General features: G+C 45.7%; 103 protein-coding genes, 1 tRNA gene, 1 pseudogene and 1 other annotated feature (1 of these 106 running past the window's edge). Of the genes and pseudogenes, 52 read left to right on the top strand and 53 right to left on the bottom strand.

The features are described 5' to 3' along the window. The first annotated feature begins 251 nt into the window (after positions 1-251). Entirely contained in the window at positions 252-686 is a 435-nt protein-coding gene (locus RID09_RS16015) for an SRPBCC family protein (RefSeq protein ID WP_446336922.1), read from the top strand. 248 nt (positions 687-934) lie between these two features. Here RID09_RS16015 and RID09_RS16020 read toward each other — a convergent pair whose 3' ends face one another. The 3 genes from RID09_RS16020 to RID09_RS16030 all read right to left on the bottom strand — a co-directional run bounded on the left by RID09_RS16020 (position 935) and on the right by RID09_RS16030 (position 3006). Next, a complete protein-coding gene (locus RID09_RS16020; RefSeq protein ID WP_446336923.1) occupies positions 935-1138 on the bottom strand; it encodes a hypothetical protein in 204 nt (67 codons plus the stop codon). A gap of 192 nt (positions 1139-1330) precedes the next feature. After that, positions 1331-2179: an ABC transporter permease gene (locus RID09_RS16025; RefSeq protein ID WP_446336924.1), complete on the bottom strand. Its 849-nt coding sequence runs from the start codon at positions 2177-2179 to the stop codon at positions 1331-1333. Between the two features lie 47 nt (positions 2180-2226). Further along, positions 2227-3006, bottom strand: coding sequence for a photosystem II S4 domain protein (locus tag RID09_RS16030; protein ID WP_446336925.1), 780 nt, complete (start codon positions 3004-3006; stop codon positions 2227-2229). Between the two features lie 139 nt (positions 3007-3145). Between RID09_RS16030 and RID09_RS16035 the strand changes: the two genes are divergently transcribed. Together RID09_RS16035 and RID09_RS16040 are read left to right on the top strand one after the other, a co-directional pair. Then, positions 3146-4120: an alpha/beta fold hydrolase gene (locus RID09_RS16035; protein WP_446336926.1), complete on the top strand. Its 975-nt coding sequence runs from the start codon at positions 3146-3148 to the stop codon at positions 4118-4120. Between the two features lie 92 nt (positions 4121-4212). Then, on the top strand, positions 4213-4608 hold the full coding sequence (locus RID09_RS16040) for a hypothetical protein (RefSeq protein WP_446336927.1): 396 nt from the start codon (positions 4213-4215) through the stop codon (positions 4606-4608). Positions 4609-4745: 137 nt separating this feature from the next. Here RID09_RS16040 and RID09_RS16045 read toward each other — a convergent pair whose 3' ends face one another. Next, entirely contained in the window at positions 4746-5246 is a 501-nt protein-coding gene (locus RID09_RS16045) for a hypothetical protein (protein ID WP_446336928.1), read from the bottom strand. A gap of 974 nt (positions 5247-6220) precedes the next feature. Between RID09_RS16045 and serA the strand changes: the two genes are divergently transcribed. The 3 genes from serA to RID09_RS16060 all read left to right on the top strand — a co-directional run bounded on the left by serA (position 6221) and on the right by RID09_RS16060 (position 9414). Further along, the gene (serA, locus tag RID09_RS16050) at positions 6221-7804 is read left to right on the top strand and encodes a phosphoglycerate dehydrogenase (RefSeq protein WP_446336929.1); all 1584 of its coding nucleotides are present in this window, start codon (positions 6221-6223) and stop codon (positions 7802-7804) included. A 131-nt stretch (positions 7805-7935) separates the two neighbouring features. After that, a complete protein-coding gene (gene prmA / locus RID09_RS16055; RefSeq protein ID WP_446336930.1) occupies positions 7936-8826 on the top strand; it encodes a 50S ribosomal protein L11 methyltransferase in 891 nt (296 codons plus the stop codon). A 135-nt stretch (positions 8827-8961) separates the two neighbouring features. After that, positions 8962-9414, top strand: coding sequence for a PPC domain-containing protein (locus RID09_RS16060; protein WP_446336931.1), 453 nt, complete (start codon positions 8962-8964; stop codon positions 9412-9414). A gap of 494 nt (positions 9415-9908) precedes the next feature. Here the strand turns inward: RID09_RS16060 and RID09_RS16065 are convergent, their stop codons facing one another. Together RID09_RS16065 and RID09_RS16070 are read right to left on the bottom strand one after the other, a co-directional pair. Next, entirely contained in the window at positions 9909-10616 is a 708-nt protein-coding gene (locus tag RID09_RS16065) for a PHP domain-containing protein (protein ID WP_446336932.1), read from the bottom strand. Positions 10617-11039: 423 nt separating this feature from the next. Continuing rightward, positions 11040-12299, bottom strand: coding sequence for a HetZ-related protein (locus RID09_RS16070; RefSeq protein ID WP_446336933.1), 1260 nt, complete (start codon positions 12297-12299; stop codon positions 11040-11042). Positions 12300-12454: 155 nt separating this feature from the next. Here RID09_RS16070 and RID09_RS16075 point away from each other — a divergent pair, with 155 nt between their 5' ends. Further along, positions 12455-12577 (top strand): hypothetical protein, encoded by a 123-nt coding sequence (locus RID09_RS16075; protein WP_446336934.1) that lies wholly within the window; start codon positions 12455-12457, stop codon positions 12575-12577. A 141-nt stretch (positions 12578-12718) separates the two neighbouring features. Here RID09_RS16075 and RID09_RS16080 read toward each other — a convergent pair whose 3' ends face one another. Together RID09_RS16080 and RID09_RS16085 are read right to left on the bottom strand one after the other, a co-directional pair. Next, positions 12719-13384 carry an L-threonylcarbamoyladenylate synthase gene (locus RID09_RS16080; protein WP_446336935.1) on the bottom strand — a complete coding sequence of 222 codons (666 nt, stop codon included), beginning with the start codon at positions 13382-13384 and terminating at the stop codon, positions 12719-12721. 159 nt (positions 13385-13543) lie between these two features. Then, positions 13544-14632: an RNA-guided endonuclease InsQ/TnpB family protein gene (locus tag RID09_RS16085; RefSeq protein ID WP_446337041.1), complete on the bottom strand. Its 1089-nt coding sequence runs from the start codon at positions 14630-14632 to the stop codon at positions 13544-13546. A gap of 331 nt (positions 14633-14963) precedes the next feature. Between RID09_RS16085 and RID09_RS16090 the strand changes: the two genes are divergently transcribed. Next, on the top strand, positions 14964-15701 hold the full coding sequence (locus RID09_RS16090; RefSeq protein ID WP_446336936.1) for a 2-phosphosulfolactate phosphatase family protein: 738 nt from the start codon (positions 14964-14966) through the stop codon (positions 15699-15701). A 242-nt stretch (positions 15702-15943) separates the two neighbouring features. Here the strand turns inward: RID09_RS16090 and pheS are convergent, their stop codons facing one another. Together pheS and RID09_RS16100 are read right to left on the bottom strand one after the other, a co-directional pair. Further along, the gene (gene pheS, locus RID09_RS16095; protein ID WP_446336937.1) at positions 15944-16948 is read right to left on the bottom strand and encodes a phenylalanine--tRNA ligase subunit alpha; all 1005 of its coding nucleotides are present in this window, start codon (positions 16946-16948) and stop codon (positions 15944-15946) included. Between the two features lie 80 nt (positions 16949-17028). After that, entirely contained in the window at positions 17029-17259 is a 231-nt protein-coding gene (locus RID09_RS16100; protein ID WP_446336938.1) for a hypothetical protein, read from the bottom strand. Between the two features lie 347 nt (positions 17260-17606). Here RID09_RS16100 and RID09_RS16105 point away from each other — a divergent pair, with 347 nt between their 5' ends. The 3 genes from RID09_RS16105 (at position 17607) to RID09_RS16115 (ending at position 22603) form a co-directional block, all read left to right on the top strand. Beyond that, positions 17607-18668 carry an AAA family ATPase gene (locus RID09_RS16105; protein ID WP_446336939.1) on the top strand — a complete coding sequence of 354 codons (1062 nt, stop codon included), beginning with the start codon at positions 17607-17609 and terminating at the stop codon, positions 18666-18668. After that, positions 18668-21454, top strand: a complete 2787-nt coding sequence (locus tag RID09_RS16110; protein ID WP_446336940.1) for an AAA family ATPase — start codon at positions 18668-18670, stop codon at positions 21452-21454. The genes RID09_RS16105 and RID09_RS16110 overlap by 1 nt, the downstream gene beginning before the upstream one ends. A gap of 507 nt (positions 21455-21961) precedes the next feature. Then, on the top strand, positions 21962-22603 hold the full coding sequence (locus RID09_RS16115; RefSeq protein WP_446336941.1) for a flavin prenyltransferase UbiX: 642 nt from the start codon (positions 21962-21964) through the stop codon (positions 22601-22603). Positions 22604-22964: 361 nt separating this feature from the next. On the opposite strand, the gene RID09_RS16120 is transcribed toward RID09_RS16115, so the two are convergent. Beyond that, positions 22965-24893 carry a CHASE2 domain-containing protein gene (locus tag RID09_RS16120; RefSeq protein ID WP_446336942.1) on the bottom strand — a complete coding sequence of 643 codons (1929 nt, stop codon included), beginning with the start codon at positions 24891-24893 and terminating at the stop codon, positions 22965-22967. 340 nt (positions 24894-25233) lie between these two features. On the opposite strand from RID09_RS16120, the gene RID09_RS16125 reads away from it, so the two are divergent. Next, the gene (locus tag RID09_RS16125) at positions 25234-25710 is read left to right on the top strand and encodes a DUF1643 domain-containing protein (RefSeq protein WP_446336943.1); all 477 of its coding nucleotides are present in this window, start codon (positions 25234-25236) and stop codon (positions 25708-25710) included. 64 nt (positions 25711-25774) lie between these two features. Here RID09_RS16125 and RID09_RS16130 read toward each other — a convergent pair whose 3' ends face one another. From RID09_RS16130 to RID09_RS16150, 5 genes are all read right to left on the bottom strand, one after another. Beyond that, entirely contained in the window at positions 25775-26653 is an 879-nt protein-coding gene (locus RID09_RS16130) for a MazG nucleotide pyrophosphohydrolase domain-containing protein (protein WP_446336944.1), read from the bottom strand. Positions 26654-26682: 29 nt separating this feature from the next. After that, positions 26683-27792: a nucleotide kinase domain-containing protein gene (locus tag RID09_RS16135; RefSeq protein ID WP_446336945.1), complete on the bottom strand. Its 1110-nt coding sequence runs from the start codon at positions 27790-27792 to the stop codon at positions 26683-26685. 135 nt (positions 27793-27927) lie between these two features. Further along, entirely contained in the window at positions 27928-29235 is a 1308-nt protein-coding gene (locus RID09_RS16140; RefSeq protein ID WP_446336946.1) for a tetratricopeptide repeat protein, read from the bottom strand. 121 nt (positions 29236-29356) lie between these two features. Further along, positions 29357-29839 carry a DUF3368 domain-containing protein gene (locus RID09_RS16145; protein WP_446336947.1) on the bottom strand — a complete coding sequence of 161 codons (483 nt, stop codon included), beginning with the start codon at positions 29837-29839 and terminating at the stop codon, positions 29357-29359. Next, entirely contained in the window at positions 29839-30120 is a 282-nt protein-coding gene (locus tag RID09_RS16150) for a UPF0175 family protein (RefSeq protein WP_446336948.1), read from the bottom strand. The genes RID09_RS16145 and RID09_RS16150 overlap by 1 nt, the downstream gene beginning before the upstream one ends. A gap of 533 nt (positions 30121-30653) precedes the next feature. On the opposite strand from RID09_RS16150, the gene RID09_RS16155 reads away from it, so the two are divergent. The 5 genes from RID09_RS16155 (at position 30654) to RID09_RS16175 (ending at position 36571) form a co-directional block, all read left to right on the top strand. Continuing rightward, positions 30654-32153 carry a folate/biopterin family MFS transporter gene (locus RID09_RS16155; RefSeq protein ID WP_446336949.1) on the top strand — a complete coding sequence of 500 codons (1500 nt, stop codon included), beginning with the start codon at positions 30654-30656 and terminating at the stop codon, positions 32151-32153. A gap of 18 nt (positions 32154-32171) precedes the next feature. Continuing rightward, complete coding sequence (locus tag RID09_RS16160; RefSeq protein WP_446336950.1) at positions 32172-33653, top strand: carotenoid oxygenase family protein; 1482 nt, start codon at positions 32172-32174, stop codon at positions 33651-33653. A 292-nt stretch (positions 33654-33945) separates the two neighbouring features. Beyond that, positions 33946-34941: a glycosyltransferase family 2 protein gene (locus RID09_RS16165; protein WP_446336951.1), complete on the top strand. Its 996-nt coding sequence runs from the start codon at positions 33946-33948 to the stop codon at positions 34939-34941. A 211-nt stretch (positions 34942-35152) separates the two neighbouring features. Then, a complete protein-coding gene (ilvC, locus tag RID09_RS16170; RefSeq protein ID WP_446336952.1) occupies positions 35153-36145 on the top strand; it encodes a ketol-acid reductoisomerase in 993 nt (330 codons plus the stop codon). A gap of 219 nt (positions 36146-36364) precedes the next feature. Then, positions 36365-36571, top strand: coding sequence for a hypothetical protein (locus RID09_RS16175; protein ID WP_446336953.1), 207 nt, complete (start codon positions 36365-36367; stop codon positions 36569-36571). A 68-nt stretch (positions 36572-36639) separates the two neighbouring features. Here the strand turns inward: RID09_RS16175 and RID09_RS16180 are convergent, their stop codons facing one another. The 4 genes from RID09_RS16180 to RID09_RS16195 all read right to left on the bottom strand — a co-directional run bounded on the left by RID09_RS16180 (position 36640) and on the right by RID09_RS16195 (position 38135). Further along, a complete protein-coding gene (locus RID09_RS16180; RefSeq protein WP_446336954.1) occupies positions 36640-37002 on the bottom strand; it encodes a DUF5615 family PIN-like protein in 363 nt (120 codons plus the stop codon). Continuing rightward, entirely contained in the window at positions 36999-37238 is a 240-nt protein-coding gene (locus tag RID09_RS16185; RefSeq protein WP_446336955.1) for a DUF433 domain-containing protein, read from the bottom strand. Before RID09_RS16185 ends, RID09_RS16180 begins: the two co-directional genes overlap by 4 nt. A gap of 38 nt (positions 37239-37276) precedes the next feature. Next, positions 37277-37819, bottom strand: coding sequence for a DUF1349 domain-containing protein (locus RID09_RS16190; protein WP_446336956.1), 543 nt, complete (start codon positions 37817-37819; stop codon positions 37277-37279). Positions 37820-37922: 103 nt separating this feature from the next. Continuing rightward, the gene (locus RID09_RS16195) at positions 37923-38135 is read right to left on the bottom strand and encodes a hypothetical protein (RefSeq protein ID WP_446336957.1); all 213 of its coding nucleotides are present in this window, start codon (positions 38133-38135) and stop codon (positions 37923-37925) included. Positions 38136-38361: 226 nt separating this feature from the next. Between RID09_RS16195 and rplS the strand changes: the two genes are divergently transcribed. From rplS to RID09_RS16245, 10 genes are all read left to right on the top strand, one after another. Further along, positions 38362-38724, top strand: coding sequence for a 50S ribosomal protein L19 (rplS, locus tag RID09_RS16200; protein WP_446336958.1), 363 nt, complete (start codon positions 38362-38364; stop codon positions 38722-38724). Positions 38725-38817: 93 nt separating this feature from the next. After that, positions 38818-38890 (top strand) — tRNA-Trp (locus RID09_RS16205). Positions 38891-39034: 144 nt separating this feature from the next. Beyond that, a complete protein-coding gene (gene secE / locus RID09_RS16210; protein ID WP_446336959.1) occupies positions 39035-39265 on the top strand; it encodes a preprotein translocase subunit SecE in 231 nt (76 codons plus the stop codon). Further along, positions 39262-39879, top strand: a complete 618-nt coding sequence (nusG, locus tag RID09_RS16215) for a transcription termination/antitermination protein NusG (protein ID WP_446336960.1) — start codon at positions 39262-39264, stop codon at positions 39877-39879. The genes secE and nusG overlap by 4 nt, the downstream gene beginning before the upstream one ends. A gap of 2 nt (positions 39880-39881) precedes the next feature. Further along, complete coding sequence (rplK, locus tag RID09_RS16220; protein WP_446336961.1) at positions 39882-40307, top strand: 50S ribosomal protein L11; 426 nt, start codon at positions 39882-39884, stop codon at positions 40305-40307. Between the two features lie 105 nt (positions 40308-40412). Next, entirely contained in the window at positions 40413-41129 is a 717-nt protein-coding gene (rplA, locus tag RID09_RS16225) for a 50S ribosomal protein L1 (protein ID WP_446336962.1), read from the top strand. Positions 41130-41158: 29 nt separating this feature from the next. Beyond that, positions 41159-41321, top strand: a sequence feature (ribosomal protein L10 leader region). A gap of 54 nt (positions 41322-41375) precedes the next feature. Beyond that, positions 41376-41942 carry a 50S ribosomal protein L10 gene (gene rplJ, locus RID09_RS16230; RefSeq protein WP_446336963.1) on the top strand — a complete coding sequence of 189 codons (567 nt, stop codon included), beginning with the start codon at positions 41376-41378 and terminating at the stop codon, positions 41940-41942. 86 nt (positions 41943-42028) lie between these two features. After that, positions 42029-42433: a 50S ribosomal protein L7/L12 gene (gene rplL / locus RID09_RS16235; RefSeq protein WP_446336964.1), complete on the top strand. Its 405-nt coding sequence runs from the start codon at positions 42029-42031 to the stop codon at positions 42431-42433. Between the two features lie 472 nt (positions 42434-42905). Continuing rightward, the gene (locus RID09_RS16240) at positions 42906-43436 is read left to right on the top strand and encodes a hypothetical protein (RefSeq protein WP_446336965.1); all 531 of its coding nucleotides are present in this window, start codon (positions 42906-42908) and stop codon (positions 43434-43436) included. A gap of 702 nt (positions 43437-44138) precedes the next feature. Continuing rightward, positions 44139-47372, top strand: coding sequence for a sensor histidine kinase (locus RID09_RS16245; protein ID WP_446336966.1), 3234 nt, complete (start codon positions 44139-44141; stop codon positions 47370-47372). Between the two features lie 406 nt (positions 47373-47778). On the opposite strand, the gene RID09_RS16250 is transcribed toward RID09_RS16245, so the two are convergent. The 4 genes from RID09_RS16250 to RID09_RS16265 all read right to left on the bottom strand — a co-directional run bounded on the left by RID09_RS16250 (position 47779) and on the right by RID09_RS16265 (position 53644). Continuing rightward, complete coding sequence (locus tag RID09_RS16250) at positions 47779-50397, bottom strand: GAF domain-containing protein (RefSeq protein ID WP_446336967.1); 2619 nt, start codon at positions 50395-50397, stop codon at positions 47779-47781. 443 nt (positions 50398-50840) lie between these two features. Beyond that, the gene (locus tag RID09_RS16255) at positions 50841-51974 is read right to left on the bottom strand and encodes a glycosyltransferase family 4 protein (protein WP_446336968.1); all 1134 of its coding nucleotides are present in this window, start codon (positions 51972-51974) and stop codon (positions 50841-50843) included. Positions 51975-52087: 113 nt separating this feature from the next. Continuing rightward, positions 52088-52288: a hypothetical protein gene (locus RID09_RS16260; protein WP_446336969.1), complete on the bottom strand. Its 201-nt coding sequence runs from the start codon at positions 52286-52288 to the stop codon at positions 52088-52090. A gap of 204 nt (positions 52289-52492) precedes the next feature. Continuing rightward, positions 52493-53644, bottom strand: coding sequence for a UDP-sulfoquinovose synthase (locus RID09_RS16265; protein WP_446336970.1), 1152 nt, complete (start codon positions 53642-53644; stop codon positions 52493-52495). Between the two features lie 104 nt (positions 53645-53748). Here RID09_RS16265 and RID09_RS16270 point away from each other — a divergent pair, with 104 nt between their 5' ends. Both RID09_RS16270 and RID09_RS16275 read left to right on the top strand, forming a co-directional pair. Then, positions 53749-54219 (top strand): GNAT family N-acetyltransferase, encoded by a 471-nt coding sequence (locus RID09_RS16270; protein ID WP_446336971.1) that lies wholly within the window; start codon positions 53749-53751, stop codon positions 54217-54219. 352 nt (positions 54220-54571) lie between these two features. After that, the gene (locus tag RID09_RS16275) at positions 54572-55102 is read left to right on the top strand and encodes a PEP-CTERM sorting domain-containing protein (RefSeq protein WP_446336972.1); all 531 of its coding nucleotides are present in this window, start codon (positions 54572-54574) and stop codon (positions 55100-55102) included. Positions 55103-55247: 145 nt separating this feature from the next. Here the strand turns inward: RID09_RS16275 and RID09_RS16280 are convergent, their stop codons facing one another. From RID09_RS16280 to RID09_RS16300, 5 genes are all read right to left on the bottom strand, one after another. After that, positions 55248-56123 carry an SDR family oxidoreductase gene (locus tag RID09_RS16280; protein WP_446337042.1) on the bottom strand — a complete coding sequence of 292 codons (876 nt, stop codon included), beginning with the start codon at positions 56121-56123 and terminating at the stop codon, positions 55248-55250. 160 nt (positions 56124-56283) lie between these two features. Beyond that, complete coding sequence (locus RID09_RS16285; protein WP_446336973.1) at positions 56284-56661, bottom strand: hypothetical protein; 378 nt, start codon at positions 56659-56661, stop codon at positions 56284-56286. Between the two features lie 126 nt (positions 56662-56787). Next, on the bottom strand, positions 56788-57039 hold the full coding sequence (locus RID09_RS16290) for a TIGR02450 family Trp-rich protein (RefSeq protein WP_446336974.1): 252 nt from the start codon (positions 57037-57039) through the stop codon (positions 56788-56790). Positions 57040-57232: 193 nt separating this feature from the next. Continuing rightward, complete coding sequence (locus RID09_RS16295; RefSeq protein WP_446336975.1) at positions 57233-57835, bottom strand: rhomboid family intramembrane serine protease; 603 nt, start codon at positions 57833-57835, stop codon at positions 57233-57235. Positions 57836-57983: 148 nt separating this feature from the next. Further along, a complete protein-coding gene (locus tag RID09_RS16300; protein WP_446336976.1) occupies positions 57984-59921 on the bottom strand; it encodes a S9 family peptidase in 1938 nt (645 codons plus the stop codon). Between the two features lie 358 nt (positions 59922-60279). Here RID09_RS16300 and RID09_RS16305 point away from each other — a divergent pair, with 358 nt between their 5' ends. After that, positions 60280-61899 carry a rhomboid family intramembrane serine protease gene (locus RID09_RS16305; RefSeq protein ID WP_446336977.1) on the top strand — a complete coding sequence of 540 codons (1620 nt, stop codon included), beginning with the start codon at positions 60280-60282 and terminating at the stop codon, positions 61897-61899. Between the two features lie 17 nt (positions 61900-61916). Here the strand turns inward: RID09_RS16305 and RID09_RS16310 are convergent, their stop codons facing one another. Next, positions 61917-65753: a PAS domain-containing protein gene (locus RID09_RS16310; RefSeq protein WP_446336978.1), complete on the bottom strand. Its 3837-nt coding sequence runs from the start codon at positions 65751-65753 to the stop codon at positions 61917-61919. Between the two features lie 330 nt (positions 65754-66083). On the opposite strand from RID09_RS16310, the gene RID09_RS16315 reads away from it, so the two are divergent. Continuing rightward, positions 66084-66845, top strand: coding sequence for a Uma2 family endonuclease (locus RID09_RS16315; RefSeq protein ID WP_446336979.1), 762 nt, complete (start codon positions 66084-66086; stop codon positions 66843-66845). A gap of 67 nt (positions 66846-66912) precedes the next feature. Then, positions 66913-67140 (top strand): hypothetical protein, encoded by a 228-nt coding sequence (locus RID09_RS16320; protein WP_446336980.1) that lies wholly within the window; start codon positions 66913-66915, stop codon positions 67138-67140. Positions 67141-67231: 91 nt separating this feature from the next. Here the strand turns inward: RID09_RS16320 and RID09_RS16325 are convergent, their stop codons facing one another. After that, entirely contained in the window at positions 67232-68548 is a 1317-nt protein-coding gene (locus tag RID09_RS16325; protein WP_446336981.1) for an NB-ARC domain-containing protein, read from the bottom strand. Between the two features lie 178 nt (positions 68549-68726). On the opposite strand from RID09_RS16325, the gene RID09_RS16330 reads away from it, so the two are divergent. Next, positions 68727-69644: a glycosyltransferase family 2 protein gene (locus RID09_RS16330; RefSeq protein WP_446336982.1), complete on the top strand. Its 918-nt coding sequence runs from the start codon at positions 68727-68729 to the stop codon at positions 69642-69644. A gap of 65 nt (positions 69645-69709) precedes the next feature. On the opposite strand, the gene RID09_RS16335 is transcribed toward RID09_RS16330, so the two are convergent. The 6 genes from RID09_RS16335 to RID09_RS16360 form a co-directional block, all read right to left on the bottom strand. Then, a complete protein-coding gene (locus tag RID09_RS16335) occupies positions 69710-71050 on the bottom strand; it encodes a TIGR03279 family radical SAM protein (RefSeq protein ID WP_446336983.1) in 1341 nt (446 codons plus the stop codon). Between the two features lie 45 nt (positions 71051-71095). Next, complete coding sequence (locus RID09_RS16340; protein ID WP_446336984.1) at positions 71096-71644, bottom strand: hypothetical protein; 549 nt, start codon at positions 71642-71644, stop codon at positions 71096-71098. A 180-nt stretch (positions 71645-71824) separates the two neighbouring features. Continuing rightward, a complete protein-coding gene (locus RID09_RS16345) occupies positions 71825-72919 on the bottom strand; it encodes an ABC transporter ATP-binding protein (protein ID WP_446336985.1) in 1095 nt (364 codons plus the stop codon). Between the two features lie 118 nt (positions 72920-73037). Then, positions 73038-73913 carry a carbohydrate ABC transporter permease gene (locus RID09_RS16350; protein WP_446336986.1) on the bottom strand — a complete coding sequence of 292 codons (876 nt, stop codon included), beginning with the start codon at positions 73911-73913 and terminating at the stop codon, positions 73038-73040. A 7-nt stretch (positions 73914-73920) separates the two neighbouring features. Beyond that, positions 73921-74826, bottom strand: coding sequence for a carbohydrate ABC transporter permease (locus RID09_RS16355; protein ID WP_446336987.1), 906 nt, complete (start codon positions 74824-74826; stop codon positions 73921-73923). Positions 74827-74873: 47 nt separating this feature from the next. Then, entirely contained in the window at positions 74874-76178 is a 1305-nt protein-coding gene (locus RID09_RS16360; protein ID WP_446336988.1) for an ABC transporter substrate-binding protein, read from the bottom strand. Between the two features lie 477 nt (positions 76179-76655). Here RID09_RS16360 and RID09_RS16365 point away from each other — a divergent pair, with 477 nt between their 5' ends. The 7 genes from RID09_RS16365 (at position 76656) to RID09_RS16395 (ending at position 84068) form a co-directional block, all read left to right on the top strand. Further along, positions 76656-76808: a hypothetical protein gene (locus RID09_RS16365; RefSeq protein ID WP_446336989.1), complete on the top strand. Its 153-nt coding sequence runs from the start codon at positions 76656-76658 to the stop codon at positions 76806-76808. Between the two features lie 250 nt (positions 76809-77058). After that, positions 77059-78330, top strand: coding sequence for an acyl-CoA dehydrogenase family protein (locus tag RID09_RS16370; RefSeq protein ID WP_446336990.1), 1272 nt, complete (start codon positions 77059-77061; stop codon positions 78328-78330). Positions 78331-78461: 131 nt separating this feature from the next. Then, entirely contained in the window at positions 78462-79031 is a 570-nt protein-coding gene (locus tag RID09_RS16375; RefSeq protein ID WP_446336991.1) for a 2Fe-2S iron-sulfur cluster-binding protein, read from the top strand. Continuing rightward, on the top strand, positions 79024-80019 hold the full coding sequence (locus tag RID09_RS16380) for an FAD binding domain-containing protein (RefSeq protein WP_446336992.1): 996 nt from the start codon (positions 79024-79026) through the stop codon (positions 80017-80019). Before RID09_RS16375 ends, RID09_RS16380 begins: the two co-directional genes overlap by 8 nt. Then, a complete protein-coding gene (locus RID09_RS16385) occupies positions 80016-82148 on the top strand; it encodes a xanthine dehydrogenase family protein molybdopterin-binding subunit (protein WP_446336993.1) in 2133 nt (710 codons plus the stop codon). The genes RID09_RS16380 and RID09_RS16385 overlap by 4 nt, the downstream gene beginning before the upstream one ends. Positions 82149-82164: 16 nt before the next feature. Beyond that, positions 82165-83295: an XdhC family protein gene (locus RID09_RS16390; protein ID WP_446336994.1), complete on the top strand. Its 1131-nt coding sequence runs from the start codon at positions 82165-82167 to the stop codon at positions 83293-83295. A 98-nt stretch (positions 83296-83393) separates the two neighbouring features. After that, entirely contained in the window at positions 83394-84068 is a 675-nt protein-coding gene (locus tag RID09_RS16395) for a nucleotidyltransferase family protein (RefSeq protein WP_446336995.1), read from the top strand. Here the strand turns inward: RID09_RS16395 and RID09_RS16400 are convergent. After that, positions 83986-84303, bottom strand: coding sequence for a cupin domain-containing protein (locus tag RID09_RS16400; protein WP_446336996.1), 318 nt, complete (start codon positions 84301-84303; stop codon positions 83986-83988). The two genes, RID09_RS16395 and RID09_RS16400, sit on opposite strands and share 83 nt — an antisense overlap. Before the next feature lie 45 nt (positions 84304-84348). Here RID09_RS16400 and sufU point away from each other — a divergent pair, with 45 nt between their 5' ends. The 6 genes from sufU (at position 84349) to RID09_RS16430 (ending at position 88975) form a co-directional block, all read left to right on the top strand. Beyond that, entirely contained in the window at positions 84349-84783 is a 435-nt protein-coding gene (sufU, locus tag RID09_RS16405) for a Fe-S cluster assembly sulfur transfer protein SufU (protein WP_446336997.1), read from the top strand. A gap of 169 nt (positions 84784-84952) precedes the next feature. Then, positions 84953-85627: a response regulator transcription factor gene (locus RID09_RS16410; protein ID WP_446336998.1), complete on the top strand. Its 675-nt coding sequence runs from the start codon at positions 84953-84955 to the stop codon at positions 85625-85627. 15 nt (positions 85628-85642) lie between these two features. Further along, positions 85643-87163, top strand: a complete 1521-nt coding sequence (locus RID09_RS16415; RefSeq protein WP_446336999.1) for a sensor histidine kinase — start codon at positions 85643-85645, stop codon at positions 87161-87163. 177 nt (positions 87164-87340) lie between these two features. Continuing rightward, the gene (locus tag RID09_RS16420) at positions 87341-87628 is read left to right on the top strand and encodes a peptidase (protein ID WP_446337000.1); all 288 of its coding nucleotides are present in this window, start codon (positions 87341-87343) and stop codon (positions 87626-87628) included. Positions 87629-87696: 68 nt separating this feature from the next. Beyond that, positions 87697-88392, top strand: a complete 696-nt coding sequence (locus tag RID09_RS16425) for a rubrerythrin family protein (protein ID WP_446337001.1) — start codon at positions 87697-87699, stop codon at positions 88390-88392. 142 nt (positions 88393-88534) lie between these two features. Beyond that, positions 88535-88975 (top strand): QcrA and Rieske domain-containing protein, encoded by a 441-nt coding sequence (locus tag RID09_RS16430; protein ID WP_446337002.1) that lies wholly within the window; start codon positions 88535-88537, stop codon positions 88973-88975. A gap of 194 nt (positions 88976-89169) precedes the next feature. Here the strand turns inward: RID09_RS16430 and RID09_RS16435 are convergent, their stop codons facing one another. The 3 genes from RID09_RS16435 to RID09_RS16445 form a co-directional block, all read right to left on the bottom strand. Further along, positions 89170-90324 (bottom strand): AAA family ATPase, encoded by a 1155-nt coding sequence (locus tag RID09_RS16435; protein ID WP_446337003.1) that lies wholly within the window; start codon positions 90322-90324, stop codon positions 89170-89172. A gap of 231 nt (positions 90325-90555) precedes the next feature. After that, a complete protein-coding gene (locus RID09_RS16440) occupies positions 90556-91077 on the bottom strand; it encodes a hypothetical protein (protein ID WP_446337004.1) in 522 nt (173 codons plus the stop codon). A gap of 57 nt (positions 91078-91134) precedes the next feature. Then, entirely contained in the window at positions 91135-92070 is a 936-nt protein-coding gene (locus RID09_RS16445; RefSeq protein WP_446337005.1) for a metallophosphoesterase, read from the bottom strand. 133 nt (positions 92071-92203) lie between these two features. Between RID09_RS16445 and RID09_RS16450 the strand changes: the two genes are divergently transcribed. Next, positions 92204-92869, top strand: coding sequence for a hypothetical protein (locus RID09_RS16450; RefSeq protein WP_446337006.1), 666 nt, complete (start codon positions 92204-92206; stop codon positions 92867-92869). Between the two features lie 256 nt (positions 92870-93125). On the opposite strand, the gene RID09_RS16455 is transcribed toward RID09_RS16450, so the two are convergent. Both RID09_RS16455 and RID09_RS16460 read right to left on the bottom strand, forming a co-directional pair. Further along, the gene (locus RID09_RS16455; protein WP_446337007.1) at positions 93126-93434 is read right to left on the bottom strand and encodes a hypothetical protein; all 309 of its coding nucleotides are present in this window, start codon (positions 93432-93434) and stop codon (positions 93126-93128) included. Positions 93435-93836: 402 nt separating this feature from the next. Then, positions 93837-94853, bottom strand: coding sequence for a type I glyceraldehyde-3-phosphate dehydrogenase (locus tag RID09_RS16460; RefSeq protein ID WP_446337043.1), 1017 nt, complete (start codon positions 94851-94853; stop codon positions 93837-93839). Between the two features lie 533 nt (positions 94854-95386). On the opposite strand from RID09_RS16460, the gene murC reads away from it, so the two are divergent. From murC to RID09_RS16480, 4 genes are all read left to right on the top strand, one after another. Continuing rightward, on the top strand, positions 95387-96928 hold the full coding sequence (gene murC / locus RID09_RS16465; RefSeq protein ID WP_446337008.1) for a UDP-N-acetylmuramate--L-alanine ligase: 1542 nt from the start codon (positions 95387-95389) through the stop codon (positions 96926-96928). Between the two features lie 88 nt (positions 96929-97016). Then, positions 97017-97991: a UDP-N-acetylmuramate dehydrogenase gene (murB, locus tag RID09_RS16470; protein ID WP_446337009.1), complete on the top strand. Its 975-nt coding sequence runs from the start codon at positions 97017-97019 to the stop codon at positions 97989-97991. An 83-nt stretch (positions 97992-98074) separates the two neighbouring features. Next, positions 98075-98419 carry a YbaB/EbfC family nucleoid-associated protein gene (locus RID09_RS16475; RefSeq protein WP_446337010.1) on the top strand — a complete coding sequence of 115 codons (345 nt, stop codon included), beginning with the start codon at positions 98075-98077 and terminating at the stop codon, positions 98417-98419. Between the two features lie 245 nt (positions 98420-98664). Further along, complete coding sequence (locus RID09_RS16480) at positions 98665-99774, top strand: RRXRR domain-containing protein (RefSeq protein ID WP_446337011.1); 1110 nt, start codon at positions 98665-98667, stop codon at positions 99772-99774. A gap of 40 nt (positions 99775-99814) precedes the next feature. Here the strand turns inward: RID09_RS16480 and RID09_RS16485 are convergent, their stop codons facing one another. From RID09_RS16485 to RID09_RS16505, 5 genes and pseudogenes are all read right to left on the bottom strand, one after another. Then, positions 99815-102544, bottom strand: a complete 2730-nt coding sequence (locus RID09_RS16485; protein ID WP_446337012.1) for a CHAT domain-containing protein — start codon at positions 102542-102544, stop codon at positions 99815-99817. A 6-nt stretch (positions 102545-102550) separates the two neighbouring features. After that, positions 102551-102871 (bottom strand): hypothetical protein, encoded by a 321-nt coding sequence (locus tag RID09_RS16490; RefSeq protein ID WP_446337013.1) that lies wholly within the window; start codon positions 102869-102871, stop codon positions 102551-102553. Positions 102872-103219: 348 nt separating this feature from the next. Beyond that, positions 103220-104581, bottom strand: coding sequence for an MFS transporter (locus RID09_RS16495; protein ID WP_446337014.1), 1362 nt, complete (start codon positions 104579-104581; stop codon positions 103220-103222). After that, a complete protein-coding gene (locus RID09_RS16500; RefSeq protein WP_446337044.1) occupies positions 104472-104705 on the bottom strand; it encodes a hypothetical protein in 234 nt (77 codons plus the stop codon). The genes RID09_RS16495 and RID09_RS16500 overlap by 110 nt, the downstream gene beginning before the upstream one ends. A 12-nt stretch (positions 104706-104717) precedes the next feature. Next, positions 104718-104975: pseudogene (locus RID09_RS16505) on the bottom strand (RNA-guided endonuclease TnpB family protein); the annotation flags it as partial. Positions 104976-105329: 354 nt separating this feature from the next. Here RID09_RS16505 and RID09_RS16510 point away from each other — a divergent pair. Beyond that, positions 105330-107243 carry a PAS domain-containing sensor histidine kinase gene (locus RID09_RS16510; protein WP_446337015.1) on the top strand — a complete coding sequence of 638 codons (1914 nt, stop codon included), beginning with the start codon at positions 105330-105332 and terminating at the stop codon, positions 107241-107243. 92 nt (positions 107244-107335) lie between these two features. Here RID09_RS16510 and RID09_RS16515 read toward each other — a convergent pair whose 3' ends face one another. The 5 genes from RID09_RS16515 to RID09_RS16535 form a co-directional block, all read right to left on the bottom strand. Beyond that, positions 107336-107788, bottom strand: coding sequence for a nitrate reductase associated protein (locus RID09_RS16515; protein ID WP_446337016.1), 453 nt, complete (start codon positions 107786-107788; stop codon positions 107336-107338). A gap of 180 nt (positions 107789-107968) precedes the next feature. Beyond that, on the bottom strand, positions 107969-108436 hold the full coding sequence (locus tag RID09_RS16520; RefSeq protein WP_446337017.1) for a phosphate-starvation-inducible PsiE family protein: 468 nt from the start codon (positions 108434-108436) through the stop codon (positions 107969-107971). Positions 108437-108780: 344 nt separating this feature from the next. Then, positions 108781-109323 (bottom strand): ATP-binding protein, encoded by a 543-nt coding sequence (locus RID09_RS16525; RefSeq protein ID WP_446337018.1) that lies wholly within the window; start codon positions 109321-109323, stop codon positions 108781-108783. A 493-nt stretch (positions 109324-109816) separates the two neighbouring features. Continuing rightward, entirely contained in the window at positions 109817-114754 is a 4938-nt protein-coding gene (locus RID09_RS16530; protein ID WP_446337019.1) for a WD40 domain-containing protein, read from the bottom strand. After that, positions 114751-115343, bottom strand: partial view of an ATP-binding protein gene (locus RID09_RS16535; RefSeq protein ID WP_446337020.1) — the final stretch only. It continues 823 nt past the right edge of the window; only the last 593 of its 1416 coding nucleotides appear in the window; its start codon lies off the right edge, out of view; the stop codon is at positions 114751-114753. The genes RID09_RS16530 and RID09_RS16535 overlap by 4 nt, the downstream gene beginning before the upstream one ends.

The raw sequence follows: 115343 nt of genomic DNA on the forward strand, positions 1-115343 counted from the left end.
TTGAATTGAGCCTATACTACAAAACCATACTACATTACAAGTTAGGGATTCACGTTATGTGGCGCAACGTTAGTAGAGACGTTGCATGCAACGTCTCTACAACTTTTTGGTTGCACAAGGGATGTGACTCGCGCCCGCCCCCAATCAGGTTTCTAGACTTCCCGTGAAAAGTTAGCTGTAATGGTACTACAGATGACCCAAGCGCCCCTTCTCTCCCTGCCTTTCTCCAATCAGCATAAGGACAAGAAATCATGAAGAGCTTTTCAATAAAAAAAAGCCTGTTTATTAGTGCACCGCCAATTTTACTATTTGATGCATTGACAAATCCAGAAAAAATAATCCAATATTATCCCCTGAAAGAGGTTATATCTGATTGGCAAGTGGGTAGTGATATTTTACTGAAAGGAAACAACAATGGTGAAGAATTTACTGATTATGGAACCATTGATATCTTAACACCTAATCAAAAATTTCAATATACATATTGGAGCGATAATCACGGGACAAATAGAACGCCAGAAAATCAGTTGACTATTTGTTATACTCTTGATGAAGTTGACAATGGAACAAATCTTCAACTGGAACATAAGAACTTAAATTCTGAAAAAATGTACTCTGAGATGCTTAATATTTGGGATTTATTACTATCTAGCTTAAAGAATTTTGTTGAAAAAGGTAAAGAATAAAACGGGTAATGGTAAATAATGAAAAAAATATTGACACCCCTTAATTAAGTTGACAAATTTATGTATAGGTGCTTATCATCATTCACAATCATCCCTTCTTAGTGAATTTTCAATTCTAATCAACTCTAAGTTGCTGTGTGGTGGGTAAGAGCAACAAACTATACTCTTATTATAACTCTTGCCCACCCTACATAAAATTTGCTGATTGAGACTAGTGCAAGATGTGAGTTGAATGCAATTTCAATTACTCATTCCGGAAAATCAGGAATCACCCACTTTGGTGGTTCCATCCGTTTCTTCCGTCGCGCCTCCTCAGCCATCTCATGCATTTTATCCAATGACGTCTCATTGATAAACGTTGAGGCTTTAGCCGCATATTCCTTATTGGGACATTTATCACCCAATACGCAACCATTGACGCAGGCTTCAGCACAGTTTATGGTAGCTTCCACTTCTCCCCTCCTTATTTCCAGCTTCGTCGGACAGTTTTAAACGCTATATCCTATTTCTCTATATTTACAAATTTTAATACATTTCGCCAATTCTGGGGAATACAGTCCTAATAGTTGACAAATAGCCTATATTTTTTTATGATTAATGGTTTACTATTTTCTAAAAAATCACGAATAACAAATGACAAATAACTATTGCAGCCGATTCTTTTCTCCCTGATAGCGCAGCAACTCACCCACAAACGCAATTGCCCCAGATGCGACAATTAAAATCACACTCAAGGCATTAATATCCGGTTTAACTCCAGTGCGGATGCGGCTAAAAATTTCCATCGGTAGAGTCGTCGAGCCGGTGCCAGCCGTAAAGCTAGCAATCAGAAAATCGTCCATACTCAGAACAAAGGAAATTAAACATCCCGCGATTATGGCAGGCATCAACTCTGGCAATAACACCTTAATAAAGGCTTGAAATGGAGTCGCCCCTAAATCGAGTGCTGCTTCTTCCAAATACGGATCAAGACTAGAAATGCGCGAAGAGACAACAAAGGCAATGTATGCCAGACAGAATACCACATGTGCCGCCACAATCGTCCACAAGCTTAACGGCGTGCCAATCACCGCCAAAAACACCAGAGTTGCCACTGCGATCGCAATATCGGGAATAATCAACGGTAAGTAAGACACACCGCGATATAACCCCTTCCCCGTAAATTGATAACGGGCTAACCCCACTGACATCAATGTGCCAATCACGGCGGAAATGATCACAGCAACGAAAGCGACTGTCAAGCTATTTTGCAATGACTTCAGCACCCGCGTATCGCTAAATAACTTAATGTACCACTCCAGCGTAAATCCCTGCCAATTAGCGCTATAGGCTGATTCATTAAAGCTGTAAAATGTCAAGACCAAAATTGGCAGATACATATAAAAAAACATCAGCAAAGAAAAGATCCCTTGCCAAGAAAAGCTCGGCTTGAGTTTAGATGATTGCATCTCGACGGGAAGATCCTCCTGCTGATGGCTTACTGAGTCTGTCATCAATTTTTAACCTAATGCTGCTGGAGCAATTGTTAGGGAGAGTTGGTTTACATGAATCGGGTTAATTGAATACGGTAACGCTCTTTTTTGGTTATAGCAACATCTCCAACTTGCAAACGTCCTTTACCCCGAATCGCGATTAAGTCACCCGATTTAACCGAGTAACTCGCTTGGCTAATCTCTTTCCAGTTTACCCGCACATCACCTGCGCCAATCATATCTGCCATTTTACTGCGGGATGTGCCAAATCCGGCTGACGCGATCGCATCCAGGCGCATTGATGCTTCAACTGTCGTCATTTCTTTCTTCTTCGGTTCTCGAATCTTGAGTTGACTCAACTCAATGGGTCGAGTTTTCACCGGAACCGAACGCACTTGAGTGAGCTGCGTCTCCAGAAATGCGGCAATTTCTGGAACCACAATCACTTGAGCACCGCGTTCACCCAAAACAATAATATCGCCGACTTTTTCTCGAACTATCCCCGTACCCAGAATCGCGCCCAAGAAATCCCGATGGGTGGCTGGATCAAACAGAAAATTTCCCTCAATATCTAACGCGACTACCTCAACTTGAGACTGATCCACAGGAAGTTCTTCACGGGCGATCCCCAGACGTTGACGTTCAGCTTGAGGATATCCCCCCCATGGCAAAAGTTGTACCTCTGTCAACCGCGCAAACTGCTGCTGAATTTCCACTAGCGCTGGCGGTGAGAGGAAATCGCTCAACACCACTTCCCAGGTTTTGATGGCTTGCTCTGCTTGATCAATTACACGGGCAACCGTATCACGATTTTCGACGCCTTTGAGTAAATCCTCTCGTGGCAGCATGAGTAATGATGAGTTATGAATTATGCATAATTTTGTTATTATATTTCATCTCTGAAAAAATTGCTAAAGTTATTTGTTTGGGAATAGAAACTAGCCGATGAACCGAACTGAACACTCTATCCTACTCTGACTTACTCCTATGTCACTGTTTTACCTGCGAGTTTTAATCCTAACGGCTACAACCTTGTATCAAGCGATCGCCTGCTGGCGAGAAGATCGTACACCACCACCGGGTCAACGGGTGGATGTGGGCGGTTTCTGCTTGCATTACGTTACAGCAGGAACCGGATATCCAACCGTTGTACTCGATCATAGTTTGGGCGGAGTTGAGGGCTATTTTTTGGTGGATGAATTGGCGCAACTTGCGCGGGTTTGTATTTATGATCGTGCGGGTTTTGGCTGGAGCGATCACAGCCCCCATCCTCGCACCAGTAATCAGATTGTCACCGAACTTGACAAGATGTTGAACCGGGCGGGTTTAGAACCTCCCTATATTTTAGTGGGCAACTCCTTTGGCAGTTACAATATGCGTCTTTACGCCCATCGCTACCCTGAAAAAGTTGTAGGATTAGTCCTGACCGACGGGTTACATGAATCAGCGATGTTAAAAATGCCCCTAATCCTGCGCGGATTACAATTGTTCTTTGCGTCAGGCTTTATCATGTCCGTTCTGGGAGCAACATTGGGCATCATTCGTCTGCTAAATATAATTGGCGTATTTGAATTGATCAAACCAAAATTACGTCAGTTTTCTCTTGATTCCCGTCAAGCAGTAAAACGTTCTTTCTGTCGCCCCAAACACTGGGTAACGATGACACGAGAAATCTTGAGTTTAGATACAAGTGGTCGCCAAGTCCGCTGCGCTAGTCATCTTAAGGATCTGCCGATTGTTAGTCTTAAAGCCTCTTCATTTTTTATCCCTTCAATTTTAACCGTTTTGATGCCATTGAAAGCCGCGAATCAGTTACGCGATCGCATCCACGATGAGTTGGCTAAACTCTCGACGAATTACGTGCAACTTTCGGTTGAAAACAGCGGTCATTTTGTCTGGGTGGATCGACCAGATGCGATTATCCAAGCCGTAAAAATCCTATTAGAAAGACTGGACTATTAACCAGGGTTCATTTCAGGAAATTCAAGTTTGGTGTGCGGGTTTATCCCCAAATACAGCCGAGTAACATTCATCCTTTCATTGTAGAGTATCCGATGATGAAATCACCCAGAATTTATTTTCCGTTGTTCGTTGCGATCGCGACTGGGTTAGTGGGTAGCCTTGCTTTTATCGGTATCAGTTTACTCAACAAACCCGTTTTATCAGAACACTCTATCGCTCAAGCTGAACCCGATTTAGATAACATCTATCACGAAGATGAAAATCTTCCTGATGATGCAGATGTCTTTCCGCGTATGGGCAAGATTTTGGGTTCATCCGGGGAAATGTCTAACTGTCGCGCCCAGCCTTGGGGAGAAATTGTTAAAGTCTTACCTGGGAATGTGTTTGTTGAGATTGATAATCGCACCGTAGCTCGAGATGGTGAATCCTGGTTCCACAGCCCCGATAATCGATGCTGGATTCACGATAGCCGCATCGATTTACTGTGATTCATTCAGCGATAGTTGTAGAGGATTTAACCTTTTGAATTTAATGGTTAAGTTGAGCCGTCTGACTCGAACGGCTTAATCTTTAAACCAATTGTTTTCTTGTCTAACCAACAAGGTTTTAATATCACCTTGGACTGTCACTGGGTATAGCCTTGAATCGTTTCCGGCTCAAACTTTTTCAATAAAGGCGTAGCTTGGCGAATTAAGTCCTCTGAACCTTTGACGACAATGATATATTTCCCCTGATTGAGGCGATTGCGATAGGGGAGTGCGTCACCACTACCCAAGGCGATACCCACACCACCGCCCACAAAAAAGCTGCCCATAGCTGCCGCGATCGCACCGAAGAACCCGCCAATGATATGATTGCCTATGGGACTTATAGGTAGAATTTCAATCGCTGTGAGTAGGTTAAAGGCATATCCCGCCGCAAAACCAAAGGGGAGCAACCAATAGGCAAGTTGCTTAACTTGCTTAATCGCCTGGAGATTAGGGTCAATCAAGCCAAACTCATCAGCACTTTGGTAACCTTTACCGAGAATCGTGACTTGATTCATCGGTAAGCCTCTTTTTTCCAGAACCGTGTAAGCTTCTTCGGCTTCAATGCGATTTTTCAGGACAGCAATCAGGTAGTTCATAGTATCAGGTAGAGCTATATCATTACAGAGGCTTTGACACTTAAATGAATCACACTAGGTTTGTAGTTGCGCTGTCTTCGCCATAAACGCCTTACAAACCCTAAAGTCAGCGCCATTCAGATAAAAATTAAGCCTTACTCTTCATTTTTGCCTAACCTCAATCCTAACACCTAAGAACATATTAAGAAAGTGGGCAGGTAGATGAAATGCCCTGTACTGCTATAGCAATTCCCAAGTCGATGCGATACACCTAACTGTAGGGGCACCATCCTTGCGCCCAAAGAATGGACGAAGATTTAGCGAAGAAGACGTTAAGCAACTGGCTCAAGCACCGCTATCAATTTTTAGAGAAAAATTTTGGATATATCTAGTCTCGATATTTTTGTTTTTACACCCGTGCTTAATAATTGTATTTTCTATTGTATTGGGGGAATTTGAATAGATCACGAATGGATAGGATCGTACCCCTACAAATGTTGATTTAGATGCCAATTGTTGCCCAAGCGCAAGAAACATGAATTTTTTGTCTATCACCTTTGCGCTCCAGAAAAAGAATGGTTGGCTCACAAAATTAGTGAGGGATCGGGTGTTCTTTTGACCAGGAATGCGCTACCTTTTGGATACAAATGTTTGTGTGATGGATTGGAACAGTCGTTCAACCTCGGTGCGCGATCGCTCGAACCACTCTTAACTAGCTAGCTAGCTAGGGTAACACATAATCCACGGGAATTTGAGCGGGTTTTTGGGGTTGGGGGTTGAGGATTGGCATCATGGTCAACACCCACTTAAACTCAGGGAATTTAAATCTTTCCGTCAATGTGGTAAGTACTGACCCCTTTACCGTTACAATAACCTACTGCGGTCAGTCATCGCGATTGTCCGGCGATAGCCCTGTTGTGTAGTTGATAAGCTGTCCTATATTAATTTACAGTAAGGCGCAATCGGTGTAGCTCATTTCAACCCTTCTACTGGCAATGTCTAAAGTACTTGTATCCGATCCCATTGATCAAGCTGGAATTGATATCCTCTCCCAAGTGGCTCAGGTTGATGTGAAAACCACTCTATCGCCTGATGAACTCGTTAGTATCATCGCTGACTATGATGCCATGATGATTCGCTCTGGCACTCGTGTGACTCAAGAAATCATCGAAGCCGGCAAACAACTGAAAATTATTGGACGTGCAGGAGTTGGCGTTGATAACGTTGATGTCCCGGCGGCTACCCGTCAGGGTATTGTGGTAGTTAACTCCCCCGAAGGGAACACCATTGCTGCGGCTGAACACGCTTTAGCGATGATGCTGTCGTTATCACGCCATATCCCAGAAGCCAATCAGTCGGTGAAAAATAGTCAATGGGATCGCAAACGCTTTATCGGCGCCGAAGTTTACAAAAAAACCCTGGGTATTATGGGTTTGGGTAAAATTGGTTCCCATGTGGCAACAGTCGCCCGTTCCATGGGGATGAAGCTACTGGCTTATGATCCCTTTATTTCCCTGGAACGAGCGGATCAGCTAGGCTGTCGCCTAGTGGATATGGATTTGTTATTACGAGAATCCGATTACGTCACCCTGCATATTCCCAAAACCCCGGAAACCACTCATCTAATTAATGCCGAAGCCTTGGCGAAAATGAAACCAACGGCTCGAATTATCAATTGCTCTAGAGGTGGAGTAATTGACGAGGCGGCTCTCTCAGAAGCGTTAAAGACAGGTAAAATAGCTGGGGCAGCACTGGATGTATTTGAGTCAGAACCCCTGGGAGAATCTCCCCTCCGAGAATTGGGCAAAGAAGTGATCCTCACGCCTCACCTCGGTGCCTCAACAGCAGAAGCCCAAGTTAATGTTGCCATTGATGTGGCTGAACAAATTCGTGATGTCCTCTTAGGATTACCTGCCCGTTCAGCTGTCAATATTCCCGGATTATCGCCTAATGTGTTAGAACAGCTCAAACCGTACATGCGTTTGGCAGAAACCCTGGGAAATTTAGTCAGTCAGTTAGCGGGTGGGCGGATTGAACTGCTGAATGTCCGGTTACAGGGTGAGTTAGCCACAAATAATAGTCAGCCATTAGTGGTAGCTTCTCTGAAAGGACTATTATCCCAAGCCTTACGTGAGCGGGTGAACTACGTTAATGCTTCAATAGAGGCAAAAGAGCGGGGAATTCGGGTGATTGAAACCCGCGATGCTTCGGTTCAAGATTATTCTGGTGGTTCGCTGCTGCTATCGGCAAAGGGTTCCTTGGGTGAACATTCGGTGACGGGAGCGCTATTGAGCGATGGTGAAATTCACATCACCAGTATTGACGAGTTTCCGATTAATGTGCCGCCGAGTCACCACATGCTTTTTACCCTGCACCGCGATATGCCGGGAATTATTGGTAAAATTGGGTCGCTGCTGGGTAGTTTTAATGTGAATATCGCCAGTATGCAGGTCGGTCGCAAAATTGTCCGAGGTGATGCTGTAATGGTCTTGAGCATTGATGATCCCCTACCGGAGGGAATTTTGACCGAAATCACCAAAGTTCCTGGTATTCGGGACGCTTATACGGTAACACTGTAGTCACGTCAATTTTGGATTTTGGGTTTTGGATTTTGGATAACTCAGACAGTAGAACAACGATTCTCCGGTATCTGTTGGTTTTCAACGGCTCTCCCTCAATCTAAAATCTGAAATCTAAAATCTGAAATCGTATGGCAAATAGCTGGTGGGAAATTACAATTTTGAGTGATCCATCCTTGGAGGATTTAATCTTCTGGCGACTGGAGAGTTTCGGCTGTCGAGGGATGTCCTGTGAAAGCAAAGGACACTCTCAACTGATCCGAGCGCACTTACCCCAAAATCAGGCACATCTGTTGGATTTGGCAGCACTTTCCCTATGGTTGCGCCAAGATGCGCTGACGGTAGGATTGCCAATCCCCCTAACCCAGTGGCACTTGATTGATGAAGAAGACTGGGCAAGCAGTTGGAAGCAGTATTGGGAACCAACAGAAATTGGCGATCGCTTTTTGATTTATCCGGCTTGGTTATCTGTACCTCAACAAACCGAGCGACTGCTGTTGCGTCTCGATCCGGGTGCGGCATTTGGTACAGGAACCCATCCTACCACGCAGCTATGCTTGGAAGCCTTGGAAATGCGAATCAGTTATGATAATAGCCACCCAGTTATTGCGGATGTTGGATGTGGATCGGGTATTTTATCCATTGCCTCTGTATTATTGGGGGCAAAAAAAGCTTTGGCGGTGGATATTGATCCCCTAGCCGTGCGCTCCGCCCGCAGCAACCGAGAACTGAATCAGATAAGTGCCGATCGCTTAGTGGTGAAGAAAGGTAGTGTTGATCTATTGTCTCATCTTTTGAATGGGAAAAAGGTTGATGGTATTCTCTGTAATATCCTGGCAGAAGTGATTATTGACCTCATTCCCGGAATTAGTGCGATCGCAAGTCCTAAGAGTTGGGGAATTATTAGCGGGATATTGTTGGATCAGGCGAAACCCATTGCTGATACCCTAGAACAACATAACTGGACAGTGGCTACCCTATGGAAGCGTCAAGAGTGGTGTTGTTTCAATATTCGACGGTGATGATCATGAGTGCCGAATCATCAATAACTGCCAAATCATCAATAACTACCCTAGAGTGCCTCATACTAATTCGTTGAGCCTGGGGACTCCTGCGAATTTGTTGACTCGTTTAGCCTAAATGAATGCTTTTTTTCTATGATGAATGCCTTTGCCGCTCGTTTTAGCTTTGCTCTGCTTGTTCCTATAACCTGGTTGACAGTGGGCTTAACTGCGGCGGCAGTGAGAGCGCAAAATCAACTGTATAATCCGATTCCGATTCCTGAGCGTAATGAAATCTCTGATACCCTCACTGAGCAAGATATTCCTACGGGTGAGGGCGGGTTTGCCCGGGACTACACCCTCGAATTGAGTGCTGGTGACCAAGTGGCTATTGATTTGATTTCAGATAGCTTTGACACAATTGTCACACTCCTAGCCTCTGATGGCTCGACTATTGCCGAAAATGATGATGGTCCTGATGGCACGACGAATTCGTTGTTATTTTCCCGGATTACTGAAACCGGAACCTATATTATCCGGGTCCGTGCTTTTGGAGAGACGGGAGGGGGTTCTTTTACTTTGAAGGTGACACGTTTGCGACCCATTTGAATTAATGATCAGATCCGCGACTTCTTAAGGACAATTGTAGAGATGTTCCAAGCAACGTCTCTACAAGGTTATTGACAAAAAAGCGATAGCGTAAATAAACAGCTTTTGCCGATCCCGGACTAGACGCAAAACCGGTAAATATATCTCAAAACTATTTTCCCATACGGCTTCTCATTTACATTTTAAAATTGTACTTATATTAAGTAAAATTAAGATATATTAAATTCTCTCATAAAGTTAACGAAAAGTTTGATATGTTCATAATCTACCCTCAAAATAAACACCGAAAAAATGAAAGTTTCACAAAGTTCCAAACATTTAGGTCAATCGGTTGCTCTAGGTATCCTCCTAGTCATCACGACTTTAAGTATATTTATACTAATGATGATGCAGAGTGGAGTTTAGTGGTGATGTATCACTGAGAACTTAGCACCAATCCTATACATAGTAGGGACACGACATGTCGTGTCCCTACTGTTAATTAAGATTTGCCGTTACAAACGCCGTAGCAAGTTTGAACCGTGGGTATCTGTACCACAAGTATTGAGCAAATTATAGGTGGTACTTAACTGTTTCACCTGCTGAGTTTGCTTAGGGCTGGGATGCCAAGGATCGGGGTTAGCGTAAGCATAATAGGTTTCTACTCCATCAATTCCCATGTTGGCGGCGGCGGGAATGAGTTCATGGGCTGAACGCCTATAACGGCAGGGATGAGCCAGTACCGCCAAGCCACCTGCCTGATGCAAAACATCAATTACAGTTGCCGCTTCAGCCTGCTGATGTTGGGGGGCTTTGCCATTGAGATAAGGCTTTAAGCTGGAATGGTGGGGATCAAAAGCATAGCCCAAGATATGAACATCCGTATTTAATAAGCGAGCAGTGATTTCTACGCCAGTCCAGAGGTGAGGAATTGCCTGAGTGGGTAAAGAGTGCTGGAGGGAATCTAGATAGGTTTTAGCGATTTGATAACCACCGATTGTGTGATGATCAGTGATAGCAAACCCTTTCAGACCGATGGCAATGGCTTGTTCAATTAACGTTCTGGGATGAAGCTGACCATCAGAAGCCGTAGTATGACAATGGAAATTGTAGGAACGAGGACAACTATCGGGACCCAAGGTTTGCCAAACCTGCCGGAGAGCGTGTTGATCTTGTTCTGTTACGGGGGATGATATTAAAACTGGAGCCATTTTAACCACCATGTTTGCTGATATTATTAATAAATGAGTCTAATGAATGAGATGCTCTCCTCAACTGCTTAAGACAGTAAGCTTGCCCAGAAATACGTCCTAATCATTTCAAATTGTTAACACTACCTTAGCAAAAATTAGTAGTCATCGTCTGTAGACACCCTGTAAAGCGGTCACATTTTCCATTAGTCCTTTCTCTTGTCAGCATAAAATTAGCTAATCTTTCCCCTGCGTCCTGGAGGTAATAGGCTACGTCTGAAATATGCTCCTACAATGAGCCGCAACTCCGTATTGAATCGATACTCTCAGGAGAATCCCCCATCTAAACTGGAGGAGTTAGAGGGGGATAACGGTTAGATTTGAACCGTTAAAATGACAAGCTAAGAGAATCAAATTTTTTTGTTCGACCTCCTCCATATTCACCTGTTCCACTCCTTAGTTGGCAAGAGAAACTTCGGAATTGCGAGTTTTCCAGGCAAATTCTAATAACTTAGTCCAGCGCTTTTGCAGTTGTTTGGGTGTACACTTGAGGGCTTTTGCAATCTCAGCATCACTCTTGTGGGCTTGTTTGAGAGACATTAGTTGCTGTTGTTGCTCATCAAGTTCAGCTAAAAAGGTTTCCCATTGGTCAGACGACATGCCTAATTTTTGATCCAAATCAGCTCCAAGCCATTGGTGTACCAGTTTCCAGTGGGATGACCGGGCGAATTTTTCCACATGATATTTAAAGCGCTGTTGTAGGTAGTCACGTTGGCGGGGGGTTAACCCTAAAATCTCATCGATTTCCGGTGCGGCGAGGTCTTGTAACTTTAAGACCAGATAATCCGCGCAGTCGGAGTGACCTTGTTGCTCAAGATAGTTGACCAGTTCACTCACCACGCGATCGCGCAGTACCGACTCACTGGGATCAGTGGTTTGAGCGACCAAGTGAGCCCGCACTTGTTGCATCGCCGGTGAACGGCTGAGTTCTTGGGCTTCTTCCCCCTTGGCAAATTCCACCGCCTGCTCAATATCCAAAGGAGTTTCACTGGGTTGGCGTCTGGCAAAACTTTGCGCTCTCAGGACGATAAGCTGTTGACTGCAACGGTTCGGTAACGTAATTCGCCGCTTGGCATACTGTTCCGTAAACGCCATATATTCCGCCAGTTCGATTTGAGTGCGAGGCGTGTAGTCCACATCTACCTCATTTTCCCGGCGAAATGCTTTGAGGGACTCAGCATAAAAGTCTTGTAAAAAGTCCTCAATTAAATTATAGCGAGCCGAGAATTTTAACTGGGATTGAGGTTGGGCGATATGGCGATAAACCATGGCACTTAATGTGCTGTGTAATTCAACACGCCCTTGCTTAGAACCCAATTTATAGTAGCCTAAACACTTGTGTAAGCGGTGACGTGCCAGGGTTAATTGCCACGAGCGGACTTGACCAGAGGTTTGAATGCGATCGCTCTTGCTACAGATTCGTTGTACCTCCAGCGCTATCCGGTTTGCCACCACTTGAGCGCGACTGGGTAGAGGTTTGGACTCAGAACCCGAACCACCATTGTTTTGACCTAAAGGTTTGGAACCATAGAGTGCCGACCACATTTCCTCTAGCAACAGATCAATTAAACTTTGAGTGTCTGTGCCGAAAACTTCCGGATTATCGAGGTGGTTTGGGGAAGGTTGAGTGATAGATTTTACAGTTTTAACGTTCATGGTATTGCCCCTAAAGACTACAGTTACGAATTACCCAGACATCAGCAGAGGAACGAGTGGTTATTTGGAATAAATACTCTGTTGCTGTCCACAATTTGAATGTAAAACGTTATGCTTAGTCTTTGGTGGAGTGGTGTGTCACTAAACAAGAGATCATGAGTAAACGGCAGACACCCTTACCGATTTATGGACTAGGATTATGGCTGCTAACCCTTGCTCCACCTGCATTTAGGTACTTGGCAAGGGGTCATTATTTCCATGGCTGTTGGAGTGAGTGAGAGTAGACAATTGACAAACTGGATTTATTTGTGGACTTTCGTCCGAAATCCCCCGTCTGTCTCCTGTAGTCCGAATGCTGAGCAGCGAAAGCCTAACTGGATTGGGTTTAACTTTAAAGGGTTACACCCATCAGTCTCACCTTATTCCCAACTCTGGCTAGCGGGTACAGCCCACGCTGTTGCGGCTTCCCATCCCAAACCTTGGCGCAGGATTGTCGGTTTATCCCCAGTCATATCCAGAATGGTAGATACCTGGAAACCGGGTTCCGAGCCATCCTCGACAATAATGTCCACTAAACCTTCAAACTGATCAAAGAGTTTGGCACTTTCAAGTCCCACAGTGGGGAAATGTCCCATCTCATCGGGTAAATGAGCCGACGTGGAAATCACGGGGTTGCCTAACGCTTCGAGTATGGCTTGACAAACCGGATGATCCGGAACTCGGATACCACTGGTTTTGCGCTTGGGACTCATCACTAGTCGGGGTACTAATTTGGTTGCGGGTAGCACAAAGGTATAAGGTCCAGGAATCAAGCGTTTCATAATTCGGTAAGCTGGGTCACTCACCCAAGCATATTCAGAAATGTTAGATAACGAGGAACACAAAAACGTTAACGGCTTCTCATTCGAGAGTTGCTTTAAACGCCTGACCCGTTCCACAGCCGATTTGACATTTAGGTCGCAACCAATGGCATAGACGGTATCTGTGGGATATAACATCACCGCACCGTCTCTTAGGTCGTCCCTTATTTTCTCTATTCGGCGTATTTGAGGCGTTTCCGGATGGAGGGTGTAAATCGTTGCCATAATCGTTCAAAATGATTGCAATGGTTAGATGATCTAATAAAAACCTAAACCGTTACATAAAACTTACACAAATCTACCAATACCTGGTAAAATATGCTGTCTACTTCCTGCTTCATCCTGGCAGTGACGGCACTTAACCAGTCCACAGGCTAACGCCACCTAACTGGCGGCTATCTCCAAATTAATGGAGGCGTTGAAATCTCGGTCGATTTCCAGTCCACAGTTGTCACACCGGAAAAATCGCTCAGATAAAGGCATTTCATCCTTAACGGTATGACACCTCGAACAAGTTTTAGTCGAGGGATACCATTGGTCTACTACAACCAGTGTTGCTCCGTACAGCTTGCACTTGTACTCTAGCTGGCGTTTGAATTCGTAAAAACCCATATCCTGAATAGCTTTTGCTAGTTTATGGTTAGCCATCATTCCAGACACGTTCAACTTTTCTATCCCTATTCGGCTGTGTTTTTTGGCTAAATAGGATGTGAGTTTGTGCAACGTGTCTTTTCTAATGTTGGCTATTTTCCGGTGCAGACGGGCTATCTTGATTTGGGAAGACTTCCAGTTAGCTGAACCGATTTGCTTGTGGCGGTTCAACCATTGCAGGCGAGAGAGTTTTTTCTCGTACTTTCGATAAGCTTTCGCCCCCTCCACTACAACCCCGGTAGACAAGACGGCTAATGCTTTTATGCCGAGATCAACACCCACTACAAGGTGAGGCTTGGGTCGGTTAACTGGCTCATGTTCCAGCTTAAAGCTGATAAACCATCGGTCAGCCGTCCTGGATATGGTTACAGATTTGGGTTGAAAACCGACTGGTAGCCGTTCATAGGTCCTCAACCAACCAATTTTAGGGACTCTAATTTTAAAGTGGTCGAGCTTGATTGACCCATCCAGGGTAAAACTATCACCCCGCCCTTTTTTCTTAAACCGAGGCGGCTTTTTATTTTTCTCAAACGCATCTTTCCAGGCTTGAGCCAATTGCCTAAGCGCATACTGGGGGGCGCATTTACTCACCTCATAATACCAGGGGCAGATGGGTTTAACCAGCGCTACCAACCACTTATGTAGATCAATCCCAGTAGGAAACTTGATTTTATCCTCTGGGTTATCCTGGTTGTGATCAAGTATCTGTTTGGTTAAACCTAAACCCCAATTCCAAGCATGGCGAGAAACGCCACAATGTTTAGCTAGTGCTGTTCGCTGCTTGTTATTAAGTTTTAATTCGGTCTTAAAACCTAATAGCATTGGCTCAATCCGCTTAATCGGTGTTATATTCGTATTGTACACGACCATAGCGAAAGTGTCAGGATGTCCAGGAAGAAGATCTACAACGAATCCAAGCGTAAACTCACCATGACGCTGACCGAAACGGCTGTTCGGTGGTTGGAGCAAGAGCGGGAAAGGATAGGTGCGAATAGTCTAAGTGACACGATTGAACGCATGGCACGAAAAAAAGGTTAAAAACTACCGGAAAAATCGAGAAATTTCCGGCAAATAAGCCTTTTATCATTAACCCTATGACCTTAAGTGGGTACAATATGGAGTCGGCATTTGAAAAAGCAGGTGCACTGAGCCAGTGAAGCTATTTATTTACCACACCCCCGAACTTACCCCAACCGATAGGATGCCAGACTGTGCGATCGCGGTTGATGTGCTAAGAGCTACAACTACCATTGCCACAGCGTTGCACGCGGGTGCTGAAGCGGTTCAAACCTTCAGCGATATTGAGCAGTTAATGCAAGTGAGCGAAAAATGGCTCCCAGAAAAACGCCTTCGCGCCGGAGAACGGGGCGGCTCAAAAGTCGCTGGCTTTGACTTAGGCAATTCTCCCCTCGACTGCACGCCAGAGCGAGTCCAGGGATGCCGTTTGTTTATCACGACGACGAATGGGACTCGCGCCTTACAGCGGGTTCAGAACGCCCCTGTGGTGCTAGCCGCCGCCATGGTGAATCGTCAGACGGTTGTGCAGTATCTGCTTGAGCAAAAGCCCGAAACTGTTTGGCTCGTGGGTTCAGGCTGGGAAGGCTCCTACTCCCTAGAAGATACCGCTTGTGCCGGTGCGATCGCAGATAGCCTGATCACTCACACCGATCATTCTCTTGGCGATACTGCGGGTAATGATGAAGTCATCGGCGCTCTTGCCCTTTATGCTCAGTGGAAAGACAAGATGTTAGAAATGTTTCACCATGCCAGTCATGGTCAACGCCTACTGCACTTAAATGGTCATGAGGATTTAAAATATTGCGCCCAAGCTGATATTTTAGACGTTTTACCCATTCAGAAAGAACCTGGAGTGTTAGTCAGAAAATTCTGAGATCAGTCAGGGCGGGTTTATTCACATCCCTTGTGAGGAAAGAAACGATAATAATGAAACCCGCCCCTACACATTCAATACTCCCCCTGCTTCCCCTGCTTCCCCCGCTCCCCCTGCTCCCCCTGCTCCCCCTGCTTCCCCTGCTTCCCCCGCTCCCCCTGCTTCCCCTGCTTCCCCCGCTCCCCCTGCTCCCCCTGCTCCCCCTGCTTCCCCTGCTTCCCCTGCTTCCCCTGCTTCCTCATCTAAAACTGTTGCAAAAAGCGCAAATCACTGGTATACAAGCGGCGGATATCATCAATTTGGTGCATGACTAGAGCAAAACGTTCCGCGCCAAACCCCGCCGCAAACCCTGTATAAATTTCTGGGTCATAACCAACTGTTTTCAGCACATTGGGATCAACCATTCCACAGCCGCCCATCTCTAACCATTTCCCTCTCCATTTCACATCGATTTCCGCAGAAGGTTCTGTGAATGGGAAATAACTAGCACGTAAGCGAACATCTACGTCTTCACCAAATAATTCTTGGAAAAAGACTTTTAAAGTTCCTTTGAGATCCCCAAACGTGATCTCCTCATCAACCGCTAAAATTTCAATTTGATGGAAAACGGCGGAGTGTGTCGCATCAACCGTATCACGACGATAAACCCGTCCTGGTGCAATAATTCGGATTGGGGGTTCATTATTTTCCATGTAGCGAATCTGCACCGAAGAGGTATGGGTTCGCAGTAGGTTCCCATCGGGGAGGTAAAAGGTATCCTGCATATCTCGCGCCGGATGGTCTTGGGGTGTATTTAATGCCTCAAAATTATAGTAATCTGTCTCCATCTCTGGTCCGGTGGCGACGGTGTAACCCAGACCCACAAAGATGTCCAGAACTTGGTCAATGATACTATTGAGCGGGTGAATCCGACCTTGAGGACGATAAACCCCTGGCATCGTTACGTCAAGGGTTTCGGCGGCTAATTGTGCCTGAATTTGGGCAGCTTGTAAATCTTGGCGTTTGTTGTCAAGGGATTGCTGGAGGGCTTCTTTGACTTCATTCGCTAACGCCCCAATTCGAGGTCTATCCTCTGGGGATAGCTTCCCCATCCCGCGCAAGATTTGGGATAACTGTCCTTTTTTCCCCAAGTAGTTTACGCGCAACTGTTCCAATTGATCCAGCGTATCAGTTGTTGCGATCGCAGGAGTGGCTTCTTGTTTGAGGGCAACTAATTGGGTCTCTAGCTCGTTGAGCGAAGTAGTCATGAATCAAGTCGTTATCAGGTTTGAGAGAGGCAATGCTTGCCAAGGCTTTTCTTAGTTTACCCTTAACGGTCAGGGGACAGTTATTCGGACTTGTCTTGTCCCTTGTGCAGCATCACAGGCAGGAAGACCTTATTATATTCTGCCAAAGCCAGAATCAGGAGTGCGATCGCTAATATAACCGCTGTGGTGATCCCGCCGTACTCGACTAAGGTTGTGGGGTTGATTTGGGTTAATGGTGTGGGTGTGACGGTTTCGATGGCGTTGGTTTGGGGTTCTAGATTCGGTTGTGTTTGGGGGTTGGGGTTGATCATGGTGTTTACCTCGGTTATCGATACAACCATGATGGCTTGGGTAATCGGTGTTTTAGGTAGGCAGAAGTAGGGGACTTGGTAATGTCAGTGTTTGTAGGTCAATGTAGGATAATGTTGGTTTGTTATTCGTCATTCGTCCTTTTTCATTTGTCATTTGTCCTTTAGCTACCTGTAGGGGCGACCCGCTTGCACGAATGAACAACACCAATCTACTCAATTGACTTGGGTCGCCCTCTTATCAGTTTGTTCTCAATATTGAAACGTTGATGGCGAAGACAGCGCAACTACAAACTAGCAGAATTGGGATAGGTTCGATAAAATTGGCAAATGAACCTCGATGTTAACTAATGGACTCAAAAGAGGCGCTAGAATTCATCAACAGGTGGCTGTGGGAGAACTCTCAGCCTGTTTTGACTGAAGCGGAAGAGGTGATTGTGATTGGGATTTGGCAAGGTAATGGTTATAAACAGATTGCCGCCCAAAACTATTTTGATGATCAATACACTAGAGAATTAGGCGCAAAGTTATGCAAAAGACTGAAAGAGTATTTTAATACTGAAATTAATAAACGAAATTTTAAAAAGCAAATTGAATATCTTTATGGTGTAGAGGTTCAAGTTCAACCGCTAGAATCAGATGGGTCAGCCTCTACTGAAGTGTTACAAGAAAGTTCGATTCCTGTAGATTCTGACAACCAAACGATTAATCCCTTCACTCCCCAACAAGGCAGAATCGACAATCCGCAAGACTTCTTTAACCGAGAACGGGAAATCCGGCAGATATTTGAGGTGATTAATAGCGGTAGCAGTGTTGCCCTAATCGGAGCAGAGGGTATCGGTAAGTCCTCTTTACTTTTGCAGATTTGCCGACTGGCGGATACTCATCTCCATTCGCCGCGTCAGCCTGTATTTCTCGACTTAAATACAGTTGTAGATGAAGATGATTTCTACGGTGCATTATGTGATGAGATTGGGATACCTGAAAGCAAGGGAGCAAGGTTGAGTCGCCATTTAAAATCGCGTCAAATCCTGCTGGCTTTAGATAATGTGGGAAAAATGACCTGGGATGGCTTTAATCGCGGTGTGCGAGATTATCTCCGGGGTTTAGCTGAGGGGAGTCATGCACCAATCAAGCTGGTTTTGGCCGCGAATGAATCTTTAGATAAACTGTTTAATGATAGTTGGGATAATGGCAAAACTTCGCCTCTGGCAGGAGTTTGTCAAGAAGAAATCATAAAACCCTGGGATGAATCAACCGCCCGTGATTTTATTGATACACGTTTGGCGATGAATTCGATAAGTTTTACTGAAGCTGAAATTAAGCAGTTAGTTGAGGATAGTGGGGGTTATCCACGGCGATTGATGCAGTTGTGTTATCGAATGTATTCTCGGTATTTGGAGAGTGGGTAATGAGCCAAGATGTAATAAATCAGGATGCAATCAAGCAAGATGAAAGTCAGCAAGATAATGAAGTCTCTGTTCCTCGCTTAGATTTAGCGCCGAAACTGAAGCGCCCTCTCTCATTATGGAATCCTTTGGATTATCTACGCTTATTGTATTGGGTGTTTTATTTTCCTCAAGCCTTGCGCTGGTATGTAAACACCTTCGGCGGTGGGTATATTCCTCCAAAAGAAATGAATTGGCGTAAGGGCTTAGAACAATTGCGCCAGAATCCCATCCAGCGCCAGTTGTTTATAAAAGGGTTGGTATTAACAGTTTTAACACCACTGATTATAGGTTTAATAATCCTAAAAATAGGCATTTTAATTGATTTATTTTATGTATTGTACGGTCTGCTTTTGGGTTTATTTTTGAACATATTTTTGAGTGTAGGGTTGGGTGTAGTCATAGGTGTAACGTTAGGTTTAGCGGTCGCTGTGGCGTCAGGCTTAACTTGGGGTTTAGCTTGGGGGACGGCAAATAGCGTGGCATGGGGTCTAGCTTTTGGCTTGGTATGCAGTGTGGCGTGGGGTCTAGCTTCAGGTGTGGAATTAAAGTTTGGCTTAAAAGGAAGAGATGGTTTATTAAAGGACAATTTATCCTATGAGCCAGCGTTGGATATAATATTTTTAATTCAGTGCATAGTCTGGGGAACCTTAGCGCTGTACTTTATAGAGATTGCACCACTCATTATTGTTGTACCAGCTCAATACGCAGCTTTTTTGTTTGCGTGGGGTTTCGCGATAAGACGTCCGGACAATTGGTTGTTAAATTTTATTTTCATTACTATAAGAGACTGTAATTCATCCTGGATGTTTCCTCATTTAACTCCACTTCATCAACCTAATTTGTTTATTAATTTAACAAATTGGCTACGACAAGATTGGAAAATGGGCATCCAAAATGCTAACCAGTTGTTGGCATACACCTATCAGTTTATGCCTGTAATTTGCGCGGTGAATATGGTTTTAGCTGATACACCTTCAAATCAAGTTTTGTATCGGGTAGTCCAGTTAGCAGAAGTCCCTTACGATTGGAAGTTACTGCGTTTTGCTTCAGAAGAACTGAGTACGAGAACTAAGTCAAGAGTTGTTGATCTTAGCTTAGACACCCCCGCCCGCGCTGCGGCGGCTGGTTTCTGGTATCTCCATGAAAAAGAACCAGCCAAAGCCACTGAAGCATTTGCCGTTGTTCGTTCCCTTCTCTATGGAGAAGAACTTTTCACCCTCGCCCAAACTCTCACCACATTCAACGACGCCAAAGAACCCGCCACAATCGCCACATTAGAACTACCCACTTCCCCCAATGAACCCTTACTACGTCCCATAACCTGGAACACGATAAACGCTCTTAGTCGAGTCGTGGAAGATGTGCGAGTGGTTCAGCGTAGCGTCTCTCGTTCCACCCGTGCCTTTGCCCTTACTCGGACATTAGGAGAACTAGAAACTATCCTCAATCATATCGAAACCTTACCCGAAGCCGAACGGGAATTAATCAAAGATATTGCCCAAACTTGGCAAGACGCTTTATTACAAATTGCGACTGAAATTGGGCAGATTTCCATCAGCCAACCCGTCACCAATCCTTATGTTGTCGGTGACCCCGTTGAAGGGAATCGCTTTGTCGGACGAGACGATATTCTCAGACAATTAGAAGAACTCTGGGTGATGGGTCAACAACTCCAATCCGTTGTTCTCTATGGTCATCGCCGCATGGGGAAAACCTCGATTCTTTTAAATGTAGCAAACTGTTCTGGTTCACGGGTAAAAGTCGTTTATATTAACCTACTGCGTTTAGGCAGTCCCCAAGGTGTCGGGGAAGTGTTAATGGCGATAAGTGATGCAATTTCTGATGCTATCGGTTGTCCCCCTCCCGATGATGATGCTTTGCTAAATCTTCCTTATCGGACGTTTGAACGTTATTTTAAACAGGTGGTTGAGATATTACGGGAAACATCTGTACAGGGGTTAATTATTGCCCTAGATGAATTCGAGAAAATCGAGGAACTTATCGAAGCGGGAAAAATCCCTAATGATTTTATTGGCTATCTGCGGGGATTGGTGCAAATGAATGCTCAAGTCGCCTTTGTGTTTGCCGGGTTGCACACCTTAGAAGAAATGACCGCCGATTATTTCCAACCCTTTTTTGCCAGCGTTATTCCGATTCACGTTGGTTTCTTAGAACCTGCTGCAACCCGCCAGATTTTAGCCAATCCCAGCCTAGAAAATCCAGATTCGACTGTTTCAGATGTCCCGGATAGTGAGGCGGTTGATTTTCCCCTAGATTACACCCCAGACGCCCTTGACTTAATCTATCGTCTCACCGCAGGTCAACCCTATTTAGTTCAACTGGTCGGATTCCAACTTGTGCGCCGTTACAATGATTTTGTGTTTGAACAGGGACATTCTCGTGACCCCGTTTTTACCGTAGAGGATGTGGAAGCGGTGATTAATAACCCCGCATTTTATCAGCGGGGACGGTATTATTTTGATGGGGTTTGGGGTCAAGCGGCGCGAGGGGTTGCGGGTCAACAGGCAATCCTCAAAGTGTTAGCGCCTCACCCGGATGGGTTAATGATTGAACAATTAAGGATAAAATTAGCAGAATTATTCAGAGAATCAGGACTTGCACCCTTAGAGGAGAAACAATTAGAGGAAGCATTGGAGACACTAATACGCCATGATGTGATTCAGCAAAAGGGTGAGTATTGGCAGATTATCGTTGAACTCTTCCGGCGCTGGGTGTTAAATCAATAGATTGACCTTTAACCCCCCTTAATCCCCCCTTAAAAAGGGGGAAACGTTCCCTCCCCTTGATAAGGGGAGGGTTAGGGTGGGGTCGCATCAAGGTATTGCGTTCTGTTTGAGCTTAAGTTGACACCAATGACTGACGTGCGCCCGATGCAATAACGTGCGCCCAATTCAATGACGTGCGCCCAATTCAATGGTCAAATCTATTTCACCCTTTTTAGGAAGCTCCCTTCAACCGCAAACAGTTGAAAAAACATAATATGAATGTCACTGATTTAAGCAGAATGTTGCCAACTTGGACGCCTAGAAATAAATTTCCGGCTGAAAGCTAAAGTAAGCTAAAGCTTACTGAGTATTTGAACCCGTTAAAACAGGTTTTAGCTTTAGTTCAGGGCTTAGACTAAAATTCCGGATAGGAACATTGGCGACAAAATGATTCTACTTTATGTAGAAACTTAACCTGCTACGCCTCTACACTGGTAAAGACTGACAACTATCTTCCGTTAAAATCGCGTGTCTTCAACCAATCCCCAAACATTTCCCTTAATCCTCGGTATTACTGGTGCTTCTGGCTTAATCTATGCAGTACGTGCCGTGAAATTTCTCTTAGAAGCCGACTATACCATCGAACTCGTGGCATCAAAATCAGCTTATATGGTTTGGCAAGCGGAACAAAACACCCGTATGCCTCCAGAACCTGAACAGCAGGAACAATTCTGGCGTCAGCAAGCCGATGTACCCAAAAAAGGCAAGCTAATTTGTCATCGCTGGGGAGATGTGGGTGCAACCATTGCCAGTGGTTCATTCCGAACGTTGGGAATGGTGATTATTCCCTGTAGTATGAGTACTGTGGCAAAAATTGCTAATGGTTTGAGTTCGGATTTATTGGAACGGTCAGCCGATGTGCAGTTAAAAGAAGGGCGTCAACTGATAATCGTACCCCGTGAAACCCCATTCAGCTTAATTCACCTGCGTAACCTCACCACCCTAGCCGAAGCTGGGGTAAAGATTGTGCCAGCAATTCCCGCCTGGTATCATAATCCTCAAACCATTGAAGATTTAGTGGATTTTGTTGTAGCGCGTACCTTTGATCAACTGAATATTGACTGTGTTCCCCTAACGCGATGGCAAGGCGGTTTTCGGGAAAAATTTTGACCCTTCACGACCCTCGATGGCATGATTTGTAGGGGCGGGTTTCACAATTATCGTTTCTTACCTTACCCAAATGTAACTAAACCCGCCCTAACCAAGTCACGGCGATTAAAATCGCTGCTACACAAACAAAGTCCGCCTACGCGGACTGAATTTTAATGGCGGTAGTCAATCTGAATTTAGCATTAGCTAGGCGTCTAATCGATTGCGTTTAATCTAATTCAGCTCTAACATTTGAACTCCCTTGTATACTCTGCACTCCTACTCTGAGACGAAGGGTATTGACTTAAGGCTGGTGGGCAATGCCCACCCTACGGTATATTAAGGGTTTCGGCGATGTAAAAATGCTTATTGCAGTGCCATTCTACTCTGATACCGTGGTTCGTGCCAAAACGCGATAAACATTCACCGTTTGCTGTTTCCCCTTCAAAGCTAAAGGTCCCCAGGATTCAACCTCAAACTCCCCTTGCAGTTGATCCAGCGTCTGTTGACCAATGAGAATCCGACAGGGAGTCGGTTGACGATGTTTCTCACAACTCTCTAGCCGGGAAGCAATATTAACACTATCGCCAATAACTCCATATTCTAAGCGGTCTTTCCCCCCCAAACTGCCCACCACAACTGGACCTGTAAAAATGCCAATCCGCATTTCAATCACAGGTAAACCTCGGCGTTGCCAATCCCGGTTCATCTGTTCGAGGCGATCGCTAATCGCTAAAGCACAGTCTACCGCCGCTTTCGCATCTTCGGCGACTTCGGTTCTGTGGAGACGAGACATGGGGACACCAAACGCTACCATCACCCCATCACCGGTAAACTTATTCACAATCCCCTGACGCTGGAGGACTTCACGAGTCACTACTCCCAGAATTTCATTTAACCACTCCAACAACGCCTCTGGGGTCATTTTTTCCGATATGGTGCTGAAATCTTTGATATCAGCAAAGAACATCGTGGCGGTGAGGCGAATCCCCGGTAACTTCCCAGATTTTAGCAAGCGATCGCGACCTTGCCAAAGAGCTTGAGCCACTTCCGGAGAGGTATTCTGTCCCAACAGCTTCATCACAATCTGCTGCTGTTGATGGGCTTCATAGGAACGATGGGTAACAAAAATTGCCACCGTTAACACAAATCCTGATGCTGGCGCTGCAAACGGAACCCAGCCACCTTGGGTAAGTAGGTAAAAACAAGCACTGGATAACACCCCCAAACTACCCGTTACCCCAATAATTAACGCCAGAGGATGATACGTCACCCGCCCCAATATCCCACCAATTGCAATCCAGCCAATAATCCACAGGATGTCCTCCTGTTGGGACCAAAACCAGAATAAAGAGCGTTCACCCGTCGCCGCATCCAGGAATTGACTAACCATTTGAGCCTGCATTAAAACCCCAGACATTTTCGGGTTTTCGTCTAAAACGGGACTAAAGGGTGTGGCGAATAAGTCTTTGAGACTGGGTGCTGTTGAACCAATAATCACAATCTTATCCTGCACCCAACTCGGATCAACCTTTCCCGCTAAAACATCGCTCAGAGAAACCTGTCGCGCCACCTGATTAGGGGAGCGATAATTGAGTAAGATTTGGAACCCTCTAGTATCTACCTTTTGATATCCCCCCGCATCTTCTGTTAAGGGTGACAATACAGCCTCACCAAGCTGGGGAATGTCTGGGTTATTGGGACTAGCTTCCAGTTCAATCCCACGGGGTTCTAGATAAGTAAGTGCCAGAAGCAGGGAAAATGAGAAAAGCACGCCGCTTTCATTCTCCGCCAAATATAAATTGCGACGAACCACATCATCCGGGTCAAGGGGTATATCATTAAAACCGATGCGTTCCGGTGATACCTCTGGTGGCGGTGGGGTTCCGGCGCGGATATCGATATTTTGAATGGCAATTAAATTCGGTTTTTGCAGTTGTTCCACTAACTGCTGATGACCCGGTTCCACGGGAAGATTGCGATATAAATCTAGACCAATAACGGCGGGGTCAGCGGCTTGCAATCGCCGTAAAACCCGTGCTAAAACCTGATCTGAGATGGGCCACTGGTTTTGATTTTCTAGGTCTTCTTCTGTAATCGCGACAACTAAGATCCGGGGGTCAGGTTCAGTTTCCAGAGGTAGTAGGCGGACAAACTGATCATACGCCGCCAGTTCTAGCGGTTCTAGTCCACCCAAGTGTCGCACGCCCAGAAGGGTAATGATCACAGCAATGGTTGAAACTCCCACGACTCGCAGATGTGCCAAATCGGGTAACGCAGTACGAACCGTTCGAGGGATGCGAAAAACCATAAAAATAGATCTCTGAGCGTCTCAGAAGCCGCTGGACAGCTATGGAGAGATTACTCGAACCCGAAGATGCCTTTAATTTGTCCAACTGACTGTAGCAGCCAACCCCTTCCCGCATTATGCCACTTTTCTGGATAGGGGGTGATACCTCAGTTATAGCCGTTTTCAGTTGGATAGGTACATCTAAACTGAGTTTGATACAAGAAGCTGCTTCACAAAAGAATAAAACTTTCAGGCGATAAGTGGCAACGATAGAATAAGGCTTTCAGATTGATGCTGAACTCAGGTTATATTTGAGCAATAGTAAACGGAAATTTTTCTGGCGCGTTCAGGTGGAACAACGATGAGAAAAGATGCGGTGATAGACTCCACAGGATGCTACCGCTACTCGCTATTGCGGGAATGGAACCCTAATTCTCGAAAGGTTGCTTTTATTATGCTTAATCCAAGTCGTGCGGATGCGACTACTGATGACCCTACCCTGCGTCGCTGCATCAGTTTCGCTCAATCTTGGGGTTATGGTTCGCTTGAAGTAGTCAACCTATTTGGTTACCGAGCTACAAAACCAGCAGACCTGATCAAGGTAAAAGACCCCGTAGGATCAGAAAATGATCGCTATCTTCAAGAGGCTGTTAAACGAGGAAATAGAACTATTTTAGCTTGGGGTAATCGGGGCATTTTGAGGAACCGTTGTAGAGAGGTTCTCGATTTGCTAACTGACTGTGATCCACTCTACTGCTTGGGAATTACTAAGATAGGTTGTCCACGCCATCCACTTTATGTTAAAAGCAACACAGAGTTGTCCATTTATCCATCTTGAATAAACTTACAAATATTTATTATTATACTGTTTTTGATTATATGTGCTTAATCAAGTCAGTATCTCAATTGAATTGATAAATGATAGAGCGTTCATCAAGGTCTACAACAACCTTCCCACCCCGGTTTTTTTCGACCTGTCGCCAAACTTCATAGCCATTCAGAATGGCTTTTTCCCAATTACCAAGCGAACACTGAGAAACTTCTAAATGTGAGGTCATATTTTTGATAGTTTTCAGGAGTTGGTAATCAAGAGTTGAAACGGCTTCTAAAAATTGGTGATCTTTGGCATAGCTAAACACAAGAGCTGATATACCTTCCTCTATGGCTATTGCACGACCGCCATCTTCAACTTCGTCAATACCGGAATCGCTTTTTCGTTTAAGTTTAAGGTTACTACGAATGACTGGAGACCATCCTAAAACTGCGGCGTATGATAAATGAAAAATGTCGTGAAAGCGGTAGCCATCACTTGAGTAGGAGTTATCAGTGAGGTCATTCCCAATCTGTTTTTCATTGATAAATGCTTTCATCTTCACTGAACTATTTTCACTTACCTCTGTAATTTCGACCTCAAACTGACGTGGTAAGCGCTCATGTTCTGGAAAATTATTGTCGAATATGTAAACACCTGTTTGGACTAAATTTTTCCATCCCCAGCGATCGCGACATTTTTTGAGATTACCTTCCGCAATTTGTTCCAAATTAAGCTCGAACTTGCTAGACACATTTGCAATATACCACAATAGATCGCCCAACTCTTCTGCAACACGCTCTTTAAAAAGCTTATGGGCTTCGCCATCGCGAAGGTACTTTTTGTACTCACTGAGCAACTCACCTGCTTCACCAACTAAGCCCATTAGAGGTATAGTTATTCCATTTCCTGTCTGGCTGGGAACTTGGTCGGTCTCTTGCGCTTGTTCTTGATATTCGCGAAAATCCATTATCCGCTCCTTGAGATTCTAAAATGAAACTAAGTATCAGCTTTTGTTGTTTTGTATTCTTCAATAGCCGGGTTAATTCCCCACTTGGGAGGATACCAGTAATCTAAGGTTTGTCCTTTACCAGAATACTTCTGCTTGATCCGAGTTCGACCTGATATTCCGAAAATATCGGGATGTTTCATCCGAGCATATTTATCGACTTCACAAAATAGATTTTGGCAATCAATTAATTGTAGTTTTCTTCCCCATAGGGACTGAAAATTTAGTCCTAATCGCTCAAACTCGGACTCTTGCATTTCTGCCATAAGCTTGATAATTCCTTGCTCATTGAAATTACCGAGATCAGTAAAGCATTTACGAATACCATCTAGTGCTCCCGGTCCAGGAATTACAAATTCCATCTCACTGAAATTCGTAATTTCGCTATAGTTCACATCAGTAATGAACTGATATGCTAAGAAATCACCGATGGTTGGATATTCACGCAGTAAATCGAATCCTTGCTGCATATTCTTAGCATCGGCAAGCTTTTTGGGCAACTCATTAGCCATCATCTGCTCGATTAGCTGGAGATGATTACGGTGTTTTGCCGTATGTCCGAAGTTTGTTCTTCCTGATGGCATGATGTATGCCGCAGAATAGATGGTTTGACCTGACTGAATGGCATCTTTGAGAACTTGGTCATAGCGTTCAAAGGAATATTCATCGTAAATAATGGAACCAAGTTTGTTCTCCAAAAGCTGCCACGTTTCGATCTTATTGAATATTTTGAAGAGGATAACTCTAAAGAACACCTCGTTAGATGATGACGGAAGGTCATCTCGATAGATGATATTACGGATTAAATACTGGCTTACACGATCTGATGCACGGTAGGCATTGGTAAACTTATATGTCGAAATAATTCGATCATCAGTCCAAGGTATCGGTGCATTTTTCAGCTTTTTGAAAAATATTTTTTGCCGTTCAGCAGCGAATCGCCAGTAAGTATTGAATACAATAGTAGGCTTGACAGGCAGAATGTGTGAAATCATGTCTGGTGCAGAGCTTCTGTCGTCGCCATACTCACCAAAATCAAGACTTAGTTGTTTGTTTTGTTCGACGTTTTCAGTAACGTTTTTCTGACGTTGGATGCCCATACTATATTTTATGCGTTATCTGTTTGTAAGTTGTTGCAGCAAGCGTTGTAAAGCCACCTTTTTTAGCATAATGAGGCTATTATCTGACTTAGTAATGGTGTTGAGCTTGGCTACACCGACGAAGCAATGTTTAACTTAGCGATCGCGCTCTAAATCATCGATTACCTTTTGCAGATACCAATTCTCCGGCATCCCCGGATATTTTTTCTTAGCTATTTCAATCAAACGGGCAGCAACATCCCAGTATCCACCCACCATCCGCAGGAGTTGTTGTTGTAACTCTCGATCCACCCGCGCATTCGACCAAATTTGTCGTTCTTGATTGATAAAAATATCCTTCCGATTCAGTTTAGCGGAGCGTTTTTTAATCTCAGCTTCAGCCTTTGCTATTTGCTGCTTCTGCTGATTTAATGCCTGATGATACTTCTGCCAATCCTGTTTCTCAAAATACAGATTCGCCGCTTGTTGATAATCATCCGCCGCGCCTTGGTAATCTTGAAAATCAGCACGCGCCGCCGCCCGATGATAATAAATTTGTGGATCATTGGGCTGAATCGTCAACCCTCGCGAATAGTCCTCAATTCCTTGGCGATAATCGCCCAGTTTTGAGTAAGCTTGACCCCGACAGACGTAAAATTGAGAATTTTCTGGTTGTATCTCAAGTAACTGGGTAAAATCATCGATCGCGCCCCGATAGTCCCCCAGTTCAATGCGAACCCGCCCCCGATAGTGACGAACTTGGATATCCTGGGGATCGAGCTGCATGGCTCGACCGAGATCTTGCATCGCTCCTTGTAAATTCCTCAATTTACTGCGAATAATTCCGCGATAGCAATAGGCTCTAGCATCATTGGGCGCAACTTGCAACAGCCACTGACAATCCTCTAAGGCTTCCCGATAGTTCCCCCGTTCTAGCTTGGTGATAACCTGAGTCAGATATTTCTGCGTCTCGGCTGCACTCGCCGCCTGGATTTGCGCTGCCTGAATTTGTTTGATACTCTCTAGGCAATTCTGGCAATTGTCTTTATCCTTCTGTTCCAGGTACAGTTTTGCGGCTTGTTTAAAAGATGCGATCGCGTCTTTCATTTTCCCCAGCCGACGGTAGGCTGTACCTTGCAGCTTATAAGCCGCCCCGTGATTACTATCAATCTGGAGAACCTGTTGAGCATCCTCCAGGGAAGCTTGAGCATCTCCCTGCGCCAATTGAGCCAAACTGCGCCCCAAATAACTATCGAGATGTTCAGGATTCACCTGTAGCGCCTGAGAATAGTCTGCGATCGCACCTTGCCAATCCCCCAAATCAAAGCGAGCCAATCCCCGTTTGTAGTAAGCATCGGCAAATTCCGGATTAATCTGCAACGCTTGCTCAAACTCCTGAATCGCTCCCTCTAAATCGCCCTGTTGCGCCTTCTGTCGCCCTCGATCGTAAAATTCATGCTCCATTGCCCACGTCCAACTCGTTTATGCGATCGCCAGTTGTCTTGTCAATCATCATAACCTCATTAGCGATCGCGTTTCCATTTGAGCCGTTAACACAGCAACGGAATAAATACAGATATTTTCTCTATTCAATAGACTGATATCGCGATAGCAGCGTTTCAATTAAAATTGGTGAAGCCCGAAATGTCGTCTGCTGTAAACGCTCAATCGCCACAGAAAACGTAATCAATTTTCGCTGTGCAGCAACCCCCAAAACACCGAGCAATCCAATCACATTTAAACCACGCTGCAAAGCCATCTGCCGTGCATCCCGATCATCTAAAATAATCAAATTAGCCCCAATTTTTTCAGCTAGAGTAATCGCTTCTTGCTCGCCTAAGTCTAATTCAATTAGCTCAACATTGGGTTGATGATCAATTCGTTGAACCTTTAGCCAAGCCGGAGGTTGATTTATCCAGCTTTGAACAGGTTCAGGTGCTTGAGGTGCAGATAACTCATGGAGTACAGCATGAGGAATGATCACCTGATCATAGAGTTGAGGCAACAAATCAATTAAGTCAATCAACACCAGATAGCATAACGGTGAAGTATCTGATACAACTGCCATTAACTTTCTGGTGTCTCCTGAGTCATTAGTTTTTTCATCGTTAACAAATCCTGCTCAAAATCAGTTTCATCATAATGTAAATAGGCTCCTGCTTGTTTGAGAAAACTATCCACCTCATAACGCGAAGAGAGGTTTAGCATTCTTCCGACTTGCGCCGAAGTAATCACTCCCTGACGGTAAGCTTCAATAGCTAAACACTCCACGACTTTTCCAGGAACGTTATTCCACTTCTCCTGAATTGTGTTGACAATTTCATCGGGTAAATGGATGGTAATTTGCACAGAACTTCCTCCAGTTTCTCAAGTTTGGCTTAGGCGACAACGTGGAATCCTCGACTCGACAAGCTGTCAGTAGTGAGGACTTTAGTCCTCTCATGGCGCTAAAGTCCTCACTACAAACTCAGTGCGATCGCCAGTTGTATTTGTCACTAATCATAACCTCATCACCTATCGCTCTATTGTCAATCTGGGAAAAGAACCATCAAATATGAGTGTGATTATATGCAGAAGCTTTAGATTTATCATGATTTTAAAGTCACTATGAGGTTTGTTTCATTGCTCAAACAAAGCTTTTGTGATAACAAAATATTAATCCTTGGTTTCAGCGATTGATTCGCCACAGATACAAAATCCGCAGCGGATACCTCACTCATCCAAGTAAGCGTTTCCAGCTAGATTGCCCTTTTGTCAGCTTCTCTTGTTCTGATACTGCGATGCAGACAACGCCATCGACGAGAGCGATCGCCCATAGACAGATGAAGTAAACCCGATTCGGCGTGTAATATATAAAAAGAGATAATTCTTAAAAAAAGTTCATGATTGTTTCCGCCTCTGGCTTCGATCGCTTTAAACAAGCAATCAAAAATAAAGTCTTTTTTGGCAATGAACCCACTCCGGAGTTGATTGCCATCCTCATCGTCTACTTTGTCCAAGGTATCCTAGGGCTAGCCCGTTTAGCGATTAGCTTTTTCCTCAAAGATGAACTGGGTTTGAGTCCAGCCCAAGTCGCAGCGCTGCTGGGGATTGCCGCCTTACCCTGGGTAATTAAACCCCTATTTGGCTTTCTGTCCGACGGACTCCCCTTATTTGGCTATCGCCGCCGCCCCTATCTAGTCCTGTCGGGCTTGATGGGAACAGCCGCCTGGTTAAGTTTGGCAACAGTAGTCGATACAGCTTGGGCTGCAACCCTTGCCATTCTCCTAAGTTCCCTATCCGTAGCCATTAGTGATGTCATCGTAGACTCGCTAGTGGTGGAACGGGCAAGGCGGGAATCCCTCAGCGACTCCGGTTCCCTGCAATCCCTAACTTGGGGTACCTCTGCCCTAGGGGGATTGATTACGGCTTATCTGAGTGGTTGGCTACTGGAAGCGTTCAATACACAAACTGTTTTTGGCATCACCGCCACCTTTCCCCTACTCGTCTGTGGCGTGGCGTGGTTAATTGCTGAAGAATCCGTCAGTTCCAGGATGAACATCGCCACCGTCACCCAGCAAATCAAGCAACTGCGCCATGCGGTTACCCAAAAAGCAATTTGGTTACCCACCGCGTTTATCTTTCTGTGGCAAGCCACACCCACAGCCGATTCAGCTTTTTTCTTCTTCTCCACCAATGAACTAGGATTTGAGCCGGAATTTTTAGGGCGGGTGCGTTTAGTCACCAGTTTGGCGTCTCTGGTGGGTATCTGGCTATTTCAACGCTTTTTAAAGGGCATTCCCTTCCGCACGATTATGGGATGGACAACCGTGCTGTCGGCTGTTTTGGGAATGAGTGCCTTAATTCTAGTTACCCATGCGAATCGAACCTTAGGCATTGATGATCACTGGTTTAGCTTAGGGGACAGTCTAATTCTGACGGTGATGGGGCAGATTGCGTTTATGCCTGTACTCGTGCTTTCAGCAAGACTTTGCCCGTCCGGGGTAGAAGCCACCTTATTTGCCCTGCTGATGTCTGTATGGAATTTGGCAGGACTACTATCTCACGAATTTGGCGCGTTATTAACCCATTGGTTAGGGGTGACAGAACATAACTTTGATCGTCTGTGGTTATTAGTCACGATTACGAACCTCTCTAGCTTATTACCATTGCCCTTCTTAGGTTGGTTACCGACGAGTGATCCGCAAGCTGAAATCAAATCCGAAACCGAATCAAAATCATTACCGCCAGCAGAAGTATTTGAACATCATACGTCGGGTTCTCTATTAGAACAGCCATTCCTACCCGACGTCATGCCAGAGTTTATCCGGGTTTGTAGTGAGGACTTTAGTCCTCTTGTCAAAAGCGCTAAAGCGCCTACTACAAACAAACAACACGATTAAATAATGAGGGAATAAACGATGATTGCAACAGAACAATTTTTAGAATCAAAGTCTTCACTATCCTATGACCGCGAAGGATGGAAACGGGGGTATCAATCGCAACCGAATGAATATGATTACTGGATTGAGGATATTGAAGGAGAAATTCCGCCAGCGCTGAATGGCACGTTGTTTCGCAATGGTCCAGGTTTACTCGATATCAACGGTCAACCACTGCATCACCCCTTTGATGGCGATGGTATGATATGCGCGATCGCCTTTAATCAAGGTCGTGTCCATTTCCGCAATCGCTTTGTCCGTACTGAAGGCTTTCTTAAAGAACAAGAAGCCGGAAAAATGCTGTATCGCGGTGTTTTTGGTACGCAAAAGCCCGGAGGGTGGCTGGCAAATGCCTTTGATATTGATATCAAAAATATCGCCAACACAAATGTGATTTACTGGGGCGGTAAACTGTTAGCCCTTTGGGAAGCGGCGGAACCCTATCGGTTAGACCCCAAAACCTTAGACACCCTAGGGAAAGACACTCTAGATGGTATTTTGGCAGAGGGCGAGGCGTTTGGCGCCCATCCTTGGATTGACCCAAGCTGTAACCAAGATGGGGGTGCGTCTTGTTTAGTGAATTTTGCGATTAAACCGGGTTTTTCCACCAAAATTACCATTTATGAATTAGATGAAGCTGGCACATTAAAACGTGGTAAGTGTCACACAGTTCCGGGTTTTGCTTTTATCCATGACTTTGCAATTACACCCAATTACTGCATCTTTTTCCAAAATCCTGTCACCTATAATCCCTTTCCTTTCCTGTTGGGATTAAAAGGGGCGGGTCAATGTGTAGATTTTCAACCCAACGCACCGACTCGGATTTTAGTGATTCCCCGTCATGGCAATAAACAAATGCAAGTCTTGGAATCTGAAGCTGGGTTTATTTTTCACCATGGGAATGCCTTTGAGCAAGGGGAGCAAATTTGTGTGGATTCTATCTGCTATGAGTCTTTAACTCAAGTGGACTCGGAGATAGATTATCGGGACGTGGATTTTGATGCGATCGCGCCGGGACAACTGTTTCGGTTTACACTGAATTTAGCGGATGCTACGGTACAACGACAGCGACTATTAGAACGTTCCTGTGAGTTTCCCTGTGTTCATCCCGATCACGTTGGACGCCCTTACCGTTATGTATACATGGGCGTGGCTCATAATCCCACAGGCAATGCTCCACTGCAAGCGATCGCTAAGTTTGATGTTACGACAGGAGAGGAACAAATTTGGAGTGCAGCCCCCCATGGCTTTGTCAGTGAACCGATTTTTGTTCCCCATCCTGAAGCGAACCGAGAAGATGAGGGTTGGGTGTTAACCTTGGTCTATGATTCGAGTCACCATCGCTCTGATGTGGTGATTTTGGACAGTCGAGATTTGAGAGTTGGCGCGATCGCACGACTGCATCTGAAGCATCATATTCCTTACGGATTGCATGGAAGCTGGACTTCCACAGTCTTTTAACAAGAATATGACTCGCGCCCGCCCTCATGGATTTGTGTAGGGGCGGGTTTCACTACTATCGTTTTTCACAAAGGTGACTCGCACCCGCTCCATCTCCCCCATCTTCCCCATCTCCTAAGGCTCGATAGCTTAAAATTATAAATATAATATCCACGGCTGATCGTATTGTCTTGTCTCTCAGCAGCATAGAGAACAGCTCAAACCAAAATCTAGACAATAGCGATTCTCAGCCGCTGCGGAGATTTGTCTAAATTATGATATCGAAGCAGAATAATTTTGGTGGAGAAGAGTTATGAAATTTAGCATTGTCATCACGACTTATAACCGCCTCACCTTGCTCAGGCGGGCAATTGACAGTGCTTTGGCTCAAACGATGCCTTGCGAGGTGATTGTGGTGGATGATGGCTCGTCTGATGGTACAGAGGTTTATGTGCAACAGCGACACAAAGAACTCTTAGATAGGGGTGACACTCGTTTAATTTATCACCGAAATTCTCCAAAACTGGGTCACTCAGGAGCGGTCAATCGGGGTGTAGCATTGGCAACAGGAGACTGGGTGAAACTGGTGGATGATGATGACTACCTTGCCCCTAAGTGTCTTGAAGAAATGGCTAAGGCGATCTCCGGGCGTCCAGAGGCTGTAATTTGCTCCTGTCGAGCCATTCAGGTTGATAGGAATGAAAAAGAAGTCAGCAGAAGTCGGCAAGTTGGCAAGGGAACGCTTGTATATATTCCCCAAGACGAGATTCATTACGCCATGCTTTTGGAACTATTGCCATTTGGCACTCCTGTACAAGTGGCATTTTCCCGTCTGGCTTTTCATAAATCAGGAGGATGGGATGCAAAATTCGATACTAATTATGATGATATTGATTCCTGGATTAGAATTGCCCAGTTCGGTGATGCCGTTTTTATAAATAAATGTCTGGCTTACCGGACTGTTTGGGATGGATCATTTAACAGCAAGTTTACTTTAGAGAATCGCCTCGAAACAAACCTGATAATTAAAGAAGAAATTTATGCTTGCATTAGCGATAAATATCGGCATACTTTGCCTAACCTATCAGATATAAAATCGTCAACAATATTACATTGGGGATTTGTCGCGCTCAAAAAAATGGAGGTTTTTATCGCTATAAAGATTTGGCTAAAAACTGAATTTTTAATAGGAGGATCAAGGCTATTCCTGAAGAGGTTATTTTATCGAAATAGTTTGGATAGACTATTGCAAGATTCTCAAATTAATACTTCTTTTTTAGTAACTCGTAAAAATAAAAAAGCTACTTAATTCAAAGTGAGGGAGTTGACACTTCCGTCGCTCAAAGCGAGGGTCTTCTCAGGACTCTCAGATAAGAGTGCTGAGATTTTCGTGACACTCCACACCCGGTCACCCCATACCCCGTCTCCTTTTTGGCGTTCTTAGCCGCCCCTTCAGGTTTTGGGGTAAAATCAAGAGTTCGCAGTCAAACGAAAATGCTTGTAGCAAGGGAGATACTTCTATGACCCGGATGTATTACGACACAGATGCTAACTTAGACCTACTCAGCGATAAAACTATCGCAATTATCGGGTATGGGTCTCAAGGTCACGCCCACGCCCTGAATCTCAAAGAGAGTGGCATCAAGGTGATTGTGGGTTTGTATCCGGGCAGTAAGTCGGTGGCGAAAGCGGAGTCAGCCGGATTAACGGTTCATTCTGTTGCTGAGGCGGCGAAAGCGGCGGATGTGATTATGATTTTGCTACCGGATGAGGTACAGAAAACCGTTTACAATGTAGAAATTGCCCCGAATCTGAAAAAAGGGAACGTCCTTGCCTTCGCCCATGGGTTTAATATTCACTTTGGTCAAGTCGTTCCCCCACCTGATGTGGATGTGATTATGGTGGCACCCAAAGGACCAGGACATTTAGTGCGACGGACTTACGAACAGGGAGAAGGTGTCCCTTGCCTATTTGCCGTGTATCAGGATGCCACAGGTCAAGCTCGCGATCGCGCCATGGCTTATGCTAAAGGGATTGGTGGAACTCGTGCGGGTATTTTAGAAACCACATTCCGGGAAGAAACGGAAACCGATTTATTTGGTGAACAAGCCGTGTTATGTGGGGGATTGAGTGCCTTAATTAAAGCGGGATTTGAAACCTTAGTGGCGGCTGGCTATCAGCCAGAGTTGGCGTATTTTGAGTGTCTCCACGAAGTCAAACTAATTGTGGATTTGATTGTGGAAGGCGGACTAGCCAATATGCGTGACAGTATCTCTAATACCGCTGAATATGGCGATTATACCCGTGGACCTCGCATCGTTAATGACCAAACCCGCGCCGAGATGCGGAAAATCCTGCAAGAAATTCAATCCGGTCAATTTGCCCGTGAGTTTGTCTTAGAAAACCAGTCAGGTAAAGCTGGATTCACAGCCATGCGCCGTCAAGAAGCTGAACATCCTGTAGAAGAGGTGGGTAAAGATTTACGGGCAATGTTTAGTTGGTTGAAGAAGTAGTCATTGGTCATTTGTCATTTGTCATTTGTTAATTTTTGGCAAGACAATTGGCAAATGACATCAGTCTTTATAACCCAGTCCGCGCAGGCGGACTTTGTTTGTGTAGCAGCGATTTCAATCGCCTTGGCAAAAGGGGGTAATAAAGGTGGATTTGGTATAACATTTGTCCTCTTATTCAGCAAACCCCAATTATCATGAACGGGTAAATGCGTAGCGCTAATGACAACAAATAAACTCGAATTAACCCAATCAAAAATAGACTCACCGCAAAATTGGACGGCATTAATTTTATTATCAGTCGCCTTAATTGCTTTGTCGCTAACTGCCATCTTTATCAAGATATCGGTTCAGGAAATTAGCGCCAATGCCACGGTATTCAATCGCCTCTGGTTAGCCAAAACCGGTAAGGGAGCTGATAAGGCATGAAACCGACTATCCGGTAACTTAGTATTAATTCTTCTTAGGCGACATGATAATAATACGCCTTCTTGTACTCATATCGGCAAGCGCCTCACCCGAAACGCTTCATCACTCACAGAAATAATTGCTCCCGCAGCTAAATCCTCCTCAAAGTGATTCAAGGCTTCCATTAAGCGATCGTTAATCATCTCATAACGTTCATTACCCAGTCTAAATAAAATTACGCTGGGTAATGTTTCCCCACTCACCGCCAACAAATAACCAAAATCTAAATCAACAGTTAAAAGAATTTGCCCTTCCTCACGAGCTTTTACAAGAATTTCATCATCGGCTAATCGTTCCAAACCCTCTTCAACTAAATGTATGGCATCATAACCAGCAGCTTTTAACCAATTAACAGTACGTGGCGAGATACCCATATCCGCTAAAAATCTCATCCGACTTTCTCACCCACGATAGGGAAAACCTGCTCTCGTGCCAGCCATGCAGCATACAGCAATGACTGTTGAATATCTTCAGGTTCCAAATAGGGATAATCTTCGATAATTTCCTCCACTGTTTTACCATTTGCCACTAAATTTAAAACTAATGAAACCGGAACTCGCATTCCCCGAATACATGCAACTCCTGCCATGATACGTGGATTAAACGTAATTCTATCTAAATTCAACATAAATTAGTCCTCCAAAACTACTAGATTAGTTTGAACCGCTATGCTGAAAGAGTCTTGATTTGAAATCCCTCAAAGACAACTTGAAACCCTTCCCGTTCCGGTGACGCACACATTAAACCCACTTGCACTGTTTCTGTTTCAGTTAAATAAGCTAATCTCATCATTGTAAATTGTTCGCCGTCAAGGGAATAGTTAATCTCGACAGCGCCGCCGCTACGTTGTAGTTCTAACCATAAGGACTTAGGATTTTCTGGGATACCCACCACAGACCAATCCGAATACTCTCGTGTGACCACTGTGCTGGCATACTGTACACCCTCTACAAACTCAATTCCACACTTTAACCACTTCTGATCATTTTCGCGGATCATTAACCCTGCTTGGTCGTACAGTTTTTGATACTGTCCAGTGATTTTCACGACAGCCATAAAATCACCGGTTATCTCCTGATAATAAAAATGTCCCGTATCGCGGATAAATCCGTAATGCGTCTTGCGCCAGAAGTCTGTTTTTAGTCCTGACGTGACTGTAATTACTTGCTCTTGTTCATTCCAGACAGGCGGTTCATTATACCATTTCATGGAAATTTATCTCTAGTAGATAGCGTTTTTCCTCTGCTAATGGTAAACCCAAAGTGAGGAGCGCGATCGCTCTCCCAGTGGTTACTCCCTTCCCGGTAGAAGATTACCTCTGTTCTAATTGATCAACTTCCTTTTCAGTACGTTCATTTGGGTTTGTGGGATTCCAGTCGGGAAATAGCCCAACTAAAAATTGATTGATGCTGGTGCGGGTGTTGCGGCTCGCATCATCTAGCGGCGCAGGTAGGACGCGATCGCCTAACGTGATAAACAGCAATGCTAGGATCAACAGTGGTCCTAGAATATTTTTGAAACCCATAACTCTCCTCCCAGTCGCATAAATGCATTTGGCATACTGCTAGTTTTCCCCTGAGTCAAGAGAAAATCGTCATTTTTCTATAATTCTTTACATTTTAGCACAATTGACATCCTCACCACGCCGTAGGGGTTTGGTAACCAAACCCCTACGGTCGCTCAAAACTCAAAACTAGACGTCGAGTCAGATAGTGCGTTAAGATTATAGGCTGTGATTTTTTTTAAGAACTATGCATGCTCAAGAGGTTATTCGCTCCATAGAAGCCGAACAGCTCAAATCCGACCTACCGACAGTCCATATTGGTGACACAGTTAGAGTCGGCGTCCGTATTCGTGAAGGGAACAAAGAACGGGTTCAGCCCTACGAAGGTACTGTGATTGCCATGCGTCACGGTGGTATCAACCAAACGATGACCGTGCGGCGTGTCTTCCAAGGTGTTGGTGTAGAACGGGTTTTTCTGCTCCATTCTCCCCGAATTGCCAGTATTACAATCGTGCGTCGAGGTAAGGTTCGTCGGGCGAAGCTCTTTTATTTGCGAGAGCGTGTGGGTAAAGCGACTCGCGTTAAGCAGCGCTTTGACCGGGGGATTTAAATTTTTTTTGGATATTGGCTTGGTATTCATGCCCTAATTGCGTTACAATCAGTAAAGCAAAGGGAATAAATTCACCTCTACCAGCCAACCCAAGCGCTCTTAGTTCAGTTGGTAGAACGCAGGTCTCCAAAACCTGATGTCGGGGGTTCAAGTCCTCCAGGGCGCGTTATAAATATATAAAATTGGGGGAGCATCAGCAGTTCTACCCAAGTCTTATCCACTTCACTGATGAGTGAAGCAGGTTAATATGAATTATGAGTGCTGGGTTGAACAGCTCTGATAATCAGTAGAAGGGGGAAATCAACTTATTGTGGCAAAGAAAACAAAAACGGACACAGAGTCTCAGGAAAAAGCCTCTGGGTTTAATGTTGTAACGTTTCTTCAAGAAACCAAAGAGGAACTTAGTAAAGTCGTATGGCCCTCTCGGCAGCAACTCATTAGCGAATCGGCTGCCGTGTTATTGATGGTCGTGCTATCAGCCACCCTAATCTATTTAGTGGATGGCTTATTCTTGTGGGCATCACAACAGGTATTTGGATGAGTTTTGCAGCAAACGAATCATACGATCGCGACTCACAGCTACAAGAAGCCCCACCTGCCCGTTGGTATGCGGTTCAGGTGGCATCCGGCTGTGAGAAGCGGGTAAAGACAAATCTAGAACAGCGAGTGCAAACCCTAGATGTCGCTGACCGAATCTTAAGAGTTCAGATTCCCCAAACACCGACGGTAAAAATCCGTAAGGATGGATCTCGCCAGCACTCTGAAGAAAAGGTCTTCCCTGGCTACGTCTTGGTGGAAATGGTCATGGATGATGAAAGCTGGCAGGTTGTCAAAAACACACCCAATGTGATTAATTTTGTAGGGGCAGAACAGAAACGTCGCTATGGACGGGGGCGAGGTCACGTTAAACCGGTACCCCTGAGTCCTGGAGAGATCGAACGGATCTTTAAGCACGCCGAAGAACAAGAGCCAGTTATTAAAGTAGACATGGCTGTTGGCGACAAAATCATCGTGCTATCGGGTCCGTTTAAAGATTTTGAAGGCGAAGTGATTGAAGTTAGCCCCGAACGCAGTAAGCTCAAGGCGTTACTCTCCATTTTTGGGCGAGATACGCCAGTTGAATTAGAATTCAATCAGGTGGAAAAAACAGGCTAAGAATGGCAAAAAAAATCGTTGCAGTTATTAAGTTGGCGCTCCCGGCGGGGAAAGCCAACCCGGCTCCCCCAGTAGGACCGGCTCTTGGTCAGCATGGGGTGAATATTATGGCGTTTTGTAAAGAATACAACGCCAAGACCGCCGACCAAGTAGGAATGGTCATTCCCGTAGAAATATCGGTGTTTGAGGATCGCAGTTTTACCTTTATCCTCAAAACCCCGCCTGCATCCGTACTGATCAAAAAGGCAGCGGGTATTGAAAAAGGCGCAAGTGAACCCAATCGGCAAAACGTTGCAACTATCACCCGGGCGCAACTGCAAGAAATCGCTCAGACGAAAATGCCTGACCTCAATGCCAATGATATTGAAGCAGCAATGAAAATCGTCGAAGGGACTGCCCGGAATATGGGCGTCGCGATCGCGGAATAGTCCATGGGTTGAGATTTAAATGCCATCAACCCGCAATCAAAGACCGTTGTCAACCTAATTTGGGGGAGAGGTAAGAAGCTTCGTTAGTCACCCCAGGAGAGATAAATGCCCAAAAAACTATCACGTCGATTACAAGAATTACAAGGCAAGGTTGAAGAGCGACCTTATGAACCCATAGAAGCTCTTAAGCTTTTAAAAGAAACCGCGACGGCAAAATTCCCCGAATCCGCCGAAGCACATATCCGCTTGGGAATTGATCCCAAATATACCGATCAGCAACTGCGGACAACCGTATCACTACCCAAAGGAACGGGTCAGGTGGTACGAGTCGCGGTCATTGCCAAAGGCGAAAAAGTCACAGAAGCGAGTAATGCGGGAGCAGATATTGTCGGTTCTGAAGAATTAATTGGCGAAATCCAAAATGGGATGATGGATTTTGACCTTTTGATTGCCACGCCAGACATGATGCCCCAAGTGGCTAAGTTAGGACGGCTCCTCGGGCCACGGGGTTTGATGCCCTCTCCCAAAGGTGGTACCGTTACCTTTGACCTAACCCAGGCGATCGAAGAATTCAAAGCAGGTAAACTTGAATTTCGTGCTGATCGCACAGGCATCGTTCATGTTATGTTTGGTAAGGCATCATTTTCTGCTGAAGACTTGCTGGTCAACCTCAAGTCCTTACAGGAAACGATTGACCGCAATCGTCCCTCAGGGGCGAAAGGTCGCTTTTGGCGCAGCATATTTGTCAGCGCTACCATGGGACCCTCCATCGAAGTCGATATCCCGACGCTACGGGACTTGAAAGCGGTTGAGGCTGCCTAATGTGAACCGTTAGATTTGTTGACGATCCAATATTTCATTGGCTTGTACCAAAGACAGCAGGTGTTCATCACTTAATATCCTGCCGAGGTCAGCGCCCGACGTATCCACTATCACTGTACATCTAAACTAAAGTACAGGTATTAAAGATACAAGAGCGAAACCCCGGCATGTCCGGGGTTTTGTTATGGCTAATGGCAGGATTTTCTAACTATCAACTATGAAAGGAAACAAGGAGGTGAAACAAGAATGGGCAGAACCCTGGAAAACAAAAAGGAAGTCGTTGCTGATCTCAAGCAACTCTTGAGTGAGTCCCAACTCGCCATCATCATTGACTACCAGGGACTTTCCGTGGCTCAAATTACCGATTTGCGGGATCGGCTGCGTCCCACAGGCACAGTCTGTAAGGTCACGAAAAATACCCTGATGCGGCGGGCGGTTGAGGATGATGAAAACTGGCAACCCATGACCGAATTCTTGGTCGGTTCCACCGCCTTCATGTTAGTCAAAGACGATGTGGGTGGTGCAATTCGGGCATATCAGGACTTCCAGAAAGCCACCAAAAAAACCGACTTCAAGGGCGGCGTGATGCAAGGTCAAGCCTTGAATCAAGACCAAATCAAGGCGATTGCTGACTTGCCGTCTAAGGAAGAACTCATTGGGCAGATTGCGGGTGCGATTAATTCCATCGCCACCCAACTGGCTGTGGGTGTCAATGAAGTTCCTGCTTCCCTGGGTCGCAGCATCAACGAAATTCCTGGCTCACTGGGTCGGGTTTTGCAAGCGCTCTCCGCTCAGAAAGAAAGCGGTGGCTAGTACCTACCGCTACCTGGAACCTAAAAAGCTTACCCTGAGCTTAGTCAAAGGGTCAAACGTAAAAAGTCAAACGAAGGAGTTTATTCATGTCTGCTACAACCGACGAAATTTTGGAAAAGCTAAAATCCCTGACGTTAATCGAAGCGTCGGAATTAGTTAAGCAAATTGAGGAAGCCTTTGGCGTTAGCGCCGCTGCTCCTGCAGGTGGCATGATGATGATGCCCGGAATGGCGGCTCCCGGTGCGCCTGGTGCAGCGGGTGAAGAGCCGGAAGAGAAGACAGAATTTGATGTCATCTTAGAAGAAGTTCCCGCTGATAAGAAGATTGCCATTCTGAAAGTCGTGCGAACCATGACTGGTTTGGGTCTCAAGGAAGCCAAAGATATGGTAGAGTCTGCGCCCAAGCCGATTAAAGAAGCGGTGGCAAAAGAAGCCGCAGAAGAAGCCAAGAAGCAGCTTGAAGAAGCTGGTGCTAAGGTTTCTGTGAAATAGAACTCTGTTGGGGCAATTCCTGAATTGCCCCCGCAATCGATGCATTGAAACGATTGATTTCATCATCCCCCGGATCAACACAAACGGGGGTTTTTCTTCATTTTTGGGTTTGGCTTGTAGTAAGGGATGCGAACCCTCCCCGCCGTCTTGGGGAGGAAACTCTCATCCGGACGAAATGAAAAAAAATGTGACAGTTAATCAATAGTCTACTGGCGGCTCACAAATTATCAAAAGCTAACTATAATTTTTCGATTGATTTTAACTAAGTTTCACGTTTGTTTCTATGTTTATTGGAAAAGCCACCGAAAAATAATCAAGTGGTTTTTCTGAAATGCTTAATTGTCAAGGCATCCAAGGTTTTTACAAAAATAAATCAATCAAAAAAAACCTAAATCTGGAACATTGACTCGATTAAAAACGACTTGAATAGTAACAACGCAACACTACACCCTACCTATTGATGGACGTTACTATGAAACGCAACCTTAAGTCTTTTGTTACCCTTTCAACCCTAGCCGCTACCGCGATCGCGCCTGTTTTATTATCGGCTGATATGGCATCTGCTAAGCCCACTGGAACTGATGCTAACTATATCGGTGCTGGTGTCGCCGCAGGCGTAACCAACGGTGGACACAATAATGATGCGGCAACATTTGGCGGGAATATTCAAGGTCGTGTAACAACTTCAAAAGCGCCAGTTTCTCTGCGCGGTGCTGTTCTATTCAGTGAGGATACCAGCGCCATTATGCCGATTGTTTCCTACGATGTTCCTGTCACGAACAACGCCAATGTTTACGTTGGTGCTGGTTATTCTTGGGTTGAAGCCGAAGAACATGCCACACCTATAGGAAACAAAAATGCTCCTGTTATTACCGTCGGTGCTGAAGCTCAACTTGGTCGCAATCTTGTTGTTTATGGCGATACAAAGGTGGGGATTGAAGCTTATCAAAATAGTCCAGCTTCTGCTGTTAGTATTCAAGCGGGTGCGGGTTATCGCTTCTAAACCATGACGCTCTGGTGAACTAGCAGTGTAGAGACGTAGCATGCTACGTCTCTACGTCGTCGGGGCGGGCGCGAGTTGCATCTAGGTGAAGTCAGAAACGATAATAGTAAAACCCGCCCCTACACTACCTTTCCCACATTCCAGATATGCCAGGACAGGTCTGAAGCATTGCGCCTCGGTATTTTTTTCTGTTCATGAATAATATTTAACAAAAATCAATAAAGATTACATTATAAAAATGGCGGATATCTTTACCATAAAATTACAGTAAAATTTGTTGTCGGAGATACAACAAGGTTAAACTTGAAGTAGAAAAGCCCTATAACCTGATAAAAAACTATTGAGGTAAGGATCATGACTACTGAACTCAGCCAAGTTTTATCGATGATTTTGATCGTTTCTGTTTTCTCGATGGTTCTGTCGCCAGTATTGTGCTGGATTCTTCCCGCCCGCACCGCAAAAAAAACAGTGTAGGAGGGATTTTGAGTCAGCCATCTGATTCTTTGAGGCTAAATCGACAGACGCTTAACTCAACTCCATAACATAGAAGGTACAAGAGAGCAGCGAATTCATCAGGGTGATTATTCCATGAAACTTATACGTCTATTAACCCACCGTCTCCCGGTGGGTTAATTGTTGGTTCGAGCTCAAAGGATAAACATGGCGAGACTTGTCAGAGTATAGTGAGAAGAACATTACGTTTTGGGAACCCTTCTCGGAACGCCGCCGATGTATCAACAGCTCAAACAGCTCTGGCTAGCCATTGTCAACAACCGAGGCGATAATCACCCCCGCTCGCCTAACTCTCCCCTGCAAGCCCCTATCCCCCTGTCATTCTACCCTGAGAGCCAAGGACAACCCGACAACTCAGACGAGATCAACGAATTAAAACAGATCAATCAGCAACTGCGGCGCAAGATTGCTGAACGAGAACAGGTTGAGCAGGTATGGCGAGAGCGAGAGGCTTATTATCGAAACATCGTCGAAAATGCCAATAGCTTAATTTTACGCATCGATACTCAAGGTACAATCACCTTTTTAAACAAATTTGCCCAACAGTTTTTAGGTTATCCGGAAGCAGAAATCCTCGGACATTCTGCAGCTAAGACGATTATTCCAGAAACCGAGACATCGGGACGCAACTTGACCACTTTAATTCAAGACATCATCCAACATCCGGATCAATACCGCTACCACGAAAATGAAAATATCCGGCGGGATGGGAGTCGCGTCTGGGTAGGGTGGACGAATAAAGCGCTCATGGATGTCTCAGGACAAGTGACAGGTATTCTCTGTATTGGTCACGATATCACCGAACGTCATTTAGCTCAAAACGCCCTGCGCTTGATGAATGAACAATTGGAGGAGCGAGTCGCTGAACGTACAGCGGCGTTAACCGCCACCAATGAGCAATTGCGCCAAGAAATTGCTGAACGCCAACGGGCGCAGGAAACGGAACAGCAGTTAATCGCATCACTACAAGCGGCGAAAGACCAGTTACAAGCTATTTTAGATGCTGTACCCGGATGTGTGTCTTGGGTGGGGACAGATTTAAAGTATCAGGGCGTCAACCGTTATCTGGCGAAGACATTTGGATTATCCCCCGAAGCGTTTGTGGGGAAAGAACTGGGGTTTATGAATTCCACCCCCGGATTTAAGGAGTTTATCGTCCATTTTTTTGCCAATCCACTCCAGGAAGCCAACCGAGAAATTGAAACCTTTGTTGACGATAATTGTCGGTATTATTTATTAGTTGCTCAGAAATACCAACAGGGTCAAGCGGCTGTCTGTGTCAGTGTGGATATTACTGAACTCAAGCGCACGGAAGAAGCGTTGCGGTTGAGCGAGGAAAAGTTTGCTAAAGCCTTTCGCTGTTGTCCCAATTCGATCACGATTAGTACCTTAGCAGATGGACGGTATATCGAGGTCAATGAAACATTTAGGCGGTATTCTGGGTATGAACGTCAAGAGGTGATTGGTCGTACTGTTGAGGAATTGAATATTTGGGTGCATTCTGACGATCGCGATCGCATGATTCGTAGTTTGCAGCAGCACGGTGCGATTACGAACCAAGAATATGAGTTTCGGACGAAATCGGGTGAAATTCTCATCGGTTTACTCTCCGCCGAGATTATTAATTTAAGGGGAGAACGTTGCTTACTGGCACTTACCCATGATATTACTCAGCGTAAATTAGCTGAACAGCGTCTCAAAGAGAGTGAAGTCCAATATCGGGCAATCTTTGAAGCCACCACGGATGGTTTAATTATTAGCGACTTAGATGGACAACTCGTGGAGGTAAATCCAGCCACTTGTCAAATGCATGGCTATTCCTATTCAGAGTTTATTCATCTTGATCCCGAAAGCTTTATTCATCCGGACTCCCATTCAATATTTTACGAGTATCTGACTGCGGTTAGACAGGGGGTTCCTTTTCAGCGGGAAGCAGTGGATTTGCGTTCCGATGGTACGCCGTTTCCCATAGAGGTGCGGGGAACCGGGTTTATGTACAAAGGGAAACCCCATCTTTTAGCTGTGGTGCGGGATATTACGGAGCAAAAGCAAGCCGAAGCGCGATTACGAGAAGCGGCTGAACGCGATCGCTTGTTGGGAGAAATTGCGGCTCGGATTCGCCGCTCACTGGATCTGAATGAAATTCTGAATACGACTGTAGCAGAAGTCCGCCAATTCCTGCAAGCGGATCGGGTGCTGATTAGTTATATGGATGGGACGATGCATGGTAAAGTCGTGGCAGAATCCGTGGCGGATAGTTTGCCCTCCTGTTGGGATTTAGCGGTGGACAATGACGAGTATCTTCAGGAGTTAATTGCTTTATTTGAACATACCGAGGTGCAAGTTATTGACGATACCGATCTTTTGGAAACCTCCCCAGAACGTGCTAAATATTTGGATCAATTTCAAGTGAAAGCCGCCTTAGCCGTGGCGATTGTTGTGGATGAGCAAATGTATGGCTTATTAGTGGCGCATCAATGCACAAGTCCGCGTCATTGGCAACCCTTGGAAGTGGATTTGCTGCGCCGTCTGGCGACGCAAGTGGCGATTGCGATTAAGCAGGGACGATTATACCAACAGCTTAGCGAACTGAATACAAACTTGGAGTATCAAGTTGAAGAAAGAACGGCGCAATTGCAGCAAAAAATGCAGGAATTGCAAGAACTAAATCAACTCAAAGATGTGTTCTTACATGCAGTATCCCATGATTTACGCACACCGGTGATGGGGATGTTAATGGTGCTGAAAAATTTACTGAATAGTTATTTTTCTCCTGAAAACCCAGAACTCAGGACAAATGACCAAGGACAATTGACAATCCCTGTCCCCCGTTCCATTGTAGAGCGGATGATCCAAAGTAGCGATCGCCAACTTAATTTAATTAACTCGTTACTGGAGATTCACGCGGCTGAATCTTATGGGATTCCCTGTGAGTGCGAACCTTTAGAACTGAGTCAACTTATTCAAGACATTCTCACAGAGTTGCAACCGTTATTGATCAAAAATCAAGTGACGTTGACGAATCACGTTCCCGATGATTTACCTTTAGTGAGTGCTGACGCCAAACAGTTGTGGCGAGTGTTTGAGAATATAATCACCAATGGGATGAAACACAACCTCCCCGGAATTCACCTCACCCTGAGTGCGACGGTGGTGGAGGGTGCTGTTGGGGGGGATATGGTGCGTTGTGCGATCGCGGATAATGGAGTAGGGATGGAACAACAACAGTGCGATCGCCTTTTTGATCTCTACTATCGCGGCGCGTCTTCTCGCAGCTTAAGCGGTATTGGCTTGGGATTGTACCTGTGTCGGCAAATTATTAAAGCACACGGAGGCGAAATTGGGGTGATTAGTTCTCCTGGAGAGGGGACAACGTTTTGGTTTACTTTACCTGTCTCTCAAGCATCGCTTACCCGTTTGTGAGTGTCAACCAAGTTGTGATGCATTTTTATGTCTAATTGCACGGGGCTGGATAGGATTTATTTTTTGAGGAAAACTAAATAGGTAGCTACGGATTCGACGAACCGTTGAACTCATCACCATCAGCATCTTGGGTAAGCAGATGCAAACTATGGCACTAAAGAGTGTAATTATTAAACAGTCAGCTATACCCATATCCTTATTTTCCTGTTGGTTGCATTGGCATTTCTTTGCCTATCCATTGATTATGACGGCAATTTGTCAAAGTTAATACAGGACAATGGTTAAAATTTCTTTTAGGTCTGATAAGTTTCCCTGCTAATACGATTTGTTAAGACGCCGTAGGGGTTTGGTTACCAAACCCCTTTATATCATGTCCTGACTTTGTGTAGCTGCGGTTTCAACCGCCCTATTTTCTAGTCATTGTATGCACACCATCCCAATAATCAGGAGGCGGATTATCCTGATAATGTTTAGCCCGTTCGAGGTGAATCAAAACCGGCTTATCATTGGGTTCAAGTTGATAAGCTTGTTCAAAATACACAATTGCCCTGGAGAAATCGCGATTCATGTAGGTTTTACGTCCTTTGGCATACAGGTCTAAAAATTTGTGAGTTTTATCGTTGAGAGGCGTGTCGATATCTTGAAGCAAATGATAAATGCTAACCGCTTGATTTTTTCCCTTCACCCGAATTTTATCCAATTCCCGCACCCAAACATTTTGGCGACAGAGGTTATACGTATATTCACTAATGATAATATCGCAGCCGTACTCTTTAGTAATACTTTCCAGGCGGGCGCTGAGATTCACGCCATCTCCGATAACCGTATAGTCCATGCGTTTGTGGGAACCAATATTACCCGAAACCACTTCTCCTGAACTAATTCCAATTCCAATATGAATTAAAGGTTGGCGATTTTTCATCCGAGGTTCATTAAACTTGGCTAAGCGCCAGCGCATATCTAAAGCCGACTGAACCGCCATCCAGCCATGATTTTCTTTTAACGCCAAGGGAGCGCCAAAAACTGCCATTAGCGCATCACCAATAAATTTATCTAAAGTCCCTTTATGCTCAAAGACCGATTCGACCATTGTTTCAAAGTATTTATTCAGCAGCGAAACAACTTCCGACGCTCCCAAGTTTTCGGTTAAAGTTGTATACCCCCGAATATCTGAAAATAAAATGGTGACATCTTTTTTACTCCCCTGCATCAGTGCATCTTCACCTAACGCCAAGACTTCATCCGCTACCTCTGGCGTCATGTAGCGATACATCGTTGTTTTCAGCCGCTTTTCTCGACTAATGTCTTCTAATACAACTAAACCCCCTCGCACTGTTCCTTGGGGATTCGTTAGCGGATTGACCGTCAAATTAATACTCCGTTCTATGGGTTGGACTTGCTCTTTAGATAGATAGGATGAAGATAGATAGGATGAGGTAGGAACAAGACTGGGAGCTTCATTCCAGAGACTATAGATTCTAGGGTTATCGCTTTTGGGAATAGCGAGGAGATAAAGATGAGTATCATCATTCGATTGGCAATAGGGGGGAGTATTGGGTTTTTCTATCTCTTCCAGTGGACATTGGAAAAGACCCACGGTTAAATTTTGTTCGGGGAGGTAATGCTTCGCACCCGTAGTTAGGCTGTCTTGTAACCGGACTTGGAGATATTCAATGGGCACAACCTCCCAGACGTAGCGACCCGTGAGTTTCTCTTCCCACAAATGACGATTGCGATTATCGGCTTGTTGTAAGGGACACCCCAGTAATCCTAGCGCTGCATCATTAATGGTCACGATTCGTCCCTGCATATCGGTAGAGATAACCGCATCAGAAAGGCTTTGCAGGATGTCTTTTTGATATTGCTTTTCGATCAGAACATTCTCAAACAGTTTGGCATTTTCCAGGGCAATGCCGGCTTGAATATTAAATGCCCGCATAAACTCTTCATCGGAGGTGCTGAAGCTACCTTGATGCTTATTAATCAGTTGAGTTACACCAATTAAATCCCCCACCGAGTTAAAGACGGGCATACAAAGAAGATTGCGAGTCACATAGCCTGTTTTTCTGTCTGTCGTCGGATCAAACCGAGGATCTTTATACGCATCGGCAATATTCAACGGTTGACCCGTAGACGCCACGTAACCCGCAATCCCCCGATTAGCTGGGATACGAATTTCCATCATCTTGTTGCCATCAGCCGTCGCGACTTTACTCCACAGTTCCCCAGTATCTTTACTTAGCATAAATAACGTAGAGCGGTCTGCTTGCATTAACTCCCGCGCTTGATCCATGACTAGACGCAGTGTGGCTTCTAGGTCTAAACTTTGACCTAGGTACTGGGTTGCTTTTAGGAGTGCAGCGGCGCCGCGTTGGTTCCGGGCTGCCATGTAGAATGATTGGCAAGTTTCCAGGATAATGCCAATAGAGGCGGCAAAGTCACGGAAGCGCTGTTCATCTTCTTCGTCAAACGGTACACCCCCAGCTTTATTCAATAGCTGTACCACAGCGACAATCTTTTTATTGCTGCTGACAATGGGCATACACAAGAGGGAATCGGTATGATAGCCGGGAGACTCGTCAACTTCCGGATTAAACAAGGGGTGGTTATAGGCTTCGGTGATATTGAGCGATTCACCCGTCGTCGCCACATGACCCGCTAAACCCACCGTCAGGGGAATGCGAACTTCTTTGGCGGCGTTGTCCTCACCAGAGGGAATTTTTGCCCAAAGCTGGTCTTTGTCACCATCAACCAGGAAGATAGTTGTACGCTCAGCTTGCAGGAGTTGACCAATTTTTAGAGTAAATGCCTCCATCACCTGTTCCAGCATGGTTTCGAGCGCTTCATGGTTAATCATTTCCAGCGCTCGCAGAAATTGCTGAAATTCAGCGGTGATGAAGTCCAGTAAGCAGATAAATTCGGGAAGGGAGAGGTCTTTAACTCGATGAGTTAGGACGCTAGTGCGATTGAGTTGGGTTAACTGAGTCAATGTAGCAAGAACGCTACCGGCATTAGACAGTGTCATAGTATTCGCTGTTCAACAGCTACTTTTGGCTCTGGCTGTCAGACGTGCTCTCATGCACGTCGGGTTGAGGAATGCAGTCTGGGTAAAACAAATAAGCACAGCGATATCGGTGAAAATTGAAAAACGCTTCCTTTTTCCGTTAGTTTAGACCAATCTCAATTTTAGACAAATTTATCTGCCTGAGTTGTTATTTGTCATTTATGCTTTGTCCTTTGTCATTTCCTCTTACCTGTTGCCTCTATTGTCTCATCCTTGGGTCTTCACCCGATGTCCAGAGGGATTCTTGCTGGCTGAGCCTTCGGATTCGCCCTTAAATAATTCTCAACATTAGAGAATAATAATATTTGCACAGATATAAGAGGGCACGGCAATGCCGTGCCCCTACCACAGTTTAGGGACATGGCACTCTGATGCGGTAGAGGTACGACAAAACCACGCCCTAATTAAGCCGCCGTTAAGAGCGATCGCGACAAAACCACGCCTTGATAATATTGTTGTAACTGACGGGTTGCGGCTGACCAACTCCAGCGTTCGGCTTCCGCCCTAGCGTTTTGGCGTAGGGTTTCCCGTTCACTTTGTTCCTGGAATAGACGTTGAGTCGCCGCGATCGCGCCTTGTTCATTTTGCGGATCAAATAAGTAGCCGTTGACCCCATCAGTGACGATATCAGGAATCCCACCCGAACGCGCCGCCACTACCGGACACCCCGCCGCCATCGCTTCTAGCAAGACTAATCCCAAGGTTTCGGTACGGGAGGGGAAAATAAACGCATCCGCCGACGCAAAGGCAGAACCTAAAGGTTCGCCTGTAAGATAACCAACAAAATGGGTTGGGGTTCCGGCAAAATGTTTTTCTAAGGCGCTGCGATGGGGCCCATCTCCCACTAACGCCAAACGCGCACCGGGGATGGATTCGAGAACCGGTTTAATCCGGTCAATTTCCTTTTCTGCCGATAAACGCCCAACATAAAGCAACAAGGGACTTTCCGGGTGTCCTTGGGACAAGTGCGATCGCATCTTTTCAGATGCCAAACTAGGATGGAATGTCTCGGTATCCACACCCCGTTGCCACAAATCCAATCGTTGAATCCCGCGCCCTCTCAATTCCTCAACCATCGCCGTCGAGGTACATAAATTAAGCTGGGCTTGGTTGTGATTGGCTTTAATTAATTCCCACATCACTGGTTCTAACATCCCTAACCCATAATGCTGAAGATATTGGGGTAAATGGGTGTGATAGGACGCGACTAAAGGAATTTGCATCACCCTAGCATAATACAGTCCCCCTAACCCTAATACCGCCGGATTCACCACATGAATCACATCTGGCTTAAATTCGGCTAAAGCCATGCCAATCGCGGGTCGAGGTAATGCCAGTTTCAGTTCTGGATATAGAGGTAATGGGAAACCCGAAACGCCATAAATTCTGGCACCTTTGTGTTCAGTGAGTCCACCATCGGGACAAATAACCAGAACATCGTCACCATTGCGTTGTAAATGGTCAACCGTGTGCCGCAGTCGAGTGACAATTCCATCAACTTTTGGCAAAAAGGTTTCAGTGAATAAGGCAATTCGCATAATCGTGTGACCGTGTGCGGAGTGTTATTGCAAAAGGCAGAAGGATTCTTACTGGTATTGGGTCGTTTCAGCCATTATATCTGTCTTAATCTTTATGGCGACAGCTATAAGGACTAAGAGCGTTCATTGTGTTTTTGCGGTAAGGTACAGAGTCCATGAATGCCGATAGCCGCGATGATTCCCCCTAATAAAACGCCCACACCTTCAGCCAAACAATTGATTCGATGTCTGTTTTCTGCGGCTTGGGCAATGGATAAGTCACGCATTGTCGAGGATGGAGATTGAGACAACGTTTGGTAATAAGTATTTCCCATCACAAATGGGATGGGGTAAGAGGAAACTGAGATTTTCTAGTTCCTCTTACCGAAACCATCGGTTCAGTTATCATCGTGGGCGGTTCTAGACTAAGTTGGGTTGAAAAAACGGGAACATAAACCACCGAAACTCCTATTTTTTCCCATTGACGTTTTATTTCTTCCCTAGCGTAATCCTGAATTCTGGACCGATAGTCTAGAGATTTATCGCCGCCAAGACACCTTGGGTAAGATTTGTTTTTCATCTACACGGTGCTTGTACTTGCTGGCAAAGTTAAGTAAGGAATCGATCAGGGAATCAGATAGGTAGTGGGGTTGGAGTCCTAAACTTAACAGGCAAGTATTTTTGGCGTAGAAATAGTGCTGTTCTAACTCAACCCGTGGGTTATCGAGGTGCTGAATATCCACATCGATATCTAAATGGGTTCCAGCATTTTTCACCATCACGGCTAAGTCGCCCACACTGAACATTTCCGTGAACTGGTTGAATACACGGAATTGACCGGGATCAGCCGGATTCGCGATCGCGAGTTCGACACAGCGAACCGTATCCCGAATATCTAAAAAGCCCCGCGTCTGACCCCCTTTACCGTATACTGTCAAGGGATGACCGATCGCCGCCTGGATACAGAAACGGTTTAAGGCGGTACCGAAAACGCCATCGTAGTCGAGGCGGTTTATCAGCATCTCATCCATACCCGTTTCTTCGGTTAAGACACCATAGACGACGCCTTGATTGAGATCCGTTGCCCGGAGTCCCCAAATTTTGCAAGCAAAGTGGATATTATGGCTGTCGTGGACTTTGCTGAGGTGGTAGAAGCTACCGGGTTGCTTGGGATAGGGTAAGGTGTCTTTGCGTCCATTATGCTCGATGGTGATATAGCCTTCTTCGATATCGATATTCGGCGTTCCATATTCACCCATCGTCCCCAGTTTGACCAAATGGCAATCGGGGAAGTCTTGTCGCATGGCGTACAGAATATTCAGCGTCCCTACGACATTATTTACCTGAGTCAGTACCGCATGTTCCCGGTCAATCATGGAAAATGGGGCAGAGCGTTGTTCACCAAAGTGAACGATTGCCTCGGGTTCAAACTGATGCAGGGATTTAATCAGGAAATCGTAGTCGGTAATATCACCCACGAACAAGTCAATGGATTTTCCCGTCAGATCCTGCCAACGCTGGAGGCGTTGCTGAATCGGTGCAATTGGCGTCAGTGTTTCTACACCCAGTGTCATATCCCAATGACGGCGCACCAGGCTATCTATAATCCCGACGTCATATCCTTTGTTGGATAGATGCAGGGCGGTTGCCCACCCACAATAACCATCGCCACCAATAACCAAGACTTTCATAGTCGATCCATAAATTGTGCTTGCCGATACTCGGTAAATGTATCAGGTTTCGGGTACTCTCGAACCATTAAACTCAGCGATCTCACCCTATTAAATCATCCTACATGCATACGAGTCAGCCAACTCTACCCGCCAACTGTGTCCTCCGACGCGCCTATTCTGGGGATCGGGGCGCGATTTTCCGATTGGTACTGGGGGCAAAACTTGATCCGACGCAGTTACGATGGCAGCAATTCTGGGTGATTGAATGTCAGGGACAGGTGGTGGCTTGTGGACAGTTGCGCCAGTTTGCTGACGCCCAAGAGTTGGGCAGTTTGGTTGTCGCCCGACGGTGGCGCGATCGCGGTTTGGCAACCCTGCTGATGCACCATCTGATTGCCCAAGCCAGCTTTCCCCTTTATCTGGAATGCTTGGGGACGCGCCTAGCCCAGTTCTACAGGCGCTTTGGCTTTGTCCCGGTTTCCTGGCAAGAGTTGCCGCGATCGCTTAAAATTAAATTTGGTTTGTCTCGTATGGCAAAAATTATTTTGCGACTCCCCGTAGAAATTATGCACCTGACATCAAACTGTCAATAACTTAAACCTTGTTCAATCTTTATTCTTCTGGGCAAAAAGAAAGTTTTGTCCTTAGGTTTTCTTAATCTAAAACCCTTATATCCTACGGAATAACACTTAATAATATTTTTTTTATAATCCCACGAGGTACGGGAGATTCTCCCCCCGCAAGATCTCAATAATTCGATTGTTATGTAACAATTATTATTATTTTCAGGAAAGCCTAACAAATTCGATTGACTCACCCAATATAAGTAGATACAATAACTAAGTTGCTCTACTCCTGAAGATAGATGTTATATCTATCTAGCAGTCGTTTAATTAAGAGTGACAACTGTCCTACTTCATACGGTGTGATTCCATGACAAGATTTATGAAATTTACCTCACTGGCTGCCTTAACGGCTGCTACCACTGCTGCAACCGTCGGTCTAGCTAATGTATCACCCGCTACAGCCGCTTCAATGAGATTTAGTGTAGACATCCATGATATCCCAGTTAATTCAGACATACTGGGTGGTTCAACAACAATAAATGCAGCTGCTGGTTCCTTCACCACGAACGATTCAATGGATGCAATTGAATCAGTTGCTCTAAAGTTGGGGAATATCAAATTTAATCAAGGGCAATTTGTCACTGATGGCTCCCAAACCAATATTCTTTTCAGTACGCCTTCTCAGAGTCTCACTCTGTTTAACATACTGCCACTGCCCCAGGAAATTGGTGATATGGCAAGTGGACAAGCCACTTTGGCAAATGGAAATTTAACTGGCTCTGTCTCCTACAAACTAACTAAAGTTCCTTCTGTTCCTGAACCCCTGACACTTCTGGGTTCAGCCGCCGCATTAGGCTTTGGATTCGTACTCAAGCAAGAGAATTCGAGAAAGAAGAATAAAGTCAACTAGTAATCCTAATTTATAGGAAAGTAATTTTCGGGTTTTATGTGGTGCATCGCCAAGGGCGCAAATCTTGCGCCCCTAATATCTATTTGAATAGAAGCTTGTTGTAAATAAATGATTGAACCCTGTAGAGACGCGCCATAGCCCCTCTCTACAACCTCCCCCGCAATACCTCTAATTCTTCTGGCAATGATGGAGGATTATATCCTAATGCAAACGCCTTGGAACTGTCCAAGGAAACATCTGAAGGTCTTGGCGCTGCCATTTTTACTTCAGTTTGCCGACAAGAGTTTAATCCGGCTTTGGGTAATTGTAACACATCCACCAAGAGACGACCAAATTCATAGCGTGATATCCGCTCTTTCCCACCCAGATGCAGGTAGCCTTGAATCTTATCGAGGGCTAACAATAACCCTTTAGCGGCGGTGGTTCCACTCACAGGTGTGCGAAATTCATCAACAAATAATTTTAACTCCCCTCCCGCTTGTAAAATGTCAATAAATGGCTGAATAAAGCTAGTCGCCGTTGGTGTCGCCTGACCAAACATTAAAGGCATTCTACAAATTGCTGTCCGAGGATAACGGGTTAACATTATATTCTCAGCCCTAACTTTTTGTTCTCCATAATAACTAATTGGCGAAACCGGATCAGTTTCCCGATAGGGTGGGTTTAAACCATTGAATACCAAGTCAGTAGATGTAAATACACAAGGAATGCCATAATCCGCACAAAGTCCCGCGATATTACCAGATGCTATAACATTTATCACTTCTGTCTCTTGGGGATGTATCTGGCAAAAATTAGGATTGGATTGAGCAGCGGTATGAATAACGGCGTCAGGTTTAATGTCTTGAAAAAGTTGTTTTAGTTCCGGGAAATTGGTTAAATCAACCTTTATTGTGTTTATACCTGGACTATTGATCAAGTTAGAAAAGCAAGTTCCATAAACAGTCCATTCGCCTTTAGATAATTGGCAAATATGCAATCCTAAAAAGCCACTAATACCTGTAATTAATAACCGTTTCATCTCATTCTTTTCCGGTAAATCCTGGTAGAAACTCTTGCTTCCCTCTGGGGATTTGGCGAAGCTTATGCGCTGGAATATTGGCATAAAACCGAGACATTTGGACGCATAAGCGAGAGCCCCTACGAATGCATCTGCTCCCAAATGTCTTTATAAGATCCCATCACTTTGACTCACAGGTTAATACTTCATTAACAGGTGCAAATCCTTCTGGGTCATCATAGCCAACTAACTCAGAATAGTAATTCTTGTTTTGCAGGAGAACCACCCGTGCTGTGTCCAAGGGGGTATCATGAAACGTGAGTTCTCGTTTCGTTGTCAGGGAAATATTTTCAGCAACATTTGAGGGAAACTGTTCATAGGTAACAATTGTACTTCCCTCGTCTTCTGTAATGGTAATATATGCCCTCATTCCCAAAGGATTAGGTTGACCAGACTCAGGATCATATTGGCAGATTCTACCCGTGCTAGAAGCCGCGCAATTCAAAGGAAAAATAACAAAAACTAGGGCAACAACCCACTTTGACGAATTAATTTTCATGATAAATCACCTGAGAAAGGATATTTTTATAGGTAGTTCACTCTTTACAGTTTGGTCTTCAATGGAAGGAGCTATTGTTGTCCGTTAAAAGGAAATGATAACTGTTTCGGCGGACATGATATTCTATCATAGTTCATCCTCTGCCAGTTCCTTCATTTCTTGTAAAGACTGCCAACCTGGTTTCCACAGAGAACGGTCTTTAAACTGTTGAGCATTAAGCCAAAAGCGAACAGTAGGGTCACAAGAAGCCACCATTTCAGCAAAAACCCATTGACCCTGATTTTTGCGGTTGACCACTTGAAAATGTCGCCAACCCCAGGTTTGTTGAGTCGCTGTCCATTTGGAACCCACCAGATAAGGAAATTTTTGTTTTGCCATTAATAATTGGAAACGTATTGACCCTTCACGTCATTCGGTGGCGGTGTGTAGGGGCGGGTTTCACTATTATCGTTTCTTACTTAACCCAAATGTAACTAAACCCGCCCTGATCCAATTTTGAATTAATTCCCCCATCTTCCCCATCTTCCCCATCTCCCAGACGCGCCATGGCGCGTCTCTACTTCCCCATCCCTCATCTCTTGCGCTCAGACAACAGGCGTGCGGCAATAATTCCACCCATAAAGCCAAATAAATGCCCCTCCCAGGATACACCGGGAACCGTTGGTAAAATACCCCAAATTGCTCCTCCATAGAGAAATCCCACGATAAGTGAGAGTAAAATAGAGGGAACATTGCGTTGAAAATAGCCACGCAACAGCAGAAAACCAAGATAGCCAAAAACTAGACCGCTAGCGCCAATGTGAACACGAGAAGAACCGATTAGCCAAACCCCTAAACCACTGACAACCATGGTGATGGCGGTAACAATAAAAAAGTCGCTGGTTTCTTGTAACATGACAAACCAGCCTAGAGTGAGAAAGGGGATAGTATTGGCAATTAGGTGACCTAAACCACCATGGAGAAAGGGGGCAAATAGTATACCCCTTAACCCGATAATTTGACGGGGGAAAATACCATAGCGGTTCAGTGCGCCTTGAAAAATGATTAAATCAATGAGTTCTAAACCCCACATCACGGCGACAAGTCCGCCTAAAATGGTAGCCTGGGTTTTGACTTCACGGGCAAGTGCTTTGGTTTCCTGATGGACAAGTTCTCGGGTTTCCCGGTTGCTCATGGCTAGACCTCTGGGATAGAGTGTTGAGTATTAATGTTTCTAGGGTAGCAACTTCCCCTACGAGGTATGAATAGCAATAGTCAAGCCTATCAATAATCCCACTGTGTAGAGACGTTGCATGCAACGTCTCTACAACCCTTGATGGGAGTTAAAAATTTTCAATCGCGACGGGTTCAATGGGTTGGGCTAACTCAAAACCGAATATCCGCGAATAAAAGTATAACTCGGCTTCCAAGGTGCGCTTGATGTTTTGTGCCCTTCGGAATCCATGCTGTTCTTCTGGGTAGGTGACATAAGCTACGGGTAATCCCTTGGCTTTTAACGCCTCTACCATCGTCTCGGCTTGGTTGGGGGGAACCACTTTATCTTCTAACCCTTGGAAGAAAATCACCGGACAGGACAGTTGGTCGGTAAAATGAATAGGCGATCGCGCTTTGTACAAGTCTTGGCGTTCTGGATAGGCACCAATTAACCCATCCAGGTAACGAGATTCAAATTTGTGGGTATCGGTGGCTAAGGTTTCTAAGTCGCTGACGCCGTAATAACTCGCCCCGGCTTTAAAGATATCCCGGAAGGTAAGAGCGGCTAATGTAGTATAACCCCCAGCGCTACCCCCTGCGATCGCTAAACGTTCTCCATCGACGAATCCTTGTTCAGCGAGGTACTTTGCACCATTGGCGCAGTCATCGACATCGACTATTCCCCATTGATTCTGGAGGCGTTGGCGGTATTCGCGTCCATACCCTGTACTTCCACCATAGTTAACATCTAAGAAGGCAAAGCCGCGACTCGTCCAATATTGGATTTTTAGATTAAAGGTACTGGATGTAGATGCAGTCGGTCCACCGTGACTTTTGACAATCAGGGGAGGTTTCTCGGTTTCGGGTGCTTGATATTCTTGGTTTTGAGGGGGATAGAAGAAGCCGTAAGCCGTTTGACCGTTTTCGGTGGGAAAGGCGATCGCCTCGGGTATGGAGAGATATCCTTTATCTATGTCTAATGTTGTCGATTGACGCAGAACCTCTATCTGTTGGCTGGCTACGTCCATTTGTACCACGGCGGTGGGTTCGGTTGCAGAACCGCCAATAAAAACGACTCGATTTTCTGTCACTTGCACCGATGAAATACTGGTATAAGGGGTTTCAATCGGGTTTAATTGTTTCGTCTGTAGATCGATACTTCCTAAGCGCCATCGACCTTGGACAGTATAGGCACAGATTAGGCGATCGCGCGATGAGATGCCATAAGTAGACATACCAAACACCCACTGGGGAAGACCAAACTCAGCCTCCATTTCCCAAAGGGATTCTACCTGGTTCTGATTCCAGCGATAAAGATTCCACCACCCTGTCCGATCACAAACGAAGTATAATGTGCCATCGGGTGACCATTCCGGTTGAAAGATTGACTCCTCAACTCCACCTGCAATACATTTGGCTTCACCTAATAATCCATCTGCTTGAATCGGCGCCACCCACAATTGTGTCCCATCCCATGGCATATTGGGATGATTCCAACTCAACCAGGCTAAGTGAGAACCATCCGGACTTAAGCGGGGTGAGGCGTAGAAGTCATTTCCTGTAGCGATAATTTGGATAGCGTCACTATTATTTAAAGGAATACTGACTAAGGTGTTAACAGGTTCTGCACCCTCACTACTGTGATCTTCGCGCACACAAATCAGTCGTTGTCGCTGGGAGTCAATCACCATATCAGCATAGCGCAGAGTTCCTGCTGACTCTGGGGTGATGGGTTGGGGTTCTGCATCACTTGTGTGCTGGTAAAGGCGCTGATCTTTATAATTAGCAAAATAAATAATGCCATCTTTAACCGCGTAAGCACCACCCCCATATTCGTGAACGCGAGTACGCACATTAAAAGCCGAGGGGGTAATATCTGCGATCGCGCCATTCACCTGACGGCGTACAATCACATTACGTCCCGCTTCCATGGGTCGTGCTTCTATCCAGTAGGTATCCGTACCATCTAGGGTAATACTACCTAAGCCAATCGTACCAGCCACAATGAGTTCGGCTGCGATGGGAGAGTTCCAGGAACCGTAGGGAGCGATTTTCGGTTGAGTCATCGTTAATTAATTGTCTATGGGTTTTGCCAACATCTGTAGGGGCGACCCGCTGTATTAAAATAGGAGAATCAACCTATCAATTTGATCGGGTCGCCCGACCCATGATACCGTCAATTCAAGACGAATAATATTGGGGTTGCCCCTGAACAAAATTCCCACAACCAACCCATTCATCTTATCGGGAGAACCCGGCATCAGGTATCAGAAATTATTTAAAACCATCTGCACGTAGACTGGGGCGAGTCGAGACAGGTTAATTGTCACACCTGAATATTTGCTCAGCGACTCGCCCCTACAACCCCGAACCCGATAATTCCCACAACCGCGATAACCTATTAGGTCAGGTATCCTGGAAAAGGTGAACGTCGCCTACTCCTCCCCGCCTGATCGCAAATCGCCAGAAATGGATATTAATCAGTTACTCCTCTGGATTGTCTGCACCTCTTGCATTCTGAACATTATCGTCGGAATGCGTCGTGCTAGGATTTCAGATTCAGCCCCCTACATCCATAGCTGGATGATTGTTTCCGGTTTGGTGTTAGCCACAACTGCTGTCTTGTATGTCCTCACTCCAGAGAATGCAGGTTGGATTGGTGGGGGATTATGGGGGTTGTTGATTTTAATGCCGATTCTAGGGTTTAGACTCATGAATCAATTGGCATATCAGGAACGCTTTGGCTTGGCTAGCCGACTGGGTAAACTCCTCTGTTGGCTGCACCCCGCCCAGAATTGGCGTCAATTTTCTGAATTGTTGGACACGCTGGAACAACTCAAGCAAGGTTCAACCACTGAAGCCACGGCAATTATCAATCGCGACAAAACCACCAATCGTCCTCTGGTGCGACACACCATCGCCACCCTCTACAAAATGGAGGCGCGTTGGCAAGAGTTGCGGGAGTGGATTGAAACCAACGTATCACAGAGTGCCCTAGAACATGATCCCAGTATAATCCTGTACTACCTGCGAGCCGTGGGAGAAATGGGGGACTTAAATGGCTTGCTCGCACAACTAGAGCGGTTTGAACCTATCTTAGAACAAAGCGATCGCGGCATCAATCAGAGTCAAGCTTATTTATTTGCCTTTGCCTTTTGTGGTCAAAAAGCCCAAGTCGCACAATTGCTCACTGGACCCTTAGCATTTTATCCAAATTACATTCGCCGATTTTGGCTGGCTACGACGGATTGGGCGGCGGGAGAGGTAGAGGGGGCGCGTCAGCAACTGTGGGCTATTTCTAACCGCCATACTGGACTCTACCGCCATGCTATCCAAGCTCGTTTATCCCAATCACCTGTCAACCCTGATGCTGTTTTAACTCAACATTCTCGGCAAATTCTAGGGCGACTTACACTCAATCTCCAACATCAGGTGCGATACGGTTCTAGAGAACGGTTTCTGGGTTCTAGAGCGTATACGACTTGGGGAATTATTGGATTAAACCTGATCGTGTTTGGATTTGAAATTCACTTGGGCGGAAGTGAAAATCAGCAGGTTTTATATGCGCTCGGAGCATTAGTGCCACAGGAAGTTCTCGACGGTGCTTGGTGGCGGTTATTGACATCAACATTTTTGCACTTTGGATTTACGCATCTATTAATGAATATGCTGGGTCTTTATATCCTTGGACCCTTTGTCGAATATGCCCTCTCTGGGTGGCGATATTTGCTGCTCTACTTGATTAGTGGTATAGGTTCGATGTTTGTGGTATCTCTAGCCACTCATTTTGGATACTCTGAGGCGCAATTTGTGGTTGGGGCATCCGGATCAGTGATGGGAATTGTGGGCGCAACGGCGGCTATTTTACTTCAGGGATGGCGGCGCGAAAAATCGCGTTTAGCCTCTCGTCGTTTGCGGTTTATTTTATTTATTATTGCCTTTCAAGTCGTCTTTGACCTATCAATTCCTCAGGTAAGTTTCACGGGTCATACATCAGGCTTAATTATCGGTTTTTTGGTGGGGCTTATGCTGTACCATAAGTGATCGTAGTGTTCATCAAATCAATTGAGGAAATCTCGCGTGCTGGCAGTTCTTCCAGCTAGCCGGACAATGACCTTGAGTAATTGCCTCGGTTCAATCGGCTTAGAGATGTGCATCTGGAAGCCTGCTGATAGGGCTTGCATACGGTCTTCTTCTCTAGCATAAGCGGTGACAGCCACCGCCTGCATCTGTCCCCCTTGGGCTAACGGTAACGCCCTGATCTGGCGAATCAGCCTGTAACCATTTTCACCGGGCATACCAATGTCACTCAGTAGCAGATCATATTTCATTTGTTGTAGCCGTTCCAGCGCTTCAGTTGCGGATGCTGTTGCAGTTACCATTGCCCCGTACTGTTCCAGAAGGGCGATCAAGAATTCACGGGTATCTGCATCATCATCGACGACTAAGACTCGTATCCGACTTAGGAGTGAGGCGTCAAAGTTCAAGGATGAATCAATTCCATCGTGAGCATTCATTTTTTTGTTGTCATCATCCAAAAGAGGTAACTTGACAATAAACGTCGCCCCTTGTCCTTCTCCGGGGCTTTCAGCGTGAATCGTACCACCTTGCAGTTTCACCAGATTTTGCGCGATCGCTAATCCTAATCCTAAGCCGGTTTGTTTTCTGGCTGTGGTGCTATCGGCTTGGCGGAAGCTTTCAAAGATATGAGGCAAAAACTCTGGATTAATTCCTTTACCCGTATCCTTGACCCGGATTTGAGCAAATTGATCCACTGGTTCTAAATGAATCTCAACTCGTCCCCCTTCTGGGGTAAACTTGACCGCATTTGAGAGTAGGTTCCAAATCACTTGCTGTAAGCGGTTGGGGTCACCCGAAACCCAACCCCCAGAAGCATTAAGCCGGGAGTCCATTTGAATCTGTTTATCCGTCGCCGTGGGACGCACCGTATCTAGCGCCGCTTCAATCACACCAACCAGATTCGTGGGACAGATATTCAGGCGAATTTGACCGCGAATAATCCGCGAAATATCCAGTAAATCGTCAATTAGTTGGGCTTGGGCTTGGGCGTTGCGTTCAATCGTCTCCAGGGCGCGATTTGTCTTTTGTGCATCCAACTGGCGGATGCGAAGTAACTGCGCCCAACCCAAAATTGCGTTCAAAGGCGATCGCAATTCATGGGATACTATAGCTAAAAACTCATCCTTAGTTCGATTCGCCGCTTCTGCCACCGAACGGGCTTCCTGTTCCCGCACCAGTAGCTGATTGCGTTCTGCTTCTGCAAGTTTAATATCAGTGATATCCCGGGCAATAGCCAAGATTGATTCAACGATGCCATCTTCCGCCAATTCCGGCACCATCCGGGCTTGATAGTATCGAGTTGTATTATCGGGGGTGAGGAAATTGAACTCCGGAATTTGCTCTTGTCCCGTGGCAAATATTTCACGCAGCGTGGTTTGCCCGTGGGTACTTATGGGTTCTGGGATGCCTAATTCCTGATAAGTTTTGCCCAGAAAACTTTGGCGTGACAATCCCGTTACCGCTTCTATGGCTGGGTTGACATACATAAAACGTAAGTCTTGATCAAATCGGCAAATAATATCCGGAGAATTTTCCACCAGGGCTTGGAATTCCTGTTGGCGACGATAAAGTTCAGCTTGGGTTTGCTGGCGTTCCGTCACATCTCTCCAAGTGGCAATAAACCCATCGCGAAAGGGGGCAATGCAAATATCAAAGACTCGACTCAGGCGCTGTTGACCATAGTTATCTTCATACGCAACCGATTCTTTCACTAACGGTTGTCGAGTTTCCACAACCTGACAGTAGTCCGCAAATAGCCCCGTTTCTTGATGGGCGGGTAGGATTTCACACAGTCCCCTACCAATTTGCTGGTTTTGGTTTAAACTGTTGTTTTTACAGGCAGCCGCATTAACATAGTCGATGCGAAAATCAATAACCTCACCCGATTCATCGCGTATGGCGGAGTAAATGCCAAAACAGTCCAACATTGTCTCAACTGAGGTACGGAATAATTCCTCCCGTTCTTGGAGTTGGACTTCGGCTTGCTTGCGGTCTGTAATATCTCTAACTGTAGCCACCACTGTCTCAATCGTACCCTCAGCATTGGCAACGGGTGAGAGAATGTACTCATACTGTCTGATTCCCTGCACCGTCGGGAAGTTGATTTCATCAGTCAGGCTTTGCCCGGTTTCAAATACCACTTGGCGTTGAGCATCATAGGATTCCATCACGGTTGCAGGTAAACCCAACTCTTGCCAGGTTTTACCCACCATGTCACTGGGCTGTCGTCCTAAGGCTTTGGCGGCTGATACACTGACGTAGAGGTATTTGCCGTGACGGTCATAGAGGTAAATGTGATCCACAGAGGCGCGAAGAATACCCTGCAACAGTCCCACCTGCTGCTGCACCTGATGTGCCAGGTGTTGCCGTTCGCCTTCAACCTGCTTACCTTCTGTGATATCCCGCCAAGTGGCAATAAAGCCATCTCCTAACTTCGTCGCCCGGATATCATAAGCGCGACGCAGGCGTTGCTGAGCAAAATTATCTTCGTAAATCAGGGATTCTTTAATTAAGGGTTCGCCTGTTTCCACTACTTGAGAGTATTCGGCAAATAGCCCAGTTTCCCGATGAGCGGGCAAGAGTTGGCATAACGATTGCCCAATTTGCTGTTTGCTTAAAAAGTTATCACGGCAAGCGGCGGCATTAACATAATCGATGCGAAAATCCACAATCTCACCCGATTCATCGCGGATTGCGGTATAAATACCAAAACAATCCAGCATACTTTCCACAGAGGTGCGAAATCGTTCTTCACTCTGCCGCAATTTTTGGTTAAATTCTTGTAAGCGAGTATAGGCTTTGGTTAATAAAGCATTGAGTTGAGCGCGAGTGGGATAGTCGCTATATGCCGCAGGTTTGGTGGTAAGGGTTTCGGGTTGTGCGATCGCCGCTCCCAGGAGTAAACTGACAATACCTTGCGTCAGCAGACTCAGTTGGTGCAAAGATAAAATGTCTGCGGAAATGGGCAATGGGGACAGGGAGAGGGCGCTAGGATAAAAAATTAGGTAGTCTAGCCCTGTCACCGCGATAGAAAAGCTAACCAAGAGCATCCCACCCATCGCACCAAAGCGGATAGCTGCCCAGAGAATCGGTAGAAAACCAATAAACAATAATCGCTCGAATGTCAAGCCGGAATCAAAGGTTGCCCAAACGGTGAGGGTAGCGATACCGATACTTAAGCACCCCAGTGCCAAGATTTCCAGCCATTGATGCAGCCAGAGACTCCAGACAGAGGAACTTTTTTGGTCTGAATTAGGAAGCCAACCTCGATTTTGCCAGAATCGGGTGAGAATTAAAAGAGCAGTTGGCGCTACGGCGAGGATACCCATTGCCTGCCCTAACCAGTTGTAGGATAAGTTCTGTAGTAGAGTAGACGGCGGTATTTTTCCCCAAGCTAGCAACCCTAGACTGTGAACCGTGGCGGAAGTCGTGCAGGCGGCGAGAGTAGCAGAAATAAAGACAACGGCATCAGCGAGACGTTTGAGTGACAGCGAACCCTGCCAAAGTCGGCGATAAAGAAGCCAAGTTATCAGTGGAATTATTATATCAGTGATTCTGAGCCAACCTGTCCAGTCACCACTTCCCCAAAACGGGGCGATGACAAGTGAGGTGATGCCGGTTAAGATAAGTCCTATCCATTCAAAACAGAGCGTCAGTGCGATCGCGACTCCGGATGGGAAAAACCATAGCGATATTCCCGGTTGCACCTGATAGAGAAGTGCCACTCCATGAGCTAAAATTAGGGCGAATCCAGATAAGACAATGACAAGCCACCAGTGTTGGCGAGTTAAGGGCGTAGAGTTTGAAGCAAAACGCATAGAGAAACTTTCCTCAGACTTGCCATAATCTGTTTATTTTAATCTTAAAATAACTCTTAAGGATGAGGTAGATATCCCCTACCCAATCCCTGATAAGCTGTAATGCATTTAATTTGATAAGGCAATCTAAGCTATCAAAGGGTTTCAGGAGCTAAATTATTGGATTTAGCTGCATAGCAGCTTATCATGTCCGGTTGCATACCACTCTCTAGGGCATAGGGCACAAGGGAAGCAGAAAGGGTAAGATTACAAAAACGGATTTGGCAGCAAGGCGCTATCCGCTCATAAGCGAATCTGTAAACTAAAGATAGCCGTTTATCGTCTCTCCCGATGACCCTCGCCAAGGATTCACAACCAACAGATCAAATTACTTCCCTTAACGACACAGAGGATATTATTATTCCTCCATCTGATTTGTTGAGTGATGAACCTCCCTTGGAAAGTGATTTACATCGAGATCAAATAGAACTCCTGCTGGCTTGCCTCAAGTGGTGGTGGCGAGAACGCACGGACTTCTATGCTACAGGCAATCTTACCATTTACTTTAGCCCAGAACACATCACCACGCGCGACTTTAGAGAACCCGATTTTTTTGTTGTGTTAGGCACAGAAAATCGACCCCGCAAAAGCTGGATATTATGGGCAGAACAGGGTAAATATCCAAATGTAATTGTGGAACTGCTTTCTGATAGCACCGCCAAAATTGATAAAGACTTTAAGAAAAAACTTTACCAGGATACCTTCCGCACCCCCGAATATTTTTGGTTTCATCCAGACACGTTGGAGTTTCAGGGGTTTCTGCTTATGGCGGGTGAGTACCAACCGATAGAACCCACTAATCAAGGATGGTTATGGAGTCGTCAGTTGGAACTATTTTTGGGAGTTTATGAGTCAAAACTGCGTTTTTTCAGCCCACAAGGTCAACTCGTAGCCACACCAGAAGAGAGGGCAGAAATTGCCCAGAAACAAGCTGAAGCTGCCCAAAAACAAGCGGAGATAGAACGACAGCAGAGGGAATTAGCACAACAGCAGGTAACAGAATTACGAGCTAGACTCAAAGAGTTAGGCGTTGAACCAGATTTGCCAGAGTAGTCGGCGTTCATCAATTGTGGACACCTCCGTACTTTATAATTGTCAAAACTACAAATAGGAAACAACAATGTCAACCATTTATCGTTTAAAAGCAAACGAAATCGATCGTAATTTCCTGGAAGAAATAAAAACAAAATTTGGAGATAAAGAGATTGAAATTATTGTGTCAGAATTTGATGAAACTGAGTATCTTTTAAAATCAGAAGCCAACAAAACTAGGCTTTTAGGAGCTATTAAAAATGTTAGAGAACGGAAAAATCTAGTTGAAATTAATTTACAAGATTTGCAGCAGTAATTATACTAAATCCAAGTTTCCCACCCCAGCTATAAGTCAGTCCGCGTAGGCGGACTTTGTTTGTGTAGCAGCGATTTCAATCGCCGTGGCTTTACTCCTCCAACGGAGTCATTAATTGCAGTGTCACTTCCCGAACGGCTGGTGGTAAAATGAATCGACCCTCCGACTTCTCCACTAGCGATCGCTGACTCAGGGAACCCAGCGCCCGAATCACTTCCTGGGGCGATGTGTCGCTAAACTGCTGTTGCAGTGCTTTAAACGAAATCGGCTCTTTTTGATGAGCCAGATAAACCAATACTCTTTCTTCTAATTCCGATAAGCGGTCTAAAATTTCCTCAATGAAATCACTAATATCGTGGGTAAACAACGTCGTTGATAAAAAATCCGTCACATCACCATCAAAAACTTCCTTAATCGTCGTCGCCACCAGCTTGAGCATAAACGGATTACCGCGATAGCCTTGAATTAACGGTTGCCATTTTTTCTCGCCGGATAATCCTTTTTCCTTTAAAATGAATCGAGCCGCCTCTCCCAAGCCTTCTAACTTAGATGAACGAACCGGTGAGGTTTCACCTTCTAATAACGAAATTTCATTCAGTTTCTCCTGAGACGTGATTAGTACACAGCTTTGATGGGGTTCTTGTCCTAAACGTCGAAAAAAATCACCATACCCTTCATAGCTTTCTCGGTAAATCCCGGCTAATTCCCCACTTTGTAAAATCGATTCCACACCATCTAAAATGACTAAACAACGGTGTTGTCGGAAATAGTCAATCAGCCAGGAGATGCGCTGATCAGGGGTTTTAGGGATTACCGTTTCCGGTTGCTGGGATAAGTCTTGAATTAAGGCGGCGAGAAGATCAGACACAGAAGGCGCTTGACGTAGCGATCGCCACCTGACAACCTGAAACTTATCCTGTAGCTGTTTCGCCAACTTCACCGATAACGCCGTTTTACCAATACCACTCATCCCCAACAGCGCCACCAAGCGACAGCCTTCCTGAATAATCCAGCGTTCCAGGGTTTTCAGTTCATCACCACGCCCGTAGAATACGGAAACATCCGGTGCTTCACCCCAATCTCGGCGATTTTGCGGCTGGGGTGAGGTAGGGGGACTCTGGGAAACAGGGGGACGGTTTGGGGTATCCTTTTGCTGCTGGAGATACTCTTGATAGCGGTTAACCAGGATTTGTTGCAATTTGGTCAGTTTAACTGGACCTCTACCCGGAATTTTAAACTTTTGGTAGACTTCGCTAAGCCGCTTACGCACAGCATCTCCACTAATCTGAAGATGAGACGCGATCGCAGCCGTTCCATGACCCTCCATCGCCAAGGACAAAACCTCTAATTCAGACTTGGATAGACCCCGTTCAGTCGCAATGGTTTTGAGAAAATCCTGAGAAATCACCGTCGATGCTCACACTTATACCAGACTCCACCCTTCAGCTTAACTCATATTTATGAGAATAAATGCAGTCGATTTGGGAGTGATCAGGTCAAAAAGAGGTAGCCGAACCCTAAATACAAGAAGTCATGATAAATTTTGAAAACACTAGACGGGATTTTTACTCCCAGGCTTATTTATCATGCACGAAAGTAGCCAAGTCAACCAAAAATTATCCTCTAGCCGTAATGGTTTAACGGCAAACTGTCCGCCATTTTCCCTCATCCTTCCCGTTTACAACGAAGAAAAAGGCATTACCCTCACCATCGATCATCTCCAGAACACTCTGAAATCTATTAACGGCGAGTATGAGATTATCGCTGTTAATGATGGTTCCACCGACGGAACGGGTGAACTGCTGCGCTCCTGCTTTAATGTTAGAGTCATTGAACACCGCCGGAATCGGGGATATGGTGCGGCGCTAAAGACAGGAATTCGACAAGCTAAGTATCCCTTAATTGTGATTACCGATGCTGATGGCACCTATCCCAACGAAATGATTCCCCATCTGGTTGCTTTAACCCAAAATGCCGATATGGTTGTGGGAGCGAGGATTGGTCCTCAGGTTCACTATTCAAATCTGCGGAAAATACCGAAATGGTTTCTCATTCGCTTTGCTGAATGGATCACAAATAGTCGAATTCCCGATCTCAACAGTGGACTGCGAGTTTTTCACAAGAGTGTGGTCAAACGCTTTCTGAAGATACTGCCAGACACATTTAGCTTCACGACCACCATTACAGTAGCCATGCTAGCGAATAACTATATCGTACATTACGAACCCATTAACTTTTATCATCGTCAGGGTAAAAGCAAGATTAAGCCAATACGCGATACCTTGCGTTTTATTCAATTAATTCTGCGAACGGGAGTTTACTTTGCTCCTTTAAGAGTGTTTATTCCTATCGCAGGATTATTTTGGCTGGGGTTCTTTTTTACCTTTATTCAAGATATTTTTGTTCGCGAAAATCTTACAGAAAGGACACTTATTCTTTTGATTGCTGCTACCCAAATTACTATGTTTGCACTTTTAGCTGATATGCTTGAAAAACGCACTTAGTTAATGCTATAAATTTTACCTAAAATTAGGAATAGCTTTAAAGTTGACTGTAAATTTTAGCCAGATTATAGTTTTATTGCCCTACAATGCTCCAGCAATTCCTCAATTCCCTGGACGACTAAAATTTGCGTTCCTAGCTGACGACTTACCTCTGCTACCGTCATATCATCTAAAAACCTTGTATCATCATGTTTGAGCATCAGTGCAGGGAGCAAAATCCCGTCGCCGAAGTCTTTCCCTGACAATTGGTTGAGTAAATCTTGTCCGGTTAACAACCCTGTAACTGTAATCTCTTGTCCCCAATATTCACTCCGTAGCGCTGCTAGTTTGACATCCAATCCCTCAACCTTATTTAACTGCTGCAATAGAGGAACAAACGCCGTTTCCACCGCATTACCTACCACCCAGGTTAATTCTCGCTCAGGTTCTACACGGCTGGGTAATATCCGCGTTGCTGCATCTTGAAATTGTTTAATAAACTGGCGAATTGAACCCACACCATTACCGATTTGGGGATAATCTTCGTAATGAGATTCTGGTGGTAATTCCTGTTTAGCGATTAAAAACCATTCATCGGCTAACCAAGCAAATGTAGAGCCGAATTGCTGGCGAAATTTTGTTTGTAGGGATTGAACTTTCTGGATAACCTCTGCGGCTTTTTCTCGACTGACAGGAATTAATTCATCTTCTGAAGGGCGAAAGCGAGTTAATCCCACAGGAACAACGGCAACTGAAGCCACAGCCGGGACTTCATTTTGTTGGAATTGGGCTAAATCTTTCAGGGTTTGTTCTAAATGAATGCCATCATTAATACCGGGACAAACCACAACTTGAGCATGAATTTGCAGTCTCCGTTCCTGAAACCATTGCAACTGGTCTAAAATCTGCCCAGCACGAGGATTTTTGAGTAATCGGCTGCGAATTTCCGGTTCCGTGGCGTGGATGGACACATACAAAGGAGATAGACGCAGGCGTTCTATCCGATTCCATTCGCTTTGAGTGAGGTTGGTTAGGGTTAAGTATGAGCCATAGAGAAAGCTGAGGCGATAGTCGTCGTCTTTGAGATATAAACTTTGCCGCTTTCCAGGGGGTTGTTGGTCAATGAAGCAAAAGGGACAGCGGTTATTACATTGGATTAAGCCGTCAAATAAGGCGGTTTCAAATTCTAACCCTAAATCCTCGTCGTAGTCTTTCTCAATTTCTAGAGAATGGGTTTTTCCCGCCGCATCTAGGACTTCTAATTCCAGTATTTCATCGGCACATAGAAATTGATAGTCGATTAAGTCGCGGGGAGCTGTACCATTGATCGAGATAATGGCGTCACCCGGTTCAAACCCCACCTCAGCCGCGATGGAGTTGGGGATGACTTTGTTAATTAAAGCCGGACGGATAGAAGTTTCACTCATTGGTTATTTGTCATTTGTTTATGTTTATGTCAAGGCACAGGGAATTCAAAATTCTAGTTCTTGAACGCCATTGGGTGTAATTTGATAACCCCACTCCGGATGCTGGGAAATTGCCCGTTCTATTTCGGGTCGAAGAATGGGATCTGCCATGAATTGGGCAACAGTTGTGAGATCGGGTCGTTGATTATAGAGACGCAGACGACGCAATGGTTTAAATCGGGTTGGGGTTTTGCTGGGATGACAAGAATGTTTCACCAAGTCACACAATCGACGGTAGTTCTCTTGTCGTTCTTCCAGAGTATGCCCTGTATCAAAATCAGCCTCCGTAAAGACAGGTAATCGAGGGGGATTTGAGATGTTTCGCGGTTTCCAACCGTAGCGTAAGGCTTTGATCAGATAATCATTCGGTTTCTCAAGTTCTCCCTTGGCGCAATACTCGATGAATGCTTGAATCGACGGTTCTAAATTATGAGAATAGTTGTAAATTGTTTCTTTTAACTGTTCATCATTGAGTTTAACACCTAGCTTTTCTAACTCAGCTTGGTATTGGAGAATAATATCGACGTGACCGGGATCAAGTTCTAGAAAGTCCATGTGATGATTTTTCGACTAGACGCCCACTTATAGATCATAGAGGTTTTCCAGAGAGGTTTTCCAGATCCCGTGAAAAGTGAAAAGTAAGGTGTAGGGGCGGGTTTGACGATTATCTTTTCGGTTGCACAAAAAATGTGACTAAACCCGCCCCGACTGTCGTCAGTTTCGAGACTGGATAGGTTAGGAGTGATGGGTGAAGCGATCGCCTGATTCTACATCAAACCAGTGCATCGTTTTCTCCGGTAGGGCTAGAGTCACCGTATCTTCTTCACCATCCCAGTAGTGATCAGCGGGTAACAACGCCCGAATTGTCTTACCTTCTGACCCTTGGGAACCCCTCATCCGCACGCTAATCAGTTTTTCTTTGCCCATATCTTCAACGAGATACACGTTACCCTTAATGATTTGGTTATCTCCTTCTCTGGCAATCCGCACATTTTCGGGACGAATACCCATGATAATTTGGCGTGGTTTTTTCGGCAAGTTGGGCAGTTTCAGTTTAAAGTCACCCAGAATAGCATAATTCTCCTGACAGCTAAGGGTTAGTAGGTTCATTTGGGGACTGCCCATGAAACTAGCAACAAAACTATTAGCGGGGTAGGTATAAATCTGATAGGGAGTATCAAGCTGTTGCAATACGCCCTCGTAAAGTAAGGCAATGCGAGTAGAGAGAGTCATTGCCTCGGTTTGGTCGTGGGTAACATAGACAACGGGTTTGTTTTGAGATTTAAATAGTTGCTTGAGTTCTGCCCGAACTTGTTCTCGCAGCAGGGCATCTAAGTTACTCAAGGGTTCATCTAATAAAAAGACTTCCGGTTCCCGAACTAAGGCGCGGGCAACCGCTACCCGTTGTCGTTGTCCACCAGAGAGTTGACGGGGTTTGCGTTCGAGTAAGGAACGGTCTAAATCTAGCTTGAGAATGACATCATCAATGCGTTTGCGAATTTCATCGCTAGGGGTTTTACGGATTCTCAGAGAAGCGCCGATATTTTCCTCTACAGTCATGTGGGGATAGAGGGCGTAACTCTGGAAAACCATGGCAATGTTGCGATCGCCGGGAGGGACAGTGTTGACCGTTTGTCCACTGATTACAACTCTACCCTTGGTTGGGGTTTCCAATCCAGCAATTAATCGTAGTAATGTGGATTTGCCACAGCCAGAGGGTCCGATAAATGTCATAAATTCACCATCTTCAACCTCTAAGCTGATGTCTTTAATCGGCACTGTTTTGGGATTGTATTCTTTGCGTAAATTCTGTAATTCTAGTTTTGCCATGATTTTTACCTATTGAGTTTTAAATGGGAGCATGTCAAGGAAACTTGAGTAAAGGGCGACCCGATTTTATTGAATGGACACAGTTGTTAATTTGTGCAAGCGAGTCGCCCCTACAACCTCATCCTTTAACTGCCCCAGCCGTGATTCCTTGAACAATGCGACGCTGGAAGAGGAGGACTAACACAATCAGGGGCAACGTTCCAGCTACTGTCGCCGCCGCGATCGGACCGTAAGGGATTTCAAATACAGATGTGCCACCGATTTGAGCCACTGCCACCGGGATAGTTTTCATTTCATTTTGAGTAATAAACGTCAAGGCAAAGATAAATTCATTCCAGGCAAAGATAAATGTCAAAATTCCCGTCGTTACCAGGGCAGGGATGGTCATCGGCAGAACAATTTTCAGCAGCATTTGTACTGTGTTGTATCCATCAACCTTAGCCGAATCTTCTAAGTCTTTAGGTAGCTGCTGAAAGAAACTCCGTAGAACCAAAATAGTCAGCGGTAAATTAATTCCGGTATAGGGAACAATTAAGGCGATGTAGTTATTTCCCAAGCCGAAAAGTTTCACCACCTCTAGCAGCCCCAGAAACAGTAGCACGTAGGGAAAGAGACTGACGACGAGGACACAGCCTAGAACAATCTGCTCTCCCGGAAGTCTTAACCGTGCCAATGCATAAGCGGCAGGCGCTCCGGCGATTAAACACAAGAAGGTGGAGGTTAAGGAAACAAGGGCGCTATTGAAGATATAACGCCAAAAGGGATAACGATCAAATAGCTGCGTGTAGTGAGTCCAAGTGAGTTGATCTGGCGCGGGAAAATAGACATTAGGAATTGCCGAAATTGCCTCATTCACCTTGAATGACGTGAGAACTTGCCAAAGGGCTGGCGCGAGGCAAAAGATTAGCGTTAAGACAACACCAACCCAGAGCATAATTTGCTTGGTATTGATTCGTGACTTTTTTTGTGATGATGATTGTTGAGCGATTGCCATGGTTAATCTATTGGTCTCCTAAAACATTAAGCCGGGTTTTTGAGAGCAAAAATGCGACAATTGCTACGGCGATAATCAGCAATAGAAATGTTACGACCACCAAAGCAGCACCGTAACCAAAATCCAGATAGCGCCTCACCGTGTCGTAAATATAGAGTGAGATCATTTCCGTAGCATTAGCTGGACCCCCTCCCGTCATCACTAGGATCAAATCAAAAATACCGAAGGCTTGAGCAAATCGAAATAATAAGGCAATCAGGATTTGTGGGGTTAGCAAAGGTAAGGTGATTTGCACAAAGCTTTGTAGTGGAGAGGCTCCATCAATAGCATGAGCTTCATAAAGATCCTCAGAAATTGATTGCAATCCTGCCAGCAGAATGATCGCAAAAAAAGGCGTTGTTTTCCAGACATCAGCCGCAATCAATGCCACCATTGCTAAATTAGGTTCACCCAACCAAGTTACCGGGTCAACGACGGGTAAAAATCGCAAAATATCGTTGGCAACGCCATACTGATCATTGAAAATCCACTGCCAAGCTAACCCCATGACGGCTGTTGGTAACGCCCAGGGAATGAGTGCAGCCGTGCGAACTAAACCTCGTCCAAAAAAGGCTTGATTTAGAACTAGGGCAATTGCCATTCCTAGCACTAATTCAACCAGAATCGAGGACACCGTAAAAACGGTCGTGTGCCAGATGCTTTGCCAGAAGCGCCCATCACCCAAAAGCCGTGCATAATTTGCCAGTCCGGAAAACTCTGGCTGCAACTCAGTACCCAAATTTTGAGTGAATAGACTCAACCAAAATGCCCGTCCAATGGGATAGGCAAATACCATTACCAAGATAAGTATGGCGAGTAGGGTTAGTAACCAACCCGTTCGGATCTCTTTTTGCCGAATTGAACCTTGTTTCATAGTGACTTTATTGACTTACAACTAGCCGTGAAACCTGCTGCTTCACATTAATCTCCCAAGAGTCTACGAGTCTCCTGGGCTGCCCGATTCATGGCTTCTTCTGCACTTAGGCTTTGCGTAATCGCTGCACTCAGATAACGCTGTAAAATATCCGAGGTTTGAGCATATTGGGCGATGGGTGGACGCAGAACCGCTTTTTCCAGAACTTCTAAAAGTTTGGGAAGGTAACTATATTTAGCCACCAGTTCGGGATCGGTATAAAGGGATTTGAGAGCTGGAGCATAGCCTGTTGCCAATATGAATTGTTGTTGTACCTCCGGACGGTTAAAGAATTCAATCACTTTCCAGGCTTCGTCGGCGTGTTTCGTCGATTTAGAAATACCCAGTCCCCATCCACCTTGGCAAGCACCACTGCTATCATTAGGTTGGTGTACCATCGGCTTGATTGCAAATTGACCCGCAATTTCTGAGTCGGCTGCTAATGTGTAAACGTAGGGCCAATTTCGCAAGAAAATAGCTTCACCGTTTTGGAAGATGCGCCGGGTTTCTTCTTCGGCGTAAGTGGTGACACCAGGGGGAGAAACGCCTTTGTCAATGGTATTGCGTAAAAATTCGACAGCTTGGATAGCTTCGGGTTGATCAAGTCCAACTTCTAATGTGTCTGGATTCACCCAAAAGCCACCAAATCCTTCCAGGATTTCCACAAACATAGCAGACAATCCTTCGTACTGCTTCCCTTGCCATAAATACCCCAAATCAATGTCTGTTTGTTGTTGCAAAGCTTGGGAGATTTGCATGAGTTCGTCAAAAGTTTCGGGGGGTTCGTATCCACCTTGCTTTAATAAGTCAGTACGGTAGTAGAGCATACCCCCGTCGGAACGGAAGGGCATCCGATAAAGTTCACCGTTGTAGCGTCCCCCCTCTACATCCCCTTGCAAAAACTCTGCTAATTGGTCTTCAGAAACTCGGTCGGACAGAGGCATTAACCATCCGGCGGCGGCAAATTTTGGCACCCAAACAATGTCTAGATAAACGAGATCGTAAGGAGATTTTCCTAGTAAGAAAGCCGAGGTATAGAGGTCTTCAACCAAGTTAGTTTCATTCGGTCCTTCGATGATTTCCAGATTGATGCCTGGATTTTGTTGTTCAAAGTCCTCCACAAAAGGTTGCCACTGGGATGCTTCTAGGGCGCTCATCAATACTTGGACTGTGACGGGTTGTTGGGTCAATGCTGGGAGAATTAGAAACTGAATTGCGGCAATTGAGGCAATCAGTAAGATTAAAAAACGAGGGAATCTTTTGATTCTGAAGATGCCTCTTTTGAGTCTGCTTAATTGCTGACTAATGTTCATTGGATGCTCTGACAATTCAATAGGGTTCAATTCACCTGTGTGATGACGATTATGCCCTGTCTCTGACAGGATTGCTCTTGGCGCTGGCATTGGAGTCAACACAACAAGGTGTAGAAGCTTCAGCCTAATTGTAGCTAACGCTTATGAAGTACTTTACCTCATCGCTCGATTTGACGAGATGTCAATCTAGGTTAGCGCTAGATGTAAAGAAATGAAACTTAAATTTATTTAAGTTAACATTGAGAGAACAATGAGGCAAGAGCGGCTCGGTCAGTCGATTCGGGTGTGCAAGATACTGGTATCCTGTTTCGCTAACATAATTTATACCTCCATAGTTAGTTGACAATTTGCACCTGTGGCAATAATTCCAAGTTAACGTGGGATGGGCAAGTTCCAGCAAGTCTCTTGTTCAGCTTTTCAGGCTTTATCCTACTTGCCTACCCTACATCAAATAGTTTCGTGAAAACGGTGTCAGTTATGTGTCCAGGGTTACGATTAATAGAAATTGGCTATGATATTTTGCCCGAAAAAATGGTTTTCTGGGGATTGATCATTATGCCCAAGGTTATTCTGTATGGGATTGATGATGAGAAATCTGCATTGAGCCAATGTGCCATTTCTCAAACATAGTAAAATAAGGGGCTATGCTTATTGAGGATTTTACTAAATACATTAGCTAGATAATACCTTTGATGAAACAACTGATTTTTTCCTATTTTTTACCAAGCTGATTTTAAGTAATCCGATTTTTCGGATCAACTGTCTTATCTAGCCGCCCTAAAGAATTTGGGCAATCGTCTGTTGCCGTTCCCTGCTCTTTGTTTCCTTTGCTAAAAATTGGATAGTCTAAGGAAGGGATAATTTAACTGTTTGTTGCCAAATGTCACTAACCGCAGCTAACCAGGGTGTTGCTCAAGATATCGCGAATCAGTCCAACCTTTTAGAGGTGGCGGATGCTTACTTGCGCCAAATCGTTGCCCCTCGCGCATCAGAGATAGATCAGGATACACAGGCGTTGCGAACCGCGCTCCAGGGATTAGGCTCTCGCAACCTCCTAGCGCTGAAGGTTCCCCAACGTTGGGGAGGTGCAGAGGTTACTCCTGTCACCTTCTTTCACTTCCAGCAACACGTCTGTCGCTATTCGGGCGCGTTGGCATTTCTGCAAACTCAGCATCAGAGTGCAGGTGGCTTTTTGGCAAAGAGTGACAATGAAGCCTTAAAGCAGCGTTATCTTCCCCCCATGGGGAGAGGTGAGGCGTTAGTGGGGGTAGGATTCTCCCAACTGCGACGCACTGGGAATCCTCCAGTCAAAGCGACGCCCGTGGATGGGGGCTATCAGATTACTGGAAATGTCCCTTGGGTTACGGGTTTTGGCTTGTTTGAGGATTTTGTGATTGGGGCGACATTACCCGATGGTCGGGAACTCTATGGTATAGTGCCGTTTACGTCTACGGAGCAAGCTGTTGGGGGTGCGATCGCGTTTAGTGAACCGATGGTGTTAGCGGCGATGAACTCCACGAATACAGTGTCGGCGAGTCTGACTGATTGGTTTTTACCCCACGAGTCTGTTTTATTCATCAGAAAAGCCGGGGCGATTCATGAAACGGATCGAAAAAATGTGTTAAATCACGGGTTCTTTTCCTTAGGCTGTGCTAAAGCAGGATTAGATATTGTGGCCGCCGTTTATCGACGCAAGAAATTAGGGTTTATTCAAGCGGCTTTTGATCATCTCCACGCCGAAGTCTTGGACTGTGAAGCCGCTATGATTGCCGCATTATCAACAAATTATGCTGACACCGAAGATCAGGAAAATGGAGGAGATAGGGGAGATAGGGGATATAGGGGATATAGGGGAGATAGGGGAGATGAGGGCGGGTTTAGAAACATCCGGGTGACAACAAATGATAATAGTGAAACCCGCCCCTACATGGGGAAAAAACGTCCCCAATCCCTACAGCTAAGGGCGTGGGCAATTAATTTAGCGGGGCGCTGTACCAATGCAGCGGTAACAGTTTCTAGTGGGGCGGCAAATATCCAATCCCACGCCGCCCAAAGAGTCTATCGTGAAGCTGTAGTATTTACGGTGTCTGGGCAAACCACGGCGGTAATGGAAGCAACCTTGGCGCAGTTAGTCTACTCGCCTCTAAATTAGGGGTGATGGGGAGCATGTGGAGACGCGCCATGGCGTCTGTGTGTAGGGGCGGGTTTAGGGACTAATATTGATTGTTATCCCTAGCTTGGCGGCAAAACCCGCCCCGACCATAAGACATAAGACATAAACAAATGACAATGACAAATGACGAAATAACAGTTAACCTGACGATTAACGGACAGACGCGATCGCTGACCATTGAACCACGAGTTACATTACTAGATACACTGCGCGATCGCCTTAACCTTACAGGCAGTAAAAAAGGCTGTGATCATGGTCAATGTGGCGCTTGTACAGCCCTCATTGACGGACAGCGGGTTTACTCCTGTCTCTCCTTAGCTGTCATGCAGGAAGGCAAGGAGATTGTTACCATTGAGGGACTCAGCGTCGGCGATACTCTCCATCCCGTACAAGCCGCATTTATCGAACAGGATGGTTTCCAGTGCGGCTACTGTACACCCGGACAGATTTGCGCTGCTGTCGCCCTCCTTGACGAAGTAAAACAAGGCTGTGCGAGCGCTGTCACAGAGGATCTCTCCCATCCACCTCAACTAGCAGAACTCTCTGAGGCGGAAATTAAAGAACGACTGAGTGGGAATCTCTGTCGCTGTGGCGCTTATAATGGCATAGTCGCCGCCGTGCAGCAAGCCGCCGGACAGACGCCACCCTCTCCTAGCGCCACCGTCTTGGTCAATGAATAAATTCTCTTATATCCGCGCCACTTCGGTAAACGATGCCGTGCAACGAGCAATGACGGATCAACAAGCCCTGTTTATTGCTGGGGGGACTAACTTAGTTGACCGAATGAAAGTCTTTCTGGATCAACCCTCCCAGCTTATCGATATCTCCCGCTTGCAGATGCGGCGGATTCAAGATACGACAGCAGGCGGTTTGCGGATTGGCGCACTGGTGAGTAATACCGCCGTTGCGGATCATCCGACTGTCCGCCAGAACTATCCTGTACTCTCGCGGGCGATTTTGTCGGGTGCCTCTCAGCAAATTCGCAATGTGGCAAGTGTGGGTGGTAATCTTCTACAACGCACGCGCTGTCCCTACTACTACGACACTGCCTTCCCCTGCAATAAACGGCAGCCAGGGAGTGGTTGTCCGGCGGTAATGGGGATGAATCGGATGCACGCCATTTTTGGCGCGAGTGACCAATGTGTGGCGGTTCATCCCTCCGATATGTGTGTAGCGTTGGCGGCGTTGGATGCGGTGGTTGAGGTGGAAGGAACCAACGGGAGGCGGCAAATCCCATTCACCGAGTTTCACCGTCTCCCTGGTGACACCCCCCAACGGGACACAACGTTAGAACCCGGAGAACTGATTACGGCTGTGGTGTTACCCCCTGTACCCTTTGCTCAATCGGGTGTTTATCTTAAACTACGGGACAGGGCGTCCTATTCCTTTGCCCTGGTTTCAGTGGCGGCTATGGTGAATATTGCCGCAGATTCTATTATTGAGGCGCGTTTAGCCCTAGGTGGCGTTGCTCACAAACCCTGGCGTCCCCAGGAAGCCGAGACATTTTTACGGGGAAAACCTGCCAACGCCGAAACATTCCAGGAAGCAGCAGACATGGCGCTACAGGCAGCGCAACCCTTAGTTGACAATGGTTTTAAAGTGGAATTAGCCAAACGCGCGATCAGGCGATCGCTCATACTATCAGCCAAGGGGGAAAGTCTCGCATGAGTCAGGTGATAGGGAAAAATGTTAGCCGCAAAGATGGACGTGCCAAAGTCACAGGAACGGCAACCTATGCCGCAGAACACCCGATTCCGGGACTGGTTCACGGGTATCTGGTAACTGCCAGTATTGCCAAGGGGCGGATTAAATCCATTGATACTCGTGCAGCAGAAGAAATACCGGGGGTGATTGCCGTTTTCACTCATAAAAACGCCCCGCCAATATGCCCACCCACCAATAATTTCATCACCTCGAAAATCTACGAGGCACGTTTACCCCTATCCGATGATACCGTTCACTATGGGGGACAAATTATCGGCTTAGTGGTAGCAGATACCTTTGAACGGGCAAGACATGGGGCGCATCAGGTGAAGGTTGAGTACGATATCCAACCGCCAGTGGTTGAGGCGAAAAACGCCACATTCCAGGAAGCTCCGTCCATGTTTGGTGAGTCGTTTACCTTTGAAAAAGGGCAGTTTGCCACAGGAGATTTTACGGCTGGGATGGCAGACGCAGCCGCGACGGTTGAGGCGACATACACCACCCCCACAGAACTCCATGCCCCCATGGAACCCCATGCCATTATTGCCCAGTGGCAAGGCGATTCCCTCAGCGTCTACGAACCGTCACAGTGGGTAATGGGTTCCCAACGCACTTATGCTGAACTGTGTGATATCCCTGTAAAAAAGGTACGGATAATAACGCCGTATATTGGTGGGGCATTTGGTTGTAAAGGCTTCCCTTGGTCTCACGCGATTCTCTGTGTCGCCGCCGCCCGTCAGCTACAACGTCCCCTGAAACTGGTTCTCAGCCGCCGACAGATGACCGCGAATACGGGACATCGTTCCCAAACTGAACAAAGGATTCGTCTGGCGGCAAATGCAGAGGGTATACTGAGTGCGATCGCGCATGAGGTTAAGTCCTGTACCTCTCCCGTCGAGGTTTTCACTGAACCTTGTACAAATATTACACCGGTCATGTATGCTGCCCCCACGATGCAGTTAAATCAGGAACTCGCTGTCCTGAACGTGGGTACACCGACATTTATGCGTGCACCAGGGGAAAATCCGGGGATGTGGGCGCTGGAATCCGCCATGGATGAACTGGCTTGGGCGCTGAATTTAGATCCGGTGGAACTGCGGCTGAAAAACGAAACGAAGGAACATCAGCGCAAAGGATTGCCTTTTTCTGCCAAGCACTTTGCTGATTGTTTGCAAATGGGCGCACAACAATTTGGCTGGAAAGATAGACCGATGCAAACCCGCGCCCTCACCCGTGAGGGTCAGCTAATCGGCTGGGGTATGGCGGCAGCAACGTTTCCGGCACTTCGCGGTCAAGCATCGGTTAAAGTGCGCCTATTACCCGATGGCACTGTGCATATCCTAACCGCCGCTAATGACATGGGTACAGGTGCTTATACCATGATTGCGGTGACAGCAGCCGAGGCGCTGGGTGTACCCGTGGACAATGTGCGCGTGGAATTGGGCGATTCCCAATTACCCGATGGTGGGATGGCTGGGGGTTCGATGATGACAGCCTCGATTGCCCCCGCCGTCATGGAAGCGTGTCAGGAAGTACTGAAAACGGCGAATTGTACAACAGCATCGGCTGCCTTTGATGCCCTGCGTCAATCTGGGCGGGAAGCATTTGAGGCAACGGCTTCGACAGCACCGGGAGATGAGGGCAAAAAATGGGCATTTCAGTCTTGGGGTGCACATTTCTGCGAGGTGGCTGTGGATGAAGAAATCGGGCGTTTGCGGGTGACGCGCTGGGTGTCAGTGATGGATATTGGGCGGGTGATGAATGGGAAAACGGCGGCGAGTCAGGTGCGCGGTGCTGTGATTATGGGGATTGGGCAAGCGTTGATGGAGGCGTGCCACTTTGACCCAGATATTGGCTATCCTGTGGTGTATGACTTGGCGACCTACCACTTTCCGGCACACGCAGACATTCCTCGGATTGAGGTGACATTTGTTGGTAAACCGGATTTAAACTTTAACCCAGCCGGGGCAAGGGGTGTGGGTGAAATTGGCATTACCGGGGTGGCGGCGGCGGTGGCGAATGCCGTTTATCACGCGACGGGTAAGCGATTGCGGAATCTGCCCCTGACACCGGAGAAGTTAACAAATCAGTAGTCAGAGTGGCTCACTTATGAAAGAATTACAGAACATTCTGCAAACATTTGAGCAAACGAAGAACTCTGATCAAAGCATCGCCCTCGCCACCCTCGTCAAAGCCTCGGGTTCGACGTACCGACGCCCTGGTGCGCGAATGCTGATGACTTCAGGGGGAAAGATGGTTGGTTCCCTGAGTGGTGGTTGTTTAGAAGGTGATGTTTTTGAACAGGCGCAAGGGGTGATGACTTCTGGCAAACCCATTGTTGTAGAGTACGATACGATGTCCGATGAGGATATTATCTGGGGATTGGGACTCGGTTGTAATGGAATTGTTCAGATTCTGATTGAACGAATTAAACCAGAGAATTCATTCAACCCGCTAACATTTTTAAGCGACTGTATCCGCCATCGACGAGTGGGATTTCTAGCAACGGTGTTTCAGGTTGAGGGTGAGATCAAAACCAAAATTGGAACTCGCTTAATCCTGTATCCAGATGGTAGAGTCGAAAGCAATATCCCAGATACTGATTTAGTTACCCAGATACGCGATGATGCCCAGAACGCGCTTAAAAACAGTCGCTCATTGATAAACACTTATCCCTTACTCATCGGTAAAGCTGAGGTGTTTATTGAGTTTATCCAGCCGCCCATACCCCTGATCATTTTTGGTGCAGGTCATGATGTTTTACCATTAGTACGCTTGGCGCAAGAATTGGGATGGTATGTGACAGTCGTGGATAACCGACAAGCGGAAGTGACAGGAGAACGGTTCCAATGTGCTGATCACGTCATTCTTTCGTCTCCAGAAGAAGTCTGCGATCGCGTTCACCTCAATCATCGTACAATAGCTGTAGTTATGACCCATAACTATCTGCATGACCTGGAACTTCTGAAAACCCTCTTACCCTCTCCGGTACAATATTTAGGTATCCTTGGTCCCAAAAGCCGAACCGAAACCTTACTGCAAGATTTGCCAGAAGAAATTACCCCAACCGAACAACAACGTCAACGTTTATATAGTCCTATTGGTCTTGACATTGGTGGGGATACACCAGAAGAAATTGCCCTATCCATTGTGGCGGAAATTCAAGCCGTTATCAGGAATCGCACGGGCGAGTCGCTGAGAAACCGACTAGGACCCATTCATGACCGCAGCATCAAATAATTCAACATTTATCGGACAGTTTATCTTAGTTCGTAGTAGGCACCAAGCGTGCCAGAAGCGAAGACAGCACTTACTACAAACATATAGAGCAGTTTAGCATGAATTCTTCAGCAGTTGGTCTAATCATTCTGGCAGCAGGAGCATCCACACGCATGGGTACGCCCAAACAACTGCTAGACTACCAAGGACGCAGTTTTATTCGCCACACCGCAGAGGTTGCGATCGCCTCTGTCTGCCAACCGATTATAGTTGTGTTGGGGGCGTATGCAGAACGAATACAGCCGGAACTCAGTGATTTACCTGTACAAGTGGTCAAAAATCAACAATGGCGGGAGGGAATGAGTGCTTCAATTCAGGTTGGTTTAAACGCGCTGCTGACGGGGAATCCTCACTTAGAAGCCATTGCGATCGCGCTTTGTGATCAACCCTTCGTTTCGTCTCAAACCCTTAACCATCTCGTTGAAGCCTACCGTTCTACGGGTCAACCTATTATTGCATCTGAATATGCTGGAACGCTGGGTGTACCTGTGTTATTTAACAATACTTTATTTCCCGAACTCATGGCGCTTAAGACTACCGAAGGGGCAAAAAAACTGATTCAAAACTACTATCCTCAAGTCTTTAGTATTCCCTTTTCCAAAGGAGCAATTGATATCGATACACCTAAAGACTATGAACAACTATTTTCTCCTATAGATTACCATGGACAGCAAGCCAGATGCAGGGTGGGTGAGAACTTGTCCATTCAACTCGATGCTTTTGATGAGCATTAATCAGAACATAATCCCCGGCTTTGAGTTCAATTCTCGAACCATCATCATAGGCAAGAATTGCTTCACCCTGAAGCAGGATCACCCACTCATCCTGCTGTCCGTCATACCATTCTCCTATAGGTGTCGTTTGTCCCGTGGAGATAATGCGCTCAATTAAAACGCTATCACTAGAGACTAAAGCCTCAAATAGTTCTTCATTAGGCAGTTGGGGCGGTAAGTTGAAAATATTGGGCATATCTAATGAATGATGGAACTATCCTCTATTGAATGTTAAAAGATTATGACTTCTTCAATTCATCAGCGCCGATTATATCAGCAAATTATTCTGGAACACTCAAAAAACTCTAGAAATCGAGGCACAACCAATCCTGTAGATGGATATCATTACGGACATAACCCAATGTGTGGCGACACGATTGAACTAACGATACAACTTAATCCAACAGGCGATAGGATTGAAGATATTAAATTTGAGGGAAAAGGTTGTGCGATCGCGATCGCGTCAGCCGACTTGATGGCGGATACGGTACGGGGGAAAACCATAGCCGAAGCCTTGTCAATGGTGGAACGCTTTCGAGAGATGATTACCGGACAAGGTGAGTTTTCCCCAGAGTTGGGGAAACTGAATGCTTTACAGGGTGTTTCCCAGTTTCCTATACGGATTAAATGTGCGACATTGAGTTGGCATACGCTTAAAGCCGTTATAGAATCTTAACGCGAATCCTCATGTAATAATTTTAAATTTGGCGGCTGTCAATGGTTTACCTGTCAGACTGTGTTATCGACGGATTAGAAAAAATTGTTTGCTGCGAATCCAATTTATGGTTTACGAAAGTGAAACGTTATTATAGAAACTATCTACCCGTGAATAGCTGTGAACAATCATGAGGATTTTGCTGGTTGAGGATGATCAGCGCATTGCTAAAGCGCTGGCAGAAACTCTGCAAGACCAACATTATATTGTTGATATGGCTACCGATGGCGAAGCGGGGTGGGATTTTGTCGAAGCATTCAACTATAAACTCATCCTGCTGGATGTGATGCTACCTAAACTGGATGGAATTAGCTTTTGTCAACGCTTGCGACGTTCCGGTAAAATGACCCCGGTGCTGATGCTGACGGCTAAAGACACTAGCAATGATAAGGTGATTGGATTAGATGCAGGTGCGGATGATTATGTGGTGAAACCCTTTGATTTGCCAGAATTAACCGCTCGGATTCGGGCATTACTGCGTCGAGGCAATTCTAGCCTACCCCCGGTGCTGGAGTGGGAACGTCTGAGCTTCGATCCGAATACCTGTCAAGTCACTTATGCTGAACACCCCCTGCATCTGACGCCCAAGGAATACAGTTTACTGGAATTACTGTTACGAAGTCATGGTCGTGTGCAGAGTCGTAGCGCTATTTTAGAACAGCTTTGGTCATGGGATGATCCACCCGGAGAAGATGCGGTTAAGGTTCATATTAAAGATTTACGCAAAAAACTTAGAGCAGCAGGCGCTCCACCGGATTTGATTCAAACGGTTTATGGTATCGGGTATCGGCTGAAGCAAAATTAGCCAGGGGAAAGACGTATGGTCAGAGAAGATCAGGGAAATCAGGGACATAAAAAACCGTATAAATTTTTACCAAAATTGGGTATCAAAACCAGGTTCCCTATAAGCAAAGCAAAGGGTCAAAATCCAAAACTCAGTCAGGGCGGGTTTCGCACAAACGTTACCCTCAATAGCCAAAAGAAAATCCCTAAACCCGCTTCTACATACTCAAAACCCTGCCCTCTTTCCGAAGTAAAGCGTCAAAACTCTGTCAGCCCCCAGTTTAAATCCTTGCGCTGGCGTCTGTTGGGTTCCTACCTGATGGTTATGGTGGCAATTCGGGTCATATCCAATGGTGTAGTCTATGAATTTTTTGCCCATAGTCTCTATCAGCAATTAGATAACCGTCTGCTCAATTTAGCCCAAGCGGCGGCTCATAGTTTAGTGGCGATTAAGCAGGATAAAGATGCCGTTGATCAACCTGCTTATCGCCCTTTAGACGGAGATGGTGATCTCGACATTCCCTGGCAAAATCTGAGTAAACCGGATCAAAGTGTGGAGTGGTTTGGGGCGGATCAGCAACGGTTAGCTATCTCTGGCACACTTTCGCCCACTTTTCTCCTACAAGAAGGGTTCCAGACAGGTGAACAAGGGCAGATTCGTACCCTAACGATTCCCGCATACAGTTACCGCCAAGGAGAACGACAACTCGAAGGTTATGTTCGCGCCAGTGAATCTACAGAGTCTGTGGAAGCTGTCCTCAGCCAGTTACGTTGGGGATCTGGGGTAGCCGGTATCCTGGCTTTTGGATTGATGGGGGTGGGCGGTATGTGGCTGACTCGGCAGTCGATGCAGCCGATTGAGCAGAGTTTTCAGCAACTTAAACAGTTTACAGCCGATGCGTCTCACGAGTTACGCAGCCCCCTGACGGCGATTAAGGCGTCAGTGGAGGTGATGCAGACTCATCCCGAACGGATTCATCCGGCGGATGTGGAAAAATTGGCTGCGATCGCGTCGGCGACTAGCCAGATGAGTCGTTTGGTGGAGGATCTCCTGTTACTCGCCCGAACCGATGCGACAACCGCCGCACCAACCCGCGAATGGATGGTGATTCCCCTTGACGAACTTTTGGAGGATGTTGAGGAGCGTCTCGAACCCAACGCTGAAGCCCAAGACATTACCCTGAAATGCTTACTACAACCTGATGTTTTTGTCAAGGGAGATGCTTCTCAACTTTTTCGTGTATTTTGTAATCTGCTTGAAAACGCTCTGCAATACACTCCATCCGGGGGTACAGTTACCCTGTCGATGAGCACAGATGAAACCTTGGTGGTTGTCAGTGTGGAGGATACAGGGATTGGTATCGATCCAGAACATTTGCCGTTTATTTTTGATCGCCTGTGGCGAGCCGATAAAGCCCGAACTCAGCGCCAGGAAGGTTCAGGGTTAGGTTTAGCGATCGCTCAAGCCGTTGCTCAACAACATGGTGGAGACATTACGGTGACGAGTGAGTTAGGAGTTGGCAGTTGTTTTCAGGTGTATCTGCCCATAGTTTCTTAGGGGTAGATAGCCGTAGGGGCATGGCACTGCCGTGTCCCTACTGGTGGTGTGACTTTTTTTTGACAAAACTGTGGTATCCACCCGAGTTCTTTACCTTTTCCACTTAAAGTCTTAACTATAGCCGGAAACAGTGATGGCTAACATCAGAATTCTCAAGCAATGGAGGAGGGGATGCCCATGATACGCACGTTTCGTAAATACCACCGCCTAATCGCGATCGCTGCCTGTCTCCCGTTAATTATAACCGTGATTACTGGCATGGGTTACACCATTTTTGATGAATGGTTTCATCAAGACGAGATCGCTAGGTTTCTAATGCAACTGCATACTCTGAAAATTTTGGGTTTAGAAACCATCTATCCGCTGCTGAATGGTTTGGGATTAGTGGGGTTGTTAGTTACAGGGTTAAGCATGACAGGTTTATTTAAGAAACGTCCGTCTATTCAAAAAACAGGCAACCACTAAAATCCTGATCAGGTTCCCACTTACAACTTAAAAAGAGAAAACTATTTAATAATGAGGAGAGTGCAACGATGAGTCATCTACTTAAAAAAACAGCTACGTTTGTATCAATTTTAGGTCTGGGAGTGTTCGCATTAGTCGGTTGTACTCAGCCAACCCCAACCGCTACGGTTGAACCGTCAACATCGGTGACAACCCAAGAGGTTTCTCAGGAAACATCCAGCCCAGATGGAGTGACATTGAAAAACCTCCAAGCTGCCTATAATGGTGAATCCAATGCTCATACTCGTTATCTAGCCTTTGCCAAAAAAGCAGAAACAGAGGGCTATCAACAAGTTGCCCGTCTCTTCCAAGCGGCTGCCCAAGCTGAGGCAATACATGCAGCTAATCACGCGGCTGTAATTCGCAAACTTGGTGCTAAACCGGAAGCAACGATTGAAACTCCAGAGGTTAAATCCACTCGAGAAAATCTGGAAGAAGCCATTAACGGAGAATCTTATGAGCGGGATACCATGTATCCGGAGTTCATTGAGCAGGCTAAGCAAAAAGGCAATCAAGAGGCAGTTCAAACCTTTACTTATGCCGTACAAGCTGAAACTGAACATGCTAAATACTACACTCAAGCCAAAGACAACCTCGAAGACTGGAAAGACGCTAAAATGGTGTTCTATGTTTGTCCTGAATGCGGATTTACCACCAATAATTTAAACTTTGAAAATTGCCCAGAATGTGGCACGGCAAAAAATTTGTTTGGAGAGGTTGTTTAGGGTGATGATTGCAAACGAATAGTTGAAAAAATTCAATTGATCAACCGGATCAAGTATATTGGTAGAGGCGCAAAGATTACGCATCTACACTAGGCTGTACCTTACACCCTTGGGAAGGGCTATCGTCAAGACGTTTTAACCTATGAATCGCCGAGAATTTATAACTTGGGTTGGTATTGGTGGTATCGCCAGTTACTTGCCCGTCGCCATTGTTGCTTGTTCGCCCAAAACAGATGAATCAACCTCTGCGGCTAATCCCACTCGTGCGGATGGATTTGAGTCTGTTGGTGCAGTCGCTCAATTGGATCAAAACGGTGAAATCCTCAACGAACAATTTTCCATCGGTTCAATCTTGGTGGTGCGTGATCCCGGCGACTCGAACAGGATTATAGCGGTCAATCCTACCTGTACTCACACGGGTTGTACAGTAAAGTGGCAAGCAGATCAAACGGAATTTGTATGTCCCTGCCATGATTCTAAATTCACGATCAATGGCGAAGTCATTCAAGGACCGGCTAAAGATTCCTTGGCAGGTTATGATGTGAAGCAAGAAGATGATTTAATTCTGGTCAAAGCTGGTTAAAACAAACTTACACACAAACGCAACTTATGGTGAGGGCACGATAGTATCGTGCCCCTACGAATGGTAATTTAGATGTCAAGAAAACGTAAGTTCTAGGAGAGACTAAAATGACGTGTCTTTAGACTGGCGATTTATTCCACCCTGCCTGATCCTTCGCTCGTGTCAGGATATTTGAAGTAAGGGTTCTTGCCGATTTAGCTAACCGAAACCTCCATCAGTTCTTTGAGCAAGGAATTGCTATCTTGAGTCATTGACGGTTCTGGATGCTTGGCGATAATCATGGGAGTGTCTCCCATTTCACTATCCGGGATAGCTTGGAGAAGGTAAACCTGTTCCGGGTTGACATTGGCAATCACCTGGGGTGAATGAGTCGCCACAATAAACTGACAGTTGGGGAAAGTTCGAGTCAGTGCTGGCACAATCTCGTGTTGCCATTTAGGATGCAGGTGGAGTTCAATCTCATCAATCAGAACCACACCACTCCCTTCTAGGGGATTCGCTAACCCCGGATTCGCGATCGCTAACCGTTTGGCTAAATCGGCGGCGAGTGCGAGCAAGCCTTTTTCACCTTCTGATAGCTGATTAACAACTAATTCTCGACCTTGTTTTGTCACCGTCATCCGTAAGGGGGCGCGTCGCACCCGCAAGTTAGCAAAACCGGGCAACAGAGAGGATATCGCTTGTCTGATGGCTTCTAAGAGGCGATCGCGGTGTTCAGGATTATCTCGACGCCATTCGTTTTCTAGATCTTCAAGATCCTTAAACCACTCGAAAAAGCTGCTAAAGTTAATCGACACACCGATTAGGGCTTGGTCATAAATCACCAGTTGGTTTGACCAATGGTATTTCGTCGGTTCTTGGGTAACCTTGTCGCAAAACTGGCGGTTGACGGGATAGTAAACCACTACGGGTAAATTCACATTCAGATTGTTTTGCAACTGATTCTTAATTCGCAAACAAATTCCTTCTAACTCTCGAATATGCCCACCCCGGGGTCGTCCCTTGGTATTGGATAACGAGAGAAACCAACTGATCTGCCGTTCCCTTAGGGAAATCGTGATCTCATTTTTTGTGTGATGGGCGCCATTGGCGATATCTCCCTGACTAAAAAAATGTCGCGGAATTTTCCGTTCTTCAGTAATGTCCTGTTCATTAATAAAATGTCCCGTTCCAATCGGATCTTGAAGTTCCGCCACAAAATGGGAAAGTAGGAGTGCGATACAGTCGAGAATACTGGATTTTCCCGTTCCGTTGATCCCCACCAAGACTGTTGGTTCAGTCTCCTGGAACTCCAGCGTCAGATCGCCGATGCCACGGAACGAGTTGATTTTCAGGCGCTTGACTTTCATGGCTTATAGTAGGCTGATGGCAATAAAATGACACCGATATGAAAAGCAGCAATTGTTATCGATACTGCTGATGATAATCTGATCGGCTGAGCTTGTCCGGCATAAGCCTCACACAATTGAGCAAGGAACTCCTTTTTTTACCTTAGAAAGACGTACCCTGACACATCTAGAACATGAATGCGTAATGTCTGAGGCATCGCTAACTGGGGTTACGCTAGCCGGCTCCGACGCTTAGGGAGCAATCAAGAGTGAAGCTTCCCAGAAATAAACGCGATCGCAATATTGAAATCTGCTTGTACAGACAGCTTCCAGGGAAAGATTTTGCGTGTTGGTCACATCCAGCGATACGAAAGCGGGTTCTCCTCCAGGTGAAACGGTTCGAGATTCAGCCCTTACTCCATCTATATACACATTAACAAGAACGCTGGGACTACCTTGGTCGTTATCGCGCATGCCAAACCCTAATTGCAGCCTCTCAAATGTGACATTCTCCTGATTGGGTTGCAGCCTACAGGTCAATGATGCCTGAGTATCGCCTGGACCCATATAAAATCGCGATGGGTAAACCGCTTTATTGACGACAACGTTTTCACTTCGACGTCTCCAGTTGCCAATACCCGCATCCACACAATTGAGCCTCAGCAGGGAGGTTGAGCGTTCTTGCGCTTGTACAATTTGCTGACTTTGGGCAGTTAACGCCACAAATAGGAGTCCACTGGCAATGATTTTCTGAATCAGTTTGCTTTTCATCATTTGATAGATTACCCACACCAACAGGCGTCAATACTACATCATCCCATGGGCTGAGGTTCATGCTTCACCAGATGGAATCACCCCTTGATCAAAGATTTGACCCTTTGTATCAATACCACGAACTAGGATGCGATCGCGATACACCTCGTAAGCGGCAAAACTTAGCTTTGAGGCGGAATGGGCAGTCCATGGCGAACGCCCGACAGCACGAACTCCAGCACCAGCACCACAAGTTAAATAGGTTGTCCCATTAATCGGAAAAGTACGCTCGTAGTTGTGGTCATGACCATTAATATAGAGTTGCACGCCGTATTTTTGAAACAGGGGAGTCAGGGTTTCAATAAACCTTTGATTCAATCCGTAGTGACCCGATGAATAAATTTGATTATGTCCAAAGACAATCTTCCAGGGTGCATCGCTGCGGCGGAGTTCCTGTTCTAACCACGGTAACTGACGCTGCCAATCCGCATTAGCGTTTGTATCCATCGCCCAAAATTGGACTGATCCCCGCCGAAAGGTATAGTATCGTCCCTGCATGTTGAAACCTGGATACCGGACTTGGGGATCACCATTGGCGGTGCGGATGTCATGGTTTCCCAGACAAGCGTGAAATTTCACTCCATTTTCCAGTAAGGCTTGATAGGGTTTTTCAAAGACTGCCTCTATCTTTTCAATCTCGCCATTGTTATAAATATTGTCACCCGCCAGAATCACTAACTGGTATGGATTCTGTTGATAATAAGCAGTCATTGCCTCTGCCACAGCATATTGTCCGGCTGCACCTGTACCTGTATCAGCAACGGAAACAAAGCTTAGCAGAGGTGGATCTGGGAATTGGTTTTGGGTGTCCGTTGAGGGTGTTGACTCAGGAGTCTGGGAATGGGGATCACTCGTCTGAGTCGTTTTACGGGCGTTGAGGTTACTACCAACGGCAATAACACCTAAACAACTGATACCACTCAAAATCAGAAATTGACGGCGTTTGAGGCTCATAGATCTAGAGCAGTCATGCAGACTGAAGACAAGACGGGCAAAAATGCTAAATTTGTGCTGTAGGAACAGCGTTCTGTAAGAAGAATCTAGCGCATTTTATGGCAATTGGCGTTGCTGGGGAGGGAGATTTAAGATGTCAAAGGAGCAGCATAAGCCTCAGACGTCCGTAGAGGCAGATGAATCCACTCAAGAAACTAATACGGCTGAACCCACTCGCCCGTCTAAAATAGTGGATTGGCTCTATCCCAGCTTTGAAACCGTTGAGAATATCTGGGATAGCATTTTGGCAAAAATTCGCTCTGTACTGCCACAGGCGTGGAATCAAAAGCTATCGGATTGGGGATTGACGGGCGCGATCGCGGCTTTTATTGTTGTCATACTGGTAACGACAGTCGCCCTAACCCTAGAGACACCGACACAGTTAGCCAAAGAAGTAAAACCAGAACCCATCTCTACACCTCCAGAATTAGCCGTACCTGAACTTGCACAAACTCCGGCACTTACCCCAGAACAACGCCTGATTACAGCGATTCAAAATCAAGTGGCTGAAATTACGGATCACTATGCTAATGGACTAATTAAATCCATTCAAGCCAACTTTCCGGGTAGTCGTCTGATTGTAACCGTCAGTGACGGCTGGTATGAATTGGAGACACAGGAGCAAGATCAGCTAGCTAGTGAAATTTGGCGTCGCTCGAAAGAATTGGAGTTGAGCAAACTGGAAATCACTAATTCCGATGGAACTCTATTGGCGCGGAGTCCAGTAGTCGGTTCTGGGATAGTAATTTTACAGCCTTAGACATTCGCCCCCTATTCAATACTCCACCAGAGAGAAAAGCCAGGGAAGCCCGTTTGTAGGGGCGGGTTTTACAGATAACATTTTGCCACAAACCCATAACTTAATTAAACCCGCCCTTCTAGGGAAGCAATAGGTAGGTACTTATATCTTTAGGACTTACTCAGCCAATCTACCTAGAGTAGGAGCAATTCATGAATTGCTCCTACATGTAGTGGCTATGCCAATCAAATACTACATCTGGAACATCAAAAGCTGATCAGCGCATGGCTTTCTCAAGCTGGTTGGCAATATTGAATTGAGCCAGACTGGGGGATTCAATCTCAGTTCTGGCTAGTTGTTCTAACTCAATCGCTAGCGATCGCAGGTAGTCTGCTCGTTGGCGCATTCGGGTACTGATTCCCTCTGCACCAGTGGCAAGGCACTCTGGGCAAACATCACTAACATATTCGCCAGATTCCCGATACGCTCTTGCCACCACCTCTAACGGGAAAAAAATGTTACCGCACAAGTTGCAACGGCATTTTTCCTCGAAGTCATTACTCTCAACTTTAATTTGAATGGGCATGGAAGCTGTTCTCCAATATATATATGCAATTGTGGGATAGCTGGAATCCTATCTGGACTTGGCTAAAATGGACAGTTTATTTAATTATTTATTTTATTTTAACAATAAATGTAGTTAATTGTACAGATTATTCCTAATGAAAGAGAGAGGTTTTTTTGTTAGCTTTCCCTGACAATGATCCCGCCTATTTCACACCCAAGGGCTATCATAAAAAAATACTCAGAGTTAAGACCCTGAGTATAAATTGCCAAACAATTTAGTCAACGACGACAAATGAGCGATGACTCTATTGAGGCTTCGCTCGAACCGGAATTGGAGGAATTACAACACGTTTATGTTCCTTCGATTCTCAGCCGATGAACTCTTTGAGAGGTTATTTGATCAAAATGGTGAAGTTTTGCCTTAACCTTCCCACTTAGCTGCCATATGTTCAGCCAAATCGACAACCCGCTGAGAATAACCCCACTCATTGTCATACCAGGCAATGACTTTAACCATATCGCCACCCATAACCATAGTCAGACTTGCATCGACAATGGATGAAGCATCATGTCCCTTGTAGTCTGAGGACACCAACGGCAAGTCGCTGTATTCCAAAATGCCCTTAAGCGAGTTTTCTGACTCTTCTTTGAATACTTTGTTCAACTGCTCAGCAATGGTGCTTTTCTCAACTTGAGCCACCAAATCCACAACCGATACATTCGGGGTAGGTACGCGCATCGCGATCCCATTCAATTTCCCCTGCATATCTGGAATAACTAAAGCCACAGCTTTAGCGGCTCCCGTCGAGGTGGGCACGATATTGATCGCAGCGGCTCTTGCCCGACGCACATCACGGTGGCTGGCGTCCAGAATCCGCTGATCACCTGTGTAACTGTGGGTCGTAGTCATGGTTCCTTTAATGATGCCAAAGTGTTCATGTATTACTTTGACCACAGGAGCCAGACAGTTTGTTGTACAACTGGCATTGCTAACAATGTCATGCTTGCTGTGTTCGTAGTCGTGATGATTGACCCCAACGACGAACGTGCCGATGTCACCGCCTTTCCCTGGAGCCGTAATCAGCACCTTCTTGGCGCCAGCGGCTATATGCTTAGATGCACCATCACTGGTGACAAACACCCCGGTGGATTCGATGATTAGGTCAATACCCCAATCACCCCAAGGCAAGTTCAGGGGGTTGCGATCCGATACGCACTTAATGGTTTTGCCGTTGATGATGAGGGAGTTTTCATCATAGCCGATGTCGGCTTTGAGCGTCCCTAGCATGGAGTCGTATTTGAGCAAATGTGCATTTGTCTTGGGATCAGATGTGTCATTGATGCCCACTAAATCCAACTGACTATTTTCTCTAGTCAGTAAACATCTGGCGAAATTACGTCCGATGCGTCCGAACCCGTTGATCGCTACTCTAATCACTGCGTCTTGCCCTCTGTATTCAAGCTCAGTAAATATACTTTTTATGAACCCAATCATATCGCAAAGCCGGACAAATTCTAAATGCCAATTGCGCCAAGGATCGGGAAACGGGGGACATATAGGTAGCTCTAAGTCTTTCCCCCTAAGGGTTTGGGTCAATTTGAGTCGAGAGTAAGGGGTGTCAGATGTCGGATGTCGGGTGTTGGGTGTTGGGTGTCGGGTGTCGGGTGTTGGGTGTTGGGTGTCGGGTAGCTCCAAGAACCGGAGTTCTATATTCTGCTTAATTTTCCGGAAACCCCAGAATGACGGCTGTTTATTATAAAAAACCGTCTGGAGATAGAAAAACCGACTACAGTACAAACACGGTGGTCAACTCCACCGGAGCAATAACACAATTGATAGCTAGGTGTGTCTGTGGCAAAAAAAATCTGATAAATCCACCCTTTGCTATATCTTGAAAAATCAATTCTTGATATGATAGCGCGTGTTATTGGCACAGTAGGCTTGTGTGGTGTGGTGTGTAAGGAGTTAAGATGCCTAATACTGTTGATCTTAGTGGCAAACCATTCCATTTCATCGGAATTGGTGGAATTGGGATGTCAGCGCTGGCTTACGTTCTAGCCAAACGCAACCTTCCTGTATCTGGGTCTGACATTCGTTCGACGCATATTACTCAGCGGTTGCAATCCGTCGGCGCTCATCTGTTTAGAGACCAGAAGGCAACCAACTTGGAATTTTTTAGAGAAACGAATGTCCCAACTGATCAGGGCGTATCAGCAACGGCTATTGAACCAGAACCCACTCGAAAAACAGTTGCTGTCCCCTCGAAAGTTAGCAAATCTGTTAGGGATGACCATCTTGCCTCCTGCTTACCCCAAGTAATATGTTCGAGTGCGATTAATTCGATCAATTCCGAGTACCAAGCGGCTGTAGAAGGCGGCTACCCGATTTTTCATCGAGCAGACTTACTAGCCGCGTTGATTCAAGATTACCGAAGTATTGCGGTGGCTGGAACTCACGGCAAAACCACAACCAGCAGTTTAATGGGATACTTGCTGCTGAAAACGGGTCTTGATCCAACTATCGTGGTTGGCGGAGAAGTGGATGCTTGGCAAGGGAATGCGCGTCTGGGTCAAAGTCCCTTTCTGGTTGCTGAAGCGGACGAATCGGATGGATCTTTAGCCAAGCTGGCTCCGGAAATTGGCGTGATTACCAATATTGAACTGGATCACCCCGACCATTACCAGAATCTAGACCAGGTCATCGAAACCTTTAAGATTTTTGCCGATCGCTGTCAAACTGTAGTGGGCTGTATTGATTGCCCGACCTTGCGATCGCATTTCACCCCGACAATCAGCTACAGCCTACAACGAACAGCCGGAGCTGACTACAGTGTGGATCAGATCGTTTATCAGGCACCATCCATCACGGCGCGGATTTGGGAAGGGGATCAGGTGTTGGGTACACTGCAACTCAATCTGTTAGGTCAACACAATCTCAGCAACGCCTTAGCTGTGGTCGCCGTGGGGCGATACCTGGGATTAGAGTTTGACGCCATAGCCTCCGCCCTAGCTACCTTTGAAGGTGCCAAACGCCGCTTTGAGGTTCGGGGTCAGTGTAAGGGAATTACGTTTGTCGATGACTACGCTCACCATCCCAGTGAGATCCAGGCAACCTTAGCGGCAGCTCGCTTACAGGTTGAATTATCACGCCGTATTGTTGCCATTTTTCAGCCCCATCGCTATAGTCGCACCTTGACATTTTTGTCAAACTTTGCTAAATCATTTGGCGATGCTGATCTCGTCGTTGTCACAGACATTTACAGCGCAGGGGAACCCAGTGTCGGACAAATTACAGGTGAGCAAGTGCGATCCGCGATCGCGGATCACCATGAGCGGGTGTATTACCAACCAACATTAGATGAAGTCTCCCAACTACTCGCCCAAATCCTGCAACCCGGAGACCTTGCCATCTTTCTCGGTGCGGGAAATTTGAATCAGATTATTCCCCAGGTTATAGAGTCCTACCAGACGGCTACACCTGACCATTCGACTCAATTGAGTCAAACCGTCTAAGATTGGGCTCACTCGGAGCCGCACCTGCTTCGGTGTGTCCACTGCCACTGCCTAAACTCCATCGGCATTCTTTTGACCTGTATTGAATATGACCTTGTCATCCTATTCTCCCCGCGTTGCTAACGCGCCACTATGTCAGGACGATCCTGACAAGCCTAAGCTTTATTTACCTGGCACCGACTGCCTTGTCCGTTCTCAGGTTCCCTTAGCCCGTCTGACGTCCTTTCGTGTGGGGGGTCCAGCCGAGTGGTACGTGGCGCCCCGACGGGTAGACGATCTGTTCGCCAGCTTTGAGTGGGCAGAGTCTCAAGGACTACCCCTAACCTTATTAGGGGCAGGTTCTAATCTACTCGTCAGTGATTGTGGTTTGTCTGGCTTAGTCGTCTGTACTCGTCATCTTCGCTTTACCCACTTTGACCCCAATACAGGTAGAGTGACAGCCGAAGCGGGAGAGCCAATCGCCCGTTTGGCATGGCAGGCGGCTAATCGCGGTTGGCAAGGGTTGGAATGGGCGGTAGGAATTCCGGGAACTGTGGGGGGGGCAGTGGTAATGAATGCTGGTGCCCATCAAACTTGTGCGGCGGATCTGCTGGTGAGTGTGGAAACCGTTTCACCCACTGGAATCGTGGAGCGGCTCACACCTCAAGAGTTGGGCTTTCGCTATCGCACCTCTATCCTACAAGGGGGCAATCGCTTTGTGACTCAGGCAACGTTTCAGTTACAACCGGGCGCTGATCCTAAACAAGTCCGAGCCACAACGACTCACCATTTAAAGCAACGGCGCGATGCTCAACCCTATCACTTACCCAGTTGTGGCAGTGTCTTCCGCAATCCCGAACCCCACGCCGCTGGTTGGCTGATCGAACAATTGGGTTTGAAAGGCTATCAAATTGGCGGCGCTCAAGTGGCTGAACGCCATGCTAACTTTATCTTGAACTGTGGCGGCGCCAAAGCCAGCGATATCTTCCAACTGATTCGTTATGTGCAGCACCAAGTCGAGCAGCATTGGTCGCTCTCCTTAGAGCCAGAAGTGAAAATCTTAGGACGGTTTCAGCCTGTCTAAGGATGTCGCATTGACCGTCTCGGTACTAAGATTAAGACTTAGCAACGATAAACCCGTCCAACTTGAGAGATACTCAATCAGTTATGACCAAAGGACAAGGATTCGGCTTCGGTTTAGGCAAGATGAAGGAACTTGCCGAAGCATTCAAAAAAGCCCAAGAGGTACAACAAGGAGCCAAACAGCTTCAAGAAGAATTGGAGCAAATGGAAATTGAAGGCTCCTCTAGCGATGGTATGGTTAAGGTGTTTATGAGTGGGAATCAGGAACCCCTGCGAGTCGAAATTGCTCCAGACGCGATCGCAAAAGGAGCCGAAGCCCTCTCAGAAACGGTTACAGCCGCCATGAAAGATGCCTATGATAAATCAACCACTACGATGAGGGAACGTATGGAAGAACTTACCAGTGGGCTAAATCTGCCGGGAATGTAACCTCACCTGTAGAACTGGGATTCAACAACCCTAATCTAGCTATCGCTTGAGATTAGGGATTGCCAGAGACAGGACTGGCAACGCAAGAGTTGAATAGACCATTGAGCCGCCAATTGGCATGTACTACCAGATACTTCCCCAGTCTGGGCTATCTACAAACCTACTTGTTATAGGTGCTTGCAGAAAGGACATCTTATTGGCGGTGGTCGAGGGGACAGACAACTTTACACGAAAGGCTTATACCCATGATTCGTGTTCCAGTTTTATCACCGAAAGGTAAACCACTAATGCCAGCTAAAGCTAGCCGTGTTCGGCGGTGGCTAAAAGTTGGTAAAGCTAAAGTCGTACATAACGACTTAGGCATATTCCAAGTCCAATTAGTTGACCCGCCATCGGGGGAGCAAACCCAAAAGATTGTGACTGGAATTGATCCAGGAAAGCTGTTCACCGGCGTTGCCGTTCAATCAGCCAAGGGGACCCTGTTCTTAGCTCACCTTAACTTGCCCTTTAAAAACGTAATCAAACGCATGACCCAACGGGCAATGATGCGGCGCGGTAGACGGGGGCGACGGATTAACCGGAAGTTACCCTTTGATCAACGCAGTCACCGCCAACACCGATTTAATAACCGCAAGGGTCACAAGATACCCCCTAGCATCCAAGCTAATAAACAGTTAGCGCTTAGGGTGACTCAAGAGCTATCGCGAGTCTACCCGTTCCAGGACGTTGTAGTTGAGACTCTCAAAGCTAAGGGTGGCAAAGGTTTCAGTCCGGTGATGGTTGGTCAATGCTGGCAACTAGAGCAGCTAAAGCAGCAAGGGTACACTGTCCACACTCAAGAAGGTTGGCAAACATCCAACCTCAGAAAATACCTCGGTTTACCCAAGTCCAAGAACAAGGCACAAGAGTCACCCACCGCCCATGCTGTTGATGGTATTTGTTTGGCTACTTCCCGGTTTATGCGGTATCGCCAGATTCAAGGTAGAAGCGGTGCATGGTTAGGATCTATTAAGGTGACGCCGTGCCAGTTTGCGGTAATCAGCCGCCCCCCAATTTGTCGGCGTCAACTACACCTGATGATCCCTGCTAAGGGAGGGAAACGGCGCGGCTATGGCGGCACGGTTACTCGCCACAGTGGGTTAAGGAAGGGCGATTATGTCAAAGCGGTTAAAGCAGGTATCACTTATTACGGCTACGTTTCTGGTGACACCAAGACCCAAGTCTCAATTAGTAACGCTAACTGGAAACGATTAGGGCAGTTCACCGCTAAAAAAGTCCAACTGTTGCAGCGAAATACCGGACTGGTGTCAACAGTTGGATTGTCAAACCTAACCGCATTGAGCGGCGCGGTTTGACCTCTATCCCTCTCCATCCTGCTTCGCTGAGGATGGAGTCTCACGAGATACGCGATGATTGCTTATAGAGAACACTGGCTTCCTGAAAATATCCCTGACTGGTTTTGATATTCGCTAAGGCATGAAGAATTGATGCTTTGACTGCTTTATCCTCTAACGGGCATAATTCCAACGATTTTTTAAGATGTTCAACTGCTTGATCAATATCACCCAGAAACTGTTCAGCAACAGCCAAGTTATATAAAATACAATAATCTTCAGCAATTACCAAAGTTTCTTTGCAAATTTTTACGACATCATGCCATCGTCGGTTATAATGATTCCACCAGTTGGCTATAGTCGAGCATGTTTTGACTACAATTTTATTTTCTTGTCCTATAAATGCTAATCGATGAATTTCTAAAATTTTCCCCTCTAATGTGTTATTGAAAATTCTGTAAAACTCGCTTGGAGGATCTAATAAGACAGGAATATTCCCCATCCAAAGGAGTTCCATCCTATCTACTTCTTCCCACCAAAGATGATACAGTATATTAGCCGCGTGCCTGTGCAAATTTTCCGCATCTTCCGGCAACTCCAGAGGCAAAATACGCGGTACTCTTAATGATTCATCAGGACTAACTTCCAACAATCCCAACGCTATCGCCCGATTAATGTATTCATCCACATTATTCAGGGCGGGTTTCGCTTCAGAGTTATCGGTATTTCCAGTAAGTTTGTCCCTAAACCCGCCCCTACAAACGGCAATAAACGCCTCCCTCGGTACGGGTAACTCAAACACCAATCCCCGCGATAACATTTCCCGCATCGGCTGATCTATTTGTTTCAGGAGTTCCTTTGCCAAAACCTTTTCTCTTAACTCCACCGGATCAGCTTCCAAACGTGCCAAAATCTCCGCCACTGTATTCTTTTCCCCCCTATTTAAAGCAAGCTGGGGAGACTCTAAATTCAATAACACCTTATCCAACCATTCCAATAAGCGAGGATTCCCATCCGCCAATCGTTGCGCCTGCTCCTGTAACGCCTCATCTACCTGAGATTCAGAACCAAATGCAGTGAGGCGATTACACTTTTTTTGCAAATCTGCCCCCCGCAGCGAATCCATTTTTTGCTTGTAAAAATACTGTAACTGGCTGGATTCAAAATCGTAACGGCAGGTAATAATTAAGCGATGAGGGGCATAATTATCTTGAATTGCCCAGACTAACGCCTCTAAAACCTCTGCCGCTTCCGGTTGCAGCACATACCCATCATTGCGGGATTCTAGATTCACCTCAAAATCATCTAAGACTAGCAAAAATGGCTTTTCTCCCCCTTGTGAAGGCAGGGCTAGGGGGGGATCTAACAACACTCGAAACACCCGCCGTAGCCGAAACTTCAATTCTTCTCTGTTATCCTGTAACGCTTCCCTTAATTCCCAACTATCTAACGCCGCCGCTAACTTGTTCACTAGACTGGGTTCATCCACTCTCCCCACCCAAACCAATCGTTGAAATTCGGACAGGCGATCGCACAGTCTTGCTGCTAAACTACTCTTACCCAAACCACCCATACCATGAATCAATACCCCAATATCCTCAGATGGCGGTTTCAGCGCCCGTAAACAGTTTTGTAACTGACGACGACGCCCGACAAAACTTTCACGAGTGGGGACTTTTACGGTTCCTGCGGTGTCTAGAAACTGTGTAGCAACAGTTGGTGGCGGTGCAGGGTTGCGCCCACGGGTTCTTACAGGTGTGACTAATGCCCCTGGCAACGTTTCCGCCGCATACAGCCGTAACAAATGCCAATCCCGTGCCTTATTTTTAATCAATTCTTGGTACGTCAGGGCAACGGCTTGTGTTAATGTCTTTCCGGCTGACAGCGCCTGATATAATGCAGCCGCCGCCGTTGTCGCCTCTTGATCTAAAACATTCTGTCCCCAACCCAAAACGGCTGTTACGCCTAAGTTCAGCAATGCCTCAGCCATGGAAGGGATAGCCCCCGATTTCCCGGCTTGCCCTGTGCGACAACCAGAGAGGAATATCAGTTTGGGTAGTCGAAATTGTAGTTCTCTGGCAATATCTTCAGCGCTGGCAAGATAAGGTTCACCTATTTCCGTTTCTGTATAAAAGCGGGGTTCTCCATCAACAAAGGTAGCATGACCTGTCAAATGCAAGACATCAAAATATCCCTCGCCGTAATCACCAACTAAATACCCCAACTCCGACAAACAGCCGCTTTCTTCTACCGTTAGCGATAAAGGTTGACGCGCTGTCGCTTTCAGGATTCGCCCCTCTTCCGCCTCAAAATCCAAGATGGGTGTTATCCCTAACGGTGAGGTTGCCATAAACAGGACATTCAGCGCCCGATTTTGGGGTGCGGCATCAATTTTCAGTTTCCGAGTATTCAATGATACCCAGCGTAGAGGAATAACCGCAGGCAGTTTCTGCACCAGGAAACTATTGCTATCATGCAGCACTTCCCAGGGCAGATGTGCCAGTTGTTCGGCAGCGTTGATGGCTAAAATAATCTCCTCTCGGCGAGATTGATTCAGCAAACGTTGCAGAAAGCGATCGCTCCCATCTAACCAGTTGTATAATTTACGCCCAGTGATGGTATAAACAACCGCTAAACTAACGTAGTAATCTCGTTCGGCTAGCCCAATTAGGTCGGTGATTTCTGCCAGAGGGAGCGATCGCGTCTTATACTGATTGGGATTGTCAAAAAAATAACGCAGTTCTACGTCATTGTCCCCAACGGGTTTGAGGTCAAGGTGAAGGACTTGCACAGTGGTTTAGTCTTCCAAGATTTGCCTAATTTCCTCAATTGTGGCATCTTTCAATAGCAATCGCCGATCCCCTTTAACTAGCAGTACCTTGTCTATTTTTTTCCCAGCTTTGCCTTTTTGGTATTCCTGATACCACTTGCGAATTTGTTCAGCAATGGTGATAGCACCGCCAACAATCCCGACAATCGCGCCAATGGTGGCAATTGTACCTTCTTTATCCGGTTCGTCAGCCGTCTCCCAATGCCCTTCTAATCCGGGATGGGCGAATAAGGCTTCCGTTGCTGCGATCGCGTCTTGTCCTTGAATTTCAAATTGGATATCTGCCATTGACTCTGATAGCAACTCTTACAGCTAAACTTTAGCAGGGATGAGGGCGGGTTTTGTTGTGCAGTTTGAGCTGTATCTCCTAACGTTAATCCCTAAACCCGCCCCTACATTGCACGGCTTCAAAGAAGCTGTTCGGCATTTAAATTTTAATGCCAATAATGGCTCTCATTCTTGTAGTGCGAGCCTGTCAGCTCGCTACTAATACCCAATTTAAATTTACCGCCCTCTACATGATTACGGGTTTTAAACTGAATCGCACTGACTGGTATGCTGGTGGGCAATGCCCACCCTACGGTATATCAAAGGTTTTGGCGATCTCACAAGGCAAATTAGAGAGTGCCATTCATTTTAAACTGCCGTTTCTGCCGTTTCCTCTGATAACTTCACCTCAGGTAATGGTAAATCTTGTGCTGGTATGTCTTCTACCCGTTGTGTCAAGAACGCTGCAATCACCATAAAGACACCGCCAATGACTATGGCTAAGAGGCGATCATTATCCAGAAGATTATCCATCACCCAGCCAAACCCCAAAGACACAGCAATCTGAGGTAACACAATAAAGAAGTTAAAAATGCCCATGAAAATGCCAGTGCGCTTGGGGGGTAAACCGCCAATGAGCATGGAATAAGGCAGGGTCAAAATACTTGCCCAAGCAATACCAACCCCCACCATGGACAGCAATAGCAGATATTGATTGTCCATCACCATCAGCGACATAAAACCTGCCCCACCGCAGAGGAGACAGAAGCTATGGGTGAGTTGGCGACTGGTGGCTTCTGCTATTCTCGGTAATAACACAGAGAAACCAAAACAAACGGCATTATAGAAAGCAATGCAAATTCCTGCCCATTCAATCCCATCGTTATAAAGTAATGATTGCTGATTTGTCGCGCCAAAAATATTCCAGGCGACGGCGGGGGGAAAGTACAGGAAAAAGCAAAACATGCCTAACCAGGTAAAGCACTGCACCCAAGCTAATTGTTTCATCACCGGGGGTATTTCTTTGAACGCGATCGCGGCTTCTCGAATACTATTGATCAAACCCCCTTTTTCCTTTTTTTGCTTCTCAAAAGCTTCTAAGTTTTGCGGCGGATATTCCTCTGTAGAGAGAACTGTCCACAGTACCGTACCAAAGAAAAAGGCAGCACCAATATAAAAGGAGAATTTCACTGTCAGGGGAATCGCCCCTTCATTTCCACTGAGGGAGGGAATATGAAAGAGGTTATTTAAAATCCAGGGTAATGCCGAAGCACTAACAGCGCCTAAGCCAATAAACAGACTTTGCATGGCAAATCCCATCGTCCGTTGGCTTCTTGGCACTAAATCCCCCACAAACGCCCGAAACGGCTCCATGCTGATGTTGACCGATGTATCTAAAATCCACAATAATCCGGCTGCCATCCACAGTGCCGATGAGTGAGGCATCGCAATCAGCGCGATCGAACTCAGAATTGCCCCAATCAAAAAATACGGTCGTCGCCTACCCAGAGCTCCCCAGGTATTATCACTCATATTGCCAATAATCGGCTGCACGATTAACCCCGTCAGGGGGGCGGCTAGCCAAAGAATGGGAATTTGATGGGCATTTGCACCTAGATACTCAAAAATGGCGCTCATATTTGCCATTTGGAGTCCCCAGCCAAATTGAATGCCGAAGAATCCAACGCTCATATTCCAGAGCTGCCAAAAATTTAATGGTTGTTTTTTCATGAATCAGTTGTCTGTCCAACACTAGGCGATCGCTCATCATCACCCGTTCGGGTTGATAACCCTGCATAGCCCGATCGCCTTCTATGATTACCGACTTTCTACAAGGAACATTTAATGTTGACACTCCCCGCTCTTGCATAGACGGGGATTCTGCTGACAGAGTAGGCTGTGGCAAAGCCCACAATCTCACTCTCGCTACGGTCGTCAAACACCGTCTACCCAGTCGGTTTAGGTCAATGCCTAACTTTCTGGCTACTTTTCTTAAAATGTTAGCACTGCCGTTTAAATCGGCATTTACAATCAAACCATCGCTACTACGATACAAGCCACGCTTTATTCGTCTTCCTAGTGCTTTCCACCCGTCTGGTTTTTCACCAAACTTAGGCAGGGAGTCTTAGATGTCAATCGTGCTACAATTATCCTTGTGCGCCAAGCTTTTGTTTTACAAAAATTCGAGGCTGCCATTAAGCCGAACGCGATCGCTTCCCTTACTGCCCCGCGAACCGTTAAGCGGACACTAACAAGCAACGTGCGCCCTTGACCAGGGGATCAGGTTAAGTTATAGAAAAATCTAATCATACCCACTAGAAATTCTAATCATTAAAGCGAAGCGTTAGGTCTAAACTCCCTTAAACTTAAACTTAAGGAGACGAACGGATAACCGGGGGAACCGCATCTACAACTCTTTATCTCCTCCAAAAAATAAAAATAGAGATAAGAGTTCCCATAATAAAGCCCCAGCTATAAAATGCTAAATTTTTTACCGCCAACCCCAAGCACCGGGAGTCAGGCTTCCGATCCTTTTTTCGCGCTCTCGTTGGATATGCTGTGCGTGTTGGGGGAAGATGGTCATTTCAAGCAACTTAATCCCCGATGGGAGGAAATATTAGGCTTTACTCATCAGGAACTTTTAGCACAACCTTGGCTGGAATTGATCCATCCCCAGGATCAACAGTTAACGCTCGCCAAGCTAGAATCCCTGACCCGGAATCAGACTGCACCGATCCGCTTGAAAAATCGCTGTCGTTGTGCTAATGGATATTACAAATCGCTGTTATGGAATGTCTCAATCCACCCCGAAAACAAATTGATCTACGCTGTGGTGCGTGATCAAACCGAATGTAAGCAATCCAAGGAAGCATTACGTGAGAGTGAAGAACGCTTCCGTTGTCTGGTAGAAAATGTCAAAGACTATGCCATTTATATGCTAGACCCAGAGGGACGGGTCATCAGTTGGAATCAGGGCGCTGAACGGATTAATGGTTATCAAGAAGAAGAGATTCTCGGTGAACCTGCGTCTCGGTTTTATTTACCGGAGGATGTTAAAGCAGGTAAACTAGAGCAAGCCCTAAAAATCGCGGCAGAAAACGGTCGGTTTGAGGACGAAAGTTACCGAGTCCGCAAGGATGGATCGATATTTTGGGCAAATGCAGTGATTACAGCATTGTATGACAAAAAAGGGCAATTGCGCGGGTTTACTAAAGTAGTCCGGGACATCACTGAACGCAAACTGGCACAAGAAGCGCTGCAAAATGCTCATGATGACTTAGAAAAACGAGTGGCTGAACGTACCGCTGAACTACTGCAAGTCAATCAGCGACTCAGACGGGAAATTAAGGAACGTAAACAAGTCGAACATCAACGGCGGCGATCGCAAGCCCAGTTGGAACAACAGACTCAGCAACTGCAAGACGCCCTGCAAAAGCTCAAACACACTCAAGCCCAACTCGTTCACTCGGAAAAAATGTCGAGTTTAGGGCAATTAGTTGCGGGAGTTGCTCACGAAATTAACAATCCAGTTAACTTTATCTATGGTAACCTGAATTACGCTGAGCAATACTTTCAGGATATATTAGAGTTAGTTGAGCTTTATCAAGAATCCTTTCCCAAACCCTCAGCCAAAGTTCAAGAGCATATCGAGATCATCGATTTCAATTTTATTACCACGGATCTGCCGAAGTTACTGCATTCGATGAAAGTGGGGGCGGATCGGATCTATCAAATCGTGCGATCGCTGCGGAATTTCTCCCATCTGGATCGCGCCGAGAAAAGCGTGGTGGATATTCATGAAGGGATTGATAATACTCTGTTGATTTTGCAAAGCCGCATCAAAGTCAAAGCAGGGCGAACCTCGATCACTGTTGTCAAAAACTATGGCGACTTACCCTTGATCGACTGCTATGCGGGACAATTGAACCAAGTGTTTATGAATATTCTGTGTAACGCGATCGATGCTTTAGAAGAAGGATTAGACAAAGGTCTATTGGGCGACAGAACTTCATCTAAAAGCCCCACAATTCAGGTTAGTACGCAGGTGATTAACGAAAACTGGATTGCTATTCGGATTGCGGATAATGGTGTCGGTATTCCTGATTGCGTGAAGCAGCGACTGTTTGATCCTTTCTTTACCACCAAACCCGTTGGCAAAGGTACGGGATTAGGCTTGTCTATTAGTTATCAGATTGTGGTAGAAAAGCATGGCGGACATCTCAAATGCTTGTCATCACCGGGTCAGGGAACAGAGTTTATCATAGAAATTCCCATTGAACCTAATCTACAGCAGTATTGTTGCTCAAATCTTTATCAAAATCCGGTAGATTCACAGATTCGAGCATCTCAATCCTCAATTTCTGATTCCTTAAATTCCATGGCATTAAAGTAAGTGAATTATGAGGAACAGTAAACAATAAACAAATGACGTAGCTTGCTTCTCAAGGGAGCGAGTATGACAAATGACGATCTACGACGATCTACTTAGATGATCTTAAACTCTTTGAGTGCAGGCAAAAAGTTTCGGTTTTCATGACTAGGGCGCGTCAGTTTAATTAGGGCAAAGCGCTGGGCGGGAGTTAGGGCTTCCCACTGCTCAAGCGTGAGGGAAACATCAAATTCTTGGGCTTTAGTTTGAACATCGGATGGAATTGTCGCTGCTTCCATCCAAGCTGGATTGGGTTCGATAGCAAGTTCTGAAGCGGGTTGACCTGTATAGTTTGTTACCAAGTCTTGTAAGTACTGCCGATAGACTTGGCTTTCGGGGGCTGTGGTTGCGGGCATTTCCACTAACGTCTGACGTTCTTGCTGGGTAAATTGATGCCAGTGGGCTAATTTAAGTTTAACGCCACAGGTGTCTAATTTCATTCGCACCTGCATAGGGATGCAGCGTAAGGAATCGACGAAATCTTTTTCAAATTGGAAGAAGTGAGTCATAGTAGGGGAGAAGCTTATGCGCCCAGATTGTTCAGCTTTACGGCTAAATTTTACTCGCAAATGCTTCGCCCAGTCAAACGTCAAACGTCAAAATGGATTTATCTGGTGGGATAACCGATAATCTATCCACCAAACCCGTCCTTAATCACCCCTACTACCTCAACTAGAAAAGCCGTTTTACTAATGATTGTTTCTCGGTGCGGTGCGGCGAATAAGCCAATAACTAATGGAGAGTGATAGAATAGCTAGGGCTAAACCAATAATTTCGATACCTTCTGTTTTTTCGAGGTTGAGAATGATAATTTTACGGGCGACAGCAATTAGGGAAGTGACGATAACGAGTTCAACTTGAACAACGTGCTTGCGGAGATAGGCAGTAATATTTTCTAGAATTTCCAGCGCAATCAGAATATTTAAGAATAGCCCAAAAACTTCAAACAAGCTTTCATTAAAGAAACCCACTGGTTCAACCAGCAGTTGTTTGGAGAGAACGATAATCAAATCGAACATTGCCACCAAGATGACGGCAATCATCACCAGAGACAAAATCTTGGAGACAATGCCCTCAACCTGTTCAATGGCGCCCAGAAATGTGTTGTCCCTACAATTATCTTTCAAGAGAAGGAGTAATTTTTTTAATCGCTGCATTTTTCTCTAGGAGTCACCCTGCCAAAACCATAATATCATTGATGGAGTAGTACAAGACGATTCTAAGCTGTTCGACATTTAAACCTTAATGTCAACAACTGCTCTCATCGTTGTCATGCTAGCATCTTGCTCGCTACCCATTTCCAATTTCTATCATGTCCGGTCAAACACCCCGAATAAAAGCGTCTGAAACCCTTGTTATTAAAGCATTGTAATTACGGGGAATCGTCAGGACATGATATTACAGCGATTTTCAAGTTAGTAGACTACAGCCCATAATTGAGCACAGAAGTAACGTGCCAAAAATAAATCTGGGGACTCTACATGAGCAAAGTATTTTTTAGCTAAAGTTCTTTCAGCTTGGCATCTAAATCAAAGGGTTGTCCATAATCCCAAATTTTCATATCTAAACGATGATTGGATACAGTGATTTCCAATTCAACAGGAGTCGATTTTGATAAGCCTTTGTGGGCGTGACGAACAACATTGGTAAACGCCTCGACTAGGGCAATTTGACCTAACTGCCAAACTTGTTGGGGAATGGGTAAATGCTGGATCTGTCCATACCAATCTAAAATTTGCTCTACGGCATTGAGGTCGCTATTGACAGTAAGCTTGAGGTTCCGATAACGAGACTTGATTCGTTTTTTTCTAAAGTAATTTCCCAGAATCAACGTCAGCCGCCTGCAAAAACAAAGTAACCTGGCGAACAGATTTTTCTGGTGGCATTTCGGTAATATTTTAACGGGTTCTTGTTCATAGACTTTGCTGATAAACAAACAATTTTTATTGTCTTGGGTGCGGGTATACCTGATATCGTCGGCGATCTGGGAAATGATTTTTATGCCCATTCCGCCTTCAGGGAGTTGCTCTATGGTATTTGGCATAAGAAAAGTCCCCTCATGGAAAGAAACTATTTTTTAGTATCCAGGATTTGTAGGTAGTGCATTGTGATAGATAGATTGACAGTAACGTGATAATTTCCGTTGGTCTGAGTAATTAGCTGCACACCACTAATGTAACTTGAATCACATTAATACGGTTAATGGCATCAAGTTCGCTCATTTTCTCTCTTGTTAGTGTTTCAGTCGCATCGATGACTGAACTTATTGTCCAGAGTAGCTTTTAGACTCAGGACAAGAGGGTAGAAGTAACAGACCCACTAAAATTTCCCTTGCCGCCCCTGTCTGTCTTGTTTAGAGGTGTTTGGAGGCGGTTGGTATGATGCAGGAGTAGCCTCTATGTGAAAGTTAGAGTAATAACCTTAATATATTCTAAATGATCTATGCGATCGCGCCCAGTAATTGGTCTAATTATAAATTGAGCGGTTGAGACAAGCGGGGGAAACGCTACTGCCTTTCGAGGGTGCGGTTCACCCCTTTACTCTTGAGTGTCGATACCCTGACACCGAGGGGGTTCTGGATTAGTCACGCTGTCAGCATCGCGTTGTTTCATCTTTCGGTTCGTCTTAATATAGTCCTCCAGCCAATTGCAACCGTATATCAGTAGTTCATCTAATTGATCTAATTTGTGGAGTTCTTTTAAATCCCACAAAATTATAGTATTGTCCGCACTGGCTAATGCTAAGGTTTGACCATCAGGAGAAAAACTCACGCCTCTAATTCCATCCCGATGTCCGGTCAGAGTTCTGATGAAAGTCCCATCCAGGTTCCAGAGTTTCACGGTTTTATCATCACTGGCTGTGGCGATGGTTTGACCATCCGGTGAGAAAGTGACGCTACGAACCTGATCCTGATGTCCTTCAAGCGTCTTAATTAGTTCTCCTTCTATTGTCCAAAGTTTCGCCGTATTGTCCTCACTGGCTGTAGCGATGATTTGACCATCTGGTGAGAATGCCACACTCCGAACCCAACTTTTGTGTCCGTTATCTCCTGTGAGTGTCCTAATCAAGCTGCCATCAGGCTTCCAGAGATTTACAGTTGTGTCATCACTGGCTGAGGCAATAATTTGACCATCGGGACTAAACGTCACATCCCTTACCCAGTCGCGATGATCTTTGAGTAAGGTTTTTCGCCACACACCGTCGAATCTCCAGAGTGTAACAGTATTATCTCGACTGGCTGTAGCAATCGTCTTGCCGTCGGGAGAGAAACTGACACCAAATACTTGATCAGGATGCCATAGAGTCCATTGAAGTTTACCATCGCCCGTCCAAAGTTTCACGGTTTGGTCATAACTTGCGGTGGCGATGGTTTGACCATCTCGGGAAAAACTCACATCTAAAACCTCTTTAGTGTGGTTTTTGGGAAGTTCTCGCAGTCTATAGTTTGGTGTATTACTTCCATCGGTTGAAGAATCCTTTTCCCATAGTTTTACCGTTCCATCTTCACTGGCTGAGGCAATCCTCTGACCATCAGGGCTAAAGCTTACATTCCAGACTTTACCGATATGTCCGTTGAGGGTTTTTTGGAAAATTCTGTCACCCAGTTGCCAGAGTTTTAATGAGTGATCCGCACTGGCTGAGACTAGGCGATTTTCAGATAAAAAACTCACATCATAAACACCATTGCTATGGCCGGTTAGGGTTGTTTGCAATTGCCCATTTTCCACGTTCCATATTTTAACTGTATTATCTTGACTCGCTGTCGCCAGGGTTTTACCATTGGGGCTAAAACTGAGGCTTGATACTGAATCTCTATGCCCCTTAAGGCTTCTCACAAAGTCATCCTCAAGTGACCAAAGTTTAACTGTGCCATCCCGACTGGCTGTGGCAATTATTTGACCATCAGGGCTGAAAGTGACTGCCCAAACTATATCTGAATGTTCTTTAAATTTCCTATTAGGAATGGTTTCAAATTTTCCCTCAGCCGTGCGTTGCCAGAGTTTCACGGTATTATCCCGACTCGCTGTGGCTATAACCTTACCATTGGGGGAAAAACTGACGCTATTAACACCGTTTTCATGACCTTCAAGTGTTTGAATCCAGCGACCTTCTAAGTCCCACAATTTGACAGTATTGTCTTGACTGGCTGTGGCAACGATTTTGTCGGTGGGGGAAAAGCTGACATGATAGACGCCTTTGTCATGTCCCTTGATAGTTTGGTAGGGGGAGGTTTCAAAGCCACCTTTACCATTCGCTTTCCATAATTTAACTGTATTATCAAAGCTAGCTGTAGCTAGTATCTGACCGTCTGGTGAAAAACTCACGCCCAATACTCTATCAGAATGGGCTTTAATTGGCGGCATTAATAATGTTCCATTTGGCTTCCATAGTCTTACAGTTCCGTCATAACTGGCTGAGGCAATGGTTTGACCGTCCTTTGAGACACTTATATCCCAAATAAGACCTTCGTGTCCTTCTAAGCGATTACGTTCTTCTAACCAGAAAATAGACTGTTGTAGTGCGGCTACAACTTGAGAATAAATTTGCTTATTGGTAAGTAACTTACTTTTTTGCCTCAATTGGGTCCCAGCATTAATCGCTTCGATTAAAGACTCAAATCGTTGACCTGACACAAATAGGGCTTCTGATGTCTTAATTCTGGCTAAAATTTGGTTTTTTTCTGCTTCTTGCCGATGAGATTCTGATGTTAACCAATTGGATTTTGCTTCTTGCCTACGGACTTCTGCTTCTTGCCAAAGAATTCCTGTTGAAATTGTCAATATAAATAAAGTAATACCTGCGGTTACTGCTGCAAAAACTTGCCGTTTCCGAAATGAAATTAACTTTTCTTGACTCAAAGTATTTTTAATTTCATCTAATAAGTTAATTCCTCTGGGTTTCCGAATAAAATAGGCTAAATAATCATGAACAATTTGATAGCGGATGCCATGAATATCAGCAAGTTTAAAAACTAAACCTGATTTAATAAAAATATCTAAGACCAAACTCAATTGTTGGGAGTCTCCCGCCTTTAATTGGTCAGGTTTGACAGCAAGATCCGCTGCTAAGGCTTTTAACTGTGCCTCCAAATCAGCACGACTTTTGAGGGGGCGAGGTTTTTTCCCTTGGGTGAGTAAGTACAAGACTAATTCAGCCGTTCGTTGATTTTCAGAGCCGCAATCTTTAATCACTTCTGCCAAATAGCGCTGCACCAGTTTATCCTTCGGACCCCGTTCTTGATACTCAACCAGGGTAGTAATTCCTTCCGTTTGCATTTGTGCGCCGACTACTTGCAACTCAATGGGACGCACTTCTCCTGAGCGGCTGGCTAAATCCTCCACGATTGCATCAACCAAAGCGGGTTCCAAAGGAAACTGAGAACCGTCAGTCAAATGTTTAATAACATTCTTGGCGTCTTTCTGTGAAAACTTGCCTAAGTGATAGAGAATATTTTTGTTGAGAATATCATTCTGGATGGCGGCTAGATGGGATAAGTGATTGCCAATGAGCAAATAATGGAGATAATCCTCTCGTATGGAAAGGATAACCTTGACAAAGGGAATATCTAGGCATTTACCAAAAAACTCAAAAAATTCTTGTTTTTGCTCCGATTCGGTGCAAACAAAGAAAAATTCCTCGAACTGGTCAAAAATTAGAACAGTTCGCAGGTTGTGATGTTCATTTTGAGTCAGTTGTTCAATGACAGTAGCTGCTGAATCGGGTATAGCGGATAAGATAGTTCCTCGTTTCTCAAGCGCTTTAAAGAGTGACTTACTCAAATCCTTAACCCAATTCGTATAAACGCGCAGTGGAACGGGCAAGATATCGCGAGTATCAGTACCAAGAGTCTGATACCTCAGAGTTGGCAGTAAACCCGCATTGATCAGGGAACTTTTGCCGACTCCCGATTGACCATAAATCACTGTCAGCTTATGCTGAGGACTGATAATTCTAGCAACCAAGCGTTTGATATCATTTTCTCGACCGGACGCCAAAATCTCTCTAGCTACAGTCTCCCGATGCTCTGATTTCGTGAAGGATAAATTTCTCTGTCGTCGGGATTGTAAACGTCCCGCACCCACAAAGGCTCGGAAATTAAATTGTTGTTCGATGGAGCGCCGACATTGTTTAACGTCAAAGGCTTCGAGATAATGGTGTTGTTGATAGTATAGATTTCGCAACTCATTCAAAATCTGAATATAAAGTAGCGGATTATTTTCCGGTTCAGCTTTTTTGGCTGTTTCTAGAGTTGCGATCGCGTCCTGAACCTCTCCCAACTGCTGCTGCGCTCGTGCTAAGAGTAAAAGATACCAACTCTGATGCTGTGCCTCCGTCGTAGCGTCTGAGAGTTGCAACGCTTTTTCCACGAAAGCCTTTGCCTTGCTTCCATGGTGCTGGTACAATGCTACTTCGGCTAAAAAGCCATAATTTTGAGCTAATAGCGCCGGATTACCATTCTTTTCATGCAAGGGTTGGGCTTTTTTGGCAAGTTTTTGTAACTCATCCCAATTTTCCAAGCGTCGCCATACTTCACCAAGCTGACCAACAAACTTAGCCACTAAATCAAGACGCCCCACCTGCTCAAAACAATCAATGCATTGCTGAAAATAAAACAAGGCTTTGTGCCAATGGCTAGAACTTTTAGGTTTATATAACTCGGCTTTACGGCAATAACATAACCCAATGTGAAACAGTAGCGCTCCCTCTTTTTCTCTTAATGTTGGCGTTTGGGGTGGTGATTCCCAAGCTAATTTTTGCCAAAAGTCAAGGCTATGCTGATAGTATGCCAAGGCTCCATCAATTTCATCCTGGACATAAGCCTCTAGACCCAACACAAAGTCTAGACTAGTTTGCAGCGTTTTTGGTATGTCTCTACCTTGATTTTTTAACTCCTGCACAGCGGCGTTAATTTCCCAACTCAAACCCCTGCCTAAGATAGCATCATTGGCTAAAAATGGGCTTGCACCAAAGTCTAAAACCTTTATAAATAAAGTATTGGCTTTCTGTTGTAGCTCATCGAGCAGCGTTTCCGGCGGGTATTTCAACACCGTGCGCTTCGCCCAACTCTCAATATCTGGAACTAACCGAATCAGCTTCCGCACGATTTCATCATTAACCCAAATCACCAGAGGGAAAGGACAGTTTTTGCGAAATTCTTCCCGTACTTGATTCATTGAAGTGAGCAGGCGATCGAGGTGGTAAACAGATTCCAACCCTACTATCATTAACGCTGATGGTGTTTGGGTTTCCTGTTCCTTTTGAATTGTGGAGTAGAGTCTCTGGGTAGACGCATGAAGCATAAGTTCTGTGATCGGTACAGAGCAGATGTCTTTAAGCTGCTGCATTGATCGCTCTCGCAGGCTAATGTAGTTACAGTGAACCAACATTAAGGAAAATTGCCCCTCAGACATCGCGATCGCCCAGGCAAGTTCTTGAATTGATTTCTGGTTATCGCTCCTCGAAGATGGGTTCATGATTTGAATTCCTCAGCTTCGGCTAAAATTGGATTGATCACAAACCAAGACCCTTGGCGATCGCGATATTCATAGACGAACATACTGCGAATCAGTTGTTCGTATCCCTCATCGCCCGTGACTTTTTTCTCATCAGCCACTCGACGCAATAATGCCCATTCACTCTTATCAACAGCTAACTTCAGAGCATTTTTATAGTCTAAAATTACCTCTTCTAAGCTGTTGCGGGAGATGGGTAATCCCATTTCTTTTTGGATGGCATTATTAAGCAACCGTAGCAAATTGCGGACATGACCCCCACTAATCCGACAGAGGCGATCTAATGTTTCAGGTGTATCAAAAATCTCTGTCATTTGATGGAGACGTTGCTCCGCCTCTAAATCAGGAAACGCTCTGGCTAGCACCATCTGTCGTAGTAGTGCCATTCCTTGTTCGCATTCACTACCATCGCGCAACTGAACCCATACCATGGGTAATACAGTTGGATTCTTAAACCGTTGAGTCAAAGGAGCAAATTCATTAGAGAACCTCAACGCCAAGGGCATGGTATATATTAGATGACAATTTAAACTGCGTAACTGCTCTCCTC

The organism is Coleofasciculus sp. G1-WW12-02 (assembly GCF_040219735.1).
In the GTDB taxonomy this organism is placed as follows: domain Bacteria; phylum Cyanobacteriota; class Cyanobacteriia; order Cyanobacteriales; family Coleofasciculaceae; genus Coleofasciculus.

Coding starts and splice junctions, on each gene's coding strand:
- RID09_RS16015 (WP_446336922.1), top strand. CDS start 252: ATGAAGAGCTTTTCAATAAAAAAAAGCCTGTTTATTAGTGCACCGCCA.
- RID09_RS16025 (WP_446336924.1), bottom strand. CDS start 2,179: ATGACAGACTCAGTAAGCCATCAGCAGGAGGATCTTCCCGTCGAGATG.
- RID09_RS16030 (WP_446336925.1), bottom strand. CDS start 3,006: ATGCTGCCACGAGAGGATTTACTCAAAGGCGTCGAAAATCGTGATACG.
- RID09_RS16035 (WP_446336926.1), top strand. CDS start 3,146: ATGTCACTGTTTTACCTGCGAGTTTTAATCCTAACGGCTACAACCTTG.
- RID09_RS16040 (WP_446336927.1), top strand. CDS start 4,213: ATGATGAAATCACCCAGAATTTATTTTCCGTTGTTCGTTGCGATCGCG.
- RID09_RS16045 (WP_446336928.1), bottom strand. CDS start 5,246: ATGAACTACCTGATTGCTGTCCTGAAAAATCGCATTGAAGCCGAAGAA.
- serA (WP_446336929.1), top strand. CDS start 6,221: ATGTCTAAAGTACTTGTATCCGATCCCATTGATCAAGCTGGAATTGAT.
- prmA (WP_446336930.1), top strand. CDS start 7,936: ATGGCAAATAGCTGGTGGGAAATTACAATTTTGAGTGATCCATCCTTG.
- RID09_RS16060 (WP_446336931.1), top strand. CDS start 8,962: ATGATGAATGCCTTTGCCGCTCGTTTTAGCTTTGCTCTGCTTGTTCCT.
- RID09_RS16065 (WP_446336932.1), bottom strand. CDS start 10,616: ATGGTGGTTAAAATGGCTCCAGTTTTAATATCATCCCCCGTAACAGAA.
- RID09_RS16070 (WP_446336933.1), bottom strand. CDS start 12,299: ATGAACGTTAAAACTGTAAAATCTATCACTCAACCTTCCCCAAACCAC.
- RID09_RS16075 (WP_446336934.1), top strand. CDS start 12,455: ATGAGTAAACGGCAGACACCCTTACCGATTTATGGACTAGGATTATGG.
- RID09_RS16080 (WP_446336935.1), bottom strand. CDS start 13,384: ATGGCAACGATTTACACCCTCCATCCGGAAACGCCTCAAATACGCCGA.
- RID09_RS16085 (WP_446337041.1), bottom strand. CDS start 14,632: ATGCTATTAGGTTTTAAGACCGAATTAAAACTTAATAACAAGCAGCGA.
- pheS (WP_446336937.1), bottom strand. CDS start 16,948: ATGACTACTTCGCTCAACGAGCTAGAGACCCAATTAGTTGCCCTCAAA.
- RID09_RS16100 (WP_446336938.1), bottom strand. CDS start 17,259: ATGATCAACCCCAACCCCCAAACACAACCGAATCTAGAACCCCAAACC.
- RID09_RS16105 (WP_446336939.1), top strand. CDS start 17,607: ATGGACTCAAAAGAGGCGCTAGAATTCATCAACAGGTGGCTGTGGGAG.
- RID09_RS16110 (WP_446336940.1), top strand. CDS start 18,668: ATGAGCCAAGATGTAATAAATCAGGATGCAATCAAGCAAGATGAAAGT.
- RID09_RS16120 (WP_446336942.1), bottom strand. CDS start 24,893: ATGGTTTTTCGCATCCCTCGAACGGTTCGTACTGCGTTACCCGATTTG.
- RID09_RS16125 (WP_446336943.1), top strand. CDS start 25,234: ATGAGAAAAGATGCGGTGATAGACTCCACAGGATGCTACCGCTACTCG.
- RID09_RS16130 (WP_446336944.1), bottom strand. CDS start 26,653: ATGGATTTTCGCGAATATCAAGAACAAGCGCAAGAGACCGACCAAGTT.
- RID09_RS16135 (WP_446336945.1), bottom strand. CDS start 27,792: ATGGGCATCCAACGTCAGAAAAACGTTACTGAAAACGTCGAACAAAAC.
- RID09_RS16140 (WP_446336946.1), bottom strand. CDS start 29,235: ATGGAGCATGAATTTTACGATCGAGGGCGACAGAAGGCGCAACAGGGC.
- RID09_RS16145 (WP_446336947.1), bottom strand. CDS start 29,839: ATGGCAGTTGTATCAGATACTTCACCGTTATGCTATCTGGTGTTGATT.
- RID09_RS16155 (WP_446336949.1), top strand. CDS start 30,654: ATGATTGTTTCCGCCTCTGGCTTCGATCGCTTTAAACAAGCAATCAAA.
- RID09_RS16160 (WP_446336950.1), top strand. CDS start 32,172: ATGATTGCAACAGAACAATTTTTAGAATCAAAGTCTTCACTATCCTAT.
- RID09_RS16165 (WP_446336951.1), top strand. CDS start 33,946: ATGAAATTTAGCATTGTCATCACGACTTATAACCGCCTCACCTTGCTC.
- ilvC (WP_446336952.1), top strand. CDS start 35,153: ATGACCCGGATGTATTACGACACAGATGCTAACTTAGACCTACTCAGC.
- RID09_RS16175 (WP_446336953.1), top strand. CDS start 36,365: ATGACAACAAATAAACTCGAATTAACCCAATCAAAAATAGACTCACCG.
- RID09_RS16180 (WP_446336954.1), bottom strand. CDS start 37,002: ATGAGATTTTTAGCGGATATGGGTATCTCGCCACGTACTGTTAATTGG.
- RID09_RS16185 (WP_446336955.1), bottom strand. CDS start 37,238: ATGTTGAATTTAGATAGAATTACGTTTAATCCACGTATCATGGCAGGA.
- RID09_RS16190 (WP_446336956.1), bottom strand. CDS start 37,819: ATGAAATGGTATAATGAACCGCCTGTCTGGAATGAACAAGAGCAAGTA.
- RID09_RS16195 (WP_446336957.1), bottom strand. CDS start 38,135: ATGGGTTTCAAAAATATTCTAGGACCACTGTTGATCCTAGCATTGCTG.
- rplS (WP_446336958.1), top strand. CDS start 38,362: ATGCATGCTCAAGAGGTTATTCGCTCCATAGAAGCCGAACAGCTCAAA.
- nusG (WP_446336960.1), top strand. CDS start 39,262: ATGAGTTTTGCAGCAAACGAATCATACGATCGCGACTCACAGCTACAA.
- rplK (WP_446336961.1), top strand. CDS start 39,882: ATGGCAAAAAAAATCGTTGCAGTTATTAAGTTGGCGCTCCCGGCGGGG.
- rplA (WP_446336962.1), top strand. CDS start 40,413: ATGCCCAAAAAACTATCACGTCGATTACAAGAATTACAAGGCAAGGTT.
- rplJ (WP_446336963.1), top strand. CDS start 41,376: ATGGGCAGAACCCTGGAAAACAAAAAGGAAGTCGTTGCTGATCTCAAG.
- rplL (WP_446336964.1), top strand. CDS start 42,029: ATGTCTGCTACAACCGACGAAATTTTGGAAAAGCTAAAATCCCTGACG.
- RID09_RS16240 (WP_446336965.1), top strand. CDS start 42,906: ATGAAACGCAACCTTAAGTCTTTTGTTACCCTTTCAACCCTAGCCGCT.
- RID09_RS16250 (WP_446336967.1), bottom strand. CDS start 50,397: ATGACACTGTCTAATGCCGGTAGCGTTCTTGCTACATTGACTCAGTTA.
- RID09_RS16255 (WP_446336968.1), bottom strand. CDS start 51,974: ATGCGAATTGCCTTATTCACTGAAACCTTTTTGCCAAAAGTTGATGGA.
- RID09_RS16260 (WP_446336969.1), bottom strand. CDS start 52,288: ATGGGAAATACTTATTACCAAACGTTGTCTCAATCTCCATCCTCGACA.
- RID09_RS16265 (WP_446336970.1), bottom strand. CDS start 53,644: ATGAAAGTCTTGGTTATTGGTGGCGATGGTTATTGTGGGTGGGCAACC.
- RID09_RS16270 (WP_446336971.1), top strand. CDS start 53,749: ATGCATACGAGTCAGCCAACTCTACCCGCCAACTGTGTCCTCCGACGC.
- RID09_RS16275 (WP_446336972.1), top strand. CDS start 54,572: ATGAAATTTACCTCACTGGCTGCCTTAACGGCTGCTACCACTGCTGCA.
- RID09_RS16280 (WP_446337042.1), bottom strand. CDS start 56,123: ATGAAACGGTTATTAATTACAGGTATTAGTGGCTTTTTAGGATTGCAT.
- RID09_RS16285 (WP_446336973.1), bottom strand. CDS start 56,661: ATGAAAATTAATTCGTCAAAGTGGGTTGTTGCCCTAGTTTTTGTTATT.
- RID09_RS16290 (WP_446336974.1), bottom strand. CDS start 57,039: ATGGCAAAACAAAAATTTCCTTATCTGGTGGGTTCCAAATGGACAGCG.
- RID09_RS16295 (WP_446336975.1), bottom strand. CDS start 57,835: ATGAGCAACCGGGAAACCCGAGAACTTGTCCATCAGGAAACCAAAGCA.
- RID09_RS16300 (WP_446336976.1), bottom strand. CDS start 59,921: ATGACTCAACCGAAAATCGCTCCCTACGGTTCCTGGAACTCTCCCATC.
- RID09_RS16310 (WP_446336978.1), bottom strand. CDS start 65,753: ATGCGTTTTGCTTCAAACTCTACGCCCTTAACTCGCCAACACTGGTGG.
- RID09_RS16315 (WP_446336979.1), top strand. CDS start 66,084: ATGACCCTCGCCAAGGATTCACAACCAACAGATCAAATTACTTCCCTT.
- RID09_RS16320 (WP_446336980.1), top strand. CDS start 66,913: ATGTCAACCATTTATCGTTTAAAAGCAAACGAAATCGATCGTAATTTC.
- RID09_RS16330 (WP_446336982.1), top strand. CDS start 68,727: ATGCACGAAAGTAGCCAAGTCAACCAAAAATTATCCTCTAGCCGTAAT.
- RID09_RS16335 (WP_446336983.1), bottom strand. CDS start 71,050: ATGAGTGAAACTTCTATCCGTCCGGCTTTAATTAACAAAGTCATCCCC.
- RID09_RS16340 (WP_446336984.1), bottom strand. CDS start 71,644: ATGGACTTTCTAGAACTTGATCCCGGTCACGTCGATATTATTCTCCAA.
- RID09_RS16345 (WP_446336985.1), bottom strand. CDS start 72,919: ATGGCAAAACTAGAATTACAGAATTTACGCAAAGAATACAATCCCAAA.
- RID09_RS16350 (WP_446336986.1), bottom strand. CDS start 73,913: ATGGCAATCGCTCAACAATCATCATCACAAAAAAAGTCACGAATCAAT.
- RID09_RS16355 (WP_446336987.1), bottom strand. CDS start 74,826: ATGAAACAAGGTTCAATTCGGCAAAAAGAGATCCGAACGGGTTGGTTA.
- RID09_RS16360 (WP_446336988.1), bottom strand. CDS start 76,178: ATGAACATTAGTCAGCAATTAAGCAGACTCAAAAGAGGCATCTTCAGA.
- RID09_RS16365 (WP_446336989.1), top strand. CDS start 76,656: ATGTGTCCAGGGTTACGATTAATAGAAATTGGCTATGATATTTTGCCC.
- RID09_RS16370 (WP_446336990.1), top strand. CDS start 77,059: ATGTCACTAACCGCAGCTAACCAGGGTGTTGCTCAAGATATCGCGAAT.
- RID09_RS16375 (WP_446336991.1), top strand. CDS start 78,462: ATGACAATGACAAATGACGAAATAACAGTTAACCTGACGATTAACGGA.
- RID09_RS16380 (WP_446336992.1), top strand. CDS start 79,024: ATGAATAAATTCTCTTATATCCGCGCCACTTCGGTAAACGATGCCGTG.
- RID09_RS16385 (WP_446336993.1), top strand. CDS start 80,016: ATGAGTCAGGTGATAGGGAAAAATGTTAGCCGCAAAGATGGACGTGCC.
- RID09_RS16390 (WP_446336994.1), top strand. CDS start 82,165: ATGAAAGAATTACAGAACATTCTGCAAACATTTGAGCAAACGAAGAAC.
- RID09_RS16395 (WP_446336995.1), top strand. CDS start 83,394: ATGAATTCTTCAGCAGTTGGTCTAATCATTCTGGCAGCAGGAGCATCC.
- RID09_RS16400 (WP_446336996.1), bottom strand. CDS start 84,303: ATGCCCAATATTTTCAACTTACCGCCCCAACTGCCTAATGAAGAACTA.
- sufU (WP_446336997.1), top strand. CDS start 84,349: ATGACTTCTTCAATTCATCAGCGCCGATTATATCAGCAAATTATTCTG.
- RID09_RS16410 (WP_446336998.1), top strand. CDS start 84,953: ATGAGGATTTTGCTGGTTGAGGATGATCAGCGCATTGCTAAAGCGCTG.
- RID09_RS16415 (WP_446336999.1), top strand. CDS start 85,643: ATGGTCAGAGAAGATCAGGGAAATCAGGGACATAAAAAACCGTATAAA.
- RID09_RS16420 (WP_446337000.1), top strand. CDS start 87,341: ATGATACGCACGTTTCGTAAATACCACCGCCTAATCGCGATCGCTGCC.
- RID09_RS16425 (WP_446337001.1), top strand. CDS start 87,697: ATGAGTCATCTACTTAAAAAAACAGCTACGTTTGTATCAATTTTAGGT.
- RID09_RS16430 (WP_446337002.1), top strand. CDS start 88,535: ATGAATCGCCGAGAATTTATAACTTGGGTTGGTATTGGTGGTATCGCC.
- RID09_RS16435 (WP_446337003.1), bottom strand. CDS start 90,324: ATGAAAGTCAAGCGCCTGAAAATCAACTCGTTCCGTGGCATCGGCGAT.
- RID09_RS16440 (WP_446337004.1), bottom strand. CDS start 91,077: ATGATGAAAAGCAAACTGATTCAGAAAATCATTGCCAGTGGACTCCTA.
- RID09_RS16445 (WP_446337005.1), bottom strand. CDS start 92,070: ATGAGCCTCAAACGCCGTCAATTTCTGATTTTGAGTGGTATCAGTTGT.
- RID09_RS16450 (WP_446337006.1), top strand. CDS start 92,204: ATGTCAAAGGAGCAGCATAAGCCTCAGACGTCCGTAGAGGCAGATGAA.
- RID09_RS16455 (WP_446337007.1), bottom strand. CDS start 93,434: ATGCCCATTCAAATTAAAGTTGAGAGTAATGACTTCGAGGAAAAATGC.
- murC (WP_446337008.1), top strand. CDS start 95,387: ATGCCTAATACTGTTGATCTTAGTGGCAAACCATTCCATTTCATCGGA.
- murB (WP_446337009.1), top strand. CDS start 97,017: ATGACCTTGTCATCCTATTCTCCCCGCGTTGCTAACGCGCCACTATGT.
- RID09_RS16475 (WP_446337010.1), top strand. CDS start 98,075: ATGACCAAAGGACAAGGATTCGGCTTCGGTTTAGGCAAGATGAAGGAA.
- RID09_RS16480 (WP_446337011.1), top strand. CDS start 98,665: ATGATTCGTGTTCCAGTTTTATCACCGAAAGGTAAACCACTAATGCCA.
- RID09_RS16490 (WP_446337013.1), bottom strand. CDS start 102,871: ATGGCAGATATCCAATTTGAAATTCAAGGACAAGACGCGATCGCAGCA.
- RID09_RS16495 (WP_446337014.1), bottom strand. CDS start 104,581: ATGAAAAAACAACCATTAAATTTTTGGCAGCTCTGGAATATGAGCGTT.
- RID09_RS16510 (WP_446337015.1), top strand. CDS start 105,330: ATGCTAAATTTTTTACCGCCAACCCCAAGCACCGGGAGTCAGGCTTCC.
- RID09_RS16515 (WP_446337016.1), bottom strand. CDS start 107,788: ATGACTCACTTCTTCCAATTTGAAAAAGATTTCGTCGATTCCTTACGC.
- RID09_RS16520 (WP_446337017.1), bottom strand. CDS start 108,436: ATGCAGCGATTAAAAAAATTACTCCTTCTCTTGAAAGATAATTGTAGG.
- RID09_RS16525 (WP_446337018.1), bottom strand. CDS start 109,323: ATGCCAAATACCATAGAGCAACTCCCTGAAGGCGGAATGGGCATAAAA.
- RID09_RS16530 (WP_446337019.1), bottom strand. CDS start 114,754: ATGAACCCATCTTCGAGGAGCGATAACCAGAAATCAATTCAAGAACTT.